Annotated in this window: 103 protein-coding genes, 7 tRNA genes and 2 pseudogenes (2 of these 112 cut by a window edge); 45 read left to right on the top strand and 67 right to left on the bottom strand. The window is 42.2% G+C overall.

Annotated elements, in window-relative coordinates:
- The 18 genes from prmA to ACF8FD_RS13650 form a co-directional block, all read left to right on the top strand.
- A protein-coding gene (gene prmA / locus ACF8FD_RS13735; RefSeq protein ID WP_004696394.1) for a 50S ribosomal protein L11 methyltransferase crosses the window boundary here: on the top strand, window positions 1–697 show its 3' portion. 206 nt of this gene lie to the left of the window's left edge; the window shows 697 of its 903 coding nt (coding positions 207–903); the start codon falls outside the window, past its left edge; its stop codon occupies window positions 695–697.
- 18 nt (window positions 698–715) lie between these two features.
- Entirely contained in the window at window positions 716–1,615 is a 900-nt protein-coding gene (locus tag ACF8FD_RS13730; RefSeq protein WP_392453483.1) for a DUF3426 domain-containing protein, read from the top strand.
- A gap of 380 nt (window positions 1,616–1,995) precedes the next feature.
- Window positions 1,996–2,265 (top strand): DNA-binding transcriptional regulator Fis, encoded by a 270-nt coding sequence (gene fis, locus ACF8FD_RS13725; protein ID WP_001086304.1) that lies wholly within the window; start codon window positions 1,996–1,998, stop codon window positions 2,263–2,265.
- A 90-nt stretch (window positions 2,266–2,355) separates the two neighbouring features.
- Entirely contained in the window at window positions 2,356–3,930 is a 1,575-nt protein-coding gene (gene purH / locus ACF8FD_RS13720; RefSeq protein WP_058869881.1) for a bifunctional phosphoribosylaminoimidazolecarboxamide formyltransferase/IMP cyclohydrolase, read from the top strand.
- Between the two features lie 128 nt (window positions 3,931–4,058).
- On the top strand, window positions 4,059–5,342 hold the full coding sequence (gene purD / locus ACF8FD_RS13715; protein WP_392453482.1) for a phosphoribosylamine--glycine ligase: 1,284 nt from the start codon (window positions 4,059–4,061) through the stop codon (window positions 5,340–5,342).
- A gap of 580 nt (window positions 5,343–5,922) precedes the next feature.
- The gene (locus tag ACF8FD_RS13710) at window positions 5,923–6,795 is read left to right on the top strand and encodes a MetQ/NlpA family ABC transporter substrate-binding protein (RefSeq protein WP_078425889.1); all 873 of its coding nucleotides are present in this window, start codon (window positions 5,923–5,925) and stop codon (window positions 6,793–6,795) included.
- Between the two features lie 73 nt (window positions 6,796–6,868).
- A complete protein-coding gene (locus ACF8FD_RS13705) occupies window positions 6,869–7,894 on the top strand; it encodes a methionine ABC transporter ATP-binding protein (protein ID WP_392453481.1) in 1,026 nt (341 codons plus the stop codon).
- Entirely contained in the window at window positions 7,891–8,586 is a 696-nt protein-coding gene (locus ACF8FD_RS13700) for a methionine ABC transporter permease (protein WP_004696373.1), read from the top strand. The genes ACF8FD_RS13705 and ACF8FD_RS13700 overlap by 4 nt, the downstream gene beginning before the upstream one ends.
- 86 nt (window positions 8,587–8,672) lie before the next feature.
- Window positions 8,673–9,302, top strand: a complete 630-nt coding sequence (locus tag ACF8FD_RS13695; protein WP_234304787.1) for a hypothetical protein — start codon at window positions 8,673–8,675, stop codon at window positions 9,300–9,302.
- 184 nt (window positions 9,303–9,486) lie between these two features.
- Complete coding sequence (gene dnaE, locus ACF8FD_RS13690) at window positions 9,487–13,056, top strand: DNA polymerase III subunit alpha (protein WP_279734196.1); 3,570 nt, start codon at window positions 9,487–9,489, stop codon at window positions 13,054–13,056.
- A 33-nt stretch (window positions 13,057–13,089) separates the two neighbouring features.
- On the top strand, window positions 13,090–13,938 hold the full coding sequence (locus tag ACF8FD_RS13685; protein WP_178927639.1) for an RNA methyltransferase: 849 nt from the start codon (window positions 13,090–13,092) through the stop codon (window positions 13,936–13,938).
- A complete protein-coding gene (gene cysE / locus ACF8FD_RS13680) occupies window positions 13,931–14,740 on the top strand; it encodes a serine O-acetyltransferase (protein WP_392453480.1) in 810 nt (269 codons plus the stop codon). Before ACF8FD_RS13685 ends, cysE begins: the two co-directional genes overlap by 8 nt.
- Before the next feature lie 123 nt (window positions 14,741–14,863).
- The gene (locus ACF8FD_RS13675; protein ID WP_218288303.1) at window positions 14,864–15,766 is read left to right on the top strand and encodes an ABUW_2363 family tetratricopeptide repeat lipoprotein; all 903 of its coding nucleotides are present in this window, start codon (window positions 14,864–14,866) and stop codon (window positions 15,764–15,766) included.
- 132 nt (window positions 15,767–15,898) lie between these two features.
- Entirely contained in the window at window positions 15,899–17,905 is a 2,007-nt protein-coding gene (locus tag ACF8FD_RS13670) for an esterase/lipase family protein (protein WP_392453479.1), read from the top strand.
- 250 nt (window positions 17,906–18,155) lie between these two features.
- The gene (mutS, locus tag ACF8FD_RS13665; protein ID WP_392453478.1) at window positions 18,156–20,789 is read left to right on the top strand and encodes a DNA mismatch repair protein MutS; all 2,634 of its coding nucleotides are present in this window, start codon (window positions 18,156–18,158) and stop codon (window positions 20,787–20,789) included.
- A 208-nt stretch (window positions 20,790–20,997) separates the two neighbouring features.
- Window positions 20,998–21,321, top strand: coding sequence for a ferredoxin FdxA (gene fdxA / locus ACF8FD_RS13660; protein WP_332476829.1), 324 nt, complete (start codon window positions 20,998–21,000; stop codon window positions 21,319–21,321).
- Between the two features lie 132 nt (window positions 21,322–21,453).
- On the top strand, window positions 21,454–22,173 hold the full coding sequence (locus ACF8FD_RS13655) for a D-Ala-D-Ala carboxypeptidase family metallohydrolase (RefSeq protein ID WP_004982106.1): 720 nt from the start codon (window positions 21,454–21,456) through the stop codon (window positions 22,171–22,173).
- 131 nt (window positions 22,174–22,304) lie between these two features.
- Window positions 22,305–22,970 (top strand): O-methyltransferase, encoded by a 666-nt coding sequence (locus tag ACF8FD_RS13650; RefSeq protein ID WP_058869896.1) that lies wholly within the window; start codon window positions 22,305–22,307, stop codon window positions 22,968–22,970.
- A gap of 141 nt (window positions 22,971–23,111) precedes the next feature.
- Here ACF8FD_RS13650 and ACF8FD_RS13645 read toward each other — a convergent pair whose 3' ends face one another.
- From ACF8FD_RS13645 to ACF8FD_RS13535, 23 genes are all read right to left on the bottom strand, one after another.
- A complete protein-coding gene (locus tag ACF8FD_RS13645; RefSeq protein ID WP_004696353.1) occupies window positions 23,112–23,954 on the bottom strand; it encodes a universal stress protein in 843 nt (280 codons plus the stop codon).
- Between the two features lie 128 nt (window positions 23,955–24,082).
- Complete coding sequence (locus ACF8FD_RS13640; RefSeq protein WP_062033549.1) at window positions 24,083–24,694, bottom strand: DapH/DapD/GlmU-related protein; 612 nt, start codon at window positions 24,692–24,694, stop codon at window positions 24,083–24,085.
- Complete coding sequence (locus tag ACF8FD_RS13635; protein WP_159152910.1) at window positions 24,687–25,283, bottom strand: YigZ family protein; 597 nt, start codon at window positions 25,281–25,283, stop codon at window positions 24,687–24,689. The genes ACF8FD_RS13640 and ACF8FD_RS13635 overlap by 8 nt, the downstream gene beginning before the upstream one ends.
- A gap of 263 nt (window positions 25,284–25,546) precedes the next feature.
- Window positions 25,547–26,293, bottom strand: coding sequence for an LPS export ABC transporter ATP-binding protein (lptB, locus tag ACF8FD_RS13630; RefSeq protein WP_004696348.1), 747 nt, complete (start codon window positions 26,291–26,293; stop codon window positions 25,547–25,549).
- Entirely contained in the window at window positions 26,293–26,859 is a 567-nt protein-coding gene (gene lptA, locus ACF8FD_RS13625; protein ID WP_004696346.1) for a lipopolysaccharide transport periplasmic protein LptA, read from the bottom strand. The genes lptB and lptA overlap by 1 nt, the downstream gene beginning before the upstream one ends.
- Window positions 26,849–27,391, bottom strand: coding sequence for an LPS export ABC transporter periplasmic protein LptC (gene lptC, locus ACF8FD_RS13620; RefSeq protein ID WP_058869900.1), 543 nt, complete (start codon window positions 27,389–27,391; stop codon window positions 26,849–26,851). Before lptC ends, lptA begins: the two co-directional genes overlap by 11 nt.
- A gap of 34 nt (window positions 27,392–27,425) precedes the next feature.
- Window positions 27,426–27,965: an HAD family hydrolase gene (locus tag ACF8FD_RS13615; protein ID WP_004982122.1), complete on the bottom strand. Its 540-nt coding sequence runs from the start codon at window positions 27,963–27,965 to the stop codon at window positions 27,426–27,428.
- Between the two features lie 3 nt (window positions 27,966–27,968).
- Window positions 27,969–28,946, bottom strand: a complete 978-nt coding sequence (locus ACF8FD_RS13610; RefSeq protein WP_218288297.1) for a KpsF/GutQ family sugar-phosphate isomerase — start codon at window positions 28,944–28,946, stop codon at window positions 27,969–27,971.
- 271 nt (window positions 28,947–29,217) lie between these two features.
- Window positions 29,218–29,961: an adenosylcobinamide-GDP ribazoletransferase gene (locus ACF8FD_RS13605; protein ID WP_392453477.1), complete on the bottom strand. Its 744-nt coding sequence runs from the start codon at window positions 29,959–29,961 to the stop codon at window positions 29,218–29,220.
- Window positions 29,961–30,563, bottom strand: coding sequence for a histidine phosphatase family protein (locus tag ACF8FD_RS13600; RefSeq protein ID WP_234304781.1), 603 nt, complete (start codon window positions 30,561–30,563; stop codon window positions 29,961–29,963). Before ACF8FD_RS13600 ends, ACF8FD_RS13605 begins: the two co-directional genes overlap by 1 nt.
- A gap of 2 nt (window positions 30,564–30,565) precedes the next feature.
- Window positions 30,566–31,618, bottom strand: coding sequence for a nicotinate-nucleotide--dimethylbenzimidazole phosphoribosyltransferase (gene cobT, locus ACF8FD_RS13595; RefSeq protein WP_234304780.1), 1,053 nt, complete (start codon window positions 31,616–31,618; stop codon window positions 30,566–30,568).
- The gene (gene cobU, locus ACF8FD_RS13590) at window positions 31,615–32,133 is read right to left on the bottom strand and encodes a bifunctional adenosylcobinamide kinase/adenosylcobinamide-phosphate guanylyltransferase (protein WP_058869905.1); all 519 of its coding nucleotides are present in this window, start codon (window positions 32,131–32,133) and stop codon (window positions 31,615–31,617) included. Before cobU ends, cobT begins: the two co-directional genes overlap by 4 nt.
- A complete protein-coding gene (locus ACF8FD_RS13585; protein WP_058869906.1) occupies window positions 32,133–32,771 on the bottom strand; it encodes a 2'-5' RNA ligase family protein in 639 nt (212 codons plus the stop codon). Before ACF8FD_RS13585 ends, cobU begins: the two co-directional genes overlap by 1 nt.
- Window positions 32,772–32,918: 147 nt before the next feature.
- A tRNA-Gly gene (locus ACF8FD_RS13580) sits at window positions 32,919–32,994 on the bottom strand.
- Between the two features lie 64 nt (window positions 32,995–33,058).
- A complete protein-coding gene (gene cysS, locus ACF8FD_RS13575) occupies window positions 33,059–34,480 on the bottom strand; it encodes a cysteine--tRNA ligase (RefSeq protein ID WP_058869907.1) in 1,422 nt (473 codons plus the stop codon).
- Between the two features lie 188 nt (window positions 34,481–34,668).
- Entirely contained in the window at window positions 34,669–35,166 is a 498-nt protein-coding gene (locus tag ACF8FD_RS13570) for a molybdenum cofactor biosynthesis protein MoaE (RefSeq protein WP_234304779.1), read from the bottom strand.
- A 1-nt stretch (window position 35,167) separates the two neighbouring features.
- On the bottom strand, window positions 35,168–35,434 hold the full coding sequence (locus ACF8FD_RS13565) for a MoaD/ThiS family protein (RefSeq protein WP_234304778.1): 267 nt from the start codon (window positions 35,432–35,434) through the stop codon (window positions 35,168–35,170).
- 1 nt (window position 35,435) lies between these two features.
- A complete protein-coding gene (gene moaA / locus ACF8FD_RS13560; protein WP_039890089.1) occupies window positions 35,436–36,464 on the bottom strand; it encodes a GTP 3',8-cyclase MoaA in 1,029 nt (342 codons plus the stop codon).
- A 345-nt stretch (window positions 36,465–36,809) separates the two neighbouring features.
- The gene (locus ACF8FD_RS13555) at window positions 36,810–37,436 is read right to left on the bottom strand and encodes a molybdenum cofactor guanylyltransferase (protein WP_010327078.1); all 627 of its coding nucleotides are present in this window, start codon (window positions 37,434–37,436) and stop codon (window positions 36,810–36,812) included.
- Window positions 37,433–40,225, bottom strand: a complete 2,793-nt coding sequence (locus ACF8FD_RS13550; RefSeq protein WP_234304777.1) for a nitrate reductase — start codon at window positions 40,223–40,225, stop codon at window positions 37,433–37,435. The genes ACF8FD_RS13555 and ACF8FD_RS13550 overlap by 4 nt, the downstream gene beginning before the upstream one ends.
- Window positions 40,226–40,300: 75 nt before the next feature.
- Window positions 40,301–41,911, bottom strand: coding sequence for a nitrite reductase small subunit NirD (gene nirD / locus ACF8FD_RS13545; RefSeq protein ID WP_125280754.1), 1,611 nt, complete (start codon window positions 41,909–41,911; stop codon window positions 40,301–40,303).
- A 95-nt stretch (window positions 41,912–42,006) separates the two neighbouring features.
- Entirely contained in the window at window positions 42,007–44,553 is a 2,547-nt protein-coding gene (gene nirB / locus ACF8FD_RS13540; RefSeq protein ID WP_234304776.1) for a nitrite reductase large subunit NirB, read from the bottom strand.
- 65 nt (window positions 44,554–44,618) lie between these two features.
- Window positions 44,619–45,968, bottom strand: coding sequence for an MFS transporter (locus tag ACF8FD_RS13535; protein ID WP_392453476.1), 1,350 nt, complete (start codon window positions 45,966–45,968; stop codon window positions 44,619–44,621).
- A gap of 589 nt (window positions 45,969–46,557) precedes the next feature.
- Between ACF8FD_RS13535 and ACF8FD_RS13530 the strand changes: the two genes are divergently transcribed.
- The 3 genes from ACF8FD_RS13530 to ACF8FD_RS13520 all read left to right on the top strand — a co-directional run bounded on the left by ACF8FD_RS13530 (window position 46,558) and on the right by ACF8FD_RS13520 (window position 48,693).
- Window positions 46,558–47,145, top strand: coding sequence for an ANTAR domain-containing response regulator (locus ACF8FD_RS13530; protein WP_004982170.1), 588 nt, complete (start codon window positions 46,558–46,560; stop codon window positions 47,143–47,145).
- Window positions 47,146–47,148: 3 nt separating this feature from the next.
- Complete coding sequence (locus tag ACF8FD_RS13525) at window positions 47,149–48,144, top strand: ABC transporter substrate-binding protein (RefSeq protein ID WP_234304775.1); 996 nt, start codon at window positions 47,149–47,151, stop codon at window positions 48,142–48,144.
- A gap of 270 nt (window positions 48,145–48,414) precedes the next feature.
- Window positions 48,415–48,693, top strand: a complete 279-nt coding sequence (locus tag ACF8FD_RS13520; protein WP_004696307.1) for a hypothetical protein — start codon at window positions 48,415–48,417, stop codon at window positions 48,691–48,693.
- Window positions 48,694–48,716: 23 nt separating this feature from the next.
- Here ACF8FD_RS13520 and ACF8FD_RS13515 read toward each other — a convergent pair whose 3' ends face one another.
- The 3 genes from ACF8FD_RS13515 to hrpA are packed head-to-tail and all read right to left on the bottom strand — an operon-like array spanning window position 48,717 to window position 54,578.
- A complete protein-coding gene (locus ACF8FD_RS13515) occupies window positions 48,717–49,490 on the bottom strand; it encodes a 1-acyl-sn-glycerol-3-phosphate acyltransferase (protein ID WP_392453474.1) in 774 nt (257 codons plus the stop codon).
- 6 nt (window positions 49,491–49,496) lie between these two features.
- Entirely contained in the window at window positions 49,497–50,609 is a 1,113-nt protein-coding gene (locus ACF8FD_RS13510; protein ID WP_004696303.1) for a beta-ketoacyl-ACP synthase III, read from the bottom strand.
- Window positions 50,610–50,639: 30 nt separating this feature from the next.
- Complete coding sequence (gene hrpA / locus ACF8FD_RS13505; protein WP_234305084.1) at window positions 50,640–54,578, bottom strand: ATP-dependent RNA helicase HrpA; 3,939 nt, start codon at window positions 54,576–54,578, stop codon at window positions 50,640–50,642.
- A 343-nt stretch (window positions 54,579–54,921) separates the two neighbouring features.
- On the opposite strand from hrpA, the gene ahpC reads away from it, so the two are divergent.
- The 3 genes from ahpC to ACF8FD_RS13490 all read left to right on the top strand — a co-directional run bounded on the left by ahpC (window position 54,922) and on the right by ACF8FD_RS13490 (window position 57,114).
- The gene (ahpC, locus tag ACF8FD_RS13500; RefSeq protein WP_004982189.1) at window positions 54,922–55,485 is read left to right on the top strand and encodes an alkyl hydroperoxide reductase subunit C; all 564 of its coding nucleotides are present in this window, start codon (window positions 54,922–54,924) and stop codon (window positions 55,483–55,485) included.
- Window positions 55,486–55,690: 205 nt separating this feature from the next.
- Window positions 55,691–56,422 carry a hydroxyacylglutathione hydrolase gene (gloB, locus tag ACF8FD_RS13495; RefSeq protein WP_234304773.1) on the top strand — a complete coding sequence of 244 codons (732 nt, stop codon included), beginning with the start codon at window positions 55,691–55,693 and terminating at the stop codon, window positions 56,420–56,422.
- 488 nt (window positions 56,423–56,910) lie between these two features.
- Window positions 56,911–57,114: a hypothetical protein gene (locus ACF8FD_RS13490; protein ID WP_004696295.1), complete on the top strand. Its 204-nt coding sequence runs from the start codon at window positions 56,911–56,913 to the stop codon at window positions 57,112–57,114.
- 130 nt (window positions 57,115–57,244) lie between these two features.
- On the opposite strand, the gene ACF8FD_RS13485 is transcribed toward ACF8FD_RS13490, so the two are convergent.
- The 8 genes from ACF8FD_RS13485 to ACF8FD_RS13450 all read right to left on the bottom strand — a co-directional run bounded on the left by ACF8FD_RS13485 (window position 57,245) and on the right by ACF8FD_RS13450 (window position 60,475).
- A tRNA-Leu gene (locus tag ACF8FD_RS13485) sits at window positions 57,245–57,329 on the bottom strand.
- A gap of 33 nt (window positions 57,330–57,362) precedes the next feature.
- Window positions 57,363–57,436, bottom strand: a tRNA-Trp gene (locus tag ACF8FD_RS13480).
- 35 nt (window positions 57,437–57,471) lie between these two features.
- Window positions 57,472–57,556: transfer RNA gene (locus ACF8FD_RS13475), tRNA-Leu, on the bottom strand.
- A 189-nt stretch (window positions 57,557–57,745) separates the two neighbouring features.
- A tRNA-Leu gene (locus ACF8FD_RS13470) sits at window positions 57,746–57,830 on the bottom strand.
- A 33-nt stretch (window positions 57,831–57,863) separates the two neighbouring features.
- A tRNA-Trp gene (locus ACF8FD_RS13465) sits at window positions 57,864–57,937 on the bottom strand.
- A gap of 35 nt (window positions 57,938–57,972) precedes the next feature.
- Window positions 57,973–58,057 (bottom strand) — tRNA-Leu (locus ACF8FD_RS13460).
- A 107-nt stretch (window positions 58,058–58,164) separates the two neighbouring features.
- The gene (locus tag ACF8FD_RS13455) at window positions 58,165–58,989 is read right to left on the bottom strand and encodes a serine/threonine-protein kinase (RefSeq protein ID WP_178927652.1); all 825 of its coding nucleotides are present in this window, start codon (window positions 58,987–58,989) and stop codon (window positions 58,165–58,167) included.
- Window positions 58,964–60,475 (bottom strand): DUF3336 domain-containing protein, encoded by a 1,512-nt coding sequence (locus ACF8FD_RS13450; protein ID WP_392453511.1) that lies wholly within the window; start codon window positions 60,473–60,475, stop codon window positions 58,964–58,966. The genes ACF8FD_RS13455 and ACF8FD_RS13450 overlap by 26 nt, the downstream gene beginning before the upstream one ends.
- A 204-nt stretch (window positions 60,476–60,679) precedes the next feature.
- On the opposite strand from ACF8FD_RS13450, the gene ACF8FD_RS13445 reads away from it, so the two are divergent.
- Window positions 60,680–61,552, top strand: a complete 873-nt coding sequence (locus ACF8FD_RS13445) for an ATP-binding protein (RefSeq protein ID WP_058869921.1) — start codon at window positions 60,680–60,682, stop codon at window positions 61,550–61,552.
- Window positions 61,553–61,727: 175 nt separating this feature from the next.
- Here ACF8FD_RS13445 and ACF8FD_RS13440 read toward each other — a convergent pair whose 3' ends face one another.
- Together ACF8FD_RS13440 and tsaD are read right to left on the bottom strand one after the other, a co-directional pair.
- Window positions 61,728–62,378, bottom strand: a complete 651-nt coding sequence (locus tag ACF8FD_RS13440; RefSeq protein WP_392453473.1) for an isochorismatase family protein — start codon at window positions 62,376–62,378, stop codon at window positions 61,728–61,730.
- Window positions 62,379–62,923: 545 nt separating this feature from the next.
- Window positions 62,924–63,940 carry a tRNA (adenosine(37)-N6)-threonylcarbamoyltransferase complex transferase subunit TsaD gene (gene tsaD, locus ACF8FD_RS13435; protein ID WP_010327091.1) on the bottom strand — a complete coding sequence of 339 codons (1,017 nt, stop codon included), beginning with the start codon at window positions 63,938–63,940 and terminating at the stop codon, window positions 62,924–62,926.
- Between the two features lie 145 nt (window positions 63,941–64,085).
- On the opposite strand from tsaD, the gene rpsU reads away from it, so the two are divergent.
- Entirely contained in the window at window positions 64,086–64,301 is a 216-nt protein-coding gene (gene rpsU, locus ACF8FD_RS13430) for a 30S ribosomal protein S21 (RefSeq protein ID WP_001136722.1), read from the top strand.
- A 33-nt stretch (window positions 64,302–64,334) separates the two neighbouring features.
- Entirely contained in the window at window positions 64,335–64,781 is a 447-nt protein-coding gene (locus tag ACF8FD_RS13425; protein WP_004982206.1) for a GatB/YqeY domain-containing protein, read from the top strand.
- 167 nt (window positions 64,782–64,948) lie between these two features.
- Here the strand turns inward: ACF8FD_RS13425 and ACF8FD_RS13420 are convergent, their stop codons facing one another.
- From ACF8FD_RS13420 to ACF8FD_RS13365, 12 genes are all read right to left on the bottom strand, one after another.
- Complete coding sequence (locus tag ACF8FD_RS13420; RefSeq protein ID WP_392453472.1) at window positions 64,949–66,388, bottom strand: M48 family metalloprotease; 1,440 nt, start codon at window positions 66,386–66,388, stop codon at window positions 64,949–64,951.
- 84 nt (window positions 66,389–66,472) lie between these two features.
- Window positions 66,473–67,441, bottom strand: coding sequence for a 2-hydroxyacid dehydrogenase (locus ACF8FD_RS13415; RefSeq protein ID WP_392453471.1), 969 nt, complete (start codon window positions 67,439–67,441; stop codon window positions 66,473–66,475).
- 2 nt (window positions 67,442–67,443) lie between these two features.
- Window positions 67,444–68,109 (bottom strand): hypothetical protein, encoded by a 666-nt coding sequence (locus ACF8FD_RS13410; protein WP_004696276.1) that lies wholly within the window; start codon window positions 68,107–68,109, stop codon window positions 67,444–67,446.
- A gap of 132 nt (window positions 68,110–68,241) precedes the next feature.
- The gene (locus ACF8FD_RS13405) at window positions 68,242–70,128 is read right to left on the bottom strand and encodes a M48 family metalloprotease (RefSeq protein ID WP_392453470.1); all 1,887 of its coding nucleotides are present in this window, start codon (window positions 70,126–70,128) and stop codon (window positions 68,242–68,244) included.
- Window positions 70,129–70,215: 87 nt separating this feature from the next.
- A complete protein-coding gene (purF, locus tag ACF8FD_RS13400; RefSeq protein ID WP_004696272.1) occupies window positions 70,216–71,751 on the bottom strand; it encodes an amidophosphoribosyltransferase in 1,536 nt (511 codons plus the stop codon).
- A 24-nt stretch (window positions 71,752–71,775) separates the two neighbouring features.
- The gene (locus ACF8FD_RS13395; protein WP_004696270.1) at window positions 71,776–72,360 is read right to left on the bottom strand and encodes a CvpA family protein; all 585 of its coding nucleotides are present in this window, start codon (window positions 72,358–72,360) and stop codon (window positions 71,776–71,778) included.
- On the bottom strand, window positions 72,357–73,367 hold the full coding sequence (locus ACF8FD_RS13390; RefSeq protein ID WP_058869928.1) for a quinone-dependent dihydroorotate dehydrogenase: 1,011 nt from the start codon (window positions 73,365–73,367) through the stop codon (window positions 72,357–72,359). The genes ACF8FD_RS13395 and ACF8FD_RS13390 overlap by 4 nt, the downstream gene beginning before the upstream one ends.
- Before the next feature lie 90 nt (window positions 73,368–73,457).
- Window positions 73,458–73,937, bottom strand: coding sequence for a type II secretion system protein GspM (gene gspM, locus ACF8FD_RS13385; RefSeq protein WP_058869929.1), 480 nt, complete (start codon window positions 73,935–73,937; stop codon window positions 73,458–73,460).
- Complete coding sequence (gene gspL / locus ACF8FD_RS13380; RefSeq protein WP_058869930.1) at window positions 73,937–75,076, bottom strand: type II secretion system protein GspL; 1,140 nt, start codon at window positions 75,074–75,076, stop codon at window positions 73,937–73,939. Before gspL ends, gspM begins: the two co-directional genes overlap by 1 nt.
- 29 nt (window positions 75,077–75,105) lie before the next feature.
- On the bottom strand, window positions 75,106–75,561 hold the full coding sequence (locus tag ACF8FD_RS13375) for a phosphoglycerate mutase family protein (protein ID WP_005400615.1): 456 nt from the start codon (window positions 75,559–75,561) through the stop codon (window positions 75,106–75,108).
- Between the two features lie 102 nt (window positions 75,562–75,663).
- Window positions 75,664–76,737, bottom strand: coding sequence for an NAD(P)H-dependent glycerol-3-phosphate dehydrogenase (locus ACF8FD_RS13370; protein WP_058869931.1), 1,074 nt, complete (start codon window positions 76,735–76,737; stop codon window positions 75,664–75,666).
- A 23-nt stretch (window positions 76,738–76,760) separates the two neighbouring features.
- Window positions 76,761–77,336 carry a nitroreductase gene (locus ACF8FD_RS13365; protein WP_005400613.1) on the bottom strand — a complete coding sequence of 192 codons (576 nt, stop codon included), beginning with the start codon at window positions 77,334–77,336 and terminating at the stop codon, window positions 76,761–76,763.
- Window positions 77,337–77,568: 232 nt separating this feature from the next.
- Here ACF8FD_RS13365 and ACF8FD_RS13360 point away from each other — a divergent pair, with 232 nt between their 5' ends.
- On the top strand, window positions 77,569–77,949 hold the full coding sequence (locus ACF8FD_RS13360; RefSeq protein WP_234304763.1) for a hypothetical protein: 381 nt from the start codon (window positions 77,569–77,571) through the stop codon (window positions 77,947–77,949).
- Between the two features lie 60 nt (window positions 77,950–78,009).
- On the opposite strand, the gene rhlB is transcribed toward ACF8FD_RS13360, so the two are convergent.
- The gene (gene rhlB / locus ACF8FD_RS13355) at window positions 78,010–79,161 is read right to left on the bottom strand and encodes an ATP-dependent RNA helicase RhlB (protein WP_005400612.1); all 1,152 of its coding nucleotides are present in this window, start codon (window positions 79,159–79,161) and stop codon (window positions 78,010–78,012) included.
- A 97-nt stretch (window positions 79,162–79,258) separates the two neighbouring features.
- Entirely contained in the window at window positions 79,259–79,471 is a 213-nt protein-coding gene (locus tag ACF8FD_RS13350) for a cold-shock protein (RefSeq protein WP_004648643.1), read from the bottom strand.
- Window positions 79,472–79,862: 391 nt separating this feature from the next.
- Between ACF8FD_RS13350 and ACF8FD_RS13345 the strand changes: the two genes are divergently transcribed.
- From ACF8FD_RS13345 to ACF8FD_RS13320, 6 genes are all read left to right on the top strand, one after another.
- Window positions 79,863–80,096, top strand: a complete 234-nt coding sequence (locus ACF8FD_RS13345; RefSeq protein ID WP_234304762.1) for a sulfurtransferase TusA family protein — start codon at window positions 79,863–79,865, stop codon at window positions 80,094–80,096.
- A 138-nt stretch (window positions 80,097–80,234) separates the two neighbouring features.
- Window positions 80,235–81,104, top strand: coding sequence for an RNA polymerase sigma factor RpoH (gene rpoH / locus ACF8FD_RS13340; protein WP_004982243.1), 870 nt, complete (start codon window positions 80,235–80,237; stop codon window positions 81,102–81,104).
- 129 nt (window positions 81,105–81,233) lie between these two features.
- Window positions 81,234–81,599 carry a DUF423 domain-containing protein gene (locus ACF8FD_RS13335; RefSeq protein WP_004982244.1) on the top strand — a complete coding sequence of 122 codons (366 nt, stop codon included), beginning with the start codon at window positions 81,234–81,236 and terminating at the stop codon, window positions 81,597–81,599.
- Between the two features lie 19 nt (window positions 81,600–81,618).
- The gene (thiS, locus tag ACF8FD_RS13330) at window positions 81,619–81,816 is read left to right on the top strand and encodes a sulfur carrier protein ThiS (protein WP_004696245.1); all 198 of its coding nucleotides are present in this window, start codon (window positions 81,619–81,621) and stop codon (window positions 81,814–81,816) included.
- Between the two features lie 12 nt (window positions 81,817–81,828).
- Window positions 81,829–82,614 (top strand): thiazole synthase, encoded by a 786-nt coding sequence (locus ACF8FD_RS13325; RefSeq protein ID WP_005400610.1) that lies wholly within the window; start codon window positions 81,829–81,831, stop codon window positions 82,612–82,614.
- A 180-nt stretch (window positions 82,615–82,794) separates the two neighbouring features.
- Window positions 82,795–83,520, top strand: coding sequence for a hypothetical protein (locus tag ACF8FD_RS13320; RefSeq protein ID WP_205667807.1), 726 nt, complete (start codon window positions 82,795–82,797; stop codon window positions 83,518–83,520).
- 40 nt (window positions 83,521–83,560) lie between these two features.
- Here the strand turns inward: ACF8FD_RS13320 and ACF8FD_RS13315 are convergent, their stop codons facing one another.
- From ACF8FD_RS13315 to ACF8FD_RS13305, 3 genes and pseudogenes are all read right to left on the bottom strand, one after another.
- Entirely contained in the window at window positions 83,561–83,872 is a 312-nt protein-coding gene (locus tag ACF8FD_RS13315) for a putative quinol monooxygenase (protein WP_078426211.1), read from the bottom strand.
- Between the two features lie 15 nt (window positions 83,873–83,887).
- Window positions 83,888–84,469, bottom strand: a pseudogene (locus ACF8FD_RS13310) (NAD(P)H-dependent oxidoreductase).
- Between the two features lie 158 nt (window positions 84,470–84,627).
- On the bottom strand, window positions 84,628–85,239 hold the full coding sequence (locus ACF8FD_RS13305) for a glutathione S-transferase N-terminal domain-containing protein (RefSeq protein ID WP_176537955.1): 612 nt from the start codon (window positions 85,237–85,239) through the stop codon (window positions 84,628–84,630).
- A gap of 219 nt (window positions 85,240–85,458) precedes the next feature.
- Between ACF8FD_RS13305 and ACF8FD_RS13300 the strand changes: the two genes are divergently transcribed.
- Window positions 85,459–86,901 (top strand): SulP family inorganic anion transporter, encoded by a 1,443-nt coding sequence (locus tag ACF8FD_RS13300; protein WP_392453469.1) that lies wholly within the window; start codon window positions 85,459–85,461, stop codon window positions 86,899–86,901.
- Between the two features lie 60 nt (window positions 86,902–86,961).
- On the opposite strand, the gene ACF8FD_RS13295 is transcribed toward ACF8FD_RS13300, so the two are convergent.
- On the bottom strand, window positions 86,962–89,412 hold the full coding sequence (locus ACF8FD_RS13295) for an ExeM/NucH family extracellular endonuclease (RefSeq protein ID WP_205668097.1): 2,451 nt from the start codon (window positions 89,410–89,412) through the stop codon (window positions 86,962–86,964).
- A gap of 192 nt (window positions 89,413–89,604) precedes the next feature.
- Between ACF8FD_RS13295 and trmB the strand changes: the two genes are divergently transcribed.
- A complete protein-coding gene (gene trmB, locus ACF8FD_RS13290) occupies window positions 89,605–90,321 on the top strand; it encodes a tRNA (guanosine(46)-N7)-methyltransferase TrmB (RefSeq protein ID WP_005400603.1) in 717 nt (238 codons plus the stop codon).
- Window positions 90,322–90,376: 55 nt separating this feature from the next.
- On the opposite strand, the gene ACF8FD_RS13285 is transcribed toward trmB, so the two are convergent.
- The 7 genes and pseudogenes from ACF8FD_RS13285 to ACF8FD_RS13255 all read right to left on the bottom strand — a co-directional run bounded on the left by ACF8FD_RS13285 (window position 90,377) and on the right by ACF8FD_RS13255 (window position 97,229).
- Window positions 90,377–91,162, bottom strand: a complete 786-nt coding sequence (locus tag ACF8FD_RS13285; RefSeq protein ID WP_234304758.1) for a fatty acid desaturase — start codon at window positions 91,160–91,162, stop codon at window positions 90,377–90,379.
- A gap of 123 nt (window positions 91,163–91,285) precedes the next feature.
- Window positions 91,286–92,059, bottom strand: a complete 774-nt coding sequence (locus tag ACF8FD_RS13280; protein ID WP_234304757.1) for a Rossmann-like and DUF2520 domain-containing protein — start codon at window positions 92,057–92,059, stop codon at window positions 91,286–91,288.
- Between the two features lie 90 nt (window positions 92,060–92,149).
- Window positions 92,150–92,947: a thioesterase family protein gene (locus ACF8FD_RS13275; RefSeq protein ID WP_234304756.1), complete on the bottom strand. Its 798-nt coding sequence runs from the start codon at window positions 92,945–92,947 to the stop codon at window positions 92,150–92,152.
- A gap of 52 nt (window positions 92,948–92,999) precedes the next feature.
- Window positions 93,000–93,676 (bottom strand): annotated as a pseudogene (locus tag ACF8FD_RS13270) (class I SAM-dependent methyltransferase).
- A gap of 70 nt (window positions 93,677–93,746) precedes the next feature.
- Window positions 93,747–94,739: a biotin synthase BioB gene (gene bioB / locus ACF8FD_RS13265; protein WP_279732365.1), complete on the bottom strand. Its 993-nt coding sequence runs from the start codon at window positions 94,737–94,739 to the stop codon at window positions 93,747–93,749.
- 74 nt (window positions 94,740–94,813) lie between these two features.
- Complete coding sequence (locus ACF8FD_RS13260) at window positions 94,814–96,502, bottom strand: AMP-binding protein (protein WP_279732364.1); 1,689 nt, start codon at window positions 96,500–96,502, stop codon at window positions 94,814–94,816.
- A 100-nt stretch (window positions 96,503–96,602) separates the two neighbouring features.
- A complete protein-coding gene (locus tag ACF8FD_RS13255) occupies window positions 96,603–97,229 on the bottom strand; it encodes a TetR/AcrR family transcriptional regulator (RefSeq protein ID WP_279732363.1) in 627 nt (208 codons plus the stop codon).
- 148 nt (window positions 97,230–97,377) lie between these two features.
- Between ACF8FD_RS13255 and ACF8FD_RS13250 the strand changes: the two genes are divergently transcribed.
- The 8 genes from ACF8FD_RS13250 (at window position 97,378) to ACF8FD_RS13215 (ending at window position 106,812) form a co-directional block, all read left to right on the top strand.
- Window positions 97,378–98,550 carry an isovaleryl-CoA dehydrogenase gene (locus ACF8FD_RS13250; protein ID WP_110975294.1) on the top strand — a complete coding sequence of 391 codons (1,173 nt, stop codon included), beginning with the start codon at window positions 97,378–97,380 and terminating at the stop codon, window positions 98,548–98,550.
- Between the two features lie 36 nt (window positions 98,551–98,586).
- The gene (locus ACF8FD_RS13245; RefSeq protein ID WP_062033822.1) at window positions 98,587–100,188 is read left to right on the top strand and encodes a carboxyl transferase domain-containing protein; all 1,602 of its coding nucleotides are present in this window, start codon (window positions 98,587–98,589) and stop codon (window positions 100,186–100,188) included.
- 10 nt (window positions 100,189–100,198) lie between these two features.
- Window positions 100,199–100,993, top strand: a complete 795-nt coding sequence (locus ACF8FD_RS13240) for an enoyl-CoA hydratase/isomerase family protein (protein WP_234304751.1) — start codon at window positions 100,199–100,201, stop codon at window positions 100,991–100,993.
- Between the two features lie 20 nt (window positions 100,994–101,013).
- On the top strand, window positions 101,014–103,005 hold the full coding sequence (locus ACF8FD_RS13235; RefSeq protein WP_234304750.1) for an acetyl/propionyl/methylcrotonyl-CoA carboxylase subunit alpha: 1,992 nt from the start codon (window positions 101,014–101,016) through the stop codon (window positions 103,003–103,005).
- Window positions 103,002–103,904: a hydroxymethylglutaryl-CoA lyase gene (locus tag ACF8FD_RS13230; RefSeq protein WP_234304749.1), complete on the top strand. Its 903-nt coding sequence runs from the start codon at window positions 103,002–103,004 to the stop codon at window positions 103,902–103,904. Before ACF8FD_RS13235 ends, ACF8FD_RS13230 begins: the two co-directional genes overlap by 4 nt.
- A 26-nt stretch (window positions 103,905–103,930) precedes the next feature.
- On the top strand, window positions 103,931–104,635 hold the full coding sequence (locus ACF8FD_RS13225; RefSeq protein WP_234304748.1) for a CoA transferase subunit A: 705 nt from the start codon (window positions 103,931–103,933) through the stop codon (window positions 104,633–104,635).
- Between the two features lie 3 nt (window positions 104,636–104,638).
- Window positions 104,639–105,268 (top strand): CoA transferase subunit B, encoded by a 630-nt coding sequence (locus ACF8FD_RS13220; protein WP_392453468.1) that lies wholly within the window; start codon window positions 104,639–104,641, stop codon window positions 105,266–105,268.
- 134 nt (window positions 105,269–105,402) lie between these two features.
- Window positions 105,403–106,812, top strand: a complete 1,410-nt coding sequence (locus tag ACF8FD_RS13215; protein ID WP_234304746.1) for a short-chain fatty acid transporter — start codon at window positions 105,403–105,405, stop codon at window positions 106,810–106,812.
- 103 nt (window positions 106,813–106,915) lie between these two features.
- Here the strand turns inward: ACF8FD_RS13215 and ACF8FD_RS13210 are convergent, their stop codons facing one another.
- From ACF8FD_RS13210 to ACF8FD_RS13190, 5 genes are all read right to left on the bottom strand, one after another.
- Window positions 106,916–107,938 carry a hypothetical protein gene (locus ACF8FD_RS13210; RefSeq protein ID WP_005400589.1) on the bottom strand — a complete coding sequence of 341 codons (1,023 nt, stop codon included), beginning with the start codon at window positions 107,936–107,938 and terminating at the stop codon, window positions 106,916–106,918.
- A 114-nt stretch (window positions 107,939–108,052) separates the two neighbouring features.
- Entirely contained in the window at window positions 108,053–109,510 is a 1,458-nt protein-coding gene (locus ACF8FD_RS13205) for an OmpA family protein (protein WP_234304745.1), read from the bottom strand.
- Window positions 109,511–109,670: 160 nt separating this feature from the next.
- A complete protein-coding gene (locus ACF8FD_RS13200; RefSeq protein WP_234304744.1) occupies window positions 109,671–110,906 on the bottom strand; it encodes a dihydroorotase in 1,236 nt (411 codons plus the stop codon).
- Between the two features lie 10 nt (window positions 110,907–110,916).
- Window positions 110,917–111,933, bottom strand: a complete 1,017-nt coding sequence (locus ACF8FD_RS13195) for an aspartate carbamoyltransferase catalytic subunit (protein WP_218288250.1) — start codon at window positions 111,931–111,933, stop codon at window positions 110,917–110,919.
- A 286-nt stretch (window positions 111,934–112,219) separates the two neighbouring features.
- Window positions 112,220–112,573, bottom strand: coding sequence for a hypothetical protein (locus ACF8FD_RS13190; RefSeq protein WP_234304743.1), 354 nt, complete (start codon window positions 112,571–112,573; stop codon window positions 112,220–112,222).
- A gap of 231 nt (window positions 112,574–112,804) precedes the next feature.
- Between ACF8FD_RS13190 and rlmKL the strand changes: the two genes are divergently transcribed.
- Window positions 112,805–115,009, top strand: a complete 2,205-nt coding sequence (gene rlmKL, locus ACF8FD_RS13185) for a bifunctional 23S rRNA (guanine(2069)-N(7))-methyltransferase RlmK/23S rRNA (guanine(2445)-N(2))-methyltransferase RlmL (RefSeq protein WP_234304742.1) — start codon at window positions 112,805–112,807, stop codon at window positions 115,007–115,009.
- A gap of 123 nt (window positions 115,010–115,132) precedes the next feature.
- Here the strand turns inward: rlmKL and ACF8FD_RS13180 are convergent, their stop codons facing one another.
- On the bottom strand, window positions 115,133–115,343 hold the 3' portion of the coding sequence (locus tag ACF8FD_RS13180) for a DUF945 family protein (protein WP_392453467.1). The gene runs 992 nt beyond the window's last position; 211 of the gene's 1,203 nt are visible here — the last part of the coding sequence; its start codon lies off the right edge, out of view — the gene reads right to left on this strand; it ends in the stop codon at window positions 115,133–115,135.

Here is a 115,343-nt window from a genome sequence, read left to right as displayed (position 1 = left end):
TGTCAATGCATTAGAAACTTTTATTCGCACTCAAATGCCTGATGCACCGATGCGTAGCGAATTTCTTGAAGACCAAGAATGGGAACGCACATGGATGGATGCCTACGAACCAATTCAAATTGCTGATAAATACTGGATTGTGCCTGAATGGATGGAAGCACCAGAACCGGATGCAGTGAACATTAAACTTGATCCAGGCTTAGCGTTTGGTACGGGGAACCATGCATCTACTTTTCTTTGCCTGCAGTGGTTAGGTAAAACTGATGTTAAAGATAAAATCGTGATCGACTATGGTTGTGGTTCAGGTATTTTAGGTGTTGCTGCTCTACTTCTTGGTGCAAAAAAAGTCTATGCCACAGATATTGATCCACAAGCAATTTTAGCCACTGAACAAAATGCGGCGCTCAATGGCGTGGCTGAGAACCTTTATGTCGGCTTACCAGACGAGTTCAATTTAGAGCTTGCTGACCAAAAAGCAGATGTCTTTGTTGCAAATATTTTGGCAGGCCCGCTCATGATGTTAGCGCCTGAATTCGCAACTTTGGTCAAATCTGAGGGAGAGTTCGCACTTGCAGGTGTAATTGAAGAGCAAGTTTCTGATGTTTCTAGTGTTTATTCTGAGTTTTTTGATATATTAGAGGTCGAGAAACGTGATGAAAACTGGTGCCGAATCTCGGGTAAACGCCACACCCTTTAAATGAACTCTTAATACACTATGAGCGACAAACAAACCTCTTGCCCTAAATGCCTAACCATCTACAAAGTAAGTGTTGCACAACTCACTGTTGCGCAAGGTATGGTTTGTTGCCCAAAGTGTTCGATGACCTTTAATGCGCTCTCGCATTTAACCACGGGTCATACTTTTGACACAGGTGAGGAAAGATCGTCGAATCAGAATGACATGAGCAAGTCTTCAAATTCAGCATTTTCCTCTCCTCGTGTAGACAGCATTCATTTTGATTTATCACAATCTGCTGCGCTTTCAATGTCGACATCAAATTTGCTTGATATTTTCAATCTGAAAGTTGAGCACTCCAACATTGACCTCAAAACCTATTTAAACAATTTAAACTATTTTAGTACCGACCCGATTGGTAACTATCCTGCCATGAATTTGGCAGACAACAATCCAGCGAAACCGCAAAAAAGCCCGATGTACTATATGCTTTGGGGTGTGATTAATTTCAGCTTATTGGCTTTATTGTGTTTCCAATACCTATGGTTTAATCCACATATCCTGAATAATAGCCCCGCATTAGGTGCAACCTATAATAAAATTTGTCTCGTACTGAACTGTAGCAGCCTACAAGAACGTTACAGTCTGATCAGCATTAATAAATTAAAAGTAAAACGTGTAGACGCACAGAAAACTCAATTTTCAGGTGAACTGATCAACTATCATGACACCAGTCTTCCCCTACCAGATCTTAAGGTCATTTTAAAAGTGGATGGTGAAGTCGATTCAACCTATCAACTACATGCAAATGAATATTTGATTGATAGTCTGGTTGGAATCAAACGAATTCCTAAAAATAGTCCGTTCAAATTCAAATTTAGCCTGCCAGTCAGCCGTAAAAGCTTCAATCATTACAGTTTAGAAATAGTCCAGCCCTAAAATTTAAAAAAAATGTAAAAAAAGTGAAAAAAAATGCAGTTTTCTTGCTCACTTTTTCTTAGACAATGGTATGATACGCGCCACAAAAGCTTAGTGCTGCAATCTCCTCAGTCTTTTAATACAAATAGAACATCAGCAAAAATGCGCGTTATCGAAATATCGCGTATTGAGCAGATTTTTTTGTTTAAAAAAGGTCGGTAACAAATATTTAACTATTGTTACGCTTATATTTCGACCAACTTGGCGATATTGTGGCATGCTAAATGTACAGTTTTAGAACTAGTCGTTTTAGGATCTAAAACGAAGTTCATTTTAATTTTAGACCACTTTATATATGTCACTTTACCCAAGTGATATTTAGATTTTTCGGATTACTTCGCATGAATAGCAAATCTCCTATTTTTACTGCACAGTCTGATGTCGCTCTTCGTATTCACGTAGATCGCGCAGTTCGCCACTATTTTGCACAACTGCAAGGCGAGCAACCATCTCAGGTCTACGACATGGTGCTGGCAGAAATGGAGAAACCTCTTCTATCTGTAGTTTTAGAATATACCCGCGGCAACCAAACACGTGCTGCGGAGATTCTAGGACTTAACCGTGGAACTTTACGTAAAAAGTTAAAAGCTCACGGTTTAATGAGTGAATAAATGATAAAATGCTTGCGGCTTCCGCGGGCATTTTTTTTACCTGCTATTTTTGGCTTTTTGTTTTAATTCTTGATAACTGTGACGAAGATCATGACCATTAAACGCGCTTTAATCTCTGTTTCCGATAAAACTGGCATTGTTGAGTTCGCTCAAAACCTTGTTGCTCTAGGGGTAGAAATTTTATCTACTGGCGGTACATATAAGTTGTTAAAAGACAACAATATCGCTGTAGTCGAAGTTTCAGAGCATACCGGTTTCCCAGAAATGATGGATGGTCGTGTAAAAACGCTACACCCGAAAATTCATGGTGGTATCTTAGCTCGTCGCGGTCTAGACGAAGCTGTGATGGCTGAACACAATATCGATGCAATCGATCTTGTGGTTGTAAACCTTTATCCATTTGCTGCAACAGTCGCTAAACCAAACTGCTCACTTGCAGATGCGATTGAAAATATCGACATCGGTGGCCCAACCATGGTGCGTGCTGCTGCGAAAAACCATGCTTCTGTCGGTATTGTGGTCAATGCTACAGACTACGACACTGTTGTTGCTGAACTAAAAGAAAATGGTGCTTTGTCTTACGAAACTCGTTTTGACTTAGCCGTTAAAGCATTTGAACATACAGCACAGTATGATGGCATGATTGCTTCTTACCTAGGCGCTCGCGTAGGCAAAGAGGAAGGTCAAGCAGACAAGTTTGCACGTACTTTCAATACACAGTTAAATAAAGCTCAAGACTTGCGTTATGGTGAAAACCCGCATCAGTCAGCAGCATTCTATGTAGAAAGCACAGCAACTGAAGCCTCTGTTTCAACGGCGAAACAACTTCAAGGTAAAGAACTTTCTTATAACAACATTGCAGATACAGATGCCGCACTTGAATGTGTGAAATCATTTGCAAAACCGGCTTGTGTCATCGTTAAACACGCAAACCCATGTGGCGTTGCGGTGTCTTTAGATGGTATTCAAGCGGCATATGACTTGGCTTATGCAACAGATCCAGAATCAGCTTTTGGCGGCATCATTGCATTCAACCGTGAATTAGACGTTGCGACTGCACAAGCAATTGTTGACCGTCAGTTTGTTGAAGTGATTATTGCACCAAGCATTGCTGAAGGTGTACTTGAAGTCACTGGCGCGAAGAAAAATGTTCGTGTTCTCGTTTGTGGTGAATTACCGGCACTTGATGAACGTGCGCCACAACTTGACTATAAACGCGTAAATGGCGGTTTATTGGTTCAAGACCAAGACTTAGGCATGATCACCAAAGATGATTTAAAAGTCGTGACGAAACGCGCGCCAACGGATGCTGAAATTGATGACTTAATTTTTGCATGGAAAGTTGCGAAATACGTGAAATCAAATGCCATTGTTTATGCTAAAGGTCGTCAAACCATTGGTGTAGGCGCAGGTCAAATGAGCCGTGTTAACTCAGCGCGTATTGCTGCGATTAAAGCGGAACATGCAGGTTTAGTGGTTGAAGGTGCTGTAATGGCATCTGATGCATTCTTCCCATTCCGCGATGGTATTGATAATGCAGCGAAAGCAGGCATTAAATGTATTATCCAGCCGGGTGGTTCAATGCGTGATGAAGAAACTATTGCAGCAGCTGATGAAGCTGGTATTGCAATGGTCTTCACGGGCATGCGTCACTTCCGTCACTAAGTGATAGATGCAGACCGTAATGACAAAGTCATACATGTGGTTTAAAACAGATTTCTAAATCTTACATAAAGTCCTCTCCTTCTTAGGCTGAGGACTTTATGTCATTTCGATTCATGGAGTATGAACCGATGAACATTTTAGTTTTGGGTAATGGCGGTCGTGAACATGCGTTGGCATGGAAAATCGCGCAAGATGAAAAAGTTGCAAAAGTTTTTGTTGCGCCAGGCAACGCAGGAACTGCAACAGAAGACAAATGTGAAAATGTTGCACTCAACATTTTAGACAATGCTGCAATTATCGACTTTGCAAAAAATAATGCAGTAGATTTGATTATTGTGGGTCCAGAAGCACCACTGGTAAAAGGTGTAGTTGATGCTTGCCGCGCGGCTGAGCTTCAAATTTGGGGGCCAACTCAATTTGCTGCCCAGCTAGAAGGCTCAAAAGCTTTTGCTAAACACTTCTTAAAACGCCACAACATTCCTACTGCGTTCTACGATGTATTTACTGAAGTCGATGCAGCAAAAGCATTTGTTGAAAAAAATGGCGCGCCAATCGTGATCAAAGCCGATGGTCTTGCTGCGGGAAAAGGCGTAATTGTAGCCATGACTAATCAAGAAGCTTTTGATGCGATTGATGACATGTTGGCGGGCAACAAGTTTGGTGATGCTGGTTCTCGTGTTGTGATCGAAGAGTTCCTTGCTGGTGAAGAAGCGTCTTTCATTTGTATGATTGATGGCGACAACATCTTACCAATGGCAACATCTCAAGACCATAAGCGTATTTTTGAAGGCGACCAAGGTCCAAACACGGGTGGTATGGGTGCTTACTCTCCTGCTCCTGTGGTGACTGCAGATGTATTTGAAAAAACCATGAATGAAGTGATGCGTCCTACCGTTGAAGGTATGAAAAAAGACGGTCACGTTTATACAGGTTTCTTATACGCAGGCTTGATGATTGATGACAAAGGTCAACCAAAAGTGATCGAGTTCAACTGTCGTTTTGGTGACCCTGAAACTCAGCCGATTATGATGCGTTTAAAATCATCATTGGTCGATCTGGTTGAAGCTGGTATTGCAGGTAATCTTCCAGCAGAAGCTGAATGGGATGAACGCAAATCAATTGGTATTGTTCTTGCAGCAGAAGGCTACCCAGAAACTGTTCGTCAAGGTGACGTAATCTCTGGTCTTGGTCAATCTCCTGAGAACACAAAAATCTTCCATGCAGGCACTACAATGAGTGCCGACGGTCACATCTTGACTGCGGGTGGTCGTGTTTTATGTGTCACAGCTCTTGGCGATACCGTACTTGAAGCGCAAGTCAATGCTTTAGAAGTTTGTGGTCAAGTTACATTTAAAGGTATGCAATATCGTACGGATATTGGTTATCGTGCGATTGCGCGTGAAAATGCTTAAAAACATTCATACCGTAAAAACCCGCTAAATGCGGGTTTTTTTATTGCAAACCTCTGCGAATTTTTTTAAATATATCCGTATGAATATAAATCAAGTTCTAAAGATGTAGCTATATTCATCTGTATTCTGAGACATACTTTTTGCACTTTATACTCGTTATATCTATTTTTTGTATTTAGTTTAGATAAAATCTTATAAAGAACAAAATTTATGCAAATTATTATTTTTAAATAGATTAATTAAAAATAATATATTGTTTTCATTATAAAATTATAAACAAAATTCAAATTACTAATCTTTAAATAAGATAAGTATTGAACTTTTATGCTCTATATCGAATATTACTTTGTTGATATGATGTGCAAAATTTAACGATTGAGCAAAGATGTTTCTAGTGAGTTGAAAAAGTTAATCTTTTCCAAAGTGAAAGCACATATTCGACTGATATCGAATTGCACGCTTTCAAAACTCACATTACAGTCATATGCAACAAATCAGAAATGCCTGATTTAAAATCAATTGATCTCTCTATTGTTCAGCTAAGTTAAGCCTCGTTTAGATGCTTACTCGGGAAGAAAAAATGAAAAAAATTCTAGGAATTGCGCTGGGTTTATCTGTTGCTTTAACTGGTTGTAGCAAACCTGAAGCACCTGCAACAGATGCAGCTAAAACGGATACAGCGGCAACGGAGCAAACAGTAACCATCGCATCGACTGGCTCTGATGCTGATATTTGGCGCCACATTGCAACTTTGCCAGAAACTAAAGCAGCGGGCTTAAAGTTAGACATCAAAAACTTCACTGACTATGTCGCAATGAATACTGCTGTTGCAAACAATGAAGTCGATGTAAACGCATTCCAATCTTATGCTTACCTTGTGGCATATAACGAAGCGAACACAGCAAAGATTGCCCCTCTTTCAACGACCTACCTAGAGCCTATGGGCATCTATTCAAGCAAAGTCAAAACACTGGCTGAATTTAAAAATGGTGCTACGATTGCAATTCCAAATGATGGTGCGAACGAATCACGTGCATTGTTATTATTACAATCTGCGGGTCTAGTGAAGTTAAAAAATGACTTCGACTTCGTGAAAGGTACTTCGAAAGACATCGTTGAAAACAACAAAGCTCTCGTTATCAAACCAATTCAAATGGCAACAGCTGTACGTGTGAAAGACGAAGTTGATGCAATTGTTTTGGGTAATACCCTTGCAATGGAAGGTGGTCTAAACGTATTGAAAGATGCGATTTACTATGAACCAATCGATCAAACCACAAAAATGAACGTAAACGTACTTGCTGTGGCTGAAGCGCGTCAAAATGACCCTGTACTGAAAAAAGTCGGTGAACTTTACCATGTCGCTGCAGTCGGCAAATATGTTCAAGAACATTTTGGCGGCACAAAAATTGATGTGAACAAGCCTGTAAGCTACCTTACTCAAGCTAAATAGTAATATAATCAAATCAACGAAACAGGCAAAGTCTCTTTGCCTGTTTTTTCATTTTTGTGTAGTTTTTGACGATATGATTCAATTTAAAAACATTTCAAAGCACTATCAGCTGAAAGGCCAAACCATTCCTGCACTGGACCAAATCAATTTGGATATTCCAGAAGGTAGTATTTTTGGCGTTATTGGCTATAGTGGTGCAGGTAAAAGTACCCTCATTCGTTTGATCAATTTACTTGAACGTCCAACCGAAGGCCAAGTAATTATCAATCAGAAAGACTTTACTGCATTAGATGCAAAAGCATTACGTCAAGAACGTGCAAATATTGGCATGATTTTCCAGCATTTTAATTTACTGCAAACCAAAACCGTTGCAGCCAATATTGAAATGCCCATGAAACTTTTAGGTTATAGCAAAGCTGAACGTGAAAAACGTTTGAATGAGCTACTTGAGTTTATTGATCTCAAACACAAAAAAGAAGCTTATCCAGACGAGCTTTCGGGTGGTCAAAAACAACGTGTCGGTATTGCACGTGCGCTTGCCAACCATCCTAAAATATTACTTTGTGACGAAGCGACTTCTGCACTAGACCCGCAAACCACCAAGTCAGTTTTAGACTTGCTCAAAAAAATCAATCAAGAGCAAGGCATTACCATCGTCATGGTGACGCATGAAATGGATGTGATTCAAAGCATCTGCTCACATGTGGCCGTGATGGAACTCGGCAAAGTGGTTGAAACTGGGAAAACGGTGGACTTATTTAGTCGCCCACAACATGCAACAACACAGAATTTTATTCAAACGATTTTACATCAACAACTACCGATTAAACTTCTGAATAACCTCGAACATAAGCATCATCATAGTATTTACCGCTTACAGTTTCTTGGTAACTCTGCACACGAAACCGTAATTCAAAACTTAATTAAACAGTTTGATATTAGTCTCAATATCCTGTTTGCCAACATGATTGAAATTGATGGCAATGTGATTGGACAAATGTTTGTTCAGCTCTTGGGCGATGAATGCCTGATTGCTGAAGCGGTTGAGTTTTTAAAACAACATGGTGTGGCTGTTGAACAATCAGGAGAGCTGGCATGAGAGATTTAATTGTCCAGTGGTTAACTCAAATCACAGCGCCTTTTTGGAAAAGCTCTTTATCAATTGACCAGTTTATTACTGCTTTGCAAGAAACATTTCATATGGTGTTTTTTGCAATGCTATTTGGCTGTATTTGGGGCTTTATTCAGGCCATCATTTTATTGGTCACGCGTCCTGATGGTATTTTGCCAAATAAAGCGATTTATCACAGCCTCAACCCGATTGTGAATGCCCTGCGCTCTCTGCCCTTTATTATTTTGCTGATTGCGGTTTTACCTTTAACCAAACTCATCGTCGGAACATCGATTGGCACGTGGGCTGCAATTGTTCCGCTCACCATCTATGTCGGACCATACATTGGTCGTTTGGTAGAAACTTCATTACTGGAAGTGAATGAAGGCATTATCGAATCTGCACAAGCCATGGGTGCAACTCCGCTACAAATCATCTTTAAGTTTATTTTACCTGAAGCACGCAGTTCACTGATTTTAAACTTAACCACAGCCACAATTAGCTTAATTGGTGCAACCGCGATGGCTGGTGCAGTGGGTGCAGGCGGTATTGGCGACCTTGCTATTTCTTATGGTTATCAACGTTTTGACACCAGTGTCGTAATACTCACAGTAATTGTGCTGTTGATCATGGTGCAAATTGTACAGTCTGTCGGGGATTGGCTATCTAAACTGCGCTAACAAAATTAAGCTCTCAATATTGGGAGCTTTTTTTCAGGTCTAAGTTTTATATCATGCGGCAAACAAAACTTTTAAAAGCTATAACGATGAAAATAACAACTCTATTGATCAGTCTAAGTCTTTTGCCGATGCTCAGTCATGCAGCTTCAAATCCCTATAACTACGTCACCAGTGAGAAAGTGAATCAGGTTGAACTCAATGCATCTGTGACAGCACATCAAGTTAGTGAATTACTCGCTCCTCCGAATGGAATAACCAGCAAACAATATGCAGAATGTACAGGCAACTATGAATACAGTATTACAACTGCCCAACCCAAAACCCTAAAATTTGAGATTTTTAGCGAAGATAATCCCAAAATTCAGGCTGAAAAATTCTATAAAGACAAAGCGAGTTTAAAACAACTCGATCACACCAAAGGCCGCGTTTGGCTTGACTGGAAAAGCACTCAAGCGATGAGCGAAAATATACGTGTGCAAAATATTCAGATCACACCGAATTATACTTTACAGCAGTTTAAACAAGACTTTAAATACAGTGCACAAGGTATGGCAACATCAGGGGAAGCCCTAGTTTTGCTCTTACAACCCAATGAAATCAAAGCCTTTCTGAAAGAACCGCAAGACTTTGCCCCACCCTACACGGCTTATCTCAACTTTGGTTTTAAAAATGGACAGTTAAGCAGCTTTGCCATTCAGCAAGCAGTGGCCTGCTAAAGGCTTTTATTCCAAGAAACAATGCGACTGACATTGCCTTTTTTAAGTCGTTTAGAACTTACTGACAATAAAATAAACAGTCCAAACACTGTAGCCTATTAAATTTTGCCAATTCATTTGAATCGCACTCAGAATGAAGGCAGAGCATGTTAAACTATTCAGCGGTTTTTGCAGGGACTCACTTATGCACTTTGTACATCTTGGTATTCATACAGAATTTTCAATCACAGAATCAATTGTACGTATACCTGATTTAGTCAAAGCTGCTAAGGCAGAAGGTATGCCAGCCCTTGCCATTACTGACTTATCTAACTTACATGCTGCTGTAAAATTTTATGGTAAATGCTTAGATAATGGTATCAAACCGATTATGGGTTCAGAAGTTCGCTTGAACGATGCTGAACATCGCGTGACATTATTGGCGATGAGCAATGTTGGCTGGCGTAATCTAACCGAACTGGTTTCAGAAGGTTTTATCCGAGGTCAACAGCTTGATATTCCTTGCGTTGCAAAAGACTGGATTTTAGAACAAAACCATGACCTGATTGCGCTACTTGGCATGCGATCTGATGTCGGCAAAATGCTCTGTACATCGAATCCGCAAAAAGCCGAACCCTTACTCGAAGAATGGATTTCAAAATTTGGCAATCGTGTTTATTTGGCTCTATGTCGAACAGAACGCTCAGGTGAAGATGACTTCAATTATGAAGCCTTAAAACTGGCTAAAAAATATAATATTGGTGTAGTTGCACACAACGATGTGCACTTCATGAAAGAAATCGACTTTGAAGCACACGAAGCCCGAGTCTGTATTGCCGATGGTTATGTATTAGGGGATAACCGCCGACCAAAAAATTACTCTCCAGAGCAATATTTTAAATCTGGCCAACAAATGGCGGAATTATTTGCAGACATTCCCTCTGCAATTGAAAATACTTATCAGATTGCTAAACGTTGTAACGTTACCCTGCAATTAGGTAAATACTTCCTGCCTGACTACCCTATTCCTGAAGGCCATACCATCGACACCTACTTTGCACATTTATCCAAAGAAGGTTTAGAAGAGCGTTTAGACTTTTTATATCCACCTGAAACGCGTGATGAATACTGGCCCGAAAAACGTAAAGAATATGATGATCGTTTAGAGTATGAAATCGGGACCATTCTTAAAATGGGTTTCCCAGGTTACTTCTTGATTGTCATGGACTTCATCCAATGGTCTAAAGGTAATGGCGTTCCGGTTGGTCCAGGCCGTGGTTCAGGTGCAGGTTCACTTGTTGCCTACAGCTTAAAAATTACGGATCTCGATCCTCTCCCATACGGACTACTCTTCGAACGCTTCTTAAACCCAGAACGTGTTTCAATGCCCGATTTCGACGTCGATTTCTGTATTGCTGGTCGTGATCGTGTGATTGACTATGTGGCGCGTACATACGGACGCGATGCAGTATCACAAATTGCCACTTTCGGTACTATGGCAGCTAAAGGTGCCATTCGTGATGTGGCACGTGTCTTGGGTAAATCCTATGGTTTGGCAGACCGAATCTCAAAAATGATTCCGACTAAACCTTTAGGTTTAAGCCTCGAAGAGTCGATTGAAGCAGAGCCACAGCTTAAAGACATTGTCACCAACCCATCTAACCCAGACAATGACGATGCCGCTGAAATTTGGGAAATGGCATTAAAACTCGAAGGCATTACCCGTAACACAGGTAAACACGCAGGTGGCGTGGTCATTTCCCCGACTAAAATTACCGACTTTTCTGCCGTGATGTGTGATGCAGATGGTACAGGCCGTGTTGCGCAGTACGATAAAGACGATGTTGAATCTGCAGGTCTAGTAAAGTTCGACTTCTTGGGTCTGCGCAACTTAACGGTCATTGAAGATGCCGTGAAGAATATCAATAAGCGCATTCAGCTAGATGTGCCTTTAGACATTGCGTTCATTCCGCTTGACGACAAAGATGCATACCTCATCTTTGCCAATGCCAACACCACAGCGGTCTTCCAGTTTGAATCCGTGGGCATGAAAAAAATGCTCAAGGAAGCACGTCCAAGTAAATTTGAAGAAATTATCGCCTTCGTATCCCTTTACCGTCCGGGTCCGATGGACCTGATTCCAGACTTTATCCACCGTATGCATGGTGGCGAGTTTGAGTATCTTCACCCCCTACTTGAAGGTGTACTTGAGCCGACTTACGGTATTATGGTTTACCAAGAACAGGTAATGCAGGCAGCACAGTATTGTGCGGGCTATAGCTTGGGTGGTGCGGACTTACTGCGTCGTGCGATGGGTAAGAAAAAGCCCGAAGAAATGGTCAAACAGCGCCAAATTTTCACGGAAGGTGCAGCGAAAAAAGATATTGATGAAGCCACTGCCAACCATATCTTTGACTATATGGAAAAGTTCGCAGGTTATGGTTTTAACAAATCGCATGCCGCAGCCTATGCCCTTGTAGCTTATCAAACTGCATGGCTCAAAGCGCATTATCCAGCTGAATTCTTAGCAGCGGTGATGTCATCGGAAATGCAAAACACCGATAACGTGGTGTTCTTGATTGATGACTGTCGACACAACGATATAGAGGTATTGCCGCCTTCGGTCAATATGTCTATCTATCAATTCCATGCTTCGGACGACAAAACGATCGTCTATGGGCTCGGTGCAATTAAAGGCGTCGGTGAAGCGGCGATGCAATCGGTTATTGACTCGCGTATCCAAGATGGGCCGTATCGTGACTTATTTGATTTCTGCCATCGTATTGATCTGAAAAAAATCAATAAACGGACTTTAGAAGCGTTAATTCGATCAGGTGCTTTAGACTGTCTCGGCATTGAACGCTCTAGTTTAATGGCGCAGCTACCTGAAGCGGTACAAGCGGCTGAACAAGCTCGCTCAAACCGTGAAACAGGCATCATGGACTTGTTTGGTGAGGTTGAAGAAGTACAACGTAAACCCGCCAAACCTGTTAAGCCATGGTCAGATGAAGTCCGTCTCAAAGGTGAAAAAGACACCCTAGGGTTGTATTTAACAGGTCACCCGATCGATGTCTATCGCACTGAGTTGAAAGCGTTTATTCCGAACAAAATTAATGAACTTACCCCAACCCGTCGCGGTGTCACTACCGTTTTTGCTGGTCTTGTGGTTGATGTAGCCAACTTCCCGAACCGAATGATGGTGACCTTAGATGATGGTACCTCACGGATTGAAGTCTCTGCGAATCATGAACGCTTTATGCGTTTTAAAGACATCATTCAAAATGAAAAAGTGGTGGTGATTGAGGGTGAAATTTACGAGCGTGAAGGTTTTGACCGCCCAATGGGGCGCTTAACCAAAGCATTTACGCTGAATGAAATTCGTCAAAAACGGGCCAACTGTATTCAAATTCGTCTCGACCCAACACATAGCACAAAAACACTAAGCCAAGATTTAAAAAATATTCTTGCACCCTTTTGTAATGTCGATATGTGTAACCACATCCCGCTGCAATTGCTGTTGGACTACCCGTATGCCACGGCTGAATTACACTTAGGGATTAATTGGAAAGTGGCGCCGCAGGATGAACTACTTTCTAAACTCCGTGACTATTTTGGTAAAGAAAATCTTCATGTGGAATATCAGGTCAAATCCAAAGCCGCCAAAGCGGTGAGCTATGAAGAAGCCAAACCTGTAGATGTACCACCGCCACCTGCGGATATGAGCATGGATGATGCCATGGACTTATATCAAGCTGAAGTCGGTCAGTTCTCTTAATTATTTAAATTTTAAAGATTCATTGGAAAAATCATGAGCCAATTTGACAATGCCGCTATTTCAGCGCATCTCTCCCATGTGCGTATTGTCATGGTCAATACCACACTCCCTGCGAACATTGGTAGCGCACTGCGTGCCATGAAAACAATGGGACTCTCAAAGCTGGTGTTGGTTGCGCCAAAAACCTATCCGCATCCGGATATCGATGCTTTAGCTGCGGGTGCAACTGATTTAATCGAGCAGATTGAAATCGTTGAAACCCTTGCCGATGCCATCAAAGACTGCCATTTAGTGTTTGGTACCAGTGCGCGCAGTCGTACCATTCCTTGGCCTTTGCTAGACGCACGTCCCGCAGCTGAAAAATCAATTTCAGCAGTAGTGAATGATCAGCAAGACGTTGCTGTTGTATTTGGCCGTGAAGACCGTGGACTGACCAACGAAGAACTGGCCATGGCCAACTACCATGTCACCATTCCTGTAAATACGGATTATGGCGTGCTAAATGTGGCTCAAGCCATTCAAGTGATTTGTTATGAAATGCGTATGGCTACACTCGCTGTTGTGGAAAGTGCGGAAGATAAGGCCGCAACCATGCCTGTCACAGATACAGAGTCTATGCAGTGGGATGAGCCTTTGGTCACCCATGAGCAAATGGAACAGTTCTACCCGCACATTGAAAAAATGTTGGCTGAGATTGAATTTTTAGATCCAAAAAATCCTCGATTACTGCCTTTACGCTTGCGTCGTCTTTTTGGACGTATACAATTAGATCGTATGGAATATCATTTACTTCGTGGTATTTTTAGTCGTGTACAAGCTTTAAATAATGGCACATGGAAAAAGTCAAATACGGATCAAACAGAGGATCAATCTAATGCTTAAACAGCTCAAAGAAGATATACAAGCTGTATTCGCGCGCGATCCTGCGGCACGAAACAATTTAGAAGTTCTAACCACATATCCAGGCATTCATGCCTTGATCATGCACCGTATGGCGCATGAGTTATGGAAAAAAGAATGTAAAGGCTCAGCACGTTTATTGTCTTCTTTTAGCCGTTTTGCAACAGGTATTGAAATTCACCCAGGTGCTAAAATTGGTCGTCGTTTTTTTATTGACCATGGCATGGGCGTCGTGATTGGTGAAACCGCTGAAATTGGCGACGATGTGACCTTATATCACGGTGTCACTTTAGGTGGAACTACATGGAATAAAGGCAAACGTCACCCGACCTTAGAAGACGGCGTGGTGGTTGGTGCTGGTGCTAAAATTTTAGGCCCTTTTACTGTCGGTAAAAATGCGAAAGTCGGCTCAAATGCAGTCGTCACCAAAGCAGTTCCAGCCGACACGACCGCAGTTGGTAACCCTGCGCGCTTTATTTCTAAAGATAAACCGAAAGATGAAGCAGAAACACGTCGTCGCGATTATGCAGAAAGTATTGGTTTCCAACCTTATGCTGCAACGCAAGACCAGTCTGATCCAATTCTTGAAGGTATGCGTGTTCTACTTGACCGCATTCAGCTGAATGAAAAACGGATGAATACTCTTTGCCAACGTTTGTCTTTACTTGATCCAACTTTTAAAAAGCAACAACAAAATGAACAACCCTTTAGTGCTGAAGAATTGAAAATTTTGGAAGATGTACGCCGCGAATGTGAAGCTCAAAGCCTGCCATCTAACGACTAAACATGAAAAGTATTAGTTTTTGAAAACCTGCCTATAGCAAACCTTGCATGTTCATCAGAGTTTTTTTAGACTGACGAACATGCCTTTTATACCACTTCTTAAAATAATGAATGGAAGAACCTTATGATGCTTAAACCCTTAGCGGTTGCTGTTCTTGCTGTCTCGTTTTTAACAGCGTGTAGCTCAAACCCAACGAAGAATAACAACGATACCATCGTTTTTACAGAGCCTGAATTAACTGCACCATTTTATGCACTCAATCCATTTAATTATGATGCGCCACCTCCATTTGAAATTAACTTAAAAAAAGCAGCGGCTCAGCCTGTAACAAAAATGGAAGTGACTCGCTCTGACGATCCATCTAAAAAAATGGTTTTAGACACCAATAAACTGATTATTCCAACCGTAAACAGCAAAGACCGTCAGTTGAAGTTTGCCGTACTGGCAGGTGACAATGAAGTCGACATTACTGAAATTGATGACTTCTTACAGTTGGTTGAAGGCAAAGCACGTCACTACCCACCACGCTTTACAGAACGCCAAGAACGGAAAGGTTTTGAGTTAAAACTAAAAGAAGTGACACAACAGCTCGATACGTTAGCGTCGAAAGACAATGCTTCATTTGATGTGCTGGTTCGTGCGTTCAAAGCCAGCGTTATGGCACGTAATTTAGACCTCGGTTCAGTCTATACCACCAAATCTTTGGCTTATGCACAGCGTATTTTAAAAATTAACCAAGAAGACCCTGAAGCAAACTTCTGGTTCGGTTTTGCTTTGTCTGAAGGTGGTGGTCAACGCGAAGCGATGCCATACCTCGATAAAGCAATGAAAGCTGGTGTTCAAGAAGCCTATTTAGCGACAGCAAATAACTACATCGCGATGGAACAAAAGAAAAATGCGGTGCAAACCTTGAAAAACTACAAATTGAAATATCCACAAGAAGCTGAAGTTGCGGATCGCTTGATTAATGAAATTGAAAAACAAGGTCGTTGGAATGTTTGGCAAGTTCTAAATACTGCAAAATAATCCCATCACCTATGATGCACCTAAAAATAGACCGAATTTTCGGTCTATTTTTATTTTAGGCGAATTGATAAATCCGAGAATTATCGTATGATTTAAAAAATTCAAAAGAATAAACGGTAGTCGACGCTTTTTATGCCTAAATACATCCGTAGCACCTTGATGGTAACCACTCTATTTTCGCTCTTGAGTGGTTGCCAAGTGGTCAGTGTGAAAAATCAATCACTGAACGTCACGATTACCAATGAACGTGAAAGTATTTTAACGCGGGATAAGCTCAGTGAAGCGAGTCTAAACGTGCTGTCCATGACAGGTCGAGAAGCCAAAATCTGTTCAGAGCAACCTGAAGAATGTGTCAGCGAACTCAGACAAATTCCACAAATTCAGGATGAACAGCTCCTCTCTACTGCCAGCGAACTGTATCTCGCTAAAGCAATTTCCTTAGAAAAATCATCTGCCTGTAAAGTGAGTATTTTAGCCAAGACCCAGTCTGAAGAAAAAAAAGCGCTACAAAAACAAAACTACCAAAGCTGCCTAGATCAACAACTCGGCATGTTGGATAAAAGTATTCGCTACAGTTATGCATACATGTTTAACACCAAACGTGGCCCCCAAGATCGTATTTTTGATAACCGACAAGTCCAACTGCGTGACTTTTATAACCAAGCTATCGCTAAGCTTGTAAATAGTTATGGCTTACGCCATGGACCATCTGAAGTCGGTAATCAAATCAAAGTGGGACAAAGTATTTACCGCATAAATTATGATAACTACCCACTTTTAAAAAACCGTCAAGTTGAACAACTGATGTCAACTTACAATATGAACTTCTCAGGCCTGCGCTCTATCACACGTCGCGATGGTTTTGGTTCAGAGTTTCTGATTGTCCTCCCACCCGAGCACAATGACACCTCACCCGAAAAAGCCAAATATATTGTCGATCCACTACATTATCAGTATACCAATGGTCGTAATCCTAACATTCACAATGCCCGTTATTTAGCAGCGACTATTACCGCACAGCCACGCTCTGCATCCAATATCGATGAGATCTTAAACAACCCTGAGTTTGAAATCTCAGCTTATGATCCCTATAAGTTTGAATCTGCGAAAATTGCAGGCAAAAGTTACCCTCTTGCTGCAAACTTTTCTGCGCCTTATGGCTTATGGTTGGCACAAAACAATTTAGGTAAAGCCGCGTATTTATCACTGATTGATCGTGATGCACGCCTCACTATGCCGCACCTATACATGCTTGAGCCGTACAACCCAAATAAAAAAGTGGTGGTGCTCGTTCACGGACTAGCCAGTAGTCCAGAGGCATGGATTCGTTTGACGAATGATGTCATGGGCGACCCCGTGCTACGTGAACACTATCAAGTCTGGCAAGTGTTCTACTCGACCAATATGCCAATTTTGGAAAGTCGTTTCCAAATCTATGCAATCATTCAACAAAGTTTTAATTTGGTCGATAGCAAAGCGCCTGCCAAAAAGGATGCCGTGCTAGTGGGTCATAGTATGGGCGGTATTATTGCGCGGCTTTTGGTAAGCGATGCTGACTTAACCCCTGCGGCAATGAAACTGCTACCCAATCGACGTGCGCAACAATTTAAAAATGACCCTCTTTTTAAATCACGCCTCGACATTCAACCGATTCCAAACTTTAGTCGGGCCATTTTCTTGGCAGCACCACATCGTGGGACAGAGTTTGCTGACCGCTGGTTTACCCTTGCGGCACGTAAAGTCATTCGTCTACCAGGTGCATTTTTGGGGGCACTGACCGATGTTATACAAAGTAGTGACCCTGACCTACAAGAATTTATTAAAGATGTAGATAATGGGCTTATTCAAAATGGGCCAAGTGATCTCAGCAAGAATTCTAACTTTACTCGGTTAACTAAAAACGTCGTTCCATACAAAGGCATGAAATTCCACAGCATCATGGGGAATGCGACCAAAAGTGATGACCTCAATATCATTACAGACGATGTTGTGCCTTATACGAGTGCCCATCTAGATGGTGCATTGTCGGAGAAAATTATTAAAGGTGGGCACTCTATTCAAGAAACCCCTGAAGCCGTTCTTGAGTTACGTCGTATCCTGCGGTTACACCTGACTGAACTCGGTCTGTATAAGCCTTAAATTTAAAAAGCCTAAACAAATGTTTAGGCTTTTTTATTTTTGCTTTACACCTAACACCTACAGCAATAATCACTTGGCTGTTTAACAACTGTTCGCTTTATAGATGATTTATTGTTTAGTCGTTTTCAATTTTGCTAAGATATTGCCATTCATACATAGCTGTTCATAGCGCATAAATACACACGGTAAGCGGTGTCGCTCGGTCTATTTTTACATTGTGCATTTTAAAAGATTTAAGGATTTCACCTACATGAGCAATTCGGGAATCATAACTGATTTGTCCACCCTCACTCCCATGATGCAACAGTACATGGGCGTCAAAATGCAACATCCGCACTCTTTGATGTTCTATCGTATGGGTGACTTCTACGAGCTATTTTTTGAAGATGCACATAAAGCCGCTAAACTTCTCGGAATTACCCTGACCCATCGTGGCAAAGCCAATGGTCAACCCATCCCTATGGCAGGTGTTCCTTACCATGCAGCTGAAGGCTACCTTGCTCGCTTGGTGAAAAAAGGCGAAACCGTCGTTATTTGCGAGCAAATTGGTGAAGTTACAGGTAAGGCACCTGTTGAACGTGGCGTTGTCCGGATTATTACACCGGGTACGCTGACAGATGATGCCTTACTGACTGCACATCAAAGTTCAAACCTTGTGGCGCTTTGCGTACAACAAAACGAAATTGGTATTGCATTGTTAGATTTAAGTGCAGGTTTATTCAAAGTTCAACAACAAGAGTTTCAGCTTGAGCAACTCGGTATTGAACTGTCTCGCCTCATGCCAAGTGAAATTTTGGTCGATGAAAATATTGTCGACCCCAACATCATTGAACACATTAAAAAACTGCTCGACTGCCCTGTGACACGCCGTCCAAATGTCGACTTTAATTTAAACAATGCACAAAAAACCTTATGTGATCAGTTTGCAGTATCGACTTTAGCTGGTTTCGGTATTGACCATTTGCCACTTGCCAAAGCAGCAGCAGCATCCCTGATTCATTATGCCAAAGAAACGCAAAAAACAGCCTTACCACATATTCGCTCTATTCAGCTTGAACAAAGCAGTGATTTCATTGCGCTTGATCCTGTGACACGTAGAAACTTAGAGCTGGTTGAGCCTCTGTTTGAACATGGCACGTCATTATTTCAACTCATCAATGACTGTCAAACTGCAATGGGTGGACGTTTACTTAGTCGTACACTGATGCAACCGTTACGTGATACCAAGCTCTTAGACGCACGTTTAGATGCTACCAAGAGTCTTGTGGATGGTTACCATGAATCACCAGTCCGTTTAGTATTAAAAGAGATTGGAGACATCGAACGTGTCCTCAGTCGGGTGGCTTTAGGTAGCGCCCGTCCGCGTGACTTAGTGCAACTGCGCCAGGCCTGTGCGCAAGTCCCTTATTTACGTCATGCCATTCAACCCGTGATCCAAAGCAAACAGTCTGCACTCATTAGCCAATTGAATGAGGAATTGGGCGATTTCCATGGCTTACATCAACGTTTAATGTCCGCCATCGTTGAACATCCACCTGTGCTTTTACGAGATGGAAATGTGATAGCGGAAGGTTTTGATCATGAACTCGATGAACTCCGTAAAATCCGTGATCATGCAGGACAGTACTTGATCGACCTTGAAATTCAAGAACGTCAAAATACTGGAATTTCGACCTTAAAAATTGGCTATAACCGTGTCAGCGGGTATTACATTGAACTGACCCGTGCGCAAGCCGAGCAAGCACCTGATCACTACATTCGTCGTCAAACCTTGAAAAATGCTGAGCGTTATATCACGCCTGAGCTGAAAACCTTTGAAGACAAGGTACTTTCGAGTGAGTCCCGTGCATTAGCCCGCGAAAAAATGCTGTTCGAAATGCTTTTAGATGAACTACGCGCCGATATTGGTCATTTACAAATGATGAGCAGTGCTATTGCGCAGATCGACCTCTTAGCTAACTTTGCACATCAGGCTCGCTTACGCAATTGGTCACGTCCTGAGTATAGTCCAGAAATTGGGGTTAAAATTATTGCGGGACGTCATCCAGTGGTTGAGGCTTTGAACAAAGCCACATTTACACCGAATGACACGACACTTGATTTTAACCACCGCATGGCCATTATTACCGGTCCTAACATGGGGGGTAAATCAACCTTTATGCGTCAAACAGCTTTAATTAGCCTATTGGCCTATTGTGGCTCATATGTACCAGCCCAATCGGCAGTATTAGGTCCTATTGATCGAATCTTTACCCGTATTGGTTCTGCAGATGACCTATCTACAGGCAAATCGACCTTTATGGTGGAAATGACTGAGACCTCGCAAATCCTGCATCATGCAACCAATCAGTCACTGGTTCTGATGGATGAAGTTGGTCGTGGCACCAGTACCTATGATGGTTTATCTTTGGCATGGGCTTGCGTACTTGACTTAACCAAACGCATTAAATGCTTATGTTTATTTGCCACGCACTACTTTGAACTGACCGAGCTGGCCAAAGAAACTGCTATTGATAACTACCATGTCACTGCAAAAGAACTCAACGGCAACCTCATTTTGTTACATAAAGTCCAACATGGGCCAGCGAGCCAAAGTCACGGCTTACAAGTAGCAAAATTAGCAGGTATTCCTGCCAGTGTGATCAAAGAAGCACAAAATCGTCTGAAAATTTTAGAGAAGCAACAACTGCAAAAACCTAAAGTCATTCAAAATGATTTGTTTGCTGTAATAGAAACGCCTGAACTTGAAATTATTGAACGTGTGGTCGAAATTGAGAAGCCTTCTGCCGCACTTGAACTACTTAAGAGTATTGATGTTGATAACTTAAGCCCACGTGAAGCCTTACAGCAGCTTTATGCATTGAAAGATCAGTTACATTCATAGTAGTTTTCTATTTTTGTAACCCATCTAGACCGTCGCAATGACGGTCTTTTTTTATTGTCAAAAGCAGTTTTCAGCAGAATGTTCAGTTTTTATCAAATTTAACAGCCGTGCATATAATAAATATCAATAAAAGCAATTGTTAGTTGGTGCTGTTTTTGCCTAAAATACACATTAGTTATTAGAACCATATTTTTAGGTAGCCTTCGCCATGACCTTTGTTGTCACTGAAAATTGTATTAAATGTAAATATCAAGACTGCGTAGAAGTTTGTCCAGTAGACTGTTTCTATGAAGGTCCAAACTTTCTAGTGATCAATCCAGACGAATGTATCGATTGCGCACTTTGTGAACCTGAATGTCCAGCAAATGCAATTTTCTCTGAAGATGAACTGCCAGAAGGTCAAGAAGTATTTATTGAACTAAATGCTGAGTTATCACAAACTTGGCCGAACATTACCCAGATTGGTGACCAACCTGCTGACCGTGAAGAATGGAACGGTAAAGCAGATAAGTTACAATTCTTAGAAAAGTAAGCCAGAAAAAGATCAGCATAAGCTGATCTTTTTTTATACCTAAAACACACATTTGATTGCAATATTTCCAATTTTTCCTCACAAATTTGGATTAAAATAATAGGCGTATTTTTTAAATATTTGATTTCTATAATGAAGAAATTTTTAAAGGGATTATTTGCGGTTAGCATAATCCCCTTGGTGATGATTGGCTGTACGACTTCATCCCACAAAGGCCAGACCATCACAACTCCTGATGGAAAACGTATTTTTATCCCACAAGAGAAAATTAGTTTTGACCGCCCTGCTCCACCTAAAATTATTCCTTATACCTACAATGCTTGGATGTCTGTCGGTGACACGCTAGCACGCGTACGTGAGTATGAAGTTTTTCTTGAACGCAATGGTGTGGGAAATATCATCCCAAGCTTTGAACTGCTCAGAACAGCACGTGACTGGCAAAAATGTGGTCGTTCACAATATATGATCCCAAACCGTGAACTTTGGAAAAACCAAATTGCGACCTTAAAAGTATTTAAATATTTAGTTGCAGCCAAAGTACTGACTGATTTTGAAGTCACTTCAGTTTATCGTGATCTACCTTTAAACCAATGTGCTGGCGGTGCAAACTCATCCCGCCACTTATTCAATTCTGCCATCGATTTTCGAATTGGGTCTGAAAACCCGCAACCCGAAGATTATGCTTATATTGAAAATACAAAATATCGTCTATGCCAATTTTGGACCCAACATGGTCAGAGCTTAAACATGGGCTTAGGTTTATATGCTTCTGGTCAGATTCACATTGATACCCAAGGATATCGCACATGGGGCCCAGACCTCAGTCGCAATTCTTCGATGTGTAGTTACTAGTTTTTAAAAATTAAAAGAGGTCAATATGACCTCTTTTTTTGAGCATTGATTTCAACAAATATGGTCGGAAAAATTGCACTCTGAAAATAAAAGTTTAAAATGCTCCACATCGCAACCAAGGTGAACATGCTATGCAACAAATGTGGACAGAGATTGATAACTATATCGATGCACATTTAATTCCTGAAGACCCAATTCTACTGCAAACTTTAGAAAATACTGAGAAGCATGGTTTTCCAGATCACTTAGCTGTTGCACCAAACCAAGGCATGCTTTTACAAATGCTGATTCAAATGAATCAATGTAAGCGTGTGCTAGAGCTTGGCACTTTTGCTGCCTATAGCACCATGTGGTTAGCGCGCGCCTTACCTGAAGATGGTTATATTTTAACGATTGAAGGTCGTGATACGCATGCCGCGATGGGCCAAGAAAATATCGACAGAGCTCAACTCAAACAAACCATTGAACTCAAATGTGGACGTGCAGCAGATATCCTTAAATCACTGCCGGCAGACATTGAACCTTTCGACTTTATTTTTATTGATGCCGATAAACAAAGCTACCCAGAGTATTTGGAATTAAGCCTGAACCTATCTCATTCAGGTACTTTGATTTTCCTTGATAACGTGATTCGTGCAGGCGATATTATCAATCCTGAAAATCATAAACCAAGTATTGAAGGGATTCGAGATATGTTCAAAGCAATGCAAAATCATCCGAAAATTTTGTCGTGCACCGCACTTCAAACTGTCGGTAGCAAAGGACATGATGGATTTGCCTTAGCCATTGTAAAATAAGTCAAAACTTAGATTAAAAAACAATCGATTAATTTAAGCTTATATAAATTATAAACTTACATTTACTGTCCATATAGTTATCCACAATTAATGCGGATAACTATGGATAAAACAGTTCCAATTTAGAGAATTCACTCTAAATTAACGGGCGACCAGTAAGGGAACTTTGGCATTCCTAAAAATGGTGGTTGCAATACTGCCCAAGAAGAACTGATGAATTTTACTGTGGCTGAACGCACCGAGCACAATCAGTTGTATGCCATGCTCATTTTGGTATTCCAGAATATTTTCAGCCACGTCGCCATAACGATATTCTGTAATCACATCCAAATTCGCATCTTTCAGATACTGTTCAGGCTCTCTTAAAATTTCAGGATGGTCACCGACATAGACCAAATGGCATTGTAAGAGGCGCAGCAGATCACTTTGCGCAATCCGCTTCATCATCTTCACACACGTCGGTGAATACTCGTAGGCAAAGATAAAGCGCGTAGGTGGCTTAAAGCTATCGCCTACCGTCATGACGGTACAATTTGCTCCGCGGATAAAGTTCTCCACATTACTGCCCAACGGTTTATTGCGTTCAGCCGATTTCTCACCCACACGGCCAATCACCACAATGTCATCTTCATGCAATAAGTTAAAACTTTGCTCTAGAAAGTCACCCTTTTCTTGAATATGCGTTGTATGTAGGCCATGCGTTTCGAGAATGAGTTTAGAAATATGATCGAGTAAATTATTGCTATAACTGAGCGCAAGTTCACTTTGTTTTTGCTCTAATTCAGCCAGCTCTTTGAGCAACATTGCATTGCTTTCAAATCCAATTACCCCACTAATTTCACCTAAGTGATAACTTGCAGGATAATAATCCAAAACTTGTAAAAGGACCAATTCCCGCCCCGTCTGTTTTGCAATCCATGCCGCAGCTTCTGCTAGGGCATTGATACAAGGGGAAGAATCAATACATGCAATGACTCGTTTCATTATCGCCTCTCATTACACCGCATTTGGTATAAGGTCTCATTGTTGTTCTAAACTTAGCATATCTTTTTTTTTGATGGCAGGTTTTTATGTAATTAAGTATTGATAAATGTTCAATATTCTTTGATATCTTAATCACGTAAACGGATAAACTGTGCAGGATTGCCAGCAACAATCGATTGCTCGGCGATATCTTTGGTTACCATACTATTCATTCCCACCACAGCATGTGCACCAATTTTCACCCCATCTTTCACGCCCACATGCGCCCCCAACCAAACATCCCGACCAATTTCTATCCCTTGTGAACGCACAGGTTGTTGATAAATAGGATCACTGAGTGCCATACCATGGTCAAAGGCATATAAGTGACAATAAGCAGCAATACGCACTTGATCATGTAACTTAATCCCCACACGACCACCATCTAAAATACAATGGTGGTTGATCGCGACTTCGCTGCCAATCTCTAAAGGCCCATGCAAAGTACAATCGGCAGCAATAAAAGTGTTGTCCCCAATGACAATTTTGCGACCAGGCTCTGCAAAAATGTGTGCCAATGGAGAAATAAAACAGTTTTGACCAATTTCAACGGTTTCCATTTCCATTAGATAAGCTTGGTATTCTTGCTGCCATACTTCAGCCCACACACGGTTTTTAGGCTTGAGCGACCAATACAACCAGGGCATATAGTTTAAGCGATGCTTATGCTGCTCACGATATTTTAATAAGGGATCAGTCATGATGGTCATCCACAATTTTTAAGGCTTCACGTCCACGGGTCACATCTTGTATTTTAAGTGCGAGCACTTCAATCTGATGCACTTGTAATAATGCCTCTACAAGCACGCCATCCGCAGTATATTGCTCATTAAATTCAATCTGCTGGCTATTCAGCTCGTACTGGAAAATCGCCCATTCATTAAATTGGCAGGCAAAATGCACTTTTTTCTTTTCAATGAGTTCTATTTTTTCAGCCAACAGTAAACACTGACCTGCTGTTCCACCATAAGCACGTACCAACCCGCCTGTGCCTAGCTTGACGCCACCATACCAACGATTGACCAAAACCAAAACATTGGTCAGTTCATTGCCTTCAATGGTCGCTAAAATAGGACGACCTGCGGTACCTGAAGGTTCACCGTCATCATTGAAACGAACATTGTGGCCAATTTTCCATGCCCAGCACTGATGTGTGGTGCTGATATCTTTATATTGCTCTAGAAAATCTTTAACGGCCTGTTCATTTTCAACAGGCACAGCAAAAGCTTGAAAACGACTTTTTTTAATGTCTTCTTCATAGCTCACTAAACTAGAGATGGTAAATGGCATAGCGTAATTTTTAAAAATTTCACAAAAAATTATAACGTATTTTCAATTAGCTATCGTATGAAAATGGCTTTTCGCTTTAAGCCCACACAAAATAAATAGATATGCATACTGTGTAACATGCTGAAAAAGCGATTTCAAAAGGATGGCAGAGCGCGCAGTTTGAATATAAAGGGATGCCCTATTCTTAATTCAATGCAAAGAGATCGATTAAACATATTGGGGGGAAAATCTGCGCCAATTATTTTCATTGGCGCAGAATAATCTTATACAGTGAAGTCATCACCAAGGTAAACTTGACGCACGGTTTCATTGGCTAAGATTTCATCTGGAGAACCTTCAGCAATCACCGCACCCTCACTCACGATATAAGCACGTTCACAAATCGCCAAAGTCTCACGAACGTTATGATCCGTAATAAGAACGCCAATACCACGGTCTTTTAGGGTACGAATAATATCTTTAATATCACCCACTGAAATTGGGTCAACCCCAGCAAAAGGCTCATCGAGTAACATAAATTTTGGATCGGCTGCCAGCGCACGCGCAATTTCAGCACGACGACGTTCACCACCAGACACACTCATACCCAATGAATCTTTAATATGGCTAATTTTGAAATCCGCCAGCAATTCATGCAAACGCTGTTTACGTTGTTCTTTGTTGAGGTCTTTACGCGTTTCCAAAATCGACATAATATTTTCAGAAATAGTGAGTTTTCTAAAAATTGATGCTTCTTGAGGTAAGTAACCAATACCTTTACGCGCACGTTCATGCATGGCCAAATCAGACATATCTAGGTCATCAAGATGAATTTCACCTTTGTCCATACGCACCAGTCCAACCACCATATAGAAGCTGGTAGTTTTCCCTGCACCATTCGGACCTAGTAAACCTACGATTTGTCCACTTTGCATGCTAAAAGATACATCTTTCACTACCCAACGCTTACTGTAGTTTTTCGCGAGATGCTTAATACATAGGGTTTGTGGCTGATTGAGAGTTTGCTCCATTAGTCACGCGCTCCCGGGAAGGATTGAGAACCTGAAGGTGGGATCACAATTTGAACACGACCACTCGACGAACCACTGTTATTTGGTGTACCAATCGCTTCGATGTCACCTTTATTCATACTATAACGTAATGTATTACCGCGAATACTGGCACCATCTTGTTCTAGAAGTGCGCTGCCGGATAAGGTAATAATGCCTGTTTCTGCATTATAAATAATTTTTTGCGCCTGACCTTTGGCAATACCTTTATTGGTACTGACTTGCTGCTGGAAACGTGCAGGCTTACCATTGGCCGTAATGGTGCTAATTTGACGGGTTTGATTTAAATTGGCAACAATCGAATCCGCTTGTAGTTTCATCGTACCCTGTTCAATGATGACATTGCCTGTGTACGTCGTAACACCCGTTTTTTCATTAAACGTTGCTCGATCTGCCACCAACGAAATCGCTTTACTACGGTCACTTGGCAATGCCAAAGCAAAAGTTGAAACAGCCACACCTAAACTCAGTGCAAGTGTTTGCTTGAGGAAAGTTTTCGAAATAGAAAATTTTGGATTATGGTTCATACTTCCCTCGAATATGGAAAAAGTCATATTGACCCGTATTTAAATTCGCTTTTAAGCCCTGACTGACAAATTCAGCTTGTGGCGTCGTAACAACCACTTGATGCTGAGATTCAAGTTCGCGCGTCTGTGGAAACGCAGTCAGTTCTGCGGTCTCAAACTGCATCTGACCTTGATCCAACATTTTCTTTGCAACCACTTCATTTGTCAGAACGACTTTTTCGTTGTCGTTGATGCCATTGGCTTGCTTGGCATAGAAAGTCGCATCCACTTTTCCATCTTTATACATCTCAGCATTTAAGTTCTCTAACTTAGAGGTCTTCTTTTGCATGTCCTGCTCAAGACGGTCTACTTTTGCGCGGACGTATAAATTACCCTGCTCATCTGTTTGAGTCAGTTGGATCTGCTCAGCAGAATAGGTCATGCTTTGCGCACCATCGACCTCGAGCTTTTGCCCTTTTCCGCTGTAATAGTAATAACCACTACTGATAGCCGCAATGGCTACAGCAGTGATATATAAAACTTTAGTATCCATAAATGTTAACTAAACTCTCATGCATGCATACAGATTAATGCGGGACTGCGGTGTACTTTTCAAGTAAAGTTTCGTATACACCTTTGGCTTGTAAAATCATATCGCAGATTTCACGTACCGCGCCACGTCCACCCATCGCTTGAGTCACCAAATCGGCACGACGACGTACTTCTAAATGACCATTTGGCACGGTTACTTTCATGCCTGCAATGGCAAATGCAGATAGGTCAGGCCAGTCATCACCCATGTATAAACAATCTTCGGGTGAAATACCAAATTTTGCACAAGCCTCGCGCAGTGCAACACCTTTGTCTTCACGGCCTTGATAAACAAGGTCAACGCCCAAATCAGACATCCGTTTTTCCACGATCTGACTTTTACGTCCTGTGATAATAATCACTTTCACACCAGCTTGCTGAACAAGTTTCATACCTAAGCCATCACGGATATCGAAAGATTTGATTTCGTCCCCCGAGTTGGTCAAAGTCACAAAACCATCACTTAAAATACCATCGACATCCAAAACTAGAGCTTCTACATAACGCGCTTGTTCTAACAAAATATAAGAAGCCATTTTTTAATTTACCCCAGCTTGAATCAGGTCATGCATACTTAAAACACCAATGACTTTATTGCTCTCATCAACGACAACAAATTGGTTAATTTTCTTTTCATTCATTCGCTCTAATGCCTCAACAGCACGCGCTTCCGGTGAAATAGTAAGCGGGCTCTTAATCATCACATCAGACACCGCCAAGTTCACATCAAAACCTTGCTGTTTATCAATCAAACGGCGTAAGTCACCATCGGTAAAAATCCCCAATAGATGATCATTGTCATCCACAATTGTGGTTAAACCTAGGCGTTTGTTAGAGATTTCGTACAGAACTTTGTTCATTGCTGTATCTGGAGACACTTTCGGTAGTTCGTCTCCAGTGTGCATTAAATGCTTCACATGTAATAACAAGCGTTTACCCAAAGCACCCGCAGGATGCGAGCGTGCAAAGTCATCTGAAGTAAAGCCGCGTGCATCTAACAGTGCAACAGCCAATGCATCACCCAAGGCTAAAGTCGCCGTCGTACTCGATGTTGGCGCTAGCCCCAATGGACAAGCTTCTTGAATATTGCCCAACGTCAGCGCCACATCAGCATTCTGTGGCATCGGCCCACGGTCATCACCGCTGATGGTAATTAAAGGCACACCCAAATATTTGATCAAAGGCATCAGCATCATGATTTCATCACTCTTGCCTGAGTTTGAAATCGCAATCAGCACATCACCTGCAACCAACATCCCTAAATCACCATGCCCCGCTTCACCTGGGTGCATAAAGAATGATGGCGTACCTGTAGAGGCAAATGTAGCTGCCATTTTTCGGCCAATATGCCCTGATTTACCCATTCCAGTAATGACTAAGCGACCTTTACACTTTAAGATAATTTCACAAGCACGGCTAAAACGATCATCGATTTGCTGAGCAAGTACAGAGAGTGCCTGACGCTCTATCTCTAGTGTTTCTAAAGCAACTTTTTGGAAATCAATGGGATTTGACATATTTTCAGAATTCAACGTTGTTTTACCTGAATCGTGTGACGAAATGAAACGTCAGCACATAAAAAATAATTTTCGCAATTTTATCATATCTCTGTAGACAACTAGCGCGGAAATCTTTGGATTTTCACAACATATCTACAAATGTGTTTTGCCTATGCTGGAAGACCTTTATTTCAAGTACATATAGCTCGTTTCCTTTTTATTATTTTTTCTTTCGGCAACGTATAACCTGCACACCTTTCACACTGAGAGGCTCTTATTTATTCCTAACTTAAGTGAAATAAAAAGTAGCCATCACAAAACTAAACAATGTCGCTAATTCAATCATTTCAATACTTGCACCAATGGTATCTCCAGTCACACCGCCAATACGCTGTATAAATTTATACCGCAAATACCACAGTACCAGATAAAAAGTGGCAATCACCACAGCACCAACCCATGCCCAATACAAAGCCACTAAAGGCATCAGCAGTAAAAGTGCCATTGCAATTGGTCGTGCTAAATGTTGGCTCAACTGACTGCCGAGTCCTTTATCGCGCACATAGTCTGTACTTAAAAAGAAGAATAGCGGTACGAGACGTCCTAAGACAGGAAATAAAATGAGTGCGCTATAACACTGCTGCTGCAATAACACACACAGTGCAGACCACTTTAATATGCATACCACAATAAGACTGAGTACACCTATCGGCCCACAACTCGGATCTTTCATGATCTCAAGTGTGCGTGCTTTATCGCCAAAACCACCGACCCAAGCATCGGCAGTGTCGGCTAAACCATCCAGATGCAAACCACCTGTCAGCCAAATCCATAACACCAGAATCACACTGCTTAACAGCACAAGTGGCAAAGCATGCAATAACAGGGCGATCCCATATAGAATGCCTCCCATAAGCAAACCCACTACAGGATAAAACAACAATGCCTGCGCATTTTGCTGAGGCGTTGGCATTACGCTTAGGCGAACTGGAAAGGTCGTTAAAAACTGTAATGCAATCCAAAACGGTGTCATTACACGTCCTCACTTTGAATAAACTGAAGCTGCCCTTGATCGAATACAAAGCAGTTCAACTGCCCTAACTCTGCTGACATTTTTAAAAGATCATTATCATGCTGTTTCAGCGCTTGGCATTTTAAGAGTTTAATCACTCCACCATGGGAAATAATCAATGCGCGTGTCCAGCCCTGCGCATACATTTGCTGAGTCAAGGTCTCTACTGACTCTAGAACACGACTTTTAAATGTCAATAAACTTTCCGCCTGAGGCGGGGTAAAGCTTAACGGTGTTTGCCAAAATTGAGCCAATTCATCTGGGTAGAGTTGATAGAGTCGCTCAGTCGACTGAGCCTCCCATTCTCCAAAATCCATTTCTTGCAAATTCGGTTCTATATACAAAGGGAGCTGTTTTTGCTCCGCCCACTGCTCTGCAAACAGACGACAGCGCTGTAATGGTGAGCTATAAATGACATCCCACGCCTGACTAACCTGCTCAGCCTGAGCAATAGTAGACTGCATTTGCGCCCAACCTTTCGCAGTCAAAGCATCGTCCGTTTTACCCCGTAGAGTATGGCTTAAGCTGGTTTCGCCGTGGCGTAGGAAATCTAAACACAACATCTCTAAACTTTCTCACCAATCACGGCTGCTTCAGCAAATGTTGCCATTTCATTATGTAAGCGACAGGCGAGTTTGATCAACCCCAGTGCAGCCCCTGCACCACTGCCTTCACCTAAACGCAAATTCAGCTTCAATAGAGGCATCGCTTTAAGTTCTTCTAACAAACGTACATGACCATATTCAGCCGACTGATGCCCAAAAAGCATCCAAGCGCGAACCTGTGGATTTAAACGTACTGCAAGCAATGCCGAAACGGTACTGATAAACCCATCTACCACCATTGGCAGCCCCAATTGTGCACAGCGAATATACGCGGCTGTCATGGCTGCGATTTCAAGTCCACCCACTGCACATAAGGCTTTAAACGGATCGTTCCCGACATATTGGGCATGCCGTGAAAGTGCTTGGTCAATCACCTGTTTTTTATGTATCAATTGATCAGTACGGATACCCGTTCCAACACCCGTGAGCTTTTCAGCTGGCTCAGCCAATAAAAAACAAGCGACAGCTGAGGCTGAACAGGTATTTCCAATGCCCATCTCCCCCGCGACATAGATATCTGCCCCATAAGCGATGGCATCTTCCACACTTTTTTGCCCCAAAGCAAAAGCAGCTTCACATTCAGCCTCAGTCATGGCTGTAGTTTGAGCAAAGTTAGCCGTCCCAGCGCGGATGCAGTGGCGCTCAACCCCGACATATTCATACGCTTCACCGACTGAACCACAGTCGATGACTTGTAACTTGGCTTGATACTCTTTGGCAATCACACTAATACACGCCCCGCCAGTTGCGAAGTTCTGCAACATTTGACGTGTCACCGCTTGTGGATAGGCAGAAATATTTTCCTCCATCACCCCATGATCACCTGCAAAAATCGTAATCCATGGGCGGTCAATCTTGGGTTTTACAGTGTTTTGCAAACTGGCTAAAGTCACTGCAACCGATTCAAGCTCCGACAACGAGCCTGTCGGTTTGGTCAACTGTGACTGGCGTGCTAGGGCTTGAGCCAATACAGACTCACTCGGACTTTGACATGCTTCTAACCACCAACTCACACTTGTTCTCCTTTTAAAATCATGGGAAATCCTGCCACGCAGAACACCACTTTATGAGCGATTTGACCTAACTGCTGATGCAATCGCCCTGTTTCATCGACAAAGCGTCGGCTAATTTGTCCTATAGGAACCACACCTAAGCCTGTTTCATTACTCACTAAAATCAGCTCGGACTGTAAATTTCCGACTACATCTAACAACTTCTGACATTCCTGAACTTGTAAATCTGGGTCAGTATGCATCAGTAAATTACTCATCCATAAGGTCAGGCAATCGACCAAAATGGTTTGGTTTGGACGGTCTAATTTGACCAACTGTTCGGCAAGATAAATGGGTTCTTCACACAGCCCCCAATCTTCGGGTCGTTGTTGCTGATGGTGTTGAATACGCGCTTGCATTTCTCCATCCAAGGCTTGTGCAGTTGCCACATAAACCACAGGCTGCGCCAACTGTTGTGCAATCTGCTCCGCCAAGCGGCTTTTCCCCGAACGTGCACCACCTAAAATCAGTTGCATTACGCATTCCCCAACTCAAACTGTGTATGTGAAAACAATGACCCTTGTAGGACATGGGACTGATAAAAACCAAACGTGAGCTTTGAGACATTTAAGCCATAGCTAATATCTTCAATTTCAGCCATCCGTGCCAATACATGATCACTACACACTGCTTCACGGTATAGACCTAATGTAATATGTGGACAATAACTCAATGCCGCGACTTCCTGCGAGGTTTGCAGCAATGTCTTTCTAATTTTATCCAATACGCCTGCGGTATCATCCACTTTTAAAAATAAGGCACTTTCAAAACTATTTAATCCACCTATCTGTAACTGAAAAGATTCTAGCTTTAATTTTTTAAGGCGTTCAAGCTGCTGATTCAGTTGCACTCGACTAAAGTCATCCGACTGTGTTGCCTGTTCTACCCAAAAACCTGCAACAAATAAAGTGATATGAAACTGCCGTTGATTTGGTTGATAAAGTAAATCTGAGAACTGCTCACGAAGCTTTGTTAAATAGCTGATCAAAACGGGATCATCCACTTCAATATACCAAAGTGCATAGCGTTCTCGTCCCAAATGCCATTCAGGATAGTCTCGAGCTTCGGTCGGTACGACAGTGCTATGGGGTTGAAGAAACACAATTTTATTCACAAATGAAGATGAATGATTTAAGCATATTTTTGTCAAAATTATGGTTTGACATACCAAGATAATTTCACATTTAAATGAATTATTTTCAATACACTCAAATTACAGGCATAAAAAAACCCCAAGTTGAACTTGAGGTTTTTTAAATTTTGGAGCGGGAAACGAGACTCGAACTCGCGACCCCAACCTTGGCAAGGTTGTGCTCTACCAACTGAGCTATTCCCGCAATATGGATGTGCATTATAGAGAGTTTCATCAAACTGTCAACACTCTATAATGCAATTGCTGAATTAATCAGCACGGCGCCAGATTGTCCCTTGGCGAGTGTCTTCCAAAACTACACCTTGATCCAATAAGGACTGACGAATTTTATCCGCTTTGGCAAATTCTTTGGCTTTTTTCGCATCTTGACGTTGTTGAATCAAATCTTCAATTTGCTCTTCAGACAAAGCCAACGCCTCTTGCCCAATATCAGACTTCAGGAACTCTTCAACATTGTGCTGAACCAAACCTAGAATATTGGTTAAATGACGTAAAGTTGCATAGTAAATCGCTGCTTGTTCCGCTTGTTGCTCTTTCACGGCACGGTTCAATTCTTTGTTCACTTCAAACAATACCGCAATGGCCTCAGCGGTATTGAAGTCATCACGCATGGCACTGTTGAAACGCTCAAGCAATGTTTCATCTAAGGTATCGACTTGTGTATCGCCATAGACTTGTTGATAAGCTTTGAATGAATGATAGAAACGTGACAGCGCTGTTTTTGCTTCTTTTAAAGCAACATCAGAGAAGTTCACAGGGCTACGATAGTGTGATGACACAATGAAGTAGCGAATCACTTCAGGGTGGAACTTATCCATCACATCACGAATGGTAAAGAAATTGCCCAATGACTTCGACATTTTCTCGCCATCAACGTTGATGAAACCAACATGCATCCAATAGTTGACATACTGCTCGCCAGTTGAAGCCTCAGACTGTGCAATTTCATTTTCATGGTGCGGGAACATGAGGTCTGAACCACCGCCATGAATGTCAAAATGATTCCCTAGGCAGCAAGTCGACATCGCAGAACATTCAATATGCCAGCCCGGACGACCTTTGCCCCACGGCGAAGCCCATGCAGGTTCATTTTCTTTGGCATGTTTCCAAAGTACAAAGTCAAATGGATGTTTTTTCTCAACTTCAACATCGACACGTTCAGATGCACCCGCTTGCATATCTTCCAGTTTACGTCCTGAAAGACGACCATATTTGGCGAATTTTTCCACTTGGAAATACACATCACCATTGGCAGATGGATAAGCTGTGCCCTTTTCAACCAAATTACCAATCATGCTTTGCATTTGATCAATATAATCTGTTGCACGCGGGGCTTCGTCTGGATGTAAGCAGCCTAGATTTTCAGCATCTTCATTCATCGCTTGAATAAAGCGATCTGTCAGCTGCGTAATCGACTCGCCATTTTCATTGGCACGTTTAATGATTTTGTCGTCAATGTCGGTAATGTTACGTACATATTTCACGCTCCAACCTTGGCTACGCAGGAAGCGAATAATATAGTCAAATGCAACCATCACGCGCGCATGCCCAATATGACAGTAGTCATACACCGTCATACCGCAGACATACATATCAATATGCCCCTCAACACGAGGTACGAATTCTACTTTTTTGCGTTGCTCTGAGTTATATAGAACAAATGGTTGCATAGCGATTCAAAAGACTTCAAATATAAGAATGGATCATCTTAACCTAAGCATTATTTTTCATAAAGTTTTCAGAAGATTTTTCTTTCAATTATCTCGCCACTTTCATTCATACGCAACTGATACTAAATTTTCTTCATTCAGGTCTTAAAGGGATTATTGGTAAATATTGGCATTGCATGATGCATTTACTAGGGATGAACATGTACATGCTCGCAATGCTCATGGCTATGAGGTTTTGGCGCTTCATGATCTGTTCGAATACAACAGCCCTCGACATACTGACTGGTGCCATCCACATAAAACTCCTCTTTCCACACAGGAACTTCATGTTTTACCCGTTCTACCGCTTCCTCACAGGCTTGAAAGGCTTCACGGCGGTGCGCAGCGTAAGCCATTGCAATAATGGCAGTATCACCAATATCTAAAGCACCAATACGATGCACCACTCGAACATAAGACACTCCATATTTTAATTGGATTTCTTGTTCAATTTGACGAATCATTTTTTCAGCGACTGGTGCATAAGCGGTATATTTTAACGCTTTTACAACTTTACCTTGATGGTGATTCCGCACCGTACCAATGAATATGCCAATGCCACCACACTCAGGAAAATGTTGGATGCCATCAAAGTCATTTTGACTAAAAACCACTGTTTGAATCCGCGGAAATTGTTTTAATTCCATATCAACCTCCTGCCACAGGGGACAACAACACCAAAGTACAATCTCGACTTAAAATGGTCTGCCTTGAAATAATGTCTTCACCGATTGCACAGGCACAGCGCTCCAATAATGTGTGGACATCTGGGTACTGAGCAACGATATCCTTTAATACCGCTGCAACCGATGAATCAGGCTCACATTGCAGCATTAAATTGGGGGGTAACTGGCGTTCAATCGCACCAAAAGCTTCAATCTTTACTCTAATCAAGTTATTTAACCCCTGAGTCATCCTAACCTCCAATCATATGCATACTGATTTTTCGCACTGGCTGATGCAACTGCTGTTTTTGAATGGCATGAAAACCTTGCTCTTTATGCCAAACATAAGTTGAAAGTTTACTTTCTAAAACAAAGGCTTCGTGCTGATTAAGTTGGGTAAGTTGTTGAATGTCTAACTTTAAATTTAAGCCTTGCTTGGCAAAAAGACAATTATAAAACTCACCTTGCGCATTCAACCGTAGTCGATCACACTCCCCACAAAATGAGTTGCTAATGGTAGAAATAATCCCAACCTTCTCACCATCTACCCGATAACTACGTGCAGGATTGGCACCTTGTCCTTCAAGCACTTGCACCGTAAATTGCGAGCTGAGTTGGGACAAAATCTCTTGTTCAGTGACGACATCGGCTTGCGACCAATTTTGATCGCCATCCAAAGGCATAAACTCAATAAAACGCAGTTCTACCTTTTGCAGCTTTGCCCACTGAACCAAAGGAACAATTTGATCGTCATTGATGCCTTTCATCAGCACGGTATTGATTTTGATGTTAAAACCAACCTGCTGTGCGACCTGAATTCCTTCCAGCACTGTATGTAATTGTTTTTTAGTGAGGTGTTGAAATTGTTCGGCATCTAGACTGTCTAGACTAATATTTAAATCATCCAGCCCTGCTTGCTTTAAAGCAGCGGCATATTGTTTTAAATAGTGACCATTGGTGGTCATGGAAATACGCTTCAGCCCCTGTTTTTTTAGGCTTTGTAGCTGTTCGATAAAATGCACCACACCTTGGCGCATTAACGGTTCACCACCCGTGATACGAATTTGCTCAATGCCATGCTGCACCATAAATTTGCAAAAATGGTAGAGTTCTTCAAAGCTGAGCAAGTCGTGCTTTTTCATCCATTCGGGATGTTCGGGCATGCAATAGACGCATTTAAAATTACAACGATCCGTCACAGAGATTCGTAGTTTGCGCTTTTCACGTCCAAACTGATCTTGGAATACTCTAACTGCGGATACATGGGTCATGCTGTTCATCTGTCTTACCTATGCGTCCTTTGAGCGGTGTCGGTGCAGTTCATATTTCACGCCCTATTTTCTAAAGTATAAATTGCAATAACTGTTCCAACTTTGTGCACTTTTTACATTTTGAGTATTTTCAGTTCACCGCCGTAATGAGTGATCACTGCTACATACGTTTATAATCTAAATAAAATAACGACTCCCATAAATATATTCTAAATTTTTGTTTTATAATAAATTTAATATAAACACGAATACTTATTTGGTTCTTTTATAGATTTTTATTTAAACAGTCAAATCGGTTTATGGCAACATCTTTTGCTCTCAACACACACCTCCTCTCTTCAATATCTGAGGTATTTATAAAAAATTGAGTTGCCGATGCTGTTGTAACTCATCCAACGAGTTAATGCTGTGAAAAAACAGTGCATGATTTTTAAATCGTGCCACTTGTGGGTGCAAATCTGCAAAACACTGCCTTAAACTGCGCTGATTTTGCTCAAGGTGCTGAATCAATGTCGGTAAACTGCTCCGTTTTAACAAACAAAACGGATACAGTGCACGGTCATTGATTTCTACAATAACGACACCACAGTTCGGATCTTGTTGCATCGCTTGATGTAACCGTGAAAACACTTTTTTCGGAATAAAAGTTACATCACAGGGCACGAACAGCACATAGTCTGATTGCACATGTGTCCATGCACTTTTCATCCCCATCAAGGGCCCTTGAAAGCCTGTTGCCTCATCTTCAAAAAAGCCAATCGATGGAATCAACCGCTCATAAATGGAATGATCGCGATGGCTGTTGACCCATAACTTGGTTGCACGTGACTTTAACTGCTGATGAATTTTGATAAGTTGAATTTCATCATCAAATTTTTGCAAGAGTTTATTAATGCCATTCATACGGCGCGCCTGACCACCCGCCAAAATAACAACTTCAGTTTCTGGGTAGCTCACGGGTTTGAGTATTTTTCTTTTCATTCTACCTCCTCCGTTTGACACGCTTTGATCAGACCTCGAATTTCAGGTAAGCAAGAACCGCAATTGCCTCCTGCCTTTAAGCATGCAGTGACTTGTTTTTCATGGGTGATATTTTTTTCTTTAATGACATCGATAATACGATTTTTCCCAACTTTAAAACAGCTACAGACCAGTGGGCCATCGCTATTAGTCATTGACATGGCTTGCCCTGCTAATAAAGCCTTCCGATGCATCGCGCTTAAGCGTTCGCGCTTAAACAGACTTGCCACCCAGTCTCGATCTGGCAATAACGCTTTAGGTGCAATATACAGACTCGCAATGAGGTGTCCATCTTGTAACACCACACTATGACTGATATGGGCGGTTTGATCTTCTACATTGAGCCATTCAAAACTTTCATCATCAAAAGGCAATAAAGCTTTGAGTTGTTCCGTGGTTTCCGTAAAACGTCGACGGTCTGCCAGCTCATAACGAATAGCTTTGGACGTTTTGATTTTGGTCCACCAAACGCTTTGTTCAATGCTTTGTTGCACCAAATGCTCAAAGCCCGTTCTGACATAAAACACGCCCTGCCATTGCGTATAAAACGGATGAATCATCACAGGGGTATGTTTGAACTCAGGTTCTCCCGAAATCGCATCCACCACAGGATTCACCACTTTGCCAATCCGTGCATCTGATGCAAATTGATCACTCCAGTGAATCGGTGCAAAAATCTGTCCCCGGCGGATATTGTCACTAACCGTGGCACGCAGTACGCAATTTCCCCAAGCCGATTTGATCTCTACCAGTTCCCCATCTTTCAAACCATATTTCAGGGCATCATTTGGGTGGATTTCACAATAGGGTTCTGCTTTATGTGTGCTTAAATTAGCTGATAAACCTGTACGCGTCATGGTATGCCATTGATCTCGGATGCGTCCCGTATTCAGTACCAATGGATATTCACTGCTGGTTGGATTCACTGCGCCAACCGCGATTGTTGCAATAAACTTAGCTTTACCATCTGCGTGACTAAACTGACCATCTTTAAATAATTGGGCAAAAATGTTTGGCTTGGTTTGGCCATTTTTCAAAGGTGCGAGCACAGGCCATTGCGTCGGTTCAAGTTCTTGGTAGTCATCAAATGAAAGATTCGTCAAACCTGCCAAATTGAAATAGCGGAATGTTTCAGTCGATGAACGTAAAGCAATTTCTGCATTTTGATAAGCTGAGAGCTGGGCATGTTCTTTGAAAATGTCATGACTACTTTCAAAGTCAAAACCCTGAAATCCTAATTTTTTCGCCACTTGTGAAACTGACCACCAATCCGCTTGTGCTTGTTCTGGAATGTCTAAAAAAGCACGCTGTCTGGAAATACGGCGTTCTGAATTGGTCACCGTGCCGTCTTTTTCACCCCAACCTAATGCAGGCAGCAACACGTCGGCATATTGCGTGGTATCGGTATCTAAACAAATGTCTGACACCACCACAAACTCACAATTCTCTAGTGCACGTTTCACCTGATCGGCATTGGGTAAACTCACCACAGGATTGGTCGCCATAATCCAAATGGCTTTAATTTTTCCAGCTTCGACCGCTTCAAAAAGGTCGACAGCTTTTAAACCCACTTGCTTTGCAATGGTTGGACTGTGCCAAAACTGCTGTACCAATTGTTGATGCTTGGGATTATCCAAATCCATATGGGCAGCCAACATATTGGCAAGGCCACCCACTTCACGTCCGCCCATTGCATTCGGCTGGCCCGTCATCGAAAAAGGTGCAGCGCCCAATTTCCCAATTTTGCCAGTTAACAAATGACAGTTGGTAATGCTATTGGCTTTGTCTACCCCACGTGAAGACTGATTCACACCCATTGAAAATAAGCTCATCACTTTTTCTGTTTGAGCAAATTTTTCAAAAAAGAGTGCTAATTTTTCAACAGAAATCCCCGTCCGTTCGCTCACACTCGCTATTGATGCTTCAGATGCGCTGCTTGCCAGCGCTTGCTCTAGCCCTTGAGTATGCTTTGCAATAAAATCGGTATCGGTATAATGATTGGTTGCTAAATACTGTAATAGACCATTGAACAGTGCGACATCTTGACCCGGTAAAATCGGTAAGTGTAAATCAGCCGCCTCACAAGTGGCAGTAAAACGCGGGTCAATCACGACGACAAAAAGATCTCGCTCCTCTTTGGCTTTCATGATGCGTTGGTATAATACTGGATGACACCATGCGGTATTTGAACCCACCAAAACCACCATATCAGTGTGTTCAAAATCACTGTAACTGGCTGGAACTAAGTCTTCCCCAAAAGCACGTTTATGCGCAGCAACGGCTGAAGACATACACAACCGTGAATTGGTGTCGATATTGGCTGTACCCAAGTAGCCTTTAACAAATTTATTGACCACATAATAGTCTTCAGTCAGCAGTTGACCTGAGACATAAAAAGCTATACTTTCAGGCCCATATTGATCGATATAATGTTGAAATTTGTTGGCGATTAAGTCTGTTGCGGTGTCCCATGAACTTACCTCACGTTGCGGTTTACGCCCCAACATGGGATGTAAGACGCGCGTTTCTAAACCTACCGTGTCGGCTAAATTACTGCCTTTAATACACAACTTTCCGAAATTAGATGGATGCTGAGCATCACCCACCACAGAGACTTTTTGCCCTAAAGCCGTTTCTTCAACAGTTGCTGTTACCCCACACCCCACCCCACAATATGGGCAGGTGGTTTGTGTAGTTGTAATCATTTTTTCTGTGGAGCTATGCAGTTCCATTACAGGGATACTATTCATTTCTGCTTCGCTCCTTTATCTATGGCAAATACTTAAAATCACCCCCTCCTTTTTAGAAGGGGTTAGTGGAAGGTTTTACCCTGCTTTTTTTAATGCAAAATCTTTACCAAATAACAATTTATTTCGAATTGAGGAAATTGGGGTTTGATCCGAAATAAGTTCTGCATACCAAACACCATCTTCGGTATCCCCAAACAACACCGCACCAACGACCTTATCCTTTTGAATAATAATGCGTTTATAAATCTGACGTTTTTCATCATTTAAAATGATGTCTTCAAAGTCATCCTTCGGTTCAAAATTACCCGCTGAGAACACATCACAGCCACTTACCTTTAACTGTGTTGGAACAGTTGGTGCTTTAAAGGTAAGGCTGCCATGCTCTGCCAAATGTGAGGCACAAATGAACGCCTGCCCCCAAAGTGGCTCAACCAAGCCAAAAGTCTGGCTACGATGTTCAATACACTCCCCCACGGCGTAAATACTTGGATCAAAAGTCTGCATGGTGTCATTCACCAACACACCACGGTTACAGCGCAGTCCTGCACTTTGTGCAAGTGCCATGTTCGGACGAATACCAACTGCAAATACCACAAGATCCGCCTCTAGGACTGTACCATCTTTCAAGCGAATTTGAGTGACATGACCATCTACACCCACCAATGCTTCAGTATTGGCCTCAGTAATAATGGAGATACCCTTTTGTTCAATACTATGGCGTAGCATTTGGCTTGCTTTACTGTCTAGTTGGCGCTCCATAATGCGATCCATCAGATGTAAAACGGTGACATTCATCCCGCGTTGTTTGAGGCCATATGCAGCTTCAAGTCCCAACAGTCCACCACCGATTACCACGGCATTTTTCTTGGTCTTGCAGTAATCCAACATAGTGTTGATGTCGTAGATATCTCGGAAACTAATGACACCTTTCAAATCCGCTCCAGCAATTGGAGGAATGAACGGTTTCGAACCTGTCGCTAAAATTAAACGATCATAATCGACCACTTCACCTTTTTCGGTATAGACCTGCTTACGAGGACGGTCTATACGTACCGCAGGGTCACCCGCAATGAAACGAATCCCTTTGTCGCTATACCATGCATGTGGATGCAACATGATGTCGTCTATGGTTTTATCCCCTGACAACACTGGCGATAACATAATACGGTTATAGTTCCCCCAAGGCTCTTCACCAATCACTGTCACTTCATAACGGTCTGGTGCCATGTCGAGTAAATCTTCCAGACAACGCATCCCCGCTAGGCCATTGCCAACCAGCACCAATTTCATTTTTTCCTGAGATGCACCTGTGTTGGTGATATAGGTTTTTTGTGGTGTCGGACTAATCCACACTCGACCATTTTCAATTTTGCTTGGAAAAACCAATAGTTTTTGATCTTTATCTTCCAAACAACGTCCCGTCGCCAAGCTAAAATGCTGTTTATAAATCGGGGATGCCACCACACGCTCGCCTTGTAAATCACCAATAATGCCGCGCGACATTACAAAAGCTTGGCTAAATGGGTCTTGGTTACTCAAGGCATATACCCGCTTTTCAGCACCGACACGAAAAATAGCAATTTGCTGATGTTCAATAAGTGCACCTACGCCAGTGTTTGGCGTTAGATCATCTAACGCACAGACATCAACCCAATCTAGCTCATTCATTTCTTTTAAAATTGTCATCATCTTGATCCTTTTTAAACTTTTTCATTCATTTATTCCCTCTATCTTTGCTTTTGAGAGAGTGCTGAAGAAAGAAGTTTGAATACCCTAATTTGTTAAGCTTCAACCACTGGAATACGGCTACGATCTCGTTCAGCCTCAGTTTTAGGACGAATCTGGCCACGAACTTCTGCAAACTGAATATGCGGATCTTGTTGTTGCTCAGCTTTGGCATTGATGAAAGTCACAAAGCGTTTACGTACTTCTGGGTCTTCAACAGCCGTACGCCATTCATCTTGATAAGTCCCCACCACATGGCTCATACGATGTTCCAGTTCAGCAGCTAGACCTAAAGAATCATGCACAACCACATCTTTGAGATAATCTAAACCACCTTCCATGTTGTCGCGCCATACCGAAGTTCGTTGTAAACGGTCTGCGGTTTGCACATAGAACATAAAGAATCGGTCGATGTATTTAATTAAAGTTTGGGTATCTAGGTCTGAAGCCAATAACTCGGCATGGCGAGGCTTCATCCCTCCATTACCGCAGACATACAGATTCCAGCCTTTTTCAGTGGCAATCACACCGACATCTTTACTTTGTGCTTCGGCACATTCACGGGTACAGCCTGAAACAGCCATTTTTAATTTGTGCGGTGAGCGCAGTCCTTTGTAGCGGTTCTCTAGGAAAATAGCTAAACCCACCGAGTCATCCACACCGTAACGACACCATGTACTGCCGACACAAGACTTCACTGTACGCAGCGATTTCCCATACGCATGGCCTGACTCAAAGCCCGCCGCGATGAGCTTTTCCCAAATTTCAGGAAGTTGGTGAATTTGCGCGCCAAACATATCGACACGTTGCCCACCAGTGAGCTTGGTATATAAGCCATATTCTTTAGCAATTTGCCCCACAGCAATTAAGCCGTCAGGCGTCACTTCACCGCCTGCCATCCGTGGGACGACAGAATAAGAACCATCTTTTTGAATATTGCCTAGGTAGTAATCATTGCTGTCTTGTAGACCTGCATGGCTTGGTTTTAAAACAAAGTCATTCCAACACGACGCTAAAATATTGGCTGCAGTTGGCTTACAAATATCGCAGCCCAAACCATGACCATGTTGTTGGATCAGGTCATCAAAGGTTTTGATTTCATTAACCCGTACCAAGTGATACAGCTCTTGACGTGAGTAAGCAAAGTGCTCACAAATATGGTTATTCACGGTTACGCCTTGGCGTTGTAATTCAGACTTCAGTACTTGAGTGACCAGCGGTGCACATCCACCACATGCTGTAGCTGCTTTGGTACATTTTTTTAGGGCACCTAGAGACGTTGAACCCTCGGCAATTGCACTACAAATATCGGCTTTAGAGACGTTATTACATGAGCAAATGGTTGCACTGTCTGGCAGTAAATCAACCCCACTACCGCCAGATTTACTTGAGGATTGTGCATAACCCGGCATGATTAAACTTTCAGGATTTTCTGGAAGCACTAAACCATTCAGCATCATTTGTAGTAAGTCGTTGTACTCTTTTGCACAGCCCACTAAAACTGCACCAAGTAGCTTGGTCTTTTCGGCATTTACCACGATTTTTTTATAGACTTGTGTGTCTTCGTCGGCATAGAAATAACTGAGTGCATTTGGTGTCATCGCATGTGCATCACCGACAGAAGCAACATCAACGCCCATCAGTTTCAACTTGGTGCTCATGTCTGCACCTGCAAATTCAGCACAAGCTTGTTCAGTGACATGTTTTGCTGCAATACGTGCCATGTCATAGCCTGGTGCCACCAGACCATAAATTTTGTTTTGCCACAGTGCACATTCACCAATAGCGTAAATATCTGGATTTGACGTTTGGCAATAATCATTAATCATGATCCCGCCACGCTCTCCAAGCGTTAAACCACTTTGACGTGCCAACTCATCACGTGGGCGAATACCCGCTGAGAACAAAATAATGTCTGTTTCAAGCTCAGAACCATCACCAAATTTCATCACATGCTTCGTCGTTGCACCTTCCTCAATTGATGAAGTCGCTTTTTGGGTATGGACTTTTACGCCTAAGTTTTCAATTTTTGCACGTAGAACCTTTCCGCCCAAGTCATCAATTTGAACCGCCATGAGACGTGGTGCAAACTCAACCACATGGGTTTCCAAGTTCAAATCACGTAGCGCCTTAGCGGCTTCTAGGCCCAATAAACCGCCACCAATTACCACACCTGATTTCGCATTGAGACTTGCAGCACGAATCGCATCTAAGTCTTCAATGGTTCGGTAAACAAAGCAATTTTCACGATCATTACCCGAAATAGGCGGAACAAAAGCATATGAACCTGTTGCCAAGATTAATTTGTCAAAACTAAGAACATCACCATGATTCGTCGTCACTGTTTTATGGCTTTGATCAATTGCAACCGCTTTGGTGTTTAAACGTAAATCTATGCCATAAGCATCAGCAAAATCTGCACGACAAAGGGTTAAATCCTTTGCTGATTTACCACTGAAATATTCAGTCAAATGTACGCGGTCATAAGCCAAGCGGGGTTCTTCGGCCAAGATGGTAATTTCAACATCATCACCCACATGTTCGAGTACTGATTCGATAAATTTGTGGCCAACCATGCCATGACCAATCATGATGATTTTCATATTCTTTCTCCGCAATATTTCATTTGTTCTGCCTGAGCCTTGAGGCTTGGGTTTAATCTCTTTATTTAGTTTTGCGCTTCAGCAATGCTACGATCATGTACCGCTTGTTCGAATAAGCGCTGTTCCTTTTCTTTATGCTCAACAGAGAAGCGAATCATGAGAACAAAACTTGCAGCGATGACCACCAAGCCACCTAAAATCATCAGTGTGGTTTGAATATCCAACATACCTTTGAGTAGGAAACCTGCTGCCACTGCACCCACGTTCCCCCCTGCGCCAATAATGCCTGCCACACCACCCAAGGCATCACGATCAATGAAAGGCACCAAAGCGTAAGTTGCACCACATGCCATGTGCGTGAACAATGCAAAGACTGTCATTGCGAGAATCGCTAAGATGGGGGTATTCATTTGAGAGAATAGGACGAGGAAGAGACCTTCTAGCATAATCATGCCAAACAGCACTTTGGTTCGACCATCAAGCCCTTTTTTAGTTGCGACTTTGTCTGACACAATGCCGCCCAGAGCACGAGCGAACAATGCCAGTAAACCGAAAATACCTGCCGCCATCCCTGCTTCTTTTAAACCAAAGCTAAAATGGTCGACGTAGTACATCGCGACAATGTTATGAATAAAGATTTCGATCCCGAAACACGCGGCATAGGCACCAAATAGAATCCAAACACGGTAGTTTTTCGCAGCATGCATAAGAATTGCGACACCACCTTTTTTATCTGAACCAACACTGACACCCTCTGCACGAAGTTCTTTGAAGTTGCCTTGTGGGCAGTCTTGGGTAAATTTCCAATACATCAACCCCACGATCAGCATCAGTACACCCGGAACAATCAGTGCAATTCTCCAGCCCATCGCTTGATCTACACCAAACATCACTAAGGCACCAAGCATCAATGGCATGAGTACTTGTGTTGCACCACCGCCTGCATTACCCCAGCCTGCTGTCGCTGCGTTTGCAGTCCCGACTACGTTTGGCGCAAACATAATGCTGGTGTGATACTGAGTGATGACAAAGCTTGCCCCAATCGCACCAATCAATAGACGGAAGAACAAGAAGGATTCATAGCTATTTGCAGACGCTACTCCAAAGACTGGAATGCTGCCGAGTACAAGAAGTGCGGTATAGGTTTTACGCGGGCCGTATTTATCACACAATGGCCCCACAATAAGACGAACTAAAATGGTGATCGCGACAGCTGCAATATTGATATTGGCAATTTGATCTTTGGTTAAATGAAATTCACCCGCAATCACTGGCATCAGCGGAGCACAAGCGAACCAAGCAAAGAAGCAAACAAAAAAGGCGAGCCAACTCATGTGGAAGGCTCTCATTGCTGCGCCGTTAAAACTGAAAAGACTTATTTTTGTTGCTTTTTTAGCATGTAAATTTGAAGACATAACCTTCTCCAGACTGAACTGAGCGTATAGTTTTTCTACAGCACAAACACTTGGGATGTAGAAGCGATCAGAACGGACGTCGTTGGCCGTCTTACAAATTTGATTTAGAGTCGTCTTTGACTCATTAGGGATAATGCAACGAGTGTGCCAATATTTATAATTTAATTTTAATATTTTGTTTTTTAATGATTTATTTAAAATAAAATCTTATAATTCGATATAATCAGCCCTTTTTTTTTAAAGCACAACAGCTAGTTTTTCCGACTTTTTAAAACACTGCTACCTCTTGGTGCATTTTGCATTATCGATGAGCATCTGTTTTCTCAAATAAACGACATTGCTTTGTTCTAAGCACGACATCTAGAAATTCGCCCTTAGATGTACAAATCGACTGAGAACATCAACACTTCGATTTACTAAACCCATATCCGCAATCGTCTTCATGCCAACATGCATACTTGGTCTGTAATCGCGACCATAAAGATTGACTGCCTGATTCGAGATAAAGCTGGCATTTGTTAAGTTTGGCATTTAAATTGCTTGTATACTTTTAGATCTCATTTTCAGGTTTTCCTGAGCACTGTACAGTATGCCTAAACTGAAAATTGCATTGATTGATGACAATCAAGAACGTGCACAATATATTCGAAATTCCCTCATCGAACATGATTTCGATGTAGTTGCCTGCCTGATTATCGATCACATCAATATTAGCCGTCTTGAACAATTAAGTGCTGACGTCATTTTGTTAGATATGGACCACCCGCAACGTGACATCATTGAAAGCTGTGTAAGCCAATTTAATCTGCCCACTGTTTTATTTACTAAAAATAGCCATAAAGACACCATTAAAAGTGCCATAGATGCTGGGGTGACAGCTTATATTGTGGATGGGATCGATCCTTCAAAATTAGAAAATATTTTAGAAATCTCGATCGAACAGTTTCGTAAACACAAAAAATTGCTCACAGACTTACAAGACACTAAAAATAAACTGGCTGACCGTAAAGATGTGGAGCGTGCGAAAGTCTTGCTGATGCAATTACATGGACTATCTGAAGATGATGCCTTTCAATTGCTGCGTAAAAATGCCATGAGCCACCGTATGACCATCGGTGAAATGGCAAGACGTCTGTTGGATGCTCAACAGCTTTTACAATCTCAACTCAAGGACTAAGTCATGGCTCAACTCGAAAAGTCGCAACTTCATCTGGGCTATATTCCACTTTTAGACTGTGTTCCTTTACTGTGGGCTAAACAACGCGGTTTTTTTGAAGAAGTGGGCTTAGACGTGAGCTTAGTCAAAGAAGCATCTTGGGCAAGTTTAAGAGATCGTTTGGCTTTTGGTTTCCTAGACGCAGCACATTGCTTATCTGCTATGTTGCCTACTGCCGCACTCGCTCAAGATCAACTAGGTATTCCGCTACAAACCCCTCTCGTCTTAAGCTACAACAGTGCTTTTATCAGCTTAAGCCAAAAACTATGCTACGCGCTTGATATCAAAAAAACTGACGATGCAGCCACCACTGCACAGAAATTCTTTAGTGCCATGCAGCATGAACAGTATCTTCCGATTGCCCATGTGTTTAAGCAGTCTATTCATCATTATTGTTTACGCGAGTGGTTGGCGTTGGCCAATCCTGAGTTTGCCAAACGCGTACATTTACGCACTTTACCGCCGCCCTATATGGTGGAAGCCATTTCAAATCAATTGATCGATGGTTTTTGTGTTGGGGAACCTTGGAACACACAAGCGGAAATTCAAGGCTATAGCCAAATCATTGCGACTGGCTCAGACATTATTCCTCGCGTCGCAGACAAAGTACTGGCTGTGACTCAAGAATGGGCTATCTCCAATCCCAATACGCTTGCAGCCCTCGTCCAAGCCATCCAAAAAGCACAAGTTGAACTTAAACAAATGCAAGATCTTGAGCCTGTTTGGCAAGTCTTGGTCGATTACAACATCATTCGCTTTGCATGTTCAGCAAGTGTTCACGTCGAAAAATATCACCTGATTCAGAACATCATTCGTGGTTTTATTCCCAAACAAGCCCAGCCGCAAGTTTCGGATTTTGTTTGGCTCACACAGCAAATGCAAAAATGGGATGATGTAAATTTAGAGAGTGATGAAATTCACGGTATTAGTGAAAATTGCGTCATTCAAACAAAGACTTGATTTTTTAAATTATTACTACATGTTACTTAAGACGTAATTACGCACTATTTTGAAACATTTATTCTGAATAATATTTTGAAGTAAATCTGCGATCTAACTTTACTGCCACTTTATTGGGCATTTTTCTTTAGCTTCCATTTATCTGAGCGCGCTATTTACTCATGCGAAAAGCACGCTAAGATCTTTTAAAACATGAAAACAATAGATAAATAATCTTCATCACAACTTCTTTTTAAACGTCAAACCAACCCAAGGACAGCGGGGTGTATTATGTTTACCGAGGAAAATCGACATGTTTCTTTATTACATGCGATTAACAAAATACTGATTAAAGACTGGGATCCCCTGCGGATCTATCGTAATCCTGCACTACAAGATGAATATGAGGAATACTTACCCAGTTTATTTCGGTTCATTTGTGAACAAGCCAGTGAAACTGAAATTTTTGAATATTTATGGTGGGTGGAAAATAAGGTTATGGAAGTCAAAGGGAATAAGACCCATACTTTAAAAATTGCACATTTGTTGAAAGATTTACAGGAAGACTAAGCAGATTTTACGCATGTAAATGCTCAATCAAATCGGTCACCATGCTGCTGTTGACGCAATACTCTTAAGTCTTTAAGCCCAGTATAAATTTTTGCTGCAATCAGGTCTCGGAACTGCTGTAAGTGTTCTAGGTTTTCAATATGCATCAAACGTTGTCTGGGCATAAACTTAAAATAAAAAGGCAATCGTTTCGGAATCAAATGTTTCGGTAAAGATGGGATCACCTCCCCTTTACGTAGCAAGCGACTTAACTGCGGCACTTGTAGCAACTTTTGAAAATATTGGTGCTGAACCACTTTATTTGCATCAAAACCAATATCAAAGACTTCATCTCCGCCTAACGCGGCAAACGGCACGATGTCATAGCCAAATTCTTGAGCGAGCTTTAAAAAGCCGTAGTGCTGTTTCCAAATCAGTTGATACTGTTCGCCCTCACGTTTTAGAACTTCGCGTCCGCCACCAGGAAAAACCAAAATAGAATAGCCTTGTTGCATGGCTTCACGCACATAGGCTGGAACGCCATCGACCGCACCAAATTTTTTCACCACACTGCGCCACAGTGGCAAATAAAAATGGCTATGATCAGCAATACTGACCACAGCCACTTGATGCTCATTGTAGAGATAATCAATCAACATAGGTGAATCAAGCACACCATACATAGAATGATTTCCTACATACATTGCAGGTTGTGATGCATCTAACCGTTCAGCACCGATAAATGTCGGTGTGAAATAAACTTTGGATAAAGCACTCAGGCGTTTAATCCATTTTGCATCATGTTCAACCTGCAACATACGGGCTTATGCGACGTGTTTTTTCACAAGCACAGCACCAACAGAGTAACCTGCGCCGAATGAACACAAGACACCGTATTCACCATCATTGACTTGGTCTGCTGTGCGATGCAACGCAATGATGACACCTGCTGAAGAGGTATTTGCAAACTCATCTAAAATGATCGGCACTAAATCAGGCTGAGCATTTTCTTTGCCTACGACCAATTTCAGAATCAGTTCATTCATGCTGGCATTGGCTTGGTGTAACCAGAAACGCTTCACATCAGTCGGTGCAATGTTATTTTTCTCAAGTTGCGCTGTAATCATTTTGGCAACCAGTGGACAAACTTCTTTGAACACTTTACGACCGTCTTGAGCGAAACGATTGTTTTCAATGTCTGCATCGACTTCACTTAAGTTTAGGAAACCAAAGTTATTGCGGATGTTGTTTGAGAACTGGGTGAATAAGTTAATGTCTTCAATTTCAAAACCAGTTTTGCTGTCGGTTTCTTCAATGATTGAAGCCGTTGCGACATCACCAAAGATAAAGTGGCAATCACGTGAACGGTAGTCGGTATGACCAGAGGTGATTTCTACATTCACCAATAATACACGGCGTCCGCCCGCTTTGATCGCATCATAGGCTTGTTTAATGCCAAAGGTTGCGGCCGAACAAGCTACGTTCATGTCATAGGCATAGCCTTGAATACCCAGTGCAGTTTGGATTTCAATTGCAACTGCTGGATAAGCACGCTGTAAATTAGAGCACGATAAAATTACGACATCGATATCTTCTGCAGTTACGCCTGCATTTTCCATCGCTTGTTTTGCAGCGATCACGCCCCATTCGGCTTGAATCGAGAGTTCATCATTTGAACGTTCATGTAACAATGGACGTAAACGCTTCGGATCTAAGATCCCTGTTTTCTCAACCACATAACGACGCTTTACACCAGACGCTTTTTCAATAAACTCTGCGCTTGACCCACGACGGGCTTCCAACTCGCCCGAAGCAATTTTGTCAGCATTGTCTAAGTTATACTGTTCCACATAAGCATTTAAACTTTCAACTAACTCTTCATTGGTAATGATGTCTTCAGGATGATAAAGACCCGTACCTGTAATGCGGATGCCCATGTAAAACTCCTTCTTTAAATTACCTATATCTTAACTGATTCCAAGCTTTTCCCATACTTTTTGCAAGCGAGTCGGAGAAATGGGCATCTTTGTCTTCATCGGTTGAGAGAATAAAGAAATCCGAAACTCCTCAACCATGAAATACAATTCTTTAAGGCGAGTGTCATTTTTAAACTTAAATAATTTTTCCATCCACGGGTCAACTTGATCAATGGCAGAATTATCCCTCTGTAGGTTATTGGGCAGGCGCTCCAAACGCAAGACCAATGCTTTCAAATATCGAGGAAATTCAAGCCAGATGTCGGAAGATTTCACATAAACAAAGTTTGATAAGCACATCAAATCTAGCTGATCTTCAACATCATCAATATTTTTCCCAAATACCGCATCATCTAAGACCAACAGTTTCCGACGTATATCCTGCCATTGGATATAGATCTCTGTCACATCTGCCAGTGCTTTCTGCCCATGGGTCAGAAAAGTTTTTTTGACATTTGCAACCAAGTTTTCAAACTCTTGTGCATTGACAGGCAGTTCTTTGATCGACATTTGCAGTGTGGCATAAACTAACATTTGCTCCAGCTGCGCCTTATCGCCCAAAGGTGAATACGCCAATGCCAAGGGTTTGGAAATTTGTTTTTTCAACTGACGGACCAAATCCCCCAGTTGTATATGCACCAAACGCAGTACACCCTCACGGTGCTGTTTAGTTGCCTCAGCTTGATCATTAAAGGTCTGAATCACCACACCAGACTCATCCTTTTGTTCCAATGCTGCAAATGTCTTGGTTGGCACCAAAGCTTGGTACTGCTTCACCACCACACCCGTTACTTTTTGTGATGCTTCAAACACAAAATTTTCAGGGAAAGTTTGGAACTCACCTTTAAGCTGTTTGACTGGACTATGAGTTTCTGTTCGGCAACGCGCTTTTAACTCAGACAAATCACGACCTTGTTCAATTACACGGCCTTTGTCGTCAATGACTTTAATCAGCGGCAATAAATATTGTTCAACCCGCTCAAAGCTAAAATCTTTTTCAGTGATTTGTTCGCCACGCAACTGGAAGGCTAAAAAGCTAAAAATATGCTGCTGCAAATGCATCGCATCTACTTTCGCCATTAGCTTTGCAGCCGTATCAGGGATAGGCACCAAATGACGTCGTTTATCTTTAGGCAGCGCCTTGAGTAACGCCTCCATTAAATCCTGACGCCAGCCGGGAATACCCCAAGACCACATGTTTTCATCCACCTGAGGCAAAGCTTGCAACGGAATTTTTACTGTTGCACCATCTTCGTCATGGCTTGGATCAAAACGGTAACTGGCCGCAAGGTGCAGTTCGCCATTGCGTAAAAAATCAGGAAACTGCTGCGTGGTTGGACGGTCATTCATCCACAGCGCATCATCATCGATAAATAAATAACGTGGGTTTTGCGGCTCAACCGTTGCGCGCCAGTCTTCAAAACTACGACGACTTGCGACCTCTTCAGGAACTTTGGCCGCATAAAACTGGTAAATAGTCTCTTCATCCACCACCAAATCACGGCGGCGTAGCTTATCTTCGACCCGCTCTACTTCTTCAAGTTTAAGCAGGTTGTGTTTTAAAAATGGTGGCGTAATGCCTAAATGTCCTGTCGTCAGTGCATCTCGAAGGAAAATTTCATGTGCTGCAACATGGTCGACTTTTTCATAGTTGATTTGACGTTTCGGCTCAATAATTAAGCCAAATAGTGAAATTTGGTCATAGGCATTGACCACACCTGCTTTTTTCGACCAGTGCGGCTCAAAGTAATGGTGCTTCAGCAAATCACCTGCTGCAAGCAAAATCCACTCAGGTTCAATTTTTGCCAGTGTACGAATGTAGACCTGTGAGGTTTCTACCATCTCAAAAGCCATGACCCAAGGCGTATTGGTCTTATGTAAAGTAGATGCTGGAAAAATGCGGGCCTTTTGCTGACGTACCGCCATAAACACATTGCGTTCATCGGTTTTATTGGCAATAAAAGACAACAAACCTGTTAAAAGCGCACGGTGTAAATTTTCATAACTGGCTTTTTTCTCATTAAAAGACAGCTTTAAGCCTTTTGCTAAATCGACCAATTGCTCATGAGTTTTCTTCCATTCACGTAAACGCAACCAGCTTAAAAAGTGATTACGCGCAAAAGTACGACGTTTGTTTTCACTCATGTCTCGGTTGGCAACCAGTGCCTCCCAAAGTTTGATATAAAATAAAAAGTCAGAATCGGCTTCACGGAACAACGCATGTTTTTGATCTGCCTGCATTTGTTTATCTGCAGGGCGTTCACGTGGGTCTTGTACGGCCAAAGCGGCAACGATTACCAAGACTTCATTCAACACACCAAAATGTGCCCCACCCAAAATCATACGGGCCAGACGTGGGTCAATTGGCATTTTGGCCATCTGTTGACCAATTTTGGTTAAATCTCCTTTACCCCTCCCTTTGGAAAAGGGGGATTGAGCGGGATTTTCTTCAGATGAATCTCCCCCGCCTCCTCTTTGCAAAACAGGGGGTTTACTTTTCTCCGTCATTGCCCCAAGTTCAACCAACAACTTACGACCATCGTTAACTAAACGATGATCTGGCGGCTCAATGAAATCAAAATCTTCTAAAGCCCCCAGCCCTAAACTTTGCATCTGCAAAATCACTGAAGCTAAGTTCGTTCGCTTAATTTCGGGTTCGGTAAACTCTGGGCGACTTTGAAAGTCTTCCTCAGAATACAAACGAATACATACACCTGGAGCAATACGACCACAACGACCTTTACGCTGATTTGCTGCGGCCTGAGAAACCGCTTCAATCGGTAAACGCTGTACACGTGAACGATAGTTATAGCGAGAAATACGCGCAAAACCACTGTCAATCACATAACGAATATTGGGTACAGTCAGCGCTGTTTCTGCAACGTTGGTGGCGATAATAATGCGTCGCCCACCACCTGATGGATTAAAGATTTTTTGTTGTTCAGCTAAGGCCAAACGCGCATACAAAGGTAAAATTTCTGTATGTCGCGGCCCATGCTTTTGCAAAGTTTCTTGTAACTCACGGATCTCTTGTTCGGTACTGGCAAAAATTAAAGTATCGGCATATTCAGGATGGCCTTTTTCTTGTGCATCCCTAAAACATTCCTCCACAGCTTGCACGACAGCACGAGGTAGATTTTCTTCAAAGTCATCAAACTCATCATCATCACTACCGACAATGCTCATTTCAGAGACTGGGCGATAACGTAGTTCCACTGGAAAGCTACGACCTTCTACTTCAAAAATAGGTGCATTGTTAAAGTACTGACTAAAACGGTTTACATCTAAAGTTGCAGAAGTGATGATGACTTTTAAATCTTTACGGCGAGGCAAAAGCTGTTTGAGATAACCCATGATAAAGTCGATATTAAGCGAACGCTCATGTGCTTCATCAATAATAATGGTGTCGTATTTATTGAGATAACGGTCATTGGCCAACTCCGCCAGCAAAATACCATCCGTCATTAAACGGACAATAGAATCCTGCGACCCTTGTTCATTAAAACGAACTTTAAAGGAAATCGACTCACCAAGTTTTTCACCAACTTCTTCCGCAATACGCTGGGACACACTACGTGCAGCCAAACGACGTGGCTGTGTGTGACCAATCAGACCAGTTAAACCACGACCCGCCAACATCGCAATTTGCGGTAGCTGCGTGGTTTTACCTGAACCCGTCTCCCCTGCAACGATAATCACTTGATGCTCTTGAATGGCATCAATTAACTTATCTGCATACTGCGTAACAGGCAGGTCTTGATTCAGTTTAATATTCGGAATGCGTTCAATACGCTCTAGAACTTTTAAATGCGACTGTTCAAATAATGCTTGATATTGCTTTTCGTTGGCATCTTTTCCTTTTTTGAGTCGGTTTAAACGATGACGGTCTTTGACCATCACCAATTGCTCTATATTTAAAGGACGCTGCACAGAAAAAATACCCACATCAAAACATCAATCGCTTAGTTTACGTGGTAATACAACGAAGCGAAAGTACAGCATAATTTTTTAATTTTAACTTTTTTTCAAAAATCCCCTTGAATTTTAAGCGTAGAGACATCATGTCTGTAGACGAGTTGCGGAATAGATGATTTTGTCATTTGGTCATCATATTTATCATGCTAAATGAACAGAATGATCACATTCGCTGAAATAGTCTGGAGTAAGATTCGGTTTTTCCGATTCTTGTAATGTAAAAATACTGTTTCAGCAATAACAAAAATTTCGATACCCTATTCAACATTAAATACAAACCCCAATCATGGAGACAATGATGAGCTTGATTAATACTGAAGTAAAACCATTCGCAGCTACTGCATATCACAACGGTCAATTTGTTGACGTAACTGAAGCAGATCTTAAAGGCAAATGGTCTGTAGTATTCTTCTACCCAGCTGACTTCACTTTCGTTTGCCCAACTGAACTTGGTGACCTTGCTGACAACTACGCTGAATTCCAAAAATTAGGCGTGGAAATCTACGGTGTTTCTACTGACACTCACTTCACTCACAAAGCTTGGCACGACACTTCTGAAGTTATTGGTAAAATCCAATACCCATTAATCGGCGACCCAACGTGGACTCTTTCTAAAAACTTCGACGTTCTAATCGAAGCTGCTGGTCTTGCTGACCGTGGTACTTTCGTAATCGACCCAGAAGGTAAAATCCAAATCGTTGAAATCAACGCTGGTGGTATTGGTCGTGATGCTCAAGAATTACTTCGTAAAGTTAAAGCAGCTCAATACGTTCACGCTCACCCAGGTGAAGTTTGCCCAGCTAAATGGAAAGAAGGCGAAGCAACTCTTGCTCCTTCAATCGACCTAGTAGGTAAAATCTAATCTAAATTAGATTGAACACATAAAAAAACCACGCTTTTTAGCGTGGTTTTTTATTGCCAAAATAACAGTACAATATGACAAGAAAGAGAAAAACCCAGAACAATAAAGAGCTAACCTTTATGCGCTACACATAATTCATGACTGGAATTCAGTGCGTCTACCCGCTACAGTAGAATGAATACATGCAGCTCTTTGAAGAAGAAAAATGACTTATCAAGTTCATATGATTGATGTGAAAAACCAACTCCAAAACTATATTTGGCTGCTGGAACACAGCTCATCAAAGCAAGTCGTGGTGGTTGATCCAACTGAGGCTGGATTGGTTGAAGATTATTGCACTGAACATGGCTTAAACATTGCTCAAATTTGGCTGACTCATTGGCATAAAGACCATATTGGCGGTGTCTCTGACCTGATTGCGAGTCGGAATATTCCTGTGTATGGGCCACGTGAGGAATTATCTAAAATTCCATTCATCACCCATGCATTGATGGATGATGACTATTTCTCGTTTCATGATTTACATGTCGACGTTTTAGCAGTTCCTGGCCACACACTGGGCCATATTGTGTACTTTATTGAATCCATCCAGACTTTATTTTGCGGTGACACCCTGTTTGCTATGGGCTGTGGGCGAGTGTTTGAAGGTACACATGAGCAGATGTACCATTCGCTCAATCGTTTAGCAGCTTTGCCTGCGGAAACCAAAATCTATTGTACGCACGAATACACGCTCTCTAACGCAAAGTTTGCCAACCATGTCGAACCAGACAATATTGCCATTCAAGAGCGCTTAGACCGTATCGAAACCATGCGCTATTTGGGTCAATGTACCCTTCCTAGCAGTATTGAGATCGAACTCGAAACCAATCCTTTTTTACGTACAGAAAATGTTGAAGAGTTTAAACGACTGCGTGATCTAAAGGATCAGTTTTAATTGGTCTCCCCTTATAGAGACTGCTAACTAACGCAGTCTACTATTATGTATGTATGCTTCTATTGAGTTAAAACGATCAGTTGGAGCTTCCACCCTTAACCTTTGAGCTCTCAAAATTTCAACCAATGCAGTTTCAAGCCACACGATGCCAGAATCGAATGATCACGAGCAAGGCTGTTTGAGAATACTGTCTCAAAGTACCCAGCCTTTGAAAAAAATCATTACATTTCTATTTATGACAAAATACTTCTCTATCACGAACGCACATAATTCCATTGTATTGAGACTCATCTCAAAATATTATTATTTTTCATCATGATAAAATTATTTTAAACAATGAAAGACTCTCGTTTATGCTTTATACACGCTTTCACCTTAGTTTAGATTGCTTTAAATAGAGACAAAAACAAAAATATATAAAAAAATACCCTTTAAAAAAGCGTGAAATATCCCTATTAATAATTTATCAGTGAAAAAGGAATATCCTCGTGAAAAAAGTAGTGAAAGCAAAAAACCTCATCGCCTTTCGTATTTGGCTAGAGAAATTAGGTTATTCAGTTAAAACCTTAGCAGACAACCGTGGCTTTACTTTTAGCTTTAAAAAAGAATATGGACTGGTGACTTGCGACCTAGCGGGCAATAACTTAGCCATGCAGCTCGGTGAAGAATTCGAAGACCATTTGAAAGCCTAAAATTGCTCCATACTTACTTCGCGTGATGAATCAAAATTTAGCCCCTTAAAGGGGCTTTTTTTATATATGAATCATCTATTAAATTTTAGGCAATAAAAAAGCAAGGCTTAATACCTTGCTTCATTACTGATGGTGGGGACGGAGAGACTCGAACTCTCACACCTTGCGGCGCTGGAACCTAAATCCAGTGCGTCTACCAATTTCGCCACGTCCCCATCAGGGTGCTAACTTTGCGTTAGACTTTAAGTTGGCAGAGGATCAAGGATTCGAACCTTGACGAACGGTTTTGGAGACCGTCATGCTACCATTACACCAATCCTCTATTGCCTTATAAACCATCTTAGTTCAAATGATTTATGGTGGGGACGGAGAGACTCGAACTCTCACACCTTGCGGCGCTGGAACCTAAATCCAGTGCGTCTACCAATTTCGCCACGTCCCCAATGGCTGTGTATATTATAGCGATAGACACTATATGACAAGCGCTTTTATAAGCAATCACCCGCTTTTCTGTCATAAAATCAGCAGTTGAATCTATTTTTATGCTCTATCTATATAAAAAGGCTATTCAGTTCTTCACTAAATTTTAGGCAATAAAAAAGCAAGGCTTTATACCTTGCTTCATTACTGATGGTGGGGACGGAGAGACTCGAACTCTCACACCTTGCGGCGCTGGAACCTAAATCCAGTGCGTCTACCAATTTCGCCACGTCCCCATCAGGGCGCTAACTTTGCGTTAGACTTTAAGTTGGCAGAGGATCAAGGATTCGAACCTTGACGAACGGTTTTGGAGACCGTCATGCTACCATTACACCAATCCTCTATTGCCTTATAAACCATTTTAATTCAAATGATTTATGGTGGGGACGGAGAGACTCGAACTCTCACACCTTGCGGCGCTGGAACCTAAATCCAGTGCGTCTACCAATTTCGCCACGTCCCCAATGGCTGTGTATACTATAGGGATCATTTTCGCATGACAAGCAATTTTTAAGAAAAACACACTCATTTGATTAAATAAGAAACAAAAATCATATACTTGGCTTTTTCTCATTCAATTTCAGTCATTAAGCATCGTTTTGCAGCCATGGTATTTTGCCATCTTTGGCTTTTTTGCTTAGCTAAAAGTCCATGTAATAGTGGACTAAAACCCTGAAAAGGTTCTGGAAGCGCTATCTTCAAAGACTGACAGTGTAAATACGCCCAATCTTGGTAGCATGATGCCTGCAAACGTTGATCAGTCAACCACTCAAGTAGAATGATCCCAAGTGCATATAGGTCGGTTTGTACAGTCTTTGCTTCACCATGAAATAATTCGGGTGCCATATAGCGTGGTGTCGCTGTTAAAGCCTTTTGACAGCTTATTTCACCAATTCTTTGGCTATGCTCAAAATCAATTAACTTACATATAGAACCATCTAGCAAAAAATGCGAAGCTTTCAAATCAGCATGAATCCACCCCATCTGATGTAATTCTTCAACAGCATTCAGCATTTTAAAGATGATATGAATGACATGATCTCGACTTAAGTGACGGGGATTCGCCATAAGTAATGATGGAACATTTTTTAAGATGAGTGCGACTTTCACCTGCTCTGAGTGAAGCTCAAAATTTTCAAGGATTTGCACTTCAGGCAAGAACTTCGGCAGTTGCAGCATCGCAAGTGCATGTTGATAAAAACTAAGTTCAGTGTCAAAGCCGTTAATTAGCACCACATGCTCTGATAGCGACTGATACTTTAACCAATACCCCTGCCCTGCAACTTCAAAGCGATAAAGCCTTCGCCCCCAGCCCAAACGCTGAGTCGGAGTATGAAGCAACATCGCGAGAGCATTTAATTCTTGACGATTAAACTGCCAAGAATTCGGATTCATTCATCTCTGCCATATCCAATGCAGTTAAGACCTCTAAACAATGTTGTATAGTTTTCCCGACACGAGCATGTGTTTCAATCATTGAGATTTTTGGCCAAGTTGCACGTTCGCCTTCACGTTGTAAGAGTTTAAATAAGTGTGGTCTTGGATTTTGCAGCATATAGCTATAATGGCGCAGGCCATATTTCCCTACAATGTTTACATCGCCATAATAACGCTGATCGACCACGCCATACCCATGATCCAGTAAACGACGAATCGGTGGAATCATACCCACACGCTCACGGGCAAAGTCCATCACCCCTTTACTAATCACTTTACCCTGTCTGCGTACAATCCGTTCAGGCCAGCTCAACATGTCTTTCCGAAACCGCGCTTCATCTGACTGCATAAACGGCACCACATGCGGGTTCACTTGACTGGCAATGGTGTAGTTTAAATTGTATAAACGCGCCATTTTTTCCTGCGGAAAATCGCTACGCACGCTGCCATCAACCCAGCGAGTAGAAGACATATAGGGGGTATATAAGCCATCATGTCGTTTACTGGTGAGCTTGACTGGCGGAAATAGAATCGGCACTGCACAAGACGCGAGTACCGCACTCCATACCAATAAGTCAGGTGAAGTAAAGGTATTCATAATGCGTGGATTTTGTGAGGCATCATAAGGTGCAACCGCGACATTGTTATACAAGCCTGACTGCTTAAATGCCTCTTCAAAGGTAACGTCACCCAAATTTGCAATTAAAAAGTTTTTTAAATGCTTTACATCCGCTAAACCACCATTGCCCTTTAAGACCTCACGAAAGCCTCGAAATTGAAAAGCATCGGTGAAAAAGTTTTCACCATTTAAGATGCTTAGCATTTCTGCAGGCGTTGCTCGCCCCAGCATCGCTGTCATAATCGCACCTGCACTTGAACCAGACAGCACTTTCGGCATCAGGTCTTGCTCAAGCAAAGCCTTGCACACCCCTGTATGAAACAGTCCTAATGTTGCACCGCCTGAAAACATCATGGCTGGTTGCCCAAAAGCTTTTTGACAGTGCTGAAAAAATTCAATTTTTTGCTGTTTATCTAAATACTGGCAATCCGTAGATGCTACAAATGCTAAACCTCGACTAACTTCTTCAATATAGTCTTCAATAATTTTCTTGGTGCCGACATAGGTTGCAGTAAACAGCATGGGGTGAGCAATATTGGCAATGTCATAACTCAGACCTTCACGTAGTAGGTACATTAAATCGGTCGTACGCTTTTGTTGGCGATAACGCTTCAACAAACCCAAACGATGGGTAATCACTTCTGCATCGAAATAAGGTGAACAGTTGTCATACTTCCACTCTTGCGCCCCTGACTCTTCATCAATTCTAAGTGCAATGCTTTTCCACTCAGTATAATTGTCTGCCTGAGCCAATTGGTTTTTCAGTTTTTTGATTCGATAGGCTTGGTGCGGGTTGATTTCCCGTGTGAAATCTTTAAACAACATATTCATACTCACCCACTTTTTTTGTTTTCCTAAAATTTCACTGACATGTTCAACCGTCAGTCTAACTGACTATGTGCAAATTATGTGAGCATTACAATTGCCATTTCAAGCCTAAAATTGGCAAATCTGCACCACGTTAAGGGTTTGATACGACTAGATCGGATGTTAAGATCGACGACAAGTGTAATTATAAGCTGATTAATCATGGCGACCATTGACCTACCGAACAATATCTTAGAAGCACTATCGACTGTACTCCAACAACTACAGCAAAGCCTACCAGAAGTTAAACAAGCACCTGATTTTTCAGCGATTGCCTTTAAATGGGAAAATGGCGAGTTAAAAGCCATTCATCAGCTCAAACGAATCGAATTAAATGATTTAAAAGGCATTGAGCGTCAAAAAGAAAAAGTACTGCAAAATACAGAACAGTTTCTTAATGGTTTACCTGCCAATGACGTTCTGCTGACGGGCTCTCGCGGGACAGGCAAGTCCTCTATTGTGCGTGCTTTATTAACGGAATACGCAGAGCAAGGCTTAAGGCTGATTGAAATTGAACGTGATGATTTATCCGAACTGCCTGAAATTCAAAATCTAATTGCAGAGCGCCCTGAAAAGTTTATTGTGTATTGTGATGACTTGGCTTTTAACGCCGAAGATGAAAACTATCGCAGTTTAAAAAGTGTGCTGGATGGGTCTTTGCAGTCAGGTTCAAGTAATTTTATTATCTATGCCACCAGTAACCGTCGTCATTTGCTGCCTGAGTTTATGCATGAAAACACGCCTGTGACTCGAGTCGACGTACCGCAGTACACTGAACTACATCCACAAGAAGCGATTGAAGAAAAAATTTCACTCTCCGATCGTTTTGGATTATGGCTGTCTTTTTATCCAATGGATCAAAACTTATATTTGGACATTGTGCAGCACTACTTAGCAAAAGCTCAAATCTCCATGGACGATATGGTACGAGCCGAAGCGCTTCGTTGGTGTCAAGCGCGTGGACAACGCTCTGGACGTGCCGCGTATCAATTTTCTAAACACTGGGTCGGTTCACAACAATTAAAACAGCTTTAGGATAAAAATACTGATCGGCGCTTAAGCATCTATTTTATTTCAATTATTTTTATATTTAATAGTTCATTCTGATCAAAGAAATAACCTAAATTTCGCATTAGAATTTGGGTTATTTCTTTGAAAATTAGGGATAAATATCAGTTCAAATCGGTTTGATCTGATTATTGATATTTATCTAAGTTTGTTTCTGGCCCATGACCACAGCTTGCGCTTTTGCATAACTCTCCATTAAGCATTTATATTCTGGGCAGACATGATCTGAAAGAATTTCGGCAAAACGGGAGCCTTCAGGACGGTTCCAAGTACGCATTAACTCGGCCACAATCGCAAAAGTATCGGTTGGAATTGCGCCCGCTTGGGTCACACGAGCAATTGATGTATCTGTGGCTAATTTACTCCAGTTACCTGATGCATCCACAACACAATAGACGTTATAACCTTCTTTACGAGCGCTTACAGCAGGGAAAGTCATACATACACTGGTCAGCGTTCCAGCAATAATCAGTGTCTTTCTGCCCGTTTTTTTAACTTCATCTACAAATAATGGATTGTCCCAAGTATTAATTTGTCCAGTCCGTGGTACATAAACTGCATGCGGAGCAAAGTGGTGAATTTCAGGAATTAAAGGGCCATTGGGGCCATCAGGTACAGAAGCCGTAGTAATTACAGGTATATTTAATAAAGTTGCCGCTTTTGCAATTGCAATCACATAATTGCGTAAGTCGGGTACAGGTACATCGCGTACGGTATTAAAAAGTCCACTTTGATGATCAATCAGTAGAATTATCGAATCATCAGGGTCTAGCATTCCATTAGTAGCCACCATGGGTAACACCTCTAAAATTTTCTTCTAATTATGTACTTCCATTGTTGTAATGAAAGTTCCTAAGACAGACCGTCATAGCTTTGTGATTTATACGACCAAGATATTTTTAACGAAATCTACATCTGCATTTCATATAAACTAAAGAATATCCTTAAGCTCAGGAAGCTAAATCATGTTACGTGTTGTAATTGGCCTTCGTGGCTTTGAGTTTTATCCTCGTATAGAAATAAAAACTTAAGAAAAATATAAATTCTCAATATTAATCAATATCTTAAAACCATATAAAATAGAATTTCAATTGAAGTCAAAATACTCAAAGTTTTAATCTTTTGAGATCAATCAAAAACTACGCTAGGCATACTTATCCCCAATTTCTATGGATAAACCTATGGGTAAATACTTTTAACTTGATGCTAAGCTACATTTAAATGAGTCAAAAAAATATTCTTAGAGTCTAAGCAGAGCATTTTTAACATCCCTTTGGTAAGACCTAAATGTAAAAAGCCCAACATTTCGTCGGGCTTTAGGCTTATCAAATGAAAGTCTTAGACTTCACTGGGATTGGTCAACTCAGTCATTGGCCAGCGAGGTGTTGTCGTTACAGCCAAACCGTCATGCTGCCCTGCTTTTAAGCGCTGATAACCAGCAAAAGCAATCATAGCGCCATTGTCCGTACAAAGTGCAGGTTCGGCATAGTAAACCTGAGCACGAATCTTGGTTAAATCTGCTTCCAAACGCTCACGTAAACGTTTATTTGCACTAACACCACCTGCAATCACTAAACGTTTCAAACCTGTTTGCTTCAACGCTTTCACAGATTTTTTAACTAAGGTATCCACGATGGCTTCTTGGAAACTCGCTGCAATATCCGCATCACGGTTTTCGTCACCGAGTTTTTTCATTTGCACAGATACGGCTGTTTTTAACCCACTGAATGAAAACTCCAAACCTTGATGCAGCATTGGGCGTGGGAAAGCAAAAGCATTCGGATCACCTTGCTCAGCCAGTTTTGAAATATTTGGGCCACCTGGATACGGTAATCCCATCATTTTCGCAACCTTATCAAAGGCTTCACCTGCAGCATCATCAATCGACTCCCCCAACAATTCATACTGTCCAATCCCATAGGCAGCCATCAATTGAGAATGTCCGCCTGAGACCAAAAGTGCTACAAAAGGAAATTCTGGCGGCGTTTCCGATAAAAGTGGTGCCAACATATGCCCTTCCATATGATGCACACCAATTGCAGGTTTATTTAAAGCAAAGGCCAAAGTTCGACCAAACAGCGCGCCTGTCATCAGCGCACCCATCAGACCAGGGCCACGCGTATATGCCACGGCATCAATTTCAGATTTTTTTACACCACTTTCTTCAAACAGTTGATTCATTAAAGGAATCAGCTTACGCACATGGTCACGCGATGCCAACTCCGGCACCACACCACCATACTCTGCATGCAGTTTAATTTGGCTGTACAGCACTTGCCCACGCAAACCCGACTCGCTGTCATAAAGGGCAAGTCCTGTTTCATCACAAGATGTTTCTAAGCCTAAAACGATCATTAAACTGCCTATAACCTGTATCAAATCTATTGCGTGAACCATTATAGACTTGTGGTATGAGATGTAAATGAGTAAAATACTGACCTTCACTTGTGATCAGGGCAATATCGCCCAGATCTTATCCATAACTTAATGAGGATTCTTCATGCCACAAGTTAAATTGAAAGAAGGCGAACCAGTAGACGTAGCTATCCGTCGTTTCAAACGTTCATGCGAAAAAGCGGGCGTTTTAGCTGACGTTCGTAAGCGCGAATTCTACGAGAAACCAACTCAAGAACGTAAGCGCAAAAAAGCTGCTGCTGTTAAACGCTACCAAAAGAAATTGGCGCGTGAATCAGTACGTACTACTCGCCTTTACTAAGATTAATTTGTGATTGACTGCCTGGACTAAATAATGACTACTTTAAAAAGCCAAATAACTGAAGTTTTGAAAGCCACTATGCGTGCTAAAGAAATGGATAAGTTAACGGTAATTCGTGGTCTACAGGCGGCAATTAAGCAAATCGAAGTCGATGAGCGCAAAGAACTTGACGACGCTCAAGTTCTTGCGGTCATTGAAAAACAAATTAAACAACGTAAAGAATCGATCAAAGCCTTTGAAGGCGCTGGTCGAGAAGATTTAGCTAGTAAGGAACAAGCCGAACTTGAGGTTTTATCTCAATTTCTACCAGAAGCTATGACTGAGGAAGAACTTGATTCCATGATTGCGCAAACGATTGCAGCGCAAGAAGCTACTAGCATGAAAGATATGGGTAAGGTGATGAATTCTCTGCGTCCGCTCATAGCCGGGCGCGCCGATCCTTCTCAAGTTTCAGCAAAAATTAAAGCAAAACTGGCTTAATTTAAAAATCTTTAAATCGATTACGTTGAACTGACCTTAAAAAAGGCAGTTCAAAGTTTTAGTTTCTATAAAAATTATTATTATTCTTATTTTATCTATTCATTCTCAGCTTTAAAACAGTTCCTGGCTCATCTCTGTTTTATCCCTCTATTTGCAATACCACTTTTCTAAGCTCTAAATTGTCGATCCTTTTGCATTTGAGTTAAACGCGTTTTAATGGTCGCTGACATTGATTCATTATCTTTCGCTAAACGCTGAGCATACAACAAAGATTTAATCGCTTCTTCTTCAAAGCCCGACCAAAACTGCACTTCAGCCCGATAGCGCAAAACATTAATGGTATGCATTGGCGACTTTTTATCTAAACTTGCGGCTTGTTGCATCAGTCTCCACGCATTCACATCACGCGGATTATTTTTCAAAAACCGATTGAGCACAGGCTGCGCAAGCTCAGGCCGATTCTGACGAATGTAAACTTCAGCCAATTTATAATTTAAAGCCCGATTTTCAGGCATGATGCTCGCAGGTGATTGGATCACGGTAAGAGCTTCATTCACCCGATTTTGTCCAAGTAAAATATCAGTTTGAATCAAGGTTTGTAGGTTATGTAATTTCTGATGCGACTTGGCCTGATCTAACACTTGTTGAGCAAACTTATAGTCACCTTGTTTAAGGTAAAAACTGGCCAAAGCCAGTTGTGCTGCATAGCTGTTACGACTCACCAACATCTGTAGTTGCTGTTCTGTCGCCTGATTCGAGATCACCGCGGTATACAGCTTCAAGATTTCAAAGTCTTCATCACGCCAAGTAGATTTCACTTTAGGCAACTGATTCGCTCTAAGTCTCGCTTCACTCATTCGCTCAGTCGTGAGTGGGTGTGTGAACCAAAAGTCAGGTAAAAAACTCACTCGACTGGTTGCACGGTGCATCACTTCAAAAAAATCAGCCATACTTTGTGGATTATAACCAGCGCTATACATGTACTGCATCCCTATACGGTCAGCTTCACGCTCTTGGTTACGACTATAAGACAGCTGCTTGTCCATGAGTGCGGCTTGCGTACCAACCATGACCGCTGAACCGACATCACCATCGGCTTGAGATGCAACCAAAGCACCAACCAAAATCCCTGCCAGCGCGAGTAATCCCTGCCCCTTAAACGCCTCTTGCGAACGACTGTAGTGGCGCTGTGTGACGTGCGCAATTTCGTGCGCCATTACGCCGGCAACTTCATCCATATTATTGGCATTGGTAATCAAACCAGCGTTTAATGCAAACAATCCTCCCGGGACTGCAAAGGCATTAATTTGCGGGTCATTAATAACCACCAAACCAATCGGTTGACCAAGCTGGGTTTGACTCAAAATGCTTGAAAAAGCATTCATCAGTTGGTCTTCTAGCCATGGATTTTGCGTAACAGGTAGCTGACGCTGTACTTCACGATAAACTTTTTCACCAATATAGTGCTCATTATATTGATCAATAAAACCTATACCTGAACCAATCTCAGGCACATTGAACTGTGGAGCATTCGTAAGAAATTGATCTTCTGCAAAACCAACAGTCGAAATAAGACTTAAACTGCACGCACACAGAAAACTCTTCAACCCTCACCCCGACTTTATTTAAAGGAATCGAATGACTATAACATTGATAATTGAATGAAAATGCAATGAAGTGTTATCAATTCTTTATCTAAATTCAGGATTCACCACATATTGAGGTTGACCACCTTCCAATGCTTTCACCAAGTTTTGGTAAGCCAACTCTGACATTTTTTTACGTGTTACAGACGTTGCAGAACCAATATGCGGCAGCGTTACCACATTATGCAGCTGGAACAGTGCTGAATCTTGCAAGGGTTCTTTTTCATAAACATCCAACCCAGCTGCAAAAATTTGCTTTTGCTCCAAGGCCTGAATGAGTGCCTGCTCATCTACTACGGCACCACGCGAAATATTTACAAAGACGGCATGAGATTGCATTTTCTTAAATGCTTCTGCATCAATCAAATGCTGCGTATTCGCGTTTAGATCAACCGCCACAACAATGAAGTCCGATTGCTCTAACAGCTCATCTAATTCGCAAAAACGTGCATTTAATGGCTGAGCCAATTCTAATTTTTCTCGGCGCCCGTGATACAAAATATTCATATTAAAACCATGAAAACCACGTCGCGCAATTGCCGCACCAATATTTCCTAAGCCAATAATACCCAATGTTTGACCAAAAATTTCCTGACCAAATTGTGCCTGCCCGACAGTACGCGACCACTGACCTGTTTTGGTCCATTGATCCAAATAAGGCACTTGACGCGCCGCACTCATCAACAACGTAAAGGCCAAATCGGCAGTGGTTTCAGTTAGCACATGAGGGGTGTGGCTGAGCCAAATTTTTGCTTGGTTTAAGTAGTTCAGATCATAGTTGTCATAGCCAACACTAACACTAGATATAATTTTGAGCTGTTTCGCCGTTTCTAGGTTGTTTTGATTAAGTAAACGCCCTGCACCAATCATGGCATCCGCATCCGCAACTTGCTCGCGGATTTGCGTATTTACATCACCTACTTTCGGATTGATGACCACCACATGATAACGCTGCTCTAGGCGCTGTAATACTTCTGCATCTATTTGACTAAAAACAACGACTTTCTGCTTCATACCTATTCCATATTTTGTTGTTTTGCTCGCATCATGTGCCACAGGGCTTTTTTAAGTAATGGCTGATCAAGCATTTCTTGTAAGCTTGCTGATTGTGTGACTTTTATACTATTAGCATTTGGTATAAAGCCCAATGCAATAACAGTTTTACCCTGACTTACACCATCAATGAAACCTTGAATATAACTCTGAACGCCGCGCCCATCTTGGAAATTCAACAAAGGAAAAGGCCAATTCAGCGCATACTTTTGCGCAGGTAAGGCTTGCACAATATTTTGCCACAGCTGTTGCTGCTCCACGCTCAATTGTGTCGCTTCAATGACCAAGGCGCAGTGCTCCAAGGAAACAGCTTGCAACTGAAAAGCCTCAACATGGATGGCCTCTCGGACAATTTCTTCTTTTAATCCTGTAACAACTTCTTGTTCAATCGGCTGCGTTGCAATTTCAGCAGGAGGCGCTGGATGTGGAAGCTTATTCTGTACAAGTGGAGGTTCAGGAATGCTTTTGGCTTCGGGCTGAGATTGAGGTCGCACAATTTCAGAAATAATCTCAGTCGCGCTTTGATCTCGCCAGATCGATGTGGCTACATTTTGTTGAGACGGCAAAAAATCAGGAACCCACAAATCAATTCCTAAACTCGCCAAAACCTCACGCTGATGCCCGATCATCTTATACCTTCACACTTCATTCAGTGCATATTCTATCGAGAAATGCCTAGAGATGCTGTTCTTTTCACATTTTATTCGCATAGACACTAGGCAAATATCAAGAACATGCTCAAGGCCAAATTCACCACTCAATTAAACAATCATCAAGCGATTCTTCTTTTGCATTTGCTCAACGATCTCTTCACTGTCAAAACCGAGACGCCAATAAAGCAACTCCAAAACATCCTGCTCATCTTGAGTAATAATGCGGTCATTCCATAAACAAATTTCAGCCACCCCCAAAATACTCAAACGATCCCGCAGCAGCAACCCCGCCATATCATTTAAAATTTCGGCCAAATCAATCGGCTCATCTGAAATTTCCGCATACTGCTCCAACTCTTGTACAGTTAAAACTCGGCGCAAAATTTTCTCTCGTACTTCCAGCTGTGTTTCACTATTGATTTGTTGCACATGTAACAAAGCATCAATTAAACGCACAATCTGCGGTTTAACTTCATCTAGGGCCGCAGGTGTATGTACAGGCAACAAATTCAGCTCAAACTTAACCCGTTCAAGTAGCAGTGCATCCAACAGTCCAATTTCACCGTCTTCTTGAATAATCCTCGCCAACTTTAATAAAAACTGGCGTGCAATTGTTGCTGGCATGCCACCAATATTTCGGCATGCCTCATGAAAAATTGAAATATGAACACGACCATCTAGGTTTAACAATGAATCAACAATGGCACGACTCACTTCAGCCTCAGCAGGAATAAACTCACGGAATTGGCGAATCATGAGAATTGCGACCATGAGCTCGCGTGAGCCTGTTGCGGTCTGTAAAGCACGCTGAATTAACTCTGGACGTTCAATATGCGCACGCACTTCAGGGTTGAGCGGTTTAATCGCATCTTTAATGGCAAAACTAATCGGAGACAGTCGTAATAAGGGCAAAGGCTGCGGTGAAGTCCAAGGGGCTTGAAAATCCGCGTACTGCTCTTCTAAGGAACGAAACAAACCAAATAACGGACGGTTGCGCAGTTTTTCTAGATTTTCCAACTGTATGTCTTGAACCAAATTCGGATTCATTTCATAAATACGTTCTTCAATACTTGGATGAATATTCATCCAACTTTGTGCACTTAATGAGTTGGCAAAACACATGTGTGCAATCGACTCAGAGTATTCACTGTGAATTTGCGAACCTGCGTGATGCACATAGATACGCATGAGGGTTTGAATATTGGCATCATTTTGCATCAGGCGACGTGTTTTCATATCATTTTTTAAAGTACGCCCCCCCAACGTCAGAAACTTAATGCAGCGGGTAACCAGCACCCCCAAACTACCAATCAGCCAGATCACACCACCTGTTGCGACAAAAGTAGTTTCAAAACTTTGCGACTTTTTATGATGGGTTGAAAAGCCTAATTTAGCAATTTTACTGCCCCACTGACTGAAGGTCGTGAGGGCACTATATAAAATTTTTAGCCGTGTATTTTCAGCGGTCTCACCCGATAAAATTTGATTAAACTCATGATTCAATAACCCCGTCAGCTCAAGTTCATCGAGGTTTTGCAGTGCGCCCCACGTTAAAATAATCACAATATCTTTGGGATCAAAACCAGCGGTTAAGGCATTTACGCCCACCTCATCGGGCAAAACATAGACAGCAGGTGTTTCAATTAAAAAAGTATCAGCTAATTTTTCTGTAATTTTCAGCGCAATACTTTCTTCTGGTGTACTTTCAATCAAACTTAAACGTCGTGCACGCAGTTGCTTGGCAAGACTGTGTCCACCCGAACGGAACACATACAACTCATATACCACGGAATAACTCATCACCAAGAGCAATAAACCAATGATATAAATACTCAAGCTGTGCCAAAAAATGCTTTGACTCGAATCAAAATAAAAAACCAGCAGCCCAGCCACAGTATTTAAAATAAATAGCGACAAAAGTACCGCCAGCAAGCAGATACTGGCAGACCACAACATGTTTTTATTCTTTATGATTGAATAACTTACACCCTTCAATGTAAATCCCTTTTCTTACATTGTTTGAATCAAACCATCATAAATGAAAAAAGCGGGAAACTCCCGCTTTTCTCAAATCTAAATCAATTAGACTTCTTTCACACCTGTCAAATCAACGGAAGCTGCATCAATATTGACATCAATATAGCTGTCTTTCTTTTTCGATGTTTCACGACGTTTCGCTTGTAATTCATCTAAATAAGCTTCATCGATACCACCAGCAACATATTTACCATCAAATACCGAGCAATCAAACTCTTGTAAATCTGGCACTTTGCTGGTACGCACAGCTGCTTTTAAGTCTTCCAAATCTTGGAAAATTAGACGATCTGCACCAATAATTTCACGAATTTCTTCAACTGTACGCTCAGATGCAATCAGCTCTTCTTTTGCTGGCATATCAATGCCATACACATTTGGATATTTCACCATCGGCGCAGCAGAAGCAAAGAAGACTTTTTTCGCACCCGCATCACGTGCCATTTGGATAATTTCGTTACACGTAGTACCACGTACAATCGAGTCATCCACCAAAAGTACATTTTTACCTTGGAACTCAAGTTCAACAGGGTTCAACTTTTGACGTACTGATTTTTTACGCAATTGCTGACCCGGCATAATGAAGGTACGGCCAATGTAGCGGTTCTTCATAAAGCCTTCACGGAACTTCACGCCCAACATATTTGCCAGTTCAAGTGCAGAGGTACGCGATGTATCTGGAATTGGGATCACGACATCAATATCGTGCTCTTCACTCCACTCCGTCAGGATTTTCTGCGCAAGCTTTTCGCCCATTTTTAAACGTGCTTTGTAGACTGAAATGCCATCAATAATCGCATCTGGACGCGCAAAGTAAACATATTCAAAAATACATGGGCGGTATTCAGGCGCTTCAGCACACTGCTTGGTAAACATCTGCCCTTGTGAGTCGATAAAGATCGCTTCACCCGGCGCAATATCACGCTCAACTTTAAAGCCGAGTGCCGTAATAGCGACAGACTCAGATGCAATGATATATTCCATACCAGCATCAGTTTCACGCGAACCGTAAATCAGTGGACGAATACCATTTGGATCACGGAAGCCGACTAAGCCATGCCCAGTAAGCATTGCAACCACGGCATAACCACCTTTACAGCGCTCATGTACTTTACTAACCACATGGAAGATATCGTCTGCTGTAGGCATCAATTTGCCGCGTTTTTGCAACTCATGCGCAAATACGTTTAACAGTACTTCTGAGTCTGAATCCGTATTCATATGACGTAAGTCTGTTTTGAACAGATCGTCATGAATTTCTTCAGCATTGGTTAAGTTACCATTATGCGCCAACGTGATCCCGTAAGGTGAGTTCACATAGAAGGGCTGCGCTTCAGCGCTGCTCGACGAACCCGCTGTAGGATAACGCACATGACCAATACCATAATTACCTTGTAATGCACGCATATGGCGAGTGTGGAACACATCACGAACCATGCCATTGTCTTTACGTAAAAATAAACGACCTTCGTGGCAGGTTACTATCCCAGCTGCATCTTGCCCACGATGTTGTAACATCGTTAATGCATCAAACAACATTTGGTTAACAGCTGATTTACCAGCTATACCAACTACTCCACACATAGCAACCTCGCAGACAAGCTAGGATTAATAAAAAGGATTATTTGTTGACTCACCCTGTCCCTCAGCATTTTTCGAGGAAATTTTCGGTGAAGAATCTGAAGATACATGTGTATCTTTAGACTTGATATGTGACATCGCCTCGCTTGCAGCCTCTTTAGAAAGCTCCATCGCCCAAGGCGCGTAAGGCAAAAGTGTTTGGACAAATTTGGATTGTCTCCAGTATGGAGAACTTTCAACCCAAGAACCCACACCTTGCATCGTAATCAGAACAATTAACAACCCTTTTAATGAACCAAAAGCACCGCCGGCTAATCGATTCAAAGGCCCGAGTTTTAAACTCTTCAATATGTTATTCAGTAATGCCGTGACAATCCACGTCAAAACCACAATAACCAATACAATAAATGCAAAAGCTGCAATTTTTTGAACCACTGGATCTTCACTGAGTGAGACCATCGAAGGTGCTAGGACACTTGCAAATTTAGCACCAACAATCAGCGCTAAAATCCATCCTATCAAGTTCGCAAAGGCTTTAACAAATCCTTGACGCAAACCGTTGAGCCCTCCAATGAGCAATACAATCAATATGAAGATATCAATGGCATTCATGTTGTTTTCATTGCAGAGACGCAGTCTTGAATTAAGGTTGGTCCTGTATAGATGAGGCCACTATAAACTTGTACAAGGTTTGCCCCTGCATTTTGTTTTGCAAGCGCCTGCTCACCCGACAAAATCCCACCCACACCAATCAAAGGAATCTGACCTTTTACAACCTCAGCAAAGGCTTTTAAACACGCTGTACTTTTCTCAAACACAGGCGCACCAGATAAACCACCCGCTTCATCACCAAAAGGTAAGTTTTCCACCCCTTCACGAGACAAAGTCGTATTGGTTACAATCAACCCATCAATTTTAAACTGAAGCAGTTGTTTCGCAATAAATTGAATATCTTCCGCTTCCAAATCCGGCGCAACTTTCAACACCAAGGGTACATAGTGCTGCTGCTCTTCAGCCAACTCTAACTGACGTTTTTTCAGCGTCTCTAGCAGCTCGGTTAAAGCATCACCACTTTGCAAACTACGCAGGTTTTTAGTATTTGGAGAAGAAATGTTAACAGTAATATAAGACGCATAGTTATAGACTTTTTCTAAACAAATGAGATAGTCATCTACTGCATTTTCGACTGGGGTATCCGCATTTTTGCCGATATTAATCCCCAAAACACCTTTAAATTTTGCCGCTTTGACATTTTCAATCAATTGATCCACACCAGCGTTGTTAAAACCCATACGGTTAATAATGGCTTTAGCTTGTGGGATACGGAATAAACGCGGTAAAGGATTACCCTGCTGTGGACGTGGAGTAATGGTTCCAATTTCAATAAAACCAAACCCTAGACCTGCCAGTGCATCAATATAAGCACCATTTTTATCTAGACCAGCAGCCAAACCTACAGGATTGGGAAACTCGATGCCCATACATGTCACCGGTTTAGCCGCTATATTTTGACGCATTAAGCCTAGCTTATGCGTTGATTTCAATAGCGATAGTGTTAGCTCATGTGCACGCTCTGGTGCTAAAGTAAACAACAAAGGGCGGGCAAGAGAATACAACATATCTGTAAAAGTCTACTGCTTTTTAAGTCGCCATATTATAGGCATAGCCTAGCTAAAACACCATGCTTCGTCTGGCTTTATTTTTAGCGATTATTTAACGCTAGCCGATAATTTAATCTGCCCTGCATCTGAGACCAACTCCATTTTTTCAATACTCAAACCATTTTGCGTTAGTTGGGTCAAAAAGTTGGCCAACACCACATAGTTTGCATGGCTTACCACCAACTGAATTTGTTCAGCATTCTGCTGCGAAGCAACCGACAAACCTTGCTGCTGTGCAATACGTTGAATCTGCTCCATCGGAGTCAGTTGCCCATCTGAGCTCGATTTCATGGTGACTGCATTGCTCTGCATCCATGTCATGGTTTCTTTGAGCTGGTTCACGCGTTTTTGCTGTTTATCTGCCGCAGCATGGGTATACCAAAGTGCAGCCCCTATCGAGTTCACCAATACGAAAATGACCAAGAAGATGGCTAATACACGGTCGCGCGGTGTAAGGCGATCAAAATAAGTACTGATCAGCTCTAAACGCTGATCCAAAACAGTTTGTAAATTTTGCATGGCTTTCATTATTGTATTTTCACCATTCCAATTGCCCCACCCGTGGTCGGCTGAATATTACCTAACTCAACCTGAAAACCCTGTTGATTAAGCTGCTGAGTGAGTGTTTGTAAAGCCTCTGCCGAGTTAGCTTTAAGTTGCATATTTAAGCTATTTGCTTCATACATCACCTGATTTGCCACAATTTGCTGTTGCATGAGCACAGGGCCAACACGACTCAATAAAGACAAAGCTTGAGCATCAGCTTGTTTATTCATATTCAGTTGATATTCAAACTGGCTTCGCAGGGTTTGCTCAGTCACAGGATAATTCGCACCAAACCAATATTTAAATTGATCGACTGCTTGCACAGCCACTTGCTCTGCAAGCTTTTTATTTTGATACCAACGCGTCGCATCGTAGGTCAGTTGGGTCACAATCAACGCAACCAATACCGCTGCACAGGCTTTCCAATAGCCCGTTGAAACATGTTGCTCTTTCACCTTCGGCAAAAGATTCCATGGATATTGTTTTGCTCTTGGCAATGCCGTCCATTCATAATGGAACGACTCAAGCTGCTCCTGCGTCACACTGGCGTTTAAGCTATGCATGTGCGAAGCACTAAAGTTACAAATTTTATATTTTTGATTGGCTGCTTGATAATCTAAAAATACAGCAAGATCATCAATTGATCCGCCCAACCAAGTATTAGAGCGAAACAGAAGTCGCTCTTCAACATAGCCCAAGATTACCTGTTCTGCATCAGGTACAGGCAAAATCAGAAAATCAGGCAATAGACTGACCAGCTTCACAGGAATCAAACTCAAGGCATGCTGCAAAGTCTCTAAACGATGCTTTGAAATACCCAAAACAGTGAGTTGCTCAGGTGCTTGAAAGTGATGTAATACTTTCATCTGTTCGATTGAGCTCAATGTATATTCTTCGAGCAAATACTTCACACCTTCAGCCCCCAACTGCTTGTATTGGGCCTTAGGCATATTTTGCTGAATAATTTGCACATCACGGCTTGGAAAGAAAACAGTTGCCTCCTCACCATGATGCGCCTGTATATCTTGGATCAATTGCTCAAGTGTATGAGCAGATTGCCATCTTTCCCCTATAGACCAGTGCCATGTTCCATCGGCTTCGGGCATCCAAATTTGCAACATGTATTATATTCTGCCGTTTTAATTGGTTTTTATATGCTAGGTATAAATGCTTTTGTTTGTGTCGACAAGCCTTCCGCGATAACTGCTTGCTCATAAATCCGCGCTTCAGCCAAAGCATAAGGATTGAAAGATTCTGTCACCAAAATCGAGGCCATATGTGCCACCACATTCATATGACACACCACTACAATAGACTCATACGGCAAATGTGATAACCATTCCACAGCCGCTTTTGCATCATCATCCGGCTTAATGGTATTACAGATTACAACAGGTACATCAGCAAAGTGCTGTTTAATGTGTGCCAATGTTTCCTGCGCACGCAGCAATGGGCTAACCACAAAGACATCAGGTTGGATCCGTGACTTTAAAAAGTCAGCAGTTTGCTCTGCCTGTGCATGCCCACGTTCAGTGAGTGGGCGTTTAGTGTCATTCCCCATGATCGGTGGTGCAGCTTCGCCATGACGGACCAAAGTCAGTTGCATAAAAAATCCTTATTCAAATCCTGATTATTTTAATTAATTTTTATGACAATTCAGTCATTCTACCCACTTAAACGCTCATTTTATTTCGTTTTTTAAGTGACTTTAAACCTCATGATGCGGCAAAACAAACTCCACATCACTGCGGTGCCCATTTTTCATTAAGGATAATGCAATTGTCATTGGTGGCGCATTTTCAAAAATAACACTGTATAAAGCGCTAGTAATCGGCATATACACATCTAGCTCTTCAGAACGTGCTTTGACTTGTACAATGGTGTTAATGCCTTCTGCTGTTTGTCCCAATTCAGTGGTCGCCTGTTCCAAGCTCTTGCCTTGACCCAGTGCAAAACCGACTTGATAGTTGCGACTCAGTGGGCTGCTACAGGTTGCGAATAAATCTCCGACACCAGACAAACCTAAGAAAGTCAGTGGATTTGCCCCTAACTTCACAGCAAAACGACTCATTTCCGCCAAAGCACGAGTCAAAATCATACTCTTGGTATTTTCACCGACTTTATACGCAGCAGCCATTCCCATCGCAACCGCATAAATGTTTTTAAGCGCACCGCCGAGTTCTACACCATGCACGTCATCACTGGCGAAAACACGGAACAAGGCACTATGCAAAGCTTGCTGTACCGCATAACGTACTAAGTCAGACTGGCTTGCTATGACCGTCCCAGCCGGTTGTCCTGCCACAATTTCCTTGGCTAAGTTTGGCCCAGATAACACGCCATAAGGCACTTCTGGTAACTCTGAGCGAATAATATCACTCATAAAACTAAAAGTATTCGCTTCAATACCCTTGGTCAAAGACACCACTGCTTGCGAAGTAATAAACGGTTTAATTTGTTTAAGGACATCACGGAAAGAATGACTCGGAATCGCCACCAAAATAATGTCGCGATCACGAACAGCCTCTTCTATATTTGAAACTGCACGTAAACCATCTTCAAGTTTAAAATCGGGCAAATAGCGTTTATTTATATGCGTTGCATTGATATCAGCTGCAACGGCTTCATCACGAATCCAAATCATGGTATCGCAGCCATTACGAACCGCGGTATTCGCCATGGCCGTCCCAAAACTACCACCACCCAAAACTGTAATACGTAGTGCCGTTTTTTGATCTACTGCTACAGGTTCAACCAAATCTGAAAACTTTAACTCTGACATTATTTTTATATCCTAAAATGGAACTATTGATTCCAATAACTTACATAATCTTGGGTTTGAATTTCAGCACGTGGTGGAATCGCTTTAACTGCCGTACCAATATATAAAATACCTGAGATCAAATCATCTGCACTAAGGCCTAAAACCTGTTTGAAATGCACCGATTCCACCACTGCCCCACTACGCCACATACTCGAAAAACCTTGAGCTTGTAAGGACAAAATAAAATTCTGAATAGCAGCCCCACTACTTAAAGTCTGCTCAAAATTAGGGACTTTCGGATGCGATTGAAATTTAGTCAGTGCCAAAACCAGTAATGGGGCACGAAAAGGATGATTTTTAACACGCTCTAACTGTGCTGATTCCGTTTCGCCCAAATCAGCCAAGGCTTGTGACAATAACTCACCAAATGCCTCACGTTGATCTTCAGCAATTACGATAAAACGTGTCGGCTTTAAACGATGATGATCTGGTGCAGTCAATGCGGCTTGAAATGCCCGCTCTAATTGTTCTGCATTGGGAGCAGGCTCGACCAAATGGCCAATCGATTGACGTTGATGCATATTCTGGTGAACGATATCTACCGCGAGTTCCGTCATTAGGCTCTTAATCTTTCAAATTAAACAATACGTTTTAGAGTAGCACACTCTGAAAAGTTTGCTCTAGCGCTTCAGTATGAAATACCCAGTTTCAGCAAAACTAATTTTAAAATCCTGAGCACTTTTTAAACTGTTCGATAAGACTGCATTTTTCATACATTTCTTACATGATTCATCCGACAAGCTATGTTCCAATAAACAATGATTTAATAAAACATGACTGGGGTATGAAATGAAAAAGAATATCGCTATTGCTGGAGCAGCAGCACTAACACTACTTCTAAGCGCTTGCGCATCGACACCAAGCAACTCTTTAGCGATCCAAAAAGCTGACAATCAATACGAAGTTACGGGTATTGGTAAAACTGCATTGATTGCAAAAAACAACGCCATTGAAGCAGCAGCTAAAACGTGTGGCTCTAAAGCAACGGCGATTGTGAGTGATGAAAAAACCGAATATCAAGGCGCTTTAAAAGGCGTGGTGAGCGATGAAACTGGAAAAATGATCCAAGCAGCCGCTTCAGTACTGGATTCTATTTCGGGTACAAACTCAGGCATTAACCAAGACAGTGACTATCAAACAATCCTGACTTTTTCGTGTAAAGCAAAATAAAGATACCATCAAAAAAACCGCTCATCTGAGCGGTTTTTTTACACCAATCACGTCAAACGATTAGCAATAACCTTCTAAACGTGTCAGTGGTAGTTTTTGCCCAATGGCTTTTTCAATTTCTGGTAGATAGAATGCATCATCTTCAGATAAGAAACTAATACTCACACCACGCGTACCTGCACGACCTGTACGACCAATACGGTGTACATAGTCATCCGACTGTTCAGGTAAGGTGAAATTTACCACATGCGATACACCATCCACATGGATACCACGACCTGCAACATCGGTTGCAATCATGATGTTATGTTGACCATTTTTAAATTGATCCAGCATTTTCAAACGTTTGTCTTGTGCGATTTCACCTGACAACATCACCACTTTATAGCCATCACGCTTTAAGTTGTCATAGAGTTTACGCACTTGATCGCGACGATTTGCGAAAATCATCACTTTTTCAATGGGCTCATCACGCAGAATGTCTTGTAGCAATTTATATTTATCAGACTTTGCCACCATGTAGACACGTTGTTCAACGTCCGCATTGGTCTTCTTCTCTGGCTCAATTTCAACAGTTACAGGTTCAAACAACCACTGCTGCGCAAGGTTTAAAACATCGTAACTAAACGTTGCAGAGAACATCAGAGTTTGACGCTGTTCCTTACGCGGTGAGAAACGAACAATGCGTTTGACTGAAGGAATAAAGCCCATATCCAATAAGCGATCGGCTTCATCAATCACTAAAAACTCAATCTGGTCGAGCCAAACTTCTTTTTGCTCAACAAAGTCAATCAGACGACCTGGCGTCGCCACCATAATATCGACAGGTTTTTTATCGAGTTGTGCTTTTTGTTTATCAAAGTCAACGCCGCCTAAAAGCGTCACGACATGTAAATCTGAGAATTTTGTGAGTTCTTTCGCATCGCTTTCAATTTGCAATGCAAGCTCTCGGGTCGGTGCTAAAATCAAGGCACGAGGTTCACCGCGGTAGCGCTGCTCTTGAATCGGGTTATTCAGCAAGTCGTTAATCACGCTCACCAAAAATGCTGCTGTTTTACCAGTCCCTGTTTGCGCACGGCCAATTGCATCGTGTCCCGCCAAAGTGAATTTTAAAACCTTTTGCTGAATAGGCGTCATATCCTTAAAACCTAAAGCATCAATAGCTCGTTTAAGTTGAGGATGTAAATTTAAGGTTTCAAAACCTGATGACATATAAGTGCGCTCTGACGAAAAATCACGAAAATTGATCTGTAGTATAAACAAAAACGCCCCAATTTACATTGGGGCGTTTTAAAGTACGCTCAGACAATTAGTCTAAAGGTTGTACTTCTTCAGCTTGGAAGCCTTTTTGACCTTTTACAACGCTGAATTCAACGCGTTGGCCGTCACGTAGTGAACGGTGGCCGTCGCCTTGGATTGCACGGAAGTGAACGAATACATCGTCGCCGCCATTGCGTTGGATAAAGCCGAAGCCTTTAGTGTCGTTGAACCATTTAACTACGCCTTGTTCACGAGCTGTCATAAGTTAATCCTCATTGTATCTAAAAGAAGGACCACCCGGTGTTGCAAACAGCAGACCAAACAAGGTTTAAAAATATTTATTATTTCTAAGCTTGTAATCATTCTGTATAACTATTAACAAAATCCCGGTTACATCCATTTGTAAAATAGGATTTAAAACAATTTATGGTTGTGTTAAATCCCAGTACGCGACGAGCTTAACATGGGTTAAAAACAATTCATACCCTTTTTTTTGATTAATCGTCTTTTTAATTCAGCATATTTTTTAACTAGTTATTTGTAATTTTAGATATAGCGACTATAGGCCTATAACACATGAAATATTTGGTTTTTGGCACTGAATTTGCTAATATTTCTACCCACCTAAATGTTGTGAAGCCTGCCCTAGCTATATGAGTGATATCGAACAAAATACCAACATTATTGATGCAATAGGGCAACCATGTCCTATGCCTCTGTTGTTGCTTAAACGCGCACTTAAGAAGAGTCCGGCGCAGCATTTTCTATTAAAATCGTCTGATCCGCACAGTCAGATCGATATCACGCGTTATTGCGAAATCCATCATTTAACTTGCGTTTTGAAACAAATTAATGCGCATGAATTTCACTACTTCATTGAATCTTAATTCTTTTCAATTACACTAAGTCTATTCACATTTGCATAAAATTTTACATTTCTATACCCAATTTTCCATTATTCAGTGGAAGATTGGATTAAGATAAATTCAATTGTTGGGTAAAAATGAAATCCCTAAGGAGAACACATGAGTGACAGCAGCAATCAATTGATGCCCCTGTCATTATCGGCGCCAGGTGTAAACTTGGGCGCTTATATTAGTACTGTCAACCAAATCCCGATTTTGACAGCGGAACAAGAAAAAGAGCTAGCTGAACGCTACTATTATGACCAAGACCTCGATGCCGCTAAACTTCTAGTCATGTCGCATCTGCGTTTTGTGGTTCATATTGCCCGCAGTTATGCAGGCTACGGCTTACCTCAAGGTGACCTCATTCAAGAAGGTAACTTGGGCTTAATGAAAGCCGTTAAACGCTTCGACCCAAACATGGGCGTACGCTTGGTTTCTTTTGCGGTGCACTGGATTAAAGCAGAAATTCACGAATATGTGATTCGTAACTGGCGTATTGTCAAAATTGCGACGACTAAAGCACAACGTAAACTGTTCTTTAATTTACGTAGTCTAAAAAAATCGTCTAAAAAGCTCACTCTAAAAGAAGCGCAATCGATTGCAAATGACCTCAATGTGACACCTGAACAAGTGTTGGAAATGGAAGGTCGTTTAACTGCTTATGATGCAGCGTTTGAAGCTCAGGGCGATGATGACGATGAAGGTTCAACCCATGTTGCACCTGCGCTCTATCTTGAAGATAACCGCTACGACCCTGCACGTTTGGCTGAAGAAGAAGATTACGAAGAACAGAGCACCAATGCTTTGCATGATGCGATGGAACAACTTGATGACCGTTCGCGTAATATTTTACAGCGCCGTTGGTTAGATGATGAAAAATCGACACTGCACGAACTAGCTGCTGAATATAATGTTTCGGCAGAACGCATTCGTCAGCTTGAAAAAAATGCCATGGAAAAAATTAAAGTGGCGATGTCATCGAACTAAGATGATACCAATACAGAAAAGGGCGAAATGCCCTTTTCTTTTTACTAATAAATGAGGCTTTTTGTCTTTTAACCTTTCTTCAAAATATGCTACTTTGTTGCGCACAGTGATATAAGTAAAGCATTGCATATGTGGATTGCGATTTCAGCGCTGAATTTAGCGTTTGCCGTTATATTAGGTGCCTTTGGCGCACATGGTCTCAAAGCACGTGCTACTGAAGCCCAATTGGCTTGGTGGCAAACTGCAACTGATTACTTTTTTTACCATGCGCTGGGTTTACTGGCACTCGGCATTTTGGCCAAAGTTATTCCCCAACTTCCCATCAAAACCAGCTTTTTACTGATCCAAGTCGGCATCTTCTTTTTCTGTGGTTCCCTGTATGTCATGGCATTGGGCTTACCGCGTGGCCTAGGTGCGATTACCCCGATTGGTGGTGCATTGATGATTGCAGGTTGGTTGGTTCTGGCATGGAATGCCATGAAATATGCCAAGTAAACAACTAGAGATGAGCACCATGCAAATTTATTTAAACGGCGAACTACAGCACACCGAATGTAAAAACCTGCTTGAACTGGTGCAAACCTTTGCACTTGAAGGCAAACGTTTTGCTGTTGAGCAAAATGAAAACATTATTAGTAAAAGTAAATTGGAACACACTCCAATTTGTGCAATGGATCGAATTGAAATTATTCATGCCGTCGGTGGCGGTTAATACGGAGTTCACATGCAAGACAGCCCTCTCATCATTGGTTCTAGATCATTTCAATCTCGTCTACTGGTGGGCACAGGTAAATATAAAGACCTGCAAGAAACCGATTTAGCCATCCAAGCCAGTGGCGCAGAAATCGTGACGGTTGCGATTCGTCGCGTCAATATTGGTCAACACCCCGACCAACCAAACTTATTGTCCGTGGTCCCACCTGAAAAATACACCATTCTCCCGAATACAGCAGGCTGCTTTGATGCCAATAGTGCCGTGCGTACCTGTATGTTGGCGCGTGAATTATTAGACGGTCATAACTTGGTGAAGCTTGAAGTATTGGGCGATGAAAAAACGCTATATCCAAACATTACCGAAACATTGAAAGCGGCACGTACCTTGATTGACGATGGTTTTGAAATCATGGTCTATACCTCGGATGACCCAATTGTGGCGCAAGAACTTGAAAGCATGGGCTGCGTTGCCATCATGCCTTTAGGCAGTTTGATTGGCTCTGGTTTAGGAATTTTGAATCCACACACGATTTCTATCATTAAAGAAAATGCCAAAGTGCCAGTATTGGTAGATGCAGGTGTGGGGACGGCAAGCGATGCAGCCATTGCCATGGAACTCGGCTGTGATGGCGTGTTGATGAATACCGCGATTGCTGCCGCTCAACATCCCATTTTAATGGCTTCTGCAATGAAAAAAGCAGTTGAAGCTGGTCGTGAGGCGTTCCTCGCAGGTCGTATGCCTCGCAAACGTATGGCCAATGCAAGCTCACCAGAAACAGGTTATTTCTTTAAATAATCTCTTAATCTGTTTTAAGCGATAAAAAGGATTCTTCGGAGTCCTTTTTTATTTATTTCAATATAAAGTCAGTATTTTATGCTGACTTAGCTTGTAGGGACATTTCGACACACGCTTTGATACACTCAACCATATTTATTAACAGCTATAACCATATAAAAATGAGAGGAAACGATGCCCATGCAAAAATGGATCAGACCAACACTCATACTCAACACCCTATTGTTCATAACACTCACAAGCAATGCTTGGGCCAAAGTAGAGGAAAAACCGACTCTCAAAACAAGCTACCAATCTTTTGTGCCAAAAAACTGGAAGATTTTAGAAAAAGTCCAAGGCGATTTAAACCAAGATGGTCAAGCGGATATTGCCCTGATTATTGAAGACACCAATCCTGAACATATTGTTAAAAATGATCGTTTAGGGAGTGATGTCCTCAATATCAATGAACGAAAGCTTTTGGTTTTATTGAAGCAAACGCATGGTTATCAACTTGCGGCGACTAATACTACTTTGCCGACAGAAGGCGACATAGAGTCCCCTTGCCTCGCTGATCCACTCGGTGAGACTGAAGCGTTAAGCATTCAAAAAGGCGTGCTTAAAGTTCATCTGCACTACTGGTTAAGCTGTGGTTCGTGGTATGTGACCAATCACACGTATACCTTCCGATACCAAGACCGTGCATTTAAACTGATTGGTTATGATGTCGATGATTTCCACCGTGCATCAGGCGACATCACGGCGCGAAGTATTAACTTTATGACAGGTAAAGTAAAAAATACGACAGGTGAAAATGAGTTTGCTGAAACAACACAACCTGTCAAAGTTCAATGGACAACACTCAAACAGCGCTACGCATTGAAACTCGAACAGGTTCAGTTCAATGAGCTACTGGAGTTTAAATAAACAGAGCGAAGAAAAGCGCTGTCAAACTCATATGCATCACTTATTGCGCTTCTAAAATACGAATTTGCACATGAGCAACTGCACCTTCGGTTGCTTGAGCATGTTGCTGCATATTGACACTGTGCATATGGGTTTCTAAATGCTGCATGCTTTCCCATTTTTCATACATCATGATTGAAAACGGTACTTTGGTTTGTAATGGACTCTCAACAGCAGGATGGTCGATATGCACATCATAGAGATGGCAACCGGGCTCTTGTAATACTTGCTCACGGATGTTGTTGAATGAATCAAGAACCGTTGTAAAATCTTGCTCTGAATGACAAATAATTTCAGCAATGACAGTTAACATGGTCACTTCTCCCGATTAAGCAAAAACTTGCGTCAAATGGTCACGGTACTGTGCCATATAGGCTTCAACGTCAGGTGCTTTAATCACATCATTGACAATAAAAGTCGGTAAGGTTTGCATCCCTAAAAATTGATTGGCTTTGTGAAAAGGTAAATAAACCCCGTCGACCCCAACCCCATGAAAAAATTATTCAGCGTCGTTAAATGCATCCATCGGTGCATTCCATGTCAACGACAGCATATAGTTTTTATCGTGAATCAGACCGCCTGAACCATACTTTTTTGAAGCATCGGAACGTGAGCGACCATCATTGGCATACAGACTACCGTGCCCTTCGGTAAAGACATCATCGATATATTTTTTCACAGTCCATGGTGCACCCATCCACCAACCCGGCATTTGGTAAATCACGGTGTCTGCCCACAGAAATTTCTCCACTTCAGCTTTTGCATCATATTCGCTGTCGGCACGGGTCACTTGAACCTGATGTCCTAAGTCTGACAACACCTCTTGTGCAAGTTCAGTTAAGGTATCGTTTAACTGACCATTCGAGTGTGCAAAGGTTTTTGCACCGTTAATTAATAAAATATTTTTCATTGGAAGAGCCTAAAAGCCAAAATCTATGTAGGCACTATAGAGACTCTGTTCTGCGCTAAAAAGTAGTGAATTTGCAAAATATTATTGACTAAATATCAACAATAAACTTTAAAGTATAAAAAAAAAGCGCCTTTCGGCGCTTCTTCAATGCATCAAAATTAAGGAATTAGACCTTCATCTCGCATTGCAATTTGTACTGACTGACGTTCAGCCACTTTATTACGGATAAAGATAATATTTTTATACGGTGATAAGTCATGTTCGATGCCATTTGACCAATTGGTGAGGACAAATAAATACGCATCTGCGGGGCCAAAATTATCATCGACCAAATAGTCATGATCCGACTCACCAATTTGTTTGTCGATATAACTAAGTAAACGATCAATCTCTGCATAGGCTTTTTCTTTGGCAACAGCGTCTAATGGCGCACCAAAGAAAACGGCATAAGCATCGTGCAATTCAGAGTTTAAATAACCTAACCATTCTAAAACTTTGGCACGCCCCAAACCCGATGGCGGAATAAGATCTTGTTTTGGATCATGTTGTGCTAAAAATGGCAAAATGGCTACATTTTCAGTCAGAATCAAACCTGGATTAATCTCTAAAGCGGGTACATATCCTTTTGGATTAATTTCGTAATAATCAGCACCTTTTTCTGTTTTATGTGTTTTTAAATCTACTCGGACTAAATCAAAGTCAACATTAATTTCATTGAGGATAATGTGCGCCGCAAGCGAGCACGCACCCGGTGCATAATAAAGCTTCATATCTGATCCTTGTTATAACTCTATTCTCTGTTTTAAATGGCTTCTAACAAACTTTCAAGTGATCAAAACCTGTAAATTGCAAAAAAGCGTAAACGAAAAATCATTCGTTCGCCTATTGAATATTGTCTAATTCACATTTTTTTTCAAGTACAACAACACTGCAATTTGCAACAGAGTTGTTTTATCATAGCCCCCTTGACCCTAAAATGAATTTGATCTGTGATTAGCTTTAAAAAAGATGAATGGTTTTCTAACATTCGTACCGATGTTCTTGCTGGTTTAGTGGTAGGACTTGCCCTGATTCCCGAATCTATTGCTTTTTCAGCAATTGCAGGTGTAGACCCTCAAGTCGGACTGTATGCCTCCTTTTGTATCGCAGTGAGCATTGCTTTTTTTGGCGGTCGTCCAGCCATGATTTCAGCAGCAACAGGCGCGATGGCTCTACTCATGATCACTCTGGTCAAAGAGCATGGCCTACAGTATTTACTGGCGGCAACCATTCTCACTGGTGTCATTCAGATCATTGCGGGTTATTTTAAAGTTGCCAAACTGATGCGTTTTGTGTCGCAGTCGGTGGTGTATGGCTTTTTAAATGCATTGGCGATTTTAATCTTCATGGCACAGCTTCCAGAACTCAGCCAAATGAATCACTGGGGTTATGCATTTGTCGCTCTTGGCCTCGCTGTCATTTATCTGTTTCCCTATCTGCCTAAAGTAGGGAAAACCATTCCTTCACCGCTCATTTGTATTCTCGTCCTGACCGCTTTGGCGCTGTTTTTAGGCACAGACATGCGTATGGTCAGTGACTTAGGTCATTTCCCCGATACTTTACCTGTTTTTCTACTACCTGATATTCCACTAACCCTTGAAACGCTGCAAATTGTCTTCCCTTACGCCATCACATTAGCGACCGTCGGTTTGCTTGAAACAATGATGACCACCACGGTGGTAAATGAAGTTACAGGCACTGAAGGTGATCGTCATCAAGAATGTCGTGGACAAGGCATGGCCAATATTGTGAGCGGTTTTATGGGCGGTATGGCAGGCTGTGCCATGATTGGACAATCTGTGATTAATGTCAGCTCTGGTGCACGTACTCGGCTTTCAACCTTAGTGGCTGGTGTGTTTTTACTGTGTTTGGTGGTGTTTTTTAAAGACTGGCTGTCTTATATTCCAATGGCAGCTTTGGTTGCCATTATGATCATGGTGGCATTTACAACCTTTCAATGGGACTCGGTTAAAAACTTTTCTAAACACCCGCTACAAAGTAATGTGGTGATGTTGAGTGTCGTAATGATTGTCTTAGCCACGCATAATCTTGCCTTGGGTGTCTTTGTCGGAGTTTTACTGTCCGCATTATTTTTCATCAATAAACTGGAAAGTACGGTTCATGTTCAGTCTGAACTGCATAATCATACCCGTCGCTATGTAGTGAGTGGTCAAATTTTCTTTAGCAGTTCAGAGAAGTTCTTTCAGTTTTTTGACTTTAACGAACATATTCAGAAGGTTGAAATTGAACTTAGTAATGCACATATTTGGGATATGACTTCAGTCAATATGTTAAATGCTGTGGTTGAAAAGTTTGAAGCCCACGGTGTTGTGGTCGAGGTGTTAGGCTTAAATGAAGCCAGCAGCACCCTCATTGACCGCATCAGCTCATAAAATTGAAACCATAGACAAAATAAAAGGGCGATGACGCCCTTTTATTGTCAATAAAGCGAGTTAAGACTGATTCTTGCGACGTCTTAAACTGCCATACAATGCCAAACTAATTAATCCTAATGCAGTCCACAGCCCTGTACTTCCCGCACTGGTTTTATCATCGTTAACCACTGCATCATTTAAGTCTAAATCTACAATCACAGGATCATGGTCAGAAGAACGGTAAGCATCGTCCGCATAGAATGCAACAATTTGCTCCTCAGTTTTATATTCTTCGTTATAGTCCAGTGCAGTCGGTTCATCTGCATTGATATGCCATGCAAATGCTTTTTTCACCAATGGATAAAGTGCTGCATCAGCAATCGCATGATCCAGATTTCCTGCACCACCATAACCTTGAGTATTACTGGCTACACCAAAGACATAGCTATAAGCAGTTTTCCCCTGACCAATTTTTTCATCATTCAACAGCACTTTATAGTTGGCTTGTTCAAGCGCCAAAATTGGATCTTCTTTGGCATAACTGTTCATATCCCCCAACAGTAAGACATTCGGTTTACTTACCTGTGTTGGATTTTTCGCGACCCATTGCATTAACGCTTGTACCGCTTTAACGCGGGTTGGATTCCAGCAACCTTGACCATCGCCCTGATCTGCCTCTATCGAAGTTTTATCATCTGGACAGCTACCTTTAGACTTCAAATGGTTCGGAATAACCGTAAAAGTCTTCCCGCCTGATAAGGCTTGAAAGGTCTGCGCCATCGTGACTCGGTTTTTCTGGCTCTGGTCATCAAAGACCGCTGCGGCATTGATTGGTTTGACACGCTTGGCATTATAAATAATGGCAACAGCAATCGCATCGGTTCCAAGTTTTTCAGCATTCGGAGGTATTACATATTTCCAGTCGCTTCCAAGCGCCTGAGCTAAATAAGCAACTGCGCTACGCTCACCATAACCATTGTTGGCAATTTCCATCAGACCATAAACATCCGCATCAATCGCTTTTAATGCACTGACAATTTTCTGATGTTGCTTTTTAAACTCAGCTTCGGAACTTGCACCACGTTCAGTTGGAAAACCTTGTGCCAAACCATTGTCATAATTCAGTACGTTAAATGCTGCCACACGAACTTGTTGTGTAGCCTTTGCTGAAACGCTCGCACGTGGGTTTATCGTGTCTAAGACTTGCGGCACTGTTGCACCAAGCACAGGTTGAATTCGCCATTGGTTATAGCGGTATTCTAAAATGCCTTGTACATTTTGCAGTTGTGCGCCTGTACGTAGGGTGTTTTTAGCACTAAAGATCGTTGGCAACCACGGCGTTCTGTTCTGATTGTTATAACCATCATCCAAAATGAGTTTAGACCGTAAATTTTGTTGTGCCAGTGCTTTGGCTTCCGTTGAATGGGCCGGATATAAATTGGTTGGGATATATAAACGCGCAGGGCTTAAAGCCAACTGACCATAACGCCCATAATCATAGTTTTCACTGACAGTTAAAGTTTGAGGAATATTAACCAACATGCCTTGATAGCGTTTTGGTGCATGGCCTGACATTTCAGTCAAATTATCAAAGGGCAAATTGATCGCCATTGGTATAACCCAATCTCTCGCCGAAGGATTACAGACATTAATATCACTGCTTAAATCTTGAAGCTGCAGTTGGTTTTGATAGGTTTTTAACTTGCCTTTGAAAATGACTTCCTGCCCGACTTGCCCACCTGTCACGCGACTTGAAGAGGGAACATAGACAAACACCGCATTGCTAGTATTGGCTTGGGCTTGAACATCAGGTGTTTGTACAAAGAAACCTGAGAAACCATTGTTATAACGATAATCAGCCGTAATTACGCCTTTCACCACATATTCTTCATCTTGCACTGCACTTTGCAATGCCGCAATTGGGGTCGCTGTCGTACTACAGCTCACAGTACTTAGCGGCGGTGCAGTACTTTCAGCCAGATAACTGGAAAATGCATTTCGGTCTGACCATTTTTCCCATGCCGATACCAAATCAAACGGTGCGGTAACGTCAATCCCTGCACTGGAAACATGATTACTTAATAGTGTGCGTTTAAAACTATTCGCTGTTGCAACACTACCCCATCCAGTGCTTGGTCTTTCACCCACTGTGCCAAAGCGGTCTATCGCAACGCCATTATGATAAAGCACCAAAGCATCGTCACCATTGAAAGCTAAGTTCGCCTGCTGTTGCACCGCATCGCCCAGAGCTTCTTTTAAAGCAGAATGCCCGACTAGATAATACCCCTTTGCTGCCAATTGCCCTGTCAAACTCACCGTCAAATTTGCACTGCTACTGCCATTTGCGTATTGCTTGATCTGATATTCTGCCAAGTTGACCGTCGTCGGATCTGGATTATAAATTTCCAATCCTTTCTTATTTGAAGTTCCATCTACATACTGACTAAACAATAACTGTGCATACGCAGGAAAAGAACAACTCGCTAAAATCAGGCTCAGGCTTAATATCTGTGGCTTAAAATTTTTCATCATTTTTTATCAGTTGGTTAAATCAGCTGGCAGGTTAATTTTTATTCGTTACATCATGATTAATAAATGATGACAGTTTCTAGGCTGCGCAAACATGGTGGTGCCGAATTTAATAAATTCTGAGTAAAAAATTTGACTTGTCCTGCTCAGGACTTACAATACCGCTTTCGAATTTCTACATCTGCCAAAATTATGACGAATGATCAATTAGACCAGCAAGTCGTCGAGCTAGACAACTTAAATGAACACCGCGAAATTGTGACATTTATGCGTCGTTCATCTCCGCTGAACACCTCGCAACGCACTGCGCTTGAACAATATGGTCACATGATTTTGGAATATCCTGTAGGTGACCTACGCCAGCAGTTTGAACATCCAGAGCGTCCGCTCACGGTTGAAATTGGCTTTGGTATGGGACGTTCATTGGTCTTGATGGCACAGGCCAACCCTGAACGTAACTATGTCGGGATTGAAGTGCATGTTCCAGGTATCGCGCAATGTGTGTATGAAGCTGGAATTGCAGGTTTAACCAATCTTCGTCTTTTAGATGCAGATGCTATTCAAGTATTACGTGAAATGCCAGATAACAGCATCAACGCTGTGCAACTGTACTTCCCAGACCCATGGCAGAAAAAACGCCACTTCAAACGTCGTTTCGTTTCCCATGACCGTATGCCACTGGTTGAGCAAAAGCTAGAAATGGGTGGCACATTCCACGCAGCGACAGACTGGGAACCGTATGCAGAGTGGATGATTGATGTACTCGATAACCGTCCAAATCTTGAAAATATGGCAGGTAAAGGCAACAGCTACCCTCGCCCAGACTGGCGCCCACAAACTAAATTTGAACGTCGTGGACTCGAAGAAGGTCATAAGATCAACGACTTCTTATTTAAGAAAATTAAATAAATTTTAGATCTTCAAAAAATAGGGCCTAGAGCCCTATTTTTTATGCTTAAAAATGTTAAAACACATGCCTAATTTCCACCGTTGCATCATGTTCATCCAAACGTTTTACCAAAATATGTAAACGTCGTGTCGGCACTGCGGGAAACAAATGATGTTCCACATGATAAAACATGTTGTAGGTCACGACCCGTTTAAACTCATTACGCACAGTACGCGCCATATACACATGATCTTCCGTATCATGATGTACCGTCCACACCGCAAAAAACGCCGTCATACATTGCCCAATTAACATGGCACTGACATGATATTTTAAAATACTGATATCCAAGATCACAAAAACCAAAAACAATACAATGACGTTGGCAACCAGTTCAGCAGACATCCATTTTTTCTGGGTTTTAGTCCCAACCTCAAAGGCTTTTTTATGCAACATCCATGGAAAAACTGGGCCAAAAAGCAAAGCTTGCCACCACTTCATGGTTGCACTTTTCGCTTCAATATCTTCCTCCTGCATACAGTGCTGATGGTGTCGCAGGTGATTAATTTGTACTGCATGCATCGAGCCCAACATAACGATGCTTAAAACAAACATGACCCAATGGGTCGCAGGTCGGCTAATACCTAAGGCAAAATGAAAAGCGTTATGCACCTGCCTTAGCCCTGTTAAGAAAAACATAAACGAGCAAAACAGCGCCAAGACATACCACTGTAAACCTGCAAAAATGAAAGAGACGATCAACCACGGTAAAGAGATAAATAACTCACTAATCACATCGCTACGGCCTAACTGAACGAGATCTTTCCACTGCACTTGTTCTAATAATGAATGTGAACGCATACACCCTCTATTTGTATTTATTTTAAGCAACACTGTACCGAATCTTAGGACATAAAAAAAGCCACGTTTTCAGTGGCTTTGCTTGTTCTTTGTGACTCACTTCTTCGCTTATTATTTTAAATATCAACGGTGACGTTGACTGATCTGCTGACTCATTAAGGCATACACTTCAGCAAGATCCGCTCGTTGAGCTTGCGCAAGCATCTGTTGATGCATCTGTAGAATATTCTGATCCTGACGCATCGCAGGGCCAGTTTGCATCTGCTTCGGATCATTCTGTGTGGCTTTCTGTGCGGTTTCTAAGATCAAGGGATACAAGAGATTAAAATCGACCTGCTCTGCATCCACCACTTGTTTTGCCATGTCATAGCAATAATTACTAAAATTACAGGCAAAAACAGCCGCTAAATGCAAACTTAGACGCTGCGCAGAGCTATAACTATACACGCGTTGGCTCAGGCTTTCTGCCAGTATATGTAGTCTTTGAAGATCCGTATTTTCAGTGGCTTCTACAAACAACGGTGTATTTGACCAATCAATTTCACGTTCTAAGCTAAAGGTCTGTAAGGGATAAAAAACTCCTGCACGTGCATGTTTCGTCGACAAAACTGAAAGTGCTGTACTCCCTGAAGTATGTACAATCAACACATTCGGCAGATATTCAGTCAATGCCGAAATCACGCTTGGAATAGACTGATCACTTACTGCAATCATCACCAAATCCACATCAACATTTAACTGCTGAAAATGACTGACCGCCTTTGCATGTACGACTTGCGCCAAATCTGTAGCTTTGTCGAAGCTTCGGCTATAAATATTGATGATTTCATGCTGAGACATCAGGGCTTTGGCTAAATGATGAGCCACCCGCCCGGCTCCAATTAAACTGATCCGCATCTTCATTTCACTATTTTAAAGTGCCTACAGCATGCCAATAAAAAAAGGATGAAGCAATTCATCCTTTTTTATTAAATTGACACTGACCAACTAAAACTTACGCAGGGTCAAAATCTGTTCACTACGACCAAATGGCCCTTGCTCATCGTGCAAAACCGCACTGGTTAAACCGATACCATCATCACCATATTGCTGCGTCGCTTCCAAACCTAACCATTTCCCTTGGGGTAAACGGTATAAATGCAGTTGTAGGTCTAAATTGGGAAAGCCCCATCCAGATGCTGGATTTTGACGTGGGACAATACCGTTGGCTGTATCGACCATCCCCAGTAAACGCACAAAACTCGATGTGTCCTGAGCTTCCACCATATCCAAATCATTATGTAACCAAACAATGCCTTTACCAGCACGGTGCCCTTCTGCCGCACGTGTCTCAATACTCTGGATATAACCACCCGGCCAGCATTTCATCCCATCCCACACCGGCAAAGTTTCAGGATGTACAATCGATTGATCTTCTAGCCCTGCAATTGCACTGGTATCTTGCTTCATCATTTTCCAAGCACGGGCCACAATACAGGTCTTCCCTTTTGCCTGCATTTCCGCCTCGATCAGTTCAATGGTTTTTCCAGCACGAATGACACGGGTATGCACGGTAAACTCACCAAAAGCGATCAGTCCAAAAATATCTAAACTCACGCGTCCAATGCGCATCTCATCGCGTGGTTGAAACTGCTCTAACTCCGCACACAAAACCCCTGTTGCAGGTGCCATGTGCTGTTCATGCGGATTCCATGCGCCTTGTGCATGAATATTGGAAAGATAAGATGCCGTACAGCTCCCATCACTGTGCTGTTCACGATTTAAAAGTTGATAATAGGCTGCCATGTGATTCCTTAATTCTTATCCTTAAAATGTATCTTTTTACTGCAATTGGTTTTTACTTTTGTGCAAAAAAACCATAATAATTCAACAGTTGACTATAAGTTCGTACTTCATTAAATCCAACTTTAGTCAGAAGCTCTCGCATCTGGCTGACCGAGACCAAATAAAAATCTTGTTGTAGCCGCTCAATCATTTTTTCACTCTGTATCACTGTCAAACCATTGCTCTGACATAAGGTTTGTAGAACCTTGAGTTCAGTGTCATCACTAGAGCTCATCAAGTCATAGCTGAGTAAAATAGCTTGTGTTTTAAGACAGCGTAAAATGTCGGCAAAGAAGAATGGCTTTGCTTCAAGTGGAATAAAATGCGCCACCAATATGGCTAAAGCGGCATCAAACTGTGCACTTGCCTGTAATGCCGTCGTCGTATCACCATGCACAAAGTGAACCCGCGTTAAATCTCTATGGGTCTCGCTCAATAACTGCTGCGCTTTTTCAATCATAGTCAAAGACGGGTCGACAGCGGTAAAACTCCACGTCGGATGCTGCGCCAACAAATATGAAAGCTCATAACCTGTACCACATCCTACAATCAATACGTGCGCATGTTCTGGTAAATGTGTTTTTAAATGGCTTGAATTTGCAGATGAACCAACTCATAACCTGGAATGAGCTTACGAATATGTTGATCATAACCATCCACTACAGTTTGACTCTGAAAGTCTTTCGCCATTTTATTGTTCACTCTTCTACTTTTATTCGTCGCCCTAAATCTACACTTTCATCACCGCATGTTCTAGCACTTAAGCCACAGCCATAGCATCGACCGTTAACTCAACAAGTTGCGGTTTGGCTTTTTCTGCATGTAAACCCAGTTTTTGAAAGAGTTGTTGATCCTTGCCTTGTGCTGTATTTGGCGTAGTCAGCAATTTTTCACCAGAAAACAGTGAGTTTGCACCTGCCATAAAAGCCAAAGCTTGGTCGGCATCGGACAGCGATTCACGTCCTGCGGACAGACGAATATAGCTTTTCGGCATAATGATACGTGCTACCGCAATAGTGCGAATCCACTCGGTCACATCTAACTTTTCAACTTCTGCCAAAGGCGTACCTTGCATAGGAACCAGCATGTTGATCGGCACAGATTCGGGATGTATCGGTAAAGTCGCCAATTCAAACAATAAGCCAATTCTATCTTTGGTCTCTTCGCCTAGGCCAACAATCCCGCCACTACACACTTTTAAGCCTGCCTCTCGAACATGACTTAAGGTATCCAAACGGTCATCAAAACTACGGGTACTAATCACATTTGGATAGTACTCACGAGACGTGTCTAAGTTATGGTTGTAATAATCGAGTCCTGCACCTTTTAAACGTTCGGCTTGTGAAGCATTCAGCATGCCTAGCGTCATACAGGTTTCTAAACCCAATGCTTTAACTTCGCGCACCATATCCAAGACATAAGGCATATCGCGCTCATGTGGATTTCGCCATGCCGCGCCCATACAAAACCGTGTAGAACCCGAGGCTTTCGCCTGCTGTGCTTCGCTAATGACCTTTTCAACCGCAATTCTTTTTTCAGCTTCAAGCTTTGAGTCATAGCGCGCAGACTGTGAACAGTATTTGCAGTCTTCAGGGCATTTTCCTGTTTTGATCGACAGCAAAGTACTGACTTGAATGGCATTCGCTTCAAAGTACTGACGATGAATTTGCTGTGCTTGAAAGACCAAATCTAAAAAAGGCTGTTGGTAGAGTGCTTGTATTTCAGCGCGAGTCCAATCATTTCTCAGGTGCATATGCTATTCCTTTTGCTTTTCACTTCGGACTTTCCTTTGGCTTTAACCCAGCAAAGGAAAGTCCGTCTTCAACCTTATGCGATTTCTTTCAAATCCAGTTCATTACGCATAAATTCCTGCAATTTAAACTTCTGCGCTTTGCCCGAAGCCGTCATTGGGAACTCATTAAAAAACCGGACATAACGTGGAACTTTATTGTGTGAAATATGTTCCACACAGTACTGACGAATCGACTCTTCAGTAATTTCATGATGCTCATGTAAAATAATACATGCACACAACTCTTCACCATAACGCGCATCTGGCAGACCAATCACTTGGACATCACTGACATCAGGATGGGTATATAAAAAGTCTTCGATTTCTTTCGGGAATAAGTTTTCTCCGCCACGAATGACCACATCCTTAATTCGGCCTTTAATTTTCACAAAGCCTGCTTCGTCCATTTCTGCGATGTCACCCGTATGCATCCAGCGTGCTGAATCAATCACTTCTTGTGACTTCTCATGGTCTTCCCAATAACCCAACATTACCGAATAGCCACGAACACATAGTTCACCCAACTGACCGCGCGGCACGACTTTGCCTTGCTCATCTACAATTTTAATTTCAAGATGTGGATGGACACGCCCTACGGTTCCGACCCGTTGTTCAACTGAATCTGAAGTTGAACTTTGTGCACTAACCGGTGCCGTTTCAGTCATACCATAACAAATGGTAATTTCGGACATGTGCATCCGATCAATAACACGTTGCATAATTTCACGTGGGCACGGACTACCCGCCATAATGCCTGTACGTAAACTAGAAAGATCAAAATCATCAAACTGTTCATGCTCTAAAATGGCAATGAACATGGTCGGTACACCGTATGCAGCCGTACATTTTTCTTGCTGAATGGCTTTTAACGTTTCTAAAGGATTAAACACCGCCGATGGATAGACCATGGTTGAACCATGCGTAATACAGGCCAAATTACCCATCACCATACCGAAACAGTGAAAGAGCGGTACAGAAATACAGACTCGATCGGCAGGACTTAAGTGAATGGCTTCACCAACAAAATAACCATTATTGAGAATATTATTATGTGTCAGCATTGTGCCTTTCGGGTTACCTGTGGTGCCCGAAGTAAACTGGATATTGATGGTTTCATCAAACTGCGATTCGCTTGCAACAAGCTCTAATTGATTGAGCTGTCTCTTGCTGGGGGGAGTAAGCAAATCGCTAAAACGATGCAAACCCGTATGCTCTTCTTCATCAATTTTAATAATATATTTCAAATGTGGCAGTCGTTCTGCCTTTAACACTTTATTTTCAGCACCTTTAATTTCAGGGGCAATTTTCATTAAAATATCTTGATAATTCGTGCTTTTAAATTGCGATGCAATGACCAAGCCCTTACAAGAAACTTTATTCAACACATATTCGAGCTCATTACTTTTATAGGCAGGGTTCAAGTTGACTAAAATGATACCTGCTTTAAACGCAGCAAACTGGGTAATCGTCCATTCCACACAGTTCGGTGACCAAATCGCAAGTCGATCGCCTTTTTTCAAGCCCAGCTTCAGTAAACTACAGGCAAATGCATTGACCTGAGCTTGTAATTCCTTATACGTGAGTCTGACATTTTGATGCAGGCTGACAACAGCATCTTGTTCCGCATACTGCTGACAAGCCTGATCAAATTTCTCACCAATCGTCATGCCTAATAGGGGCTGACTGCTCGTTCCATAGGCATAACTTAACCGTTCTTGTGTCATCGAATCGATCTCCTTGATTCATTGTAATCTTGTTATTCAACTTTAATTGTTCTATGACTACTTCCCTTCAAACACCAAGCCTTTGTGTTCACACCTGCAACTATTTTTCCTCCTGAACCTGAACTGCATTGACACAAAATTCGGCAATTTGTTTCACAAAGTAGTCTTTATAGTTTTGATCAAACATCACATTTCGAGACGGATTTAAAGGCTCAATCACCACAAAAGTCATGGCACCGACCACACAAAGTGCTGCGGTATTTAAATCTTCAAATCCAAACTCACCGTTAATTTTCCCTGCGGCCAGTATTTCTTTGATGCTCTGTTTAATCAGCTGTTTACTGCGAAAACGTTCATGTTCTAATTCAGCATCAACTGGTTCAAACATGAGTGAATACGCAAGTTGGGGGCTATTCATGGCACGCTTCACAAACGTGGTCACCGCTTTGTCTAATTTCTGTTTTGACGAGAGCTCACTTTCAGCAATGTGGTTCAAAATTTTCACCTCATGCTGAATGGCCTCCGAAAGAACCTCAATTAACACTTGGCTTTTGTTATCGAAGTAACGATATACCAAACCACTGGAAACACCTGCACGTTCAGCAATCGCTTGAATTTGTGCGTCCTTAATCCCCCCTTGAGCAATAAGTTCACGAGCGGATTGCAAAATCGCTTGGCGATTTTGTTCCATTCGTTCTTGCATCAACGATGATCTTTTATAACTCATAATTCTATTCTCAACCAGATAAAATGAATTGTAAATCAATTTGTGAATTTTAGTTCACTTTTTTAAAAATTCGATGTATTGTAAAAATCAAGCACAACAAAAATGCTTTATCAGGAACAACAAATACAATCATAGGATGAATGAAGAAATGACCTTCCAAAGCTTAACTTTCGGTTTAGATGAAACACTCATTGCACTGCGTGATTCCGTTGCGGCGTTTTGTGCCAAAGAAATTACTCCTATTGCCCAACAAGTCGATCAGAACAACAAATTCCCTGCTCAGCTATGGAAAAAATTTGGCGATATGGGCTTACTCGGTCTAACCGTCAGTGAAGAATATGGCGGTACAGGCCTAGGTTATTTAGCACATATCATTGCCATGCAAGAAATCTCACGTGCTTCAGCTTCGATTGGTCTTTCTTATGGTGCACATTCTAACCTATGTGTGAATCAAATTAACCGAAATGGCAGCGAGGAACAAAAACAACGTTATTTACCAAAGCTAATTTCAGGTGAGTATGTCGGAGCACTTGCCATGTCTGAACCAAACGCAGGCTCAGACGTAGTCAGCATGAAGCTCAAAGCTGAAGATTGTGGCGATCACTTTCTGTTAAATGGTTCAAAAATGTGGATCACCAATGGTGGCGATGCTGATGTGCTTGTGGTGTATGCCAAAACGGATTTGCATGCAGGCGCTAAAGGCATGACGGCTTTCCTTGTAGAAAAAGGCATGGAAGGTTTTAGTCATGGCACACATTTAGACAAGTTAGGTATGCGTGGTTCTAACACTTACCCACTCTTCTTTGACAATGTGAAAGTGCCAAAAGAAAACGTGATGGGCGGTGTAGGAAACGGCACCAAAGTACTCATGAGCGGTTTAGACTACGAACGTGCTGTTTTAAGCGCAGGTCCTTTAGGCATTATGGATGCCTGCATGGACACCGTGATTCCGTATATCCATGACCGTAAACAATTCGGTCAAGCGCTCGGCGAGTTCCAGTTGATGCAAGGTAAAATTGCCGATATGTATTCAACTTGGTTGGCATGTAAAGCGCTGGTCTATGCCGTGGGTGCTGAGTGCGATAAGGCTGACCATAGCCGTAGCCTACGTAAAGATGCAGCTAGTGCAATTTTATATGCTGCGGAAAAAGCCACGTGGATGGCAGGTGAAACCATTCAGACCTTAGGTGGAAATGGCTATATCAATGAATTTTCTGCAGGCCGTCTATGGCGCGATGCAAAACTCTATGAAATTGGCGCGGGAACTTCTGAAATTCGCCGTATGTTGATTGGCCGTGAACTGTTTAATGAAACAGCTTAACCCTCCACAACAATAAAAATGACAAGGATGTTCGTGATGAATCAATTACATAGCAAGATCAATATTCGAAGTGAAGACTTCAAAACCAACCAAACCGCGATGCAAAGCTTGGTCGATGACTTAAAGCAAAAAGCAGAACAAATTGCTTTAGGCGGCGGTGAAGCGGCGCGACAAAAACATTTGGCACGCGGAAAACTGTTAGCACGTGATCGTATTGATCAGTTAATTGATGCAGGCACGGCATTCCTTGAAATTGGTCAGTTGGCAGCACAAAACGTCTACGCAGACGATGTGCCTGCGGCTGGTGTCGTTGCTGGTGTAGGTCAGGTCAATGGTGTGACCTGCATGATCGTTGCCAACGATGCGACAGTAAAAGGCGGCACGTACTACCCACTGACTGTGAAAAAACACTTACGTGCTCAAGAAATTGCGGAGCAAAACCATCTGCCATGTATTTATTTGGTTGACTCAGGTGGTGCATATTTACCGATGCAGGATGAAGTTTTCCCTGACCGTGATCACTTTGGACGTATTTTCTATAACCAAGCACGCATGTCGAGCATGGGGATTGCCCAAATTGCGGTGGTAATGGGCAGTTGTACAGCTGGGGGTGCATACGTACCTGCCATGTCTGATGAAACCATTATTGTACGTAATCAAGGGACGATTTTCTTAGGCGGCCCACCACTGGTGAAAGCTGCAACAGGTGAAGTGGTCAGCAGTGAAGACTTAGGCGGTGGTGATGTGCATACTCGCCTGTCTGGTGTAGCGGATCATTTGGCTGAAAACGACGAACATGCTATTGCCATTGCTCGTAACATCGTAGCCAACCTGAATAAAACACCACATACGCGTGCAACAGAGATTGAAGAACCATTATTTGATGCAACAGAACTGTATGGTGTTGTGCCAAGTGATGCACGCAAACCATTCGATATTCGTGAAGTGATTGCGCGTATTGTCGATGGTTCACGGTTTGATGAATTCAAAGCTCGCTTTGGCACCACCTTAGTCACAGGTTTTGCCAAAATCTATGGCATGCCCGTTGGCATTATTGCCAACAACGGTATTTTATTTTCAGAGTCTGCACAAAAAGGGGCTCACTTTATTGAGCTCTGTACGCAGCGCAATATTCCCCTACTGTTCCTTCAAAACATTACTGGCTTTATGGTCGGTCGCCAATACGAAAATGAAGGCATTGCCAAAAATGGCGCCAAACTGGTCATGGCTGTTGCAACCGCAAATGTCCCGAAACTTACCCTTGTGATTGGTGGTTCATTTGGTGCAGGCAACTACGGTATGTGTGGTCGTGCCTATTCTCCACGCTTCATGTGGACATGGCCGAACTCGCGTATTTCAGTCATGGGTGGTGAACAAGCGGCAAGTGTATTGTCGACCTTAAAGCGTGATCAAATCGAAAAACGTGGCGAGTCTTGGTCTGCGGCAGAAGAAGATGATTTTAAACAACCTTTCCGTGACCAATTTGAACGTCAAGGCCATCCATATTATGCATCGGCGCGTTTGTGGGATGACGGTGTGATTGACCCTGCACAAAGCCGTCAGGTGCTCGGTTTAAGTTTAGCCGCAGCCTTAAATGCACCCATTCAACCGACCAAATTCGGCGTGTTCCGCATGTAGGAGATGAGCAATGAGCTTTCAATATTTACAACTCGAACAACGCGACCAAGTGGCAACGGTATGGATTAATCGTGCAGAAATGCATAATGCCTTCAATACTCAAGTGATTGAAGAACTGCACCGCTGCTTTAGCGAACTCAACACGCGTGATGATGTTCGTGTCGTGATTTTAGCTGGACGTGGCAAAAGCTTCTCTGCAGGTGCTGACCTGAACTGGATGAAAGAAGCGGGACAAGCCTCACAGGCTGAAAATGAAGCCGATGCATTGAAACTAGCGAAAATGCTACAAAGTTTAGCGACATTAAAACAACCGACCATCGCCCGTGTGCAAGGCATTGCTTTTGGTGGTGGCATGGGACTGGCTTCTGCCTGTGATATTTGTGTCGCAAGCAGCGATGCTAAGTTTGCAACCTCTGAAGTGCGCTTAGGTTTAGCCCCTTCAACCATTAGCCCTTATGTGATTCGTGCGATTGGTGCACGTCAGGCTTCACGCTACTTTTTAACCGCAGAGCGTATCTCTGCGGAGCAAGCCCTACACATTGGTCTGGCGCATGTAGTGGCCGATGCTGAACATCTGGATGAAAAAGTCGCAGAAATGGTCGATGCCTTACTTTTGGGTGGGCCAGAAGCACAAACGGCTTCAAAACAACTCATCCAAATGGTCGACCAGCAAGTGTTAACCGAAGCATTATTGTTGCAAACAGCACAACATATTGCCCATGTACGCCAAGGATCAGAGGCGAAAAATGGCTTAAATGCTTTTTTAAATAAACACAGTCCAGTCTGGATCAAGACAACGGCATAACAACAAGAAAGGATATCGATATGTTTAATAAAATCTTAATTGCGAACCGTGGTGAAATTGCTTGTCGTGTGATCCGAACTGCAAAAAAAATGGGCATTGCCACCGTTGCAGTCTATTCAGATGCTGACGCTCAGGCACAGCACGTGCAACAAGCCGACGAAGCCATTTATATCGGCGAATCTCCTGCTGCACAAAGCTATCTACAAATTGAACGTATTATCCAAGCTGCCTTAGATACAGGTGCAGAAGCAATTCATCCGGGTTATGGCTTTTTATCTGAAAATGACCAATTTGCCAATGCCTGCCAAAAAAACAACATTGTCTTTATTGGTCCACCTGTAGATGCCATTTTAGCCATGGGCCTAAAAGCCACCTCTAAATCTTTAATGGAAAAAGCAGGCGTACCGCTGACACCCGGCTACCATGGCACCAACCAAGATCCTGACTTTTTAAAACAACAAGCCGATGCCATTGGCTACCCTGTACTGATTAAAGCCAGTGCTGGCGGTGGTGGTAAAGGCATGCGTTTGGTTGATCGAGGCGAAGACTTTTTAAGCCATTTGGCTTCATGTAAAAGTGAGGCGCGTTCAAGCTTTGGCAATGATGATGTACTGGTTGAACGCTATGTAGTACAACCGCGCCATATTGAAGTGCAAGTTTTTGGTGATACACATGGTAACTATGTGCACCTCTTTGAACGCGATTGTTCGGTACAACGTCGCCATCAAAAAGTACTAGAAGAAGCGCCTGCACCCAAAATGGCAGAGCCAAAACTCGAAGCCATGCGCCAAGCCGCTATTGATGCAGCACGTGCAGTGGATTATGTCGGTGCAGGGACAGTTGAATTTATTGTAGAACAAGATGGCACGGCGTATTTCATGGAAATGAATACTCGCCTGCAAGTTGAGCATCCTGTAACAGAGATGATTACAGGGCAAGATTTGGTGGAGTGGCAACTGCGTGTAGCTTTTGGTGAACCACTACCTAAACAACAGCACGAGCTCAGTATTAATGGCCATGCATTAGAAGCGCGTGTCTATGCTGAAGAACCTGAAAAAGGTTTCTTACCTGCGATTGGTAAAATTCACTACCTGCACTACCCTCAGCAAAATGAGCATGTCCGCGTAGACAGTGGCATTGTTGAAGGGGATGAAATTACGACCTTTTACGACCCAATGATTGCCAAATTAATTGTTTGGGCGAAGAATCGTGAAGCAGCACTCACCCAAATGCACCATGCACTCAGTCAGTTTCATGTCGATGGCTTGGGCAATAACATTGCATTCTTAGACCGTTTGGTCCGTTCAGAATCGTTTAAAACCGCCAACCTAGACACCAACTTAATTCAACGTGAAGAAGCATTTTTACTGCAACACAATGAAACTGCCTCTTCAGAGCTCATCATCACGGCGGCATTGATTGAACTCTTGTCTCGCTTTGCCAGCAATAAAATAGCTGCAAATCCTGTATGGCAAGCCGAGTCTCTATGGCGTTTAAATATTAATGCTAGCTATGCCATTAAACTGGCACTGAACGATGAAGAACATAAAGTCTATTTCAGCCCAGCGGCAAAAGTCTTTACAGCAAAGTACAATGGACATAGCGTTTTCATTCAGGGTGAATTGTTAGAGGCACATTTAGCTAAAATTGAATGTGCAACAAGCAAAAAGACCTATGCTTATAGTTCAAATGCACAGGGCCTAACCCTTTATGCAGACGGTCAAAGCTATAAATTTGCACATATTCAGCCTAACTTTAATACGGAAGATGATGCTTCTGATGCCAACAACTTAAAAGCACCAATGCCGGGTGTGATCACGCAAGTCTTGGTACAAAACAACAGCGCAGTGAAAAAAGATGATGTCCTCCTCACGCTGGAAGCGATGAAAATTGAATATTCAATTCGTGCTCCACATGATGGCATTGTCTCTGCGGCTTACTTCCAAGTCGGTGATCAGGTCAAAGCGGGTGATGAATTGGTTGAGTTTTCAAGCTTGGAAGGTGCCGCATGAGTGAATTTGTCAGAATTGTCGAAGTCGGGCCGCGAGATGGTTTGCAAAATGAAAAGACACCGCTCACCTTGGATGACCGTCGTAAACTGATTTTAGATTTAATGCAGACAGGACTCAGTGCCATTGAAGTAGGCTCTTGCGTCTCTGCAAAGTGGGTTCCACAAATGGCACAAAGTGACGAACTCTTTGCCAGCTTACCCAAAGATCCGAATATCAGTTTTAGTTTACTGACTCCGAACTTGAAAGGGTTTGAATCTGCTTTGGCTGTCGGCTGTCAGGAGGTTGCTGTTTTTACTGCAGCCTCCGAAAGCTTTACCCAAAAAAACATCAATTGTTCCATTGATGAAAGCTTTGAAAAATTTGCAGACATCATGACTGCCGCTAAAGCCCATAACATCAAAGTCCGTGGTTATGTGTCTTGTATTGTCGACTGCCCCTATGAAGGCGCAATTGCACCGAGCAAAGTTGCACACGTCAGTCAACGTTTGCTGGACATGGGCTGCTATGAAGTGTCCTTAGGCGAAACGATTGGCACGGCGACACCAGACCGCGTGAAAAAAGTCTGGCAGGCGTGTTTAGCTGAAATGGATGCTGCGAGTTTAGCAGGACATTTTCATAATACCTATGGCATGGCGATTGCCAATATTTACCAGTCTTTAGAGCAAGGCATTCGTGTATTTGATTCGTCCATTGCAGGTTTAGGCGGCTGCCCTTATGCCAAAGGCGCATCGGGCAATGTCTCCACAGAAGACCTTTACTACCTACTCTCCAACATGGGCTATGACACAGGGATTGATCTTGATGCACTGATGGTTGCCAGTCAAAACATCAGCCAAGTACTACAACGCACCAATCCATCTAATTATGCCAATGCCTACTGGCAAAAGCGCTGTGCCTAAGCCATTCAATTGATAACGAGAACACTATGGTCAATAAAGTTTATTCAAGTGCAAAGGATGCACTGCAAGATGTGGTTCAAGATGGTCAAACCTTAGCGGTTGGTGGCTTTGGTTTATGCGGTATTCCAGAAAGTCTAATTACGGCCTTAAAACAAACGGGCGTGAAAAACCTCACCTGTATTTCAAACAATGCAGGCGTCGATGGTTTCGGCTTAGGACTCTTATTAGAAAGCAAACAAATCAAAAAAATGATCGCTTCCTATGTAGGTGAAAACAAAGAATTTGAACGTCAGTTCTTAAGTGGTGAGCTTGAAGTGGAGCTCACCCCTCAAGGTACACTGGCAGAAAAACTCCGTGCTGGAGGTGCAGGTATTCCCGCTTTCTTTACCGCAACAGGCGTCGGTACGCTTATTGCTGAAGGCAAAGAAGAGCGTGAGTTTAATGGCAAACCATATATTTTAGAAAACTCGCTCACAGCTGACATTGCACTCGTGAAGGCGTACAAGGCCGATACTGCAGGTAACTTAATTTTCCGTAAAACCGCACAAAACTTTAACCCTGCATGTTCTATGGCTGGAAAAGTCTGCATTGTCGAAGTTGAGGAAATTGTTGAAATTGGCGCTTTAGACCCAGACCAGATTCACCTGCCGGGTATTTATGTCAATCGGATTGTGCTAAATGCAACCCCTGAAAAACGTATCGAACAACTCACATTAAAAGAGGAGGCTTAACCCATGGCTTGGTCTCGTAATGAAATGGCACAACGTGCAGCGCTTGAGCTGGAAGATGGTTTTTATGTCAATTTAGGCATTGGCTTACCCACACTGGTGGCCAACTATATTCCTGAAAACGTCAACGTCTGGTTGCAGTCTGAAAATGGATTGTTGGGTACTGGCGAGTTTCCAACAGCCGAAACAGTCGATGCCGATTTAATCAATGCTGGAAAACAAACTGTTACTGCACGTCAGGGCGCCGCATTTTTCTCTAGTGCAGATTCTTTTGCCATGATCCGTGGAGGTCATGTCAATATCGCCATTTTAGGGGCAATGGAAGTCTCACAAAATGGCGATTTGGCCAACTGGATGATACCGGGTAAAAAAGTCAAAGGTATGGGTGGCGCGATGGATTTGGTTGCTGGAGTACAAAAAGTGGTGGTGCTCATGGAACACTCTGCAAAAGATGGTACACCGAAAATTGTCGAGCAGTGTAGCCTGCCCCTGACAGGTAAAAATGTCGTACATCGCGTGATTACTGATCTCGGTGTCATGGACATTACGCAGGAGGGTGTCAAATTAGTTGAACTGGTGAAAGATGTCAGTTTTGAAGACATTCAAAAAGTGACAGGCATTGCTCTGATCCGTTAATTCAACATCATTTATACCAATAGAAAAATAATCCAATGCCTTTAAAGCAGCGATCCTGTTTTAAAGGCATTTCTATCAGCACGGATAGGCTGAATCAAAAATTCATACCCCATAGATAAAAATGGAATCAATGCATGGAAAACTCTCAAAATATTTTGCAACGTTTTGCACTACGTGTCAGTGATTGGTCAGAGAAATGGTTTCCAGACTCTTATATTTTTGCCCTATTGGGTGTAGTGATCGTCGCGATTGCCTCGATCAGCATTGGCGCACCTGCCAAAGATGTCGCAGTTTTCTTTGGTGATGGTTTTTGGAGTCTGATCCCTTTTACCTTACAAATGTGTATGCTGATTGTGGTTGGTTATGTGGTTTCTGTTTCAAAGCCTGTAGAGCTGCTGATTCAAAAAATGGCCCGAATTCCCCATAGTGGTCGCGGTGCAATTGTTCTTGTTGCCACGGTCAGTTTATTAATTTCGCTGATTAACTGGGCAATGAGTACGGTACTGACTGCCCTGCTGGTGATTGCGTTAGCTAAACGCAAAGAACTGAATATGGACTATCGTGCTGCCGCTGCCGCCGCGATTATTGGTATGGGAGCAACGTGGGCCTTAGGTATTAGTTCTTCTGCGGCACAACTGCAAGCCAACAAATCCAGCCTGCCCGAATCGATTTACAATCTAACCGGTGTGATTCCCTTCACCGAAACCATTTTCTTGCCTCAGTCGATGATCATGACGGCTGTATTGATTATTGCCTCGATTGCTATTGCATTTTGGTCTGCACCCAAAGGGCAAGACATTAAAACCATTGATCAATTCCCCATCCAGTTTGAGGAAGAAACTAAGCCGACAGCAACCACAAAACGCCCAGGAGACTGGTTAGAGAACTCGCCTTTATTGAGTATCTTGATTGTGCTCTTGGGTCTAGTTTGGATGTTCAATGAGTTCAGCAAAAGTAATCCGATCTTGGCCATTTCAAGCCTAAATACCTACAACTTTATTTTCCTGATGCTGGGTATTGCACTACATGGTACGCCACGAAATTTCCTCAATGCTGTCACCAAAGCCGTGCCAGCAGTCTCAGGTGTCCTGATTCAGTTTCCACTGTATGGCAGTATCGCCTTTATGATGACGCAAGCACTGAACAGTCATGATTTGTCGCTATCACATTATATTGCTGAGTTTTTTGTTTCGATTGCCTCCAAAGAAACCTTTGCCATTGTGATGGGCTTATATTCTGCCATTTTAGGCTTTTTCATTCCTTCTGGCGGTGGTAAATGGATTATTGAAGCACCCTATGTCATGCAAGCTGCACATGATTTGAAAGTGCATTTAGGCTGGTCGGTGCAAATCTATAATGCTGCTGAAGCCTTGCCGAATTTAATCAACCCATTTTTTATGCTGCCCATGCTCGGCATTCTCAAATTAAAAGCCAAAGATGTGATTGGCTTTACCGTCACTCAATTGGTTTTCCACCTACCTTTGGTGCTGTTCCTGCTTTGGATTTTAGGCCGTAGCCTGACCTATATGCCACCTACCTTCTAAACGAGGACAAAAAATACAATCTAAATAAAAAAAGGACGAATCATATTCGTCCTTTTCTCATTCTATAAATACTCAAATAAAGCGTATTTTTTACCTAGCCCAACTAATTAAACACATTATTTAAATACACAATGCGCTCATTGGTTTTTTGATTAAAGCACTTGGTATATTGCAATTGTTGATCTTGGGCACGTAAAGCATCATCCCAATATTGCGACTGCTTTTGATAGGTTTCTTTTTCACTATCCGTCATTTGGTAGACACTTTTTTGGGAAATCACTTTACAGTCCACATCACGCTTTTCAAACCACTCCGTTTGGTCTTGTTGTAGCTGCTGTTTTTGTTCCTCAGTGAAATTGTCCCAAGTTTGGTTAAGACGTTCCACTACCTTGACTTGGTCAGCGTCCAATTCTTTCTTACGAATATTCATGGCTTTCTGTGCCAGTTCCATCTGCGCAACTTCTTGCTCATTATATTGTTTTATATTCTTTTGTATTTCTGCATTTTCTTTTTCATATGCCGCAAACTGAACCGCATGCTGAGTCACCAACACTACACCATCAATCACGCCATTTTGATTCGGTACATTGAGGCTAATGCCTTCTTTATCCGTTTTAATAATGTTATAGCTAAATGCACCTTGTAGCTGATCATTGTCTAAGTTGAGTGAATATTCACCCTCTTCTAAGACATCACGTAAAGTACTTTGATAACCGTCCTCACACTCTTCGCATGGACGCGCTAAAAACGCATTTTCAGCACGTTTCTGTAACCCTTTCGGGAAAATCACCACCAACTGGCTTTCGCAGTCCAATTGCTTCGCAGTTTCAGGTTTTTCTGTAGTTGTTGAAATCCCTTTAATTTCAAAGCGAATACCGTTATTAATCTGCGTTAATAATTTTTCATCGGCCTCATATTCACGGCTATCACGCAGACGACGGTCTAGGGCTTTTAAGTATTCAGCTTTTAAATGCGCTTGAATTTGTTCAACGTTGGCAGGAGCCGTACAACTCCAATCTGACATTTCTTGCGGTTCAGCAACCGTTTCTGTTTTATTCTCGGTTCGGTTACAAGCACTTAAAAATAAACTGCTCAAGATTAGACTGGCAAAAATTGTTTTCTTCATCATTGTTATAAAACCATAAGGCTGTTGTTTTTCGCAGCGTATTTAACCAAAAAATAAGCTTTTATGCGAGTAGCTAAATAAAAGAACCCTGCCGTAGCAGGGTTAAAACATCGCTTAGTTGACCTTTTCAACACCACGATCATCCACTTCACGCACCACGCCAGAGTCTGTATTTAAAACCTCAAACTCGATACGGCGGTTTTTAAACTTGCCTTCATCGGTTTGATTGTCTGCAATTGGCTTTTCTTGCCCATAACCAATGGCTCTCAACTGCGCAGGATCGACACCTTTAAAAATTAAATAATCCACCACCGCTTGTGCCCGATTTTGCGACAAAGTTTTATTGACTGCCGCATCTCCCGTTGCATCTGTATGCCCCATCACGGTAAGTTTGACTTGCGGTGCTTTTTGCATAAGCGCTGCGGCCTGATCCAAGATCGACTTATTGGCATCAGGTATCGTCGATGAAGCTGTATCAAAGTTAATAATTTGCAAATTCAATGCCGTGGCAACATCTAATGCTCGAACTTGCTCAGGATTAATTTCTGCCAGCGCACGCTCAGCATCACTAATACTGGTATCCACGGCACGGTTTACATCCAGTGGTTGCTGCGTCACAACTGTCATATTACGCAGTAAAGGTTTAATTTGATCTGCCACTTTAAGTGCATTGGCTGGATCTTGTGATTGAATCGATAACTGATTGCCAAACCATGTTAAATTTATATTTGGCACACCTTTCAATGCACTGATTACACTGGGTATCGCATCTTGGTCAATAAATTCAGTGTGATACATACTCTGCATATCTGCACCACAGCCGATGCTATTATTAAAAATTTGCTTTACTTCTTTTTGCAAAATTTCAACATAAGCTGCATTGGCTGAGAAAATTTGGCAAGTGACCAAGTCTCCTCTTGCCCCTGTGGTGATTTGAAATTTAGCAGGTTGGCTGGCATTCACATTTGCAACTGGTGCTGTTTCAGTCGTGGCTTTTTCGGTACAGGCCCTAAAAATAAAAGCAAACAATGCCGCAAAAATAATTAAAGCCAAAATTGGCAGTAAAAATGACCGTTTCTCATCTACTTTTGTGGCATGTACACTTGCAGGTGCGACATGTGTAGCCTGTCCTTGTAAGGTATTTACCCCTAATCCAGCCAGTAACGCGCTTGCCCACTCAGGTAATGCACGACTAATGGAATCTGTGTTGACCTCTAGTAAATGGGAAATCGCTTCAGGTTCTGAAGAGCCTGCCTCAGTGGCTAAAAATGCTAATGTAGGTGTAATCGAACGGCTCAAGGTACTTTCAATTTCATCTGCGGGTGCTGGCCCGCGGACATGCTCCAAAAACTGTTGCTTTAGACTGACATTCGATGCAAAAGCATCATTGAGACGTGGATTCAACTGCTGTTGAAATGCAGGAATCAATTCAGATTTTGACTTTAATATAGACAGTAAAATTGGTAAAAAGGATTGAATTGCTTGATTTTTTTCAAGTAAATGTTGTGTATCACCCTCTAAAACAATTGCAGAGACATTTTGTTTTAGTAAATCCATAAAATCGACATTCATGAAGTCTTACCCCACTTTTTCTCATTGTTTTCATCGTCATTTTTCAGTTTATCTGTTCATTTTTTATACTTTGTAAAATATTGTATTTACATCAGTTTTATCTAGGTCCAATAAAAAAGCCAGCCGAAGCTGACTTTTTAATCCACGTGTAATGCAATGTTTAAGCTGCAAAAGTTTTTAGAACTTTTCCTTTCACCACTTGATTGATCAAAGGTGTATTTTTACCTTGCGACAAAATATTGTCTTTATTCACAATCCAGTCTAACTCAGGATCAACCAATACCCAGCCTGCTTCAGCAGTCCAACGTTCAAGCATATTGGCTACCGTGGCAGGTGCAATCGTGACTTTTTCGACCCATTCCAAAGGACTAAATAAACCTTCACGTACCAATTGCACACCAAAAGCTACATAGGTATCAAAAGCAGTGATGCCCGGTTGCGTTTCAGCAAATGGTGCTAGCTTTGCAGAACTGCTTAACGGTTCATGATGTGTACAAATCGCATCGATCACTCCACTTTTCACACCTTGGCGAAGGAGCTCTTTATCCGACTCAGCACGTAACGGCGGACGGACATGTGCAAGTGAGTTAAAGCCATCAATCAACTGATCTGTTAAATGCAGCTGATGCATTGCCACATCACAAGTGACTGGCAGGCCTTTATCTTTAGCGATTTTGATCAAATCGACAGAAGTGCCTGTAGACAATAAGCCAAAGTGAGCACGAACACCCGTCGCTTCAATCATTAGCAAATACTTGGCAATCGCAATGGTTTCGGCAATCGCAGGGATGGTCGGTAAGCCCTGACGCGATGCCACAAAGCCCTCATGGACACAGCCATCTTTGGCAATTTGCGGTTCTTCTGCATAAAACACCACCGTCATACCAAGACCTGCTGCGTATTCTAAAGTGCGCAGCACCACATCATCGTCTGCAAAAGGTGCATTGGCATTTGAAACGGCTGTACAACCACCCTTTTTGAGACCCGCCATATTTGCAGGTTGCTTACCTTGTAAGCCTTGGGTTTGAGCACCAATCACTTCAAGATAAATACCACCATCCAGCATCGCTTTTTCCATCAGACCATGAATCAAAGCACCATTGTCTTGCACAATTGGTTTTGAGTCTGGCGGTGTAAACACATGCAAAATACCATTTTCACGCGCAGCACGACCTTCTGATTTTAATGTCCCGTGCTGTTGCTGACCCGGCTCACGTAGGCGTGCACATAAGTCCACCATCGTTGGCATCAACCACTTGCCTTGACCATCAATTGTTTCAGTGACATTGGCTGTTTCAGCAACCAACTTGCCATTTTCGATATATACCGTTTGAACCGTATCTGTTCGATGAATTGGGTCAAGAACACGTACATTTTCAATTTTTACAACAGTCATGACTTATTCCTTATACCGCAATCGCGTCTAACAAACCTTGCTCTTGCAGTTGACCTTGCATTGCAAGCGCCAAAACTGCCATACGTACAGCAATCCCATTGGTCACCTGATTTAAAATCACAGACTGTGGACCATCGGCAATACTGGAATCAATCTCTACACCACGGTTCATAGGTCCCGGATGCATTACGATGCAATCAGGTTTTGCCATTGCAAGACGTTCTTTGTTTAAACCGTACATTTTGTAGAATTCAGCTTGAGATGACAGCGCGGGCGAATCAATGCGTTCATTTTGAATGCGTAAGGTAATAATCACGTCGCAGTCTCGGATCCCTGCTTCCATGTTATTAAATAGACGTACGCCTTCACCATATTCATCAAAGCCGTATGGCAGTAGCGTGTTCGGTGCAATTACGCGAATGTCTTTACACCCCAGAGTTTGTAATGCAGCAACATCTGAACGCGCCACGCGTGAGTGTTTAATATCACCAATGATGGCAATTGAAATATCTTCAAATTTCTTTTTGGTTTCACGGCGAATGGTCAGCATGTCCAACATAGCTTGTGTTGGATGCGCATGACGGCCATCACCTGCATTGATAATTGCGACATGCGGACAAACGGTTTGGGCAATAAAATGTGCCGCACCCGACGAAGAATGACGTACTACAAAAATATCCGCAGCCATCGCTTCTAAGTTCCATAAAGTGTCTCTGAGCGTCTCCCCTTTGGAAGTACTTGAACGTGCGATATCGATATTTAATACATTTGCAGAAAGACGCTTTGCCGCTGCTTCAAAAGTGGTACGAGTACGGGTTGAGTTTTCAAAGAAAAGGTTCATTACCGTTCGACCTTCTAAGAGGTTGTTGGTAATCAGCTGATTTTGGTCATTAAAAAAGGACTGCGCGGTGTCCAATATTTTTGTAAGAGTTTCTTTAGAAAGGCCTTCGATGGTGAGGAAGTGTTTGAGATGACCATCTTGGTTGAGTTGAATCTGACTCGGAGTATGCAATGCTGCCAAGTGCATGAGAGATTCCTTGTACGTTAAGTTAACGCATTATACAGATTTTCTTTTTGATTTGGACCTCAGTTTAAAACAATTGCCTTAATTATCATCGGCTTCAAAACTAAGATTATGAAATTCTTATCTATTATTTCAACCAGTTAAATTAAACCATCAAAGGCTAAATTAGCCAAATTCAGAGTTCATCAAATTGCTATAAATATCAATTCCATAGAGTTTCTTATCTCATTTATCCCAAGCGGACATTTAAAAAAGCTCTCTTGCGAGAGCGATCCAACTTCAGCAACTCTTATCGTAAAGCGCCAATATAGTGATGTGACACTTGGGCACGGTAGATTTCTTCTTCAGTGGCTTCCAACTCATGTCGTGTCGTGTCGAGCTGTTTAGGTTTTTCGATCACGGCGGTTTCTTCATAGTTAAAAACATCCATGACACTGTCTAAACGACTCACCAATCGAATCAGTTCAGCATCTTCTGTACTTAAAGCAAGCTCTGCCATCTGACGTGCATAACTTGGATTTTCCACCAAATACATCACATCAATTACACGCCCCGATACACGGCGCAGACGTGCATAAAGTAAAGTTGCAATTGAAAAAGCATCAGCATGACTTACAACACCGCGATCTAACTTGGTCGACATATTCATCCCCTTTCAAGTGAAAAATTTTTACTGACAATCTATCAGAAATCAGTCAGCAAATTAAACTTGCAAGGATTTAGCAAAATACGTACCAAAAACGTTATTGTTCACATGGTGATTCATTTATTTTGATATTTCCGCTGAGTAGAGGCATATTTAAAAAACCATTCAGAGGCAAAATACGTTAAACTTTAGCGAGTTTATTTTGTTTTATTTTGGTCTCTCAAATTTATGAAAACCGCTTCGCGTTTAAGCAGCTATTGGGTTACGTGTGCCGATGGCTTAGAAACCTTACTCCAAGAAGAATTAGAAGGTTTAGGTGTTCAAAACATTGAACGTTTTCCTGGGCGTTTAGTTTTCAAAGGTACACTGGAACATGCCTATCGCATTTGTATGTGGTCGCGTCTTGCGTCACGTGTACTCACACCCATTCATGTCCATGAACTGGAATTTAGCCATGACGCACGTGATGTTGCTGAAGAGCTCTACGAAGGTGCAATGAACTTTGACTGGTCGCTGATTTTTGCACCACAAAGCACCTTCGCCGTTCGTTTACATATTGAACGTGAAATTAAGGTGAACAGCCAGTTTGCAACTTTACGTGTAAAAGACGGTATCGTGGATTCATTCATGGAAGCTGTCGGTAAGCGTCCAAGTATTGATATTAAGCAACCTGAAATTACCATTTATGCACTCGCAGGAAAAACTGAACACACCTACTGTTTAGACTTATCTGGTGATTCACTGCATAAACGTGGCTACCGTCGTTATATGACCGATGCCCCAATTAAAGAAAACTTAGCCGCTGCAATTTTACAAAAAGCCAAGCTCCTTGCAAAAAGACCCGATATTTTCCTTGACCCAATGTGTGGTTCTGGGACGTTCATTATTGAAGCATTGATGATGCTGACTGACCGTGCACCCGGTTTAGTTCGTCGTTTCGGTTTCAATGGCTGGAATGGCCATGATCATGATCTGTGGATGAGCATTAAAGCGGAAGCAGCTGAACGTCATCAAGCAGCCTTGGAACAACCGCTCCCTAAGTTCTACGCATTTGATGCAGACTGGGAAGCGGTAAAAGCCACCAAGCAAAACATTATTGCTGCTGGCTTTGAACGTGTACTTGACCAGATCCAAATCGAAGAACGGACTTTGGCTGACTGGCCAAACTTTGAAGCCGAAGGCAAAACCGCCTTTATTGTGACCAACCCTCCTTATGGTGAGCGTTTAGGTGATAAAGCCTCAAACCGTGCTTTATATTTAGGCTTATCTGCTTTACTGCAAAAGAACTTCCCAAATCAGACCGCAGCGGTCATCGCAGCAGCCGTTGAGCAAGCTGATGTATTGGCACTGAATGACCCGCAAACCATGCGTTTGATGAATGGTAAATTGCCAATTTACGTGCGTTCAGGTTCAGTTAAACCTGTTGCAGTGATCAAGCCATTCTTGGAAACATGGCAGCCTCAGCAGTTTGAAGCAATTGAAGGCGCTGAAGACTTTGCTAACCGTTTACAAAAGAACATGCAGACCTTAAAGAAATGGGCAGTAAAAGAAAACATTCACTGTTTACGTTTATATGATGCCGATCTTCCAGACTTTAACGTCGCAGTCGATTTGTATGGTGAACGTTTACATGTCCAAGAATATGCGCCACCAAAAAAAATCGATCCTGAAAAAGCCAAAAAGCGTTTCAATCTTGCTTTACAGGCAATTCGTGCGGTGACAGGTTTAGGCCGTGATGCGATTTTTATCAAAACGCGTGCGCGCCAAGAAGGTAAAAATCAATACACCAAGCAAAGTACAGCATCTAAGCGTTTTATCGTGCAAGAAGGCAAGGCAAAAGTCTTGGTCAACTTAACCGATTACTTAGATACAGGTTTGTTCCTAGACCACCGTCAAATCCGCTTACGTATTGCAAATGAAGCGCGTGGTAAACACTTCTTGAACTTGTACAGCTATACCTCTACAGCCAGCTTACATGCCGCTTTAGGTGGTGCAGCAAGCACAACCAGTGTCGATCTTTCAAATACCTATTTGAACTGGTCTAAAGAGAACTTCGTCTTGAACGGCTTAACAGTCGATCATGCTGATGAACAACATCAATTCTTTGCAAGCGACTGTTTTGAGTGGTTAAAAGAAGGTCATGAACAGTATGAGCTGATCTTTATTGACCCACCAACCTTCTCAAACTCGAAGAAGTTCTACGGTACCTTTGATGTACAACGCGACCATTTATCCTTGCTGAAACGTGCAATGAACCGTTTAACCACGGATGGTACTTTGTACTTCTCGAACAACTACCGTGGTTTTGAAATGGACGAAGAAATTTTAGCGTTCTTTGATGTCGAAGAAATTACCAGTGAAACCATTGGGCCTGATTTCAAGCGCAATCAAAAAATCCACCGTGCATGGAAAATTACCCATCCAAAAAACTAATGCACTGAAGATGAAATACCAGCAGGTCTTTCATCTTCACTAAATTATGTATTAGACAATGTTCAGATATAAAAAAGGGACGAAATACGTCCCTTTTATTATGTTAGATCATCATCTTTTACATTATTCAGTCAGGAAATTGGTTTGCCCATATTTGTAATCAACTGACATTTTCATGACATTCCCTTCACGTTTCACCTGCCCTGAACTCTGCATCGTCGAAAGCATGCTTTCGATCTCTTGATCAGACATGCTGATGCCTCCTTTTTGCAGATAATTATTCATGATGCGCGAGATCATATTTTTATCAAACTGAACATCTGCTCTGTATTCC

The organism is Acinetobacter sp. TYF_19 (genome assembly GCF_043105125.1).
Taxonomy (GTDB): domain Bacteria; phylum Pseudomonadota; class Gammaproteobacteria; order Pseudomonadales; family Moraxellaceae; genus Acinetobacter; species Acinetobacter johnsonii.
Note: the sequence above shows the minus strand (reverse complement) of the source record. Positions and strands in the feature narration are given on the sequence as shown.

Coding starts and splice junctions, on each gene's coding strand:
- ACF8FD_RS13730 (WP_392453483.1), top strand. CDS start 716: ATGAGCGACAAACAAACCTCTTGCCCTAAATGCCTAACCATCTACAAA.
- fis (WP_001086304.1), top strand. CDS start 1,996: ATGAATAGCAAATCTCCTATTTTTACTGCACAGTCTGATGTCGCTCTT.
- purH (WP_058869881.1), top strand. CDS start 2,356: ATGACCATTAAACGCGCTTTAATCTCTGTTTCCGATAAAACTGGCATT.
- purD (WP_392453482.1), top strand. CDS start 4,059: ATGAACATTTTAGTTTTGGGTAATGGCGGTCGTGAACATGCGTTGGCA.
- ACF8FD_RS13710 (WP_078425889.1), top strand. CDS start 5,923: ATGAAAAAAATTCTAGGAATTGCGCTGGGTTTATCTGTTGCTTTAACT.
- ACF8FD_RS13705 (WP_392453481.1), top strand. CDS start 6,869: ATGATTCAATTTAAAAACATTTCAAAGCACTATCAGCTGAAAGGCCAA.
- ACF8FD_RS13700 (WP_004696373.1), top strand. CDS start 7,891: ATGAGAGATTTAATTGTCCAGTGGTTAACTCAAATCACAGCGCCTTTT.
- ACF8FD_RS13695 (WP_234304787.1), top strand. CDS start 8,673: ATGAAAATAACAACTCTATTGATCAGTCTAAGTCTTTTGCCGATGCTC.
- dnaE (WP_279734196.1), top strand. CDS start 9,487: ATGCACTTTGTACATCTTGGTATTCATACAGAATTTTCAATCACAGAA.
- ACF8FD_RS13685 (WP_178927639.1), top strand. CDS start 13,090: ATGAGCCAATTTGACAATGCCGCTATTTCAGCGCATCTCTCCCATGTG.
- cysE (WP_392453480.1), top strand. CDS start 13,931: ATGCTTAAACAGCTCAAAGAAGATATACAAGCTGTATTCGCGCGCGAT.
- ACF8FD_RS13675 (WP_218288303.1), top strand. CDS start 14,864: ATGATGCTTAAACCCTTAGCGGTTGCTGTTCTTGCTGTCTCGTTTTTA.
- ACF8FD_RS13670 (WP_392453479.1), top strand. CDS start 15,899: ATGCCTAAATACATCCGTAGCACCTTGATGGTAACCACTCTATTTTCG.
- mutS (WP_392453478.1), top strand. CDS start 18,156: ATGAGCAATTCGGGAATCATAACTGATTTGTCCACCCTCACTCCCATG.
- fdxA (WP_332476829.1), top strand. CDS start 20,998: ATGACCTTTGTTGTCACTGAAAATTGTATTAAATGTAAATATCAAGAC.
- ACF8FD_RS13655 (WP_004982106.1), top strand. CDS start 21,454: ATGAAGAAATTTTTAAAGGGATTATTTGCGGTTAGCATAATCCCCTTG.
- ACF8FD_RS13650 (WP_058869896.1), top strand. CDS start 22,305: ATGCAACAAATGTGGACAGAGATTGATAACTATATCGATGCACATTTA.
- ACF8FD_RS13645 (WP_004696353.1), bottom strand. CDS start 23,954: ATGAAACGAGTCATTGCATGTATTGATTCTTCCCCTTGTATCAATGCC.
- ACF8FD_RS13640 (WP_062033549.1), bottom strand. CDS start 24,694: ATGACTGATCCCTTATTAAAATATCGTGAGCAGCATAAGCATCGCTTA.
- ACF8FD_RS13635 (WP_159152910.1), bottom strand. CDS start 25,283: ATGCCATTTACCATCTCTAGTTTAGTGAGCTATGAAGAAGACATTAAA.
- lptB (WP_004696348.1), bottom strand. CDS start 26,293: ATGGAGCAAACTCTCAATCAGCCACAAACCCTATGTATTAAGCATCTC.
- lptA (WP_004696346.1), bottom strand. CDS start 26,859: ATGAACCATAATCCAAAATTTTCTATTTCGAAAACTTTCCTCAAGCAA.
- lptC (WP_058869900.1), bottom strand. CDS start 27,391: ATGGATACTAAAGTTTTATATATCACTGCTGTAGCCATTGCGGCTATC.
- ACF8FD_RS13615 (WP_004982122.1), bottom strand. CDS start 27,965: ATGGCTTCTTATATTTTGTTAGAACAAGCGCGTTATGTAGAAGCTCTA.
- ACF8FD_RS13610 (WP_218288297.1), bottom strand. CDS start 28,946: ATGTCAAATCCCATTGATTTCCAAAAAGTTGCTTTAGAAACACTAGAG.
- ACF8FD_RS13605 (WP_392453477.1), bottom strand. CDS start 29,961: ATGACACCGTTTTGGATTGCATTACAGTTTTTAACGACCTTTCCAGTT.
- ACF8FD_RS13600 (WP_234304781.1), bottom strand. CDS start 30,563: ATGTTGTGTTTAGATTTCCTACGCCACGGCGAAACCAGCTTAAGCCAT.
- cobU (WP_058869905.1), bottom strand. CDS start 32,133: ATGCAACTGATTTTAGGTGGTGCACGTTCGGGGAAAAGCCGCTTGGCG.
- cysS (WP_058869907.1), bottom strand. CDS start 34,480: ATGCAACCATTTGTTCTATATAACTCAGAGCAACGCAAAAAAGTAGAA.
- ACF8FD_RS13570 (WP_234304779.1), bottom strand. CDS start 35,166: ATGGAATTAAAACAATTTCCGCGGATTCAAACAGTGGTTTTTAGTCAA.
- ACF8FD_RS13565 (WP_234304778.1), bottom strand. CDS start 35,434: ATGACTCAGGGGTTAAATAACTTGATTAGAGTAAAGATTGAAGCTTTT.
- moaA (WP_039890089.1), bottom strand. CDS start 36,464: ATGAACAGCATGACCCATGTATCCGCAGTTAGAGTATTCCAAGATCAG.
- ACF8FD_RS13555 (WP_010327078.1), bottom strand. CDS start 37,436: ATGAAAAGAAAAATACTCAAACCCGTGAGCTACCCAGAAACTGAAGTT.
- ACF8FD_RS13550 (WP_234304777.1), bottom strand. CDS start 40,225: ATGAATAGTATCCCTGTAATGGAACTGCATAGCTCCACAGAAAAAATG.
- nirD (WP_125280754.1), bottom strand. CDS start 41,911: ATGACAATTTTAAAAGAAATGAATGAGCTAGATTGGGTTGATGTCTGT.
- nirB (WP_234304776.1), bottom strand. CDS start 44,553: ATGAAAATCATCATGATTGGTCATGGCATGGTTGGCCACAAATTTATC.
- ACF8FD_RS13535 (WP_392453476.1), bottom strand. CDS start 45,968: ATGTCTTCAAATTTACATGCTAAAAAAGCAACAAAAATAAGTCTTTTC.
- ACF8FD_RS13530 (WP_004982170.1), top strand. CDS start 46,558: ATGCCTAAACTGAAAATTGCATTGATTGATGACAATCAAGAACGTGCA.
- ACF8FD_RS13525 (WP_234304775.1), top strand. CDS start 47,149: ATGGCTCAACTCGAAAAGTCGCAACTTCATCTGGGCTATATTCCACTT.
- ACF8FD_RS13520 (WP_004696307.1), top strand. CDS start 48,415: ATGTTTACCGAGGAAAATCGACATGTTTCTTTATTACATGCGATTAAC.
- ACF8FD_RS13515 (WP_392453474.1), bottom strand. CDS start 49,490: ATGTTGCAGGTTGAACATGATGCAAAATGGATTAAACGCCTGAGTGCT.
- ACF8FD_RS13510 (WP_004696303.1), bottom strand. CDS start 50,609: ATGGGCATCCGCATTACAGGTACGGGTCTTTATCATCCTGAAGACATC.
- ahpC (WP_004982189.1), top strand. CDS start 54,922: ATGAGCTTGATTAATACTGAAGTAAAACCATTCGCAGCTACTGCATAT.
- gloB (WP_234304773.1), top strand. CDS start 55,691: ATGACTTATCAAGTTCATATGATTGATGTGAAAAACCAACTCCAAAAC.
- ACF8FD_RS13455 (WP_178927652.1), bottom strand. CDS start 58,989: ATGAATCCGAATTCTTGGCAGTTTAATCGTCAAGAATTAAATGCTCTC.
- ACF8FD_RS13450 (WP_392453511.1), bottom strand. CDS start 60,475: ATGTTGTTTAAAGATTTCACACGGGAAATCAACCCGCACCAAGCCTAT.
- ACF8FD_RS13445 (WP_058869921.1), top strand. CDS start 60,680: ATGGCGACCATTGACCTACCGAACAATATCTTAGAAGCACTATCGACT.
- ACF8FD_RS13440 (WP_392453473.1), bottom strand. CDS start 62,378: ATGGTGGCTACTAATGGAATGCTAGACCCTGATGATTCGATAATTCTA.
- tsaD (WP_010327091.1), bottom strand. CDS start 63,940: ATGATCGTTTTAGGCTTAGAAACATCTTGTGATGAAACAGGACTTGCC.
- rpsU (WP_001136722.1), top strand. CDS start 64,086: ATGCCACAAGTTAAATTGAAAGAAGGCGAACCAGTAGACGTAGCTATC.
- ACF8FD_RS13425 (WP_004982206.1), top strand. CDS start 64,335: ATGACTACTTTAAAAAGCCAAATAACTGAAGTTTTGAAAGCCACTATG.
- ACF8FD_RS13415 (WP_392453471.1), bottom strand. CDS start 67,441: ATGAAGCAGAAAGTCGTTGTTTTTAGTCAAATAGATGCAGAAGTATTA.
- ACF8FD_RS13410 (WP_004696276.1), bottom strand. CDS start 68,109: ATGATCGGGCATCAGCGTGAGGTTTTGGCGAGTTTAGGAATTGATTTG.
- purF (WP_004696272.1), bottom strand. CDS start 71,751: ATGTGTGGAGTAGTTGGTATAGCTGGTAAATCAGCTGTTAACCAAATG.
- ACF8FD_RS13395 (WP_004696270.1), bottom strand. CDS start 72,360: ATGAATGCCATTGATATCTTCATATTGATTGTATTGCTCATTGGAGGG.
- ACF8FD_RS13390 (WP_058869928.1), bottom strand. CDS start 73,367: ATGTTGTATTCTCTTGCCCGCCCTTTGTTGTTTACTTTAGCACCAGAG.
- gspM (WP_058869929.1), bottom strand. CDS start 73,937: ATGAAAGCCATGCAAAATTTACAAACTGTTTTGGATCAGCGTTTAGAG.
- gspL (WP_058869930.1), bottom strand. CDS start 75,076: ATGTTGCAAATTTGGATGCCCGAAGCCGATGGAACATGGCACTGGTCT.
- ACF8FD_RS13375 (WP_005400615.1), bottom strand. CDS start 75,561: ATGCAACTGACTTTGGTCCGTCATGGCGAAGCTGCACCACCGATCATG.
- ACF8FD_RS13370 (WP_058869931.1), bottom strand. CDS start 76,737: ATGTCAGAGTTAAAGTTTTCAGATTTGGTTGAACCTGTAGCAGTAGAT.
- ACF8FD_RS13365 (WP_005400613.1), bottom strand. CDS start 77,336: ATGACGGAACTCGCGGTAGATATCGTTCACCAGAATATGCATCAACGT.
- ACF8FD_RS13360 (WP_234304763.1), top strand. CDS start 77,569: ATGAAAAAGAATATCGCTATTGCTGGAGCAGCAGCACTAACACTACTT.
- rhlB (WP_005400612.1), bottom strand. CDS start 79,161: ATGTCATCAGGTTTTGAAACCTTAAATTTACATCCTCAACTTAAACGA.
- ACF8FD_RS13350 (WP_004648643.1), bottom strand. CDS start 79,471: ATGACAGCTCGTGAACAAGGCGTAGTTAAATGGTTCAACGACACTAAA.
- ACF8FD_RS13345 (WP_234304762.1), top strand. CDS start 79,863: ATGAGTGATATCGAACAAAATACCAACATTATTGATGCAATAGGGCAA.
- rpoH (WP_004982243.1), top strand. CDS start 80,235: ATGAGTGACAGCAGCAATCAATTGATGCCCCTGTCATTATCGGCGCCA.
- ACF8FD_RS13335 (WP_004982244.1), top strand. CDS start 81,234: ATGTGGATTGCGATTTCAGCGCTGAATTTAGCGTTTGCCGTTATATTA.
- thiS (WP_004696245.1), top strand. CDS start 81,619: ATGCAAATTTATTTAAACGGCGAACTACAGCACACCGAATGTAAAAAC.
- ACF8FD_RS13325 (WP_005400610.1), top strand. CDS start 81,829: ATGCAAGACAGCCCTCTCATCATTGGTTCTAGATCATTTCAATCTCGT.
- ACF8FD_RS13320 (WP_205667807.1), top strand. CDS start 82,795: ATGCAAAAATGGATCAGACCAACACTCATACTCAACACCCTATTGTTC.
- ACF8FD_RS13315 (WP_078426211.1), bottom strand. CDS start 83,872: ATGTTAACTGTCATTGCTGAAATTATTTGTCATTCAGAGCAAGATTTT.
- ACF8FD_RS13305 (WP_176537955.1), bottom strand. CDS start 85,239: ATGAAGCTTTATTATGCACCGGGTGCGTGCTCGCTTGCGGCGCACATT.
- ACF8FD_RS13295 (WP_205668097.1), bottom strand. CDS start 89,412: ATGAAAAATTTTAAGCCACAGATATTAAGCCTGAGCCTGATTTTAGCG.
- trmB (WP_005400603.1), top strand. CDS start 89,605: ATGACGAATGATCAATTAGACCAGCAAGTCGTCGAGCTAGACAACTTA.
- ACF8FD_RS13285 (WP_234304758.1), bottom strand. CDS start 91,162: ATGCGTTCACATTCATTATTAGAACAAGTGCAGTGGAAAGATCTCGTT.
- ACF8FD_RS13280 (WP_234304757.1), bottom strand. CDS start 92,059: ATGCGGATCAGTTTAATTGGAGCCGGGCGGGTGGCTCATCATTTAGCC.
- ACF8FD_RS13275 (WP_234304756.1), bottom strand. CDS start 92,947: ATGGCAGCCTATTATCAACTTTTAAATCGTGAACAGCACAGTGATGGG.
- bioB (WP_279732365.1), bottom strand. CDS start 94,739: ATGCACCTGAGAAATGATTGGACTCGCGCTGAAATACAAGCACTCTAC.
- ACF8FD_RS13260 (WP_279732364.1), bottom strand. CDS start 96,502: ATGACACAAGAACGGTTAAGTTATGCCTATGGAACGAGCAGTCAGCCC.
- ACF8FD_RS13255 (WP_279732363.1), bottom strand. CDS start 97,229: ATGAGTTATAAAAGATCATCGTTGATGCAAGAACGAATGGAACAAAAT.
- ACF8FD_RS13250 (WP_110975294.1), top strand. CDS start 97,378: ATGACCTTCCAAAGCTTAACTTTCGGTTTAGATGAAACACTCATTGCA.
- ACF8FD_RS13245 (WP_062033822.1), top strand. CDS start 98,587: ATGAATCAATTACATAGCAAGATCAATATTCGAAGTGAAGACTTCAAA.
- ACF8FD_RS13240 (WP_234304751.1), top strand. CDS start 100,199: ATGAGCTTTCAATATTTACAACTCGAACAACGCGACCAAGTGGCAACG.
- ACF8FD_RS13235 (WP_234304750.1), top strand. CDS start 101,014: ATGTTTAATAAAATCTTAATTGCGAACCGTGGTGAAATTGCTTGTCGT.
- ACF8FD_RS13230 (WP_234304749.1), top strand. CDS start 103,002: ATGAGTGAATTTGTCAGAATTGTCGAAGTCGGGCCGCGAGATGGTTTG.
- ACF8FD_RS13225 (WP_234304748.1), top strand. CDS start 103,931: ATGGTCAATAAAGTTTATTCAAGTGCAAAGGATGCACTGCAAGATGTG.
- ACF8FD_RS13220 (WP_392453468.1), top strand. CDS start 104,639: ATGGCTTGGTCTCGTAATGAAATGGCACAACGTGCAGCGCTTGAGCTG.
- ACF8FD_RS13215 (WP_234304746.1), top strand. CDS start 105,403: ATGGAAAACTCTCAAAATATTTTGCAACGTTTTGCACTACGTGTCAGT.
- ACF8FD_RS13210 (WP_005400589.1), bottom strand. CDS start 107,938: ATGAAGAAAACAATTTTTGCCAGTCTAATCTTGAGCAGTTTATTTTTA.
- ACF8FD_RS13205 (WP_234304745.1), bottom strand. CDS start 109,510: ATGAATGTCGATTTTATGGATTTACTAAAACAAAATGTCTCTGCAATT.
- ACF8FD_RS13200 (WP_234304744.1), bottom strand. CDS start 110,906: ATGACTGTTGTAAAAATTGAAAATGTACGTGTTCTTGACCCAATTCAT.
- ACF8FD_RS13195 (WP_218288250.1), bottom strand. CDS start 111,933: ATGCACTTGGCAGCATTGCATACTCCGAGTCAGATTCAACTCAACCAA.
- ACF8FD_RS13190 (WP_234304743.1), bottom strand. CDS start 112,573: ATGTCGACCAAGTTAGATCGCGGTGTTGTAAGTCATGCTGATGCTTTT.
- rlmKL (WP_234304742.1), top strand. CDS start 112,805: ATGAAAACCGCTTCGCGTTTAAGCAGCTATTGGGTTACGTGTGCCGAT.